Here is a 115,343-nt window from a genome sequence, read left to right on the forward strand (position 1 = left end):
CCGAAACGTTGGTGCTCCGAGGGCTGGCCGCGGGTGCCGCGGCGACGGCTGTCGCGGGCGCGGTCGTCATGCGCCGCTGGGACGCGGCGGCGGGCAAACGGGTCGCGGACCTCACGCGTGCGCGTGCGAGCGACGAGTGGCGTCACGAGGAGCGGGCCGCCGAGCTGGAGACAGATCTCGACGAGTCGCGCGAGCTGCGCACCAAGCTGGAGCAGCGGCTCCGTTCGAAGCGTGCCGAGCTGCAGGGGCTGCGCAACGAACACGCCGCGCTGCTGCGGCGGTACGCCACGGCGGAGACCGAGCGTGCCACCGCGCTGGAGGGCCGCCGGCTCCTTGAGATAGAGGCGACGGCTCCGGCCCGGGTGGCATTGCCCGCGGCCTCCATACCGCCGGGCTCCGAGGAGACGGCAGCCGCCTCTGCCCAGGACGCCGTTCCGGAGGCGACCGCGGCCACGGTCCAGGCCGCCCTCGCGGCGTCCGCGGCGGCCTCGGTCCTCTACGTGAAGGCCAACGCGGCGCTGGACCGGCTCGCGAAGACCGCGGTCGTCGAGACGGCCGACGCGACCGACGTGACCGATGAGGCCGAGGGCGCGGGTTCTGCGGGCGACTCCGCGGACGATGTGTCCGAGGACGGTGTGCTTGACGAGGACGTGACGGCCGAGGATGTGACGGTCGACTCCACGACGGATTCGGCGACGGACGACCCCTCTGCGGCCGAGTCCGAGACCGCGATCGAGACCGCGATCGAGACCGAGGGCACCGCCCCCGAGGCGGTCGATTCAGACGCCGTCTCCGATTCCGCCTCCGTCGAGGACGGTTCGGCTCAGGGCGACACCGCGACGGACGGCCCCGTCCAGGACATCCCGGCCCCGAGCCCCTCCCCGAAGGGCGGCCCGGTCAAGCGGGCCACCACGAAGGGCGGTGGCCCCAAGGGTTCGCCCTCGCCGGGAGGCCCCGGCAAGCGGGCGCCCCGGCCGAACGGTTCCCCGAACGGCTCCGCCAAGGGCGCCTCCGCGGCGGGCAGCACCGTAACGGGTGCCCCCGCCAAGGGTGACGCCGGGCAGGAGGGCGAGACGCGGGGGAAGTCCGAGGCGGTCGGCGGTCATGAGCGCACGGCCGCCGCGACCGCACCGATATCCGCGAGGCCCGCGCAGGCCACGCAAGCCGCGGAGTCCGTACGGCCGCACGCGCAGGCCACCGCGACCGACGTGACGCCCCAGCGGTCCACGGAGACCGACACGACCACGGCCCCCCGGCGGTCCACGGCGATCGACGTGACGCCCCTGCAGTCCACGGCGACCCGTACGGCGCCCGCTCCCGAGCCGTCGACGGGCACCGCCCTCGCACGGCCCACCCCGTCCGCGGTGGCCCGTGTGCGGCGGCGTCCCGAGACCGGGGCGACGACCCACTCCCCGACGAGCGCGGACGCTCTCACCCCCGCCGCGCGGCCCTCGCAGCCCTCCGGGCACTTCACCGTGCCCACGGCCGTCGCGGTCGCGCCGACCTCGCCCGCGCGACGCCCCTCCGTGGAGGGCGGGTTCGACTTCTTCGGTACGCAGAAGGGCGCGGAGGCGCTGGAGGCCGTACAGAACGAGGACCTCGCCGACGTGGTGGGCCAGGAGGCGCTCGCGCTCCACAAGGCCGAGTCCGAGTCCGAGTTCAAGCCGGTGAGCGAGGAGTCCCGCGGTGTCGGCCAGGTCATCGACCTGACCGCGCACGACGAGACGGAGCAGATCGACCTGGCGGAGCTGCGCAGCGCGGTTTCGTAGAACCCGAAGCACCCGTAGAACCGAACGTGATGAGGGCAGTGGCAACCCGCCACTGCCCTCACGCCGTTCGCGGCTCTCAGGCCATCCACCGGTCCGGCCGGGCCTCCCGCCGCCCCGTGCGCGACCGGTCCGCCTGGCCGTACAGCAGCTCCGCCGCCTCGGAGGCGTCCCGCAGCCGGGCCGTCACGGTCTTGTTGGCGCCGGTGTCCACACGGACGTCGGCCAGCCCCTTGCGGCGCTGCCACGGCCCCTGCTCCAGGCGCACGCTCTGCACCTTGGCGTGCGGTACGAGCGCGATGCTGCGGCGCAGCAGCCCGTGCCGGGCCACGAAGACGGTGTCGGTCACGGCGAGCCCGTAGCCCCGCCACCAGAACGGCACGCACCAGCCCGCCCGGCGCGGTGGACGCGCCAGTGAGGTGGGCACGGTCACCCCCGGCAGCACCCGCGCGACGACCGCGTCGGCGACCTCGCGCGGAGCGACCGGCACGAGCACGGAGTTGGACGACCCCGCCACGTCCAGTTCGACCCGGACCCATCCGCGCCGCCGCCAGAGCAGCGGTTCCACGATGCGTACGGTCTGGACGCGCCCGGGCGGCACCGTCTCGTGCGTACGGTCAAGCAGCCCGTGGTCGATGCGGAGCCCGTCCGGGGACTCGCCCACGGTCCAGTCGTACTCGCCGACGAACCGTCCCACGCTGCTCGCGCCCGCCGCGCCGAGCAGCGGAAGCGCCGTCGCGAGGACCGTCCACACGCTGTGGGTGGCGAACCACAGCAGCGGCGGTACGACGAGCGCGGCGGCCAGCGTTCCCCAGGTGGCGCCGGTCAGGACGAGCGACACGGCGAGGACGCCGGCCGGCACGTGGAGCAGCCGCTGGACCGGTGCCTCGCCCACCTCGTGCGCCGTCTCGGGTGCGAATCCGGCGGCCCGGGCGAGGAGTTCGGCCCGCAGTATCCGGGCCTCCTCCTGGCCCAGATAGGCCAGCTCGTCCTTCTTGTCGGTCCCGACGACGTCGAGTTTGAGTTTGGCGACACCGGCCACGCGGGCCAGCAGCGGCTGGGTGACGTCGACCGCCTGGAGCCGTTCGAGCCGGATGTGCGCGGTGCGCCGGAACACCAGGCCCGTACGGATGCGCAGTTCGGTGTCGGTCACCGCGAAGTGTGTGAACCACCAGCTCAGAAAGCCGTAGAGGGCGGCCCCCAGGACGGCTGCGACCAGGACGGCCAGCAGCGTCATCGTGGTGAGCCGTGTCAGCTGCCGTTGCGCCTGGTCGGGGTCGTGCACGGCCCAGCCGGCGATCACGGCGACGGGCGCCCACGCGCGCCGCAGCGGCGTCACGGGGTGCAGCCGCCGCTCGGTCGGCCCGGCCGCGTCCTTCCGCCCGCCCTCGGCCGCCTCTTCCGGTACGGCCGCCTCCTCCGCTGCGGGCGCATCCTCCGGTACGGATGCCTCTTCCGGTACGGGCCTGGCCTCGTCGCGTACGTCCTTGGAGGCGCCCGGCGTGGTCACAGCCCCGCCGATCGGGCTTCGCCGAGCTCCGTGAGCCGGTCGCGCAATCGTTCCGCCTCGGCCGGGTCCAGCCCCGGAATGCGGGCGTCGGTCGCCGCGGCGGCCGTGTGCAGCTGCACACTCGCCAGCCCGAAGTGCCGCTCGACGGGACCGGAGGTGACCTCGACCAACTGCATGCGCCCGTACGGCACGACGGTCTCCTCCTGCCACAGCACACCCCGGCTGATCAGCAGGTCGTCCGCGCGCTCGGCGTACCGCCAGGACCGCCAGTTGCGGCCCAGCATCGGCCAGCCCCACAGCAGCACCGCGAGCGGCAGCAGGGCGAAGGCCGCCCAGCCGGGCCCGGCGAGCAGGCCGAGCAGCAGACCCGTACCGACGGTCAGCAGCCCCAGCCACACCACCAGCAGCAGTCGTCGCATTCTCAGCAGCCCCGGCGGGAGTCCGATCCACACCGGCTCGCCCGTCGCCTGCCCCGCTGTCCGCCCCGCGTTTTCCGAGGTCCCCGTCTCCATGCCGCAAGCGTACGTACGCGACACTGTTCCCATGACTCCTACGACGGGTCCCACGGAGACCATGGTCGGTATCGGCGGCGCCGCCGAGAGCACGGACATGGTGCTCAACATCGGGCCCCAGCACCCGTCCACACACGGTGTGCTGCGGCTGCGGCTCGTCCTCGACGGCGAGCGGATCCAGCACGCGGAGCCGGTGATCGGCTATATGCACCGCGGCGCCGAGAAGCTCTTCGAGGCGCGCGACTACCGCCAGATCATCATGCTGGCCAACCGCCACGACTGGCTCTCCGCCTTCTCCAACGAGCTGGGCGTGGTCCTCGGTGTGGAGCGGATGCTCGGCATGGAGGTCCCCGAGCGCGCGGTGTGGACGCGCACGCTGCTCGCGGAGCTGAACCGGGTCCTGAACCATCTGATGTTCCTGGGTTCGTACCCCCTGGAGCTGGGCGGGATCACGCCGATCTTCTACGCCTTCACCGAGCGCGAGGAACTCCAGCACGTCATGGAGGAGATCTCCGGCGGGCGCATGCACTACATGTTCAACCGGGTCGGCGGCCTCAAGGAGGACATGCCCGCCGGATGGACCACGCGCGCGCGTGCGTCCGTCTCCGGAGTGCGCTCCCGCATGGACCGCTTCGACGACCTGGTCCTCGGCAACGAGATCTTCCGCGGTCGTACGAGGGATGTGGGCGTCCTCTCCCGGGAGGCAGTGCACGCCTACGGGGTGAGCGGTCCCATCGCCCGCGCCTCCGGCGTCGACTTCGACCTGCGCCGGGACGAGCCGTATCTCGCCTACGGGGAGCTCCAGGACACCCTGAAGGTCGTCACGCGTCAGGAGGGCGACTGTCTGGCCCGCTTCGAGTGCCTCCTGGAGCAGACCCATGTCGCGCTCGACCTCGCCGACGCCTGTCTTGACCGGCTCGCCGAGCTGCCCCCGGGTCCCATCAACCAGCGGCTCCCGAAGGTCCTGAAGGCCCCCGAGGGCCACACGTACGCCTGGACCGAGAACCCGCTCGGCATCAACGGCTACTACCTCGTCAGCAAGGGCGAGAAGACCCCGTACCGGCTGAAGCTCCGTTCGGCCTCGTACAACAACATCCAGGCGCTCGCGGAACTGCTCCCGGGCACGCTGGTCGCGGACATGGTGGCGATCCTGGGGTCGCTGTTCTTCGTGGTCGGGGACATCGACAAGTAGGACCGTGGATCGGGGGCGGCTCGACCCTCCAAGAAACCGCGCTCTACGTAGAGGGCTGTTCTCCGCCGGGGAGCGGGTCCGGAATTCCAACCGGCTGCAACAGCCACCCGAAGTCGCCGAGCCCGCCCCGCGCGGTCAGCTCGGCGGCCTCACCCGCGCCCGCGAGAGCCCGTACGTACGCCGTCGGGTCCGTGGAGGCGAGACCCAGGGACGGCCGCTCCCCGCTGACGCCGAGCGCGCCCAGCGCCTCCCGCTGGCTCAGCAGCCGTGCCCCGGGCAGGGCGCACGCGTCCAGCGCCACATGCGCGGTGATGTCGCAGGAGCCGTCGGGCACGGGTGCGGTCTCCCTGCCCTCCCTGAACCCGGTCAGCGTCCCGAAGGGCGGGCGTGCCCCCGCGAAGTGCGCGTAGTCCACGGCCACGGCGAGCCCCTGCCCGAGGGAGGCCACCGCGGCGGCCCAGGCGGCGTCCCTGGGAAGCCCTACCTCGGCGCGGAGGCCTTCGGTGGCGACGGGGAGGCCTCCGGCAGGGCCCTGGAGGCCCTCTGCGGGCGGGCGGAGATCCTCGGTGGGCGGCAGGACGGGCAGGACGTCCTCGGCCGGGAGCGGGCTACCCGGAGCTTCAGGGGACGGCAGCGGGTCGTCCGAAGCCTCGGGGCGCAGCAGTCGGCCCTCCGGGGGATCGGTGAGCGGCCACCATCTCGCCAGCCACTCCGCCTCCGCGCCGGTCACCGGTTCCCCGAGGGACTCCGTCCCGTCCTGCCGTACGAGAACGAGCCGGACCGTGCCCTTCGCGTCCACCTCGGCCACGTCCAGGGGGACGTTGTCGAGCCACTCGTTGGCGAACAGGAGGCCCGTGACGCCCGGCGGGGGCTCCGGGAGCCACTCGATCCGGTGATCGAGTCCGGCGGGGCGGGCGGCCCGTTCCACGGCGTACCCACGCGCGCGGGAGGCCACTTCGGCGGGGAGGGCCTCCAGGACGCCGGTCACCAGCTCGCCGCGGCCCGCGCCCATGTCGACGAAGGCGAGTTCGGCGGGGTGGGCCAGCGCCTCGTCGACGAGGCACAGGAGCCGGGCCACGGCCCTCGCGAACAGCGGTGACGCGTGCACGGAGGTGCGGAAATGGCCCGCGGGCCCCTCGGGGCGGCGATAGAAACCGGAGGGCCCGTACAGCGCCTCCTCGGTCGCCGGGCGCCACCCGCGCGGCCCGTCCGCCGTGTCACACCTCACTGCGCCCACCACTGCTCCCGACCGCTTCCACCGCGTCAGGTTAAGCGCCAAGTCGAGTGGGGCCTCCACCTTGGGGAGTACGAGCACCGGTTACGGATCGACCCTCCGGTTGACCCCTGCACACAGCACGCTTCCCTACGCTGGGTTACGTGCAGCGCCTCTATGACTTTCTCCGCAGGCACCCGATGTGGGTCGACAGCTTCTGGGCCGTCTTCCTGCTCGGGATCTCTGTCGTGGGCGGAACCGCGAACCAGGAGGCCACCGGGACCGACCTCCCGGTCGTCGTCATCCCGGTCACCCTGCTCCTCTGCCTGGTGATCGCGCTGCGCAGGCGCATGCCCGAGAAGATGCTGCTGCTGGCCGTCGGCGTCGGCGTGGCACAGCTGGCACTGGACATGGCGGTGGTCCCGGCCGACTTCGCGCTGCTGGTGATCAGCTACACCGTCGCGTCGAACGGCACGCGCTGGGCCTCCCGGCTCGCCCTGACCGCCGGTCTGTTCGCGGCGCCCCTCTCGCAGCTGCGCTGGCCGGACCAGAACACGAGCGGCGCGGGCCACGTCGCGATAGTGGTCTTCCAGATGGTCCCGTTCGCCCTCGCCTGGGTGCTCGGCGACTCGCTGCGCACCCGCCGCGCCTACTTCGCGCAGCTGGAGGAGCGGGCCGCCCGTCTGGAGAAGGAGCGCGAGGCGCAGGCCAAGGTCGCCGTCGCCGCCGAGCGCGCCAGGATCGCCCGCGAGCTGCACGACGTGGTCGCGCACAACGTCTCGGTGATGGTGGTCCAGGCCGACGGCGCCGCGTACGTCCTGGACTCCGCGCCCGACCAGGCCAAGAAGGCCCTTGAGACCATCTCCGGGACGGGCCGGCAGGCACTCGCCGAGATGCGCCGCCTCCTCGGCGTACTGCGCACCGGCGAACACCAGGAGTCCGGCGAGTACGTGCCGCAGCCCGACGTGGAGCAGCTCGACGACCTCGTGGAGCAGTGCCGCAGCTCCGGCCTCCCCGTCGACTTCAAGATCGAGGGGACCCCGCGCCCTCTGCCCAGCGGCGTGGAGCTCACGGCGTACCGCATCGTGCAGGAGGCCCTCACCAACACCCGCAAGCACGGGGGGCCGAACACGGGGGCGAGCGTGCGCCTGGTCTACTTCGACGACGGCCTCGGCCTGCTCGTCGAGGACGACGGCAAGGGCGCCCCGCACGAGTTGTACGAGGAGGGCGGCGCCGACGGCCGTGGCCACGGCCTGATCGGGATGCGCGAGCGCGTCGGTATGGTCGGCGGCACCCTGGACGCCGGACCGCGGCCCGGCGGCGGTTTTCGCATCAGCGCCCTGCTTCCGCTCAAGCCGACCCACTGACACGTGCACGCTTCAGCTCCACGAACCGACCGGAGGACCTTCCCATGCCGATCCGCGTGATGCTCGTCGACGACCAGGTGCTGCTGCGCACCGGGTTCCGGATGGTGCTCGCCGCCCAGCCGGACATGGAGGTCGTGGCGGAGGCGGGCGACGGCGTCGAGGCCCTCCAGGTGCTGCGCGCGACCGAGGTCGACGTGGTGCTCATGGACGTACGCATGCCGAAGCTGGACGGTGTGGAGACCACCCGCCGCATCTGTCAGGACGCGAACCCGCCGAAGGTGCTGATCCTCACCACCTTCGACCTCGACGAGTACGCCTTCTCGGGACTCAAGGCCGGCGCCTCCGGCTTCATGCTCAAGGACGTGCCGCCGGGCGAACTCCTCGCCGCGATCCGCTCGGTGCACAGCGGGGACGCGGTGGTCGCGCCGTCCACCACCCGGCGCCTGCTCGACCGGTTCGCGCCGATGCTGCCCAACGCGGGCAAGGAGCCCCAGCACAAGGAGCTGGAGCGGCTCACCGGGCGTGAGCGCGAGGTGATGATCCTGGTCGCGCAGGGCCTTTCGAACGGCGAGATCGCGGCCCGGCTCGTCCTCTCCGAGGCGACGGTCAAGACCCATGTGGGCCGCATCCTCACGAAGTTGGGCCTGCGCGACCGCGTCCAGGTCGTCGTCCTCGCGTACGAGACGGGGCTTGTGCGGGCCGGGGGCGGGGGACAGGGCTGAGGCGTACGGGAACTGGGCAGCGGCCGTGTGGGGCTGGGTGGACGCCTGGCCGGGCCGCGCCTGGCCGGGGCGCGCGTGACCGGGGCGCAATCGGCGGCCACTAGGGTCTGCGCATGCTTCTGTGGATCAACGGCCCCTTTGGCGGTGGCAAGACACAGACCGCGCACGAGCTCCACCGGCGGCTGCCGGGCAGCGTCGTCTGCGATCCCGAGCACGCCGGCTTCGGGCTGCGCCGCATGCTGCCGCCCGAACTGCGCGGGAACTTCCAGGACCTGGCCTCCTGGCGGCAGGGTGTGGTCGAGGTGCTCGACCTCGCCCTCACCGAGCACGACGGTGTGGTGATCGCGCCCATGACGGTCACCGACTTCGGCTACTTCGACGAGACCGTCGGGCTGCTGCGCGAAAAGGGCCACGACGTACGCCACTTCACGCTGCTCGCCGAGCGCGGGACCGTCCTGAAGCGGCTGCGCGAGCGTGGGTTCGGTCATCTCCTCCGGTACGTCGGCGGCAAGGACGCCCCGCTGCGCAGGGAGAGTTGGGCGGTCCAGCAGCTCGACCACTGCCTGGAGCGGCTGCGCGAACCGGAGTTCGCCGAGCACCTTTGGACCGACCACACGACAGTTGCCAGGACGGCCGACCGCATCGCGGTCCTGGCGGGCCTGACACTCGCGCCGAACAAGGACGGTGCCCTGCGGGGCCGGCTGCGGCGCTCCTGGACGAGCGCCAGGCACATCCGCTTCGACTGATCCGCCGCCGGAACGCGGCGCGGCTCCTCGCGCGTGGCGTACGGCGGCTCCGGGCGACCCGGCCCAACGTGTCGCTCAGCGCAGGATGCCCTCCAGGAAGTCGCTGCCCAGCCGGGCCACCATCGTGACGTCCAGCTGGTGCAGGACGTACCGTCCGCGGCGGCGGGTGGTGAGCAGGCCCGCCTTCTTCAGGACGCTCAGGTGCCGGGATATCTCGGGCGGCGTCATGCCGTGCGTCTGGGCCAGCTCGCTCGTGGTGAAGGCGCTGCGGGCCAGACTGCGGCACAGGCGCATCCGCACCGGATGGGACAGGGCCGTCATCCGCAGGGTCAGCTGCTCGACGGAGGGCGGGGCCGCCAGCTCGGGGGAGCCGACCGGGTAGTGCAGCACCGGCTGCCAGCCGTACCGGTGCAGCACCATGAGGTGGGGCCAGCCGAGGCTCGTCGGCACCAGCAGCAGGCTGCTGTCCCGGACCGTGGTGTGGCCGCTGCCCAGCTTGTCGACGGTGACGCGGCCGGCCGCCTCGTCGAGCGCCACCGCGGGTGACACCGAGGCCAGCGCCTCGGCCAGACCCCGGTGTCTGAGCAGGTCCGTCTTGCGGCGGGCGTCCGCGGCGAGCTGGTGGCGCAGCCGGGACCAGGTCTCGGCGAAGAAGGCCTCGTCGCAGTCCTCCAGGAACTGGCGCAGCCAGGCGCGGATCCTGGGCGGGTCCTCCAGCAGCCGCGCGGTGAACTCCGCCGGCCGGGGTCCGCGCGCGGCGGCCAGCTCCAGCGCGCGGCGACGGGCCCCGGCGTCGGTGAGCGCGCCCGCGCCCTGCGCGTCGTACGGCAGCGCGCAGGTGAATTCGAGGGCCGCGTCCACGAACTGGTCGTCCGTCAGTTTGTCGAGCAGGTCCAGGTCCTCGGCCAGGGTGGCGCCGGGGAGCGCGGTGCCGCCGCCCACCCCCGCATACGGCAGGAAGAGGTCCGAGAAGGTCGTCCGCCACAGGAAGTCGGCCTCGCACATCCGGTCCGCCAGATGCGGGTCGAGCCGCGCCGTCACCCCGGTCGCCCAGCCCTGCAGCCCGGGGTGGTGCCCCGGCTCGGCCAGTGCGTGCAGCGCCATGCAGAGCTCGGCCAGGGGCGAGGGCACGACGGCCACCCGCTCCCTGCGGAGCCCGGAAATGTCGATGGTCACGCTCATGACCTCATGGTGCACCCCGCCACTGACAACGCGACCGTCGATTGACGACCGCGGTCAATCGACGCGACGCCCCGGCCGGGCGCGCGCAAGCTGGGACCACAGACCGGGGCAACCGCGGGGCCCACGGAGTTCACGTCCGTACCCAGTCCCGAAGAGGCGATCCGCCATGAGCATCACCCAGCAGTACCTCCTCGACACCTACCGCGCCCGGCAGCACGGCGACCCGACCCCGCCGGCCCCCGGCACCCACGACTGGCAGGCCATGCGCGAACTGGCCGACCACCGCCGGTTCCGCGCGGCCCTGACCGGCCGTCCGGAGCGGGGCCGGATCCGGGCGGCGCTGAGCCGGCTGCTCGGGCGCTGAAGCGCACGGCTCCCGCGCTGAGGGGCGACTTCTCAGGCACCGGACGCCCGGCCCCTCAGCGCGGGAGCCATGCCACGAGATCGGTGCGGTCAGCGCGGGAGCCGTGCCACGAAGTCGGCGACCGCCTCGCGGACGTCCTCCGCGGTCCACTCCAGTCCCGGCGCGGCCACCGTGACCTCGGTGAACGCCAGATCGGGGCCACCCCGCTGCCAGACCTGCGGGAACAGGCCGGTCTTCGTCTCCTCGGCCTGCAGTGTCCCCGCGTCGGTGAGTACATCGGCGTCGTACGGCAGCCAGACCTGGAACTGGTGGGTGTGCGGCTCCTCGGGGTGGACCCGGGCCCAGGGCACCCCGGCCCCGGCGAACCCGTCCCGCAGCGCCGCGGCGACCACGCGCGCGTGGGCCACGTACTCCGGGAGCCGGGGCAGTTCCTTCTCCAGGCCGATCAGCGCGGACAGGGCGGTGGGGAACTGCTGGAGGATCTGCCCTCCGTAGCGGTGGCGCCAGGCCTTCGCCTCGTCGACGAGCGTCTTCGGGCCCGCGAGGGCGGCGCCGCCGAAGCCGTCGAGCGACTTGTAGAAGGACACGTAGACGCTGTCCGCGAGGTCCGCGATCTCGGCCAGGGAGTGGCCGAGACGGGTGGTGCACTCCCACAGGCGGGCCCCGTCGATGTGCACCACGGCGTCGCGTTCGCGCGCCGCGTCCGTGACGGCGACCAGTTCCTCCCAGGAGGGCAGGACGAAACCGGCCTCCCTGAGGGGCAGTTCGAGGAACAGCGTCCCGAACGGCTCCTCCAGGTCGTGTACCTCCTCGGCGGAGGGCATCCGCGGCTCGCGTGTCGGATGGACGGTCCGCAGGTTGCCGACCGTGCTCAGGGAGTGCCGTTCGTGGACCTCCGGGTGGGAGAGGGGATGCATCGCCACCGTTGCATTGCCCGTACGGCCCGCCCAGCAGCGCAGCGCGACCTGCTGGGCCATGGTGCCCGAGGGGAAGAAGGCGGCGGCCTCCTTGCCGAGCAGACCGGCGACCCGCTCCTCCAGGGTCTCGACGATCCCGTCGCCGTACATGTCCACCGGCAGATCCAGGTCGTACACGTCCGGTGCGGCGTTCGTCAGCCGGGCCAGCAGCTCACCGACCGTGGAGCGGAAACCGGGCCGCCACAGCACCCGCCGCGCCCCTCGCCAGGCGACCCGGCGCCGCTCGCGCCGCTGCTCGGCCGTCTCTTCCGCAGCCTGCTTCGCCGAACCGTCCACCGCCCGGTCCAGCACCTGGTCCGCGGCCTGCTCCGCTGCCTGCTCCTCCGTCTGTTCCACCGCACGCCCCGTCGTATCGCCCATGCCCGGATCATGCAGGACACCACCGCGGCCGGTCATATCAATTCCCCACAGCCTGTGGACAAAAAAACGGCCCTCGGACCAATCGCGTTAACATGACGAGAAATCGTCCGGTACCCCGAGCGGACTGGAACGGAAGGCCGCCGTCGAGTGAGTACATTCCCCCAGCCAGACCCCAAGGACCGCCCCGCACGGCTCACCGTCGGTGTGGTCGGCGCCGGTCGCGTGGGCCCCGCCCTGGCCGCGTCGCTGCAGCTCGCCGGACACCGCCCGGTGGCCGCCTCCGGAGTCTCCGACGCCTCCAGGCGACGAGCGGCACAGCTGCTGCCCGACGTGCCGCTGGTGACCCCCGAGCAGGTCCTGCAGCGGGCCGACCTGGTGCTCCTGACCGTCCCGGACGACGCACTGCCGGGACTGGCGGAGGGCCTCGCCGAGACCGGTGCGGTACGGCCCGGACAGCTGATCGTGCACACCTCCGGGCGGTACGGCACCAGGGTCCTGGACCCCATGCTGCGCGCCGGTGCGCTGCCGCTCGCGCTGCACCCCGCGATGACGTTCACCGGCACCGCCGTGGACGTGCAGCGCCTCGCCGGGTGCTCCTTCGGGGTCACCGCGCCCGAGGAACTGCGCCTGGCCGCCGAGGCCCTGGTCATCGAGATGGGCGGCGAGCCCGAATGGATCGCCGAGGCCTCCCGGCCGCTCTACCACGCGGCCCTCGCGCTCGGCGCCAACCACCTGGTGACGCTGGTCGCCGAGTCCATGGAGCTGCTGCGGGCGGCGGGCGTCGAGGCCCCGGACAGGATGCTGGGCCCGCTGCTGGGCGCCGCCCTGGACAACGCTCTGAGGTCGGGCGACGCGGCCCTCACGGGACCGGTGGCGCGCGGTGACGCGGGCACGGTCGCCGCGCACGTCGCCGAGCTGCGCAGGCACGCGCCCCAGACCGTCGCCGGCTATCTGGCGATGGCCCGCGCGACCGCCGACCGGGCCCTCGCCCACGGCCTGCTCAAGCCGGAACTCGCCGAGGACCTCCTCGGAGTACTCGCCAACGGCACGGACGGGACCGCCGGCCCGGGCGGCCCGAACGGACCTGGCGGAACGAACGGTAGCGACGGGCCCGACGGGACCGAGGGAGACGCCCGATGACGCGCGCAGGTGCCGAGAACGGAGCCACCCGATGACCACCACCGTGCTGCGCACCGCCGACGAGCTCCACGCGCGCGTACGCACCGGCCGCCGTGCCGTCGTGATGACCATGGGCGCCCTGCACGAGGGCCACGCGACGCTGGTCCGCACCGCCCGTGGGATCGCGGGCGACGGCGAGGTCGTTGTCACCGTCTTCGTGAACCCCCTCCAGTTCGGCGCGGGCGAGGACCTCGACCGCTACCCGCGCACCCTGGACGCCGACGTCAAGATCGCCGGACTGGCGGGCGCGGACGTCGTGTTCGCCCCCTCCGTGGACGAGGTCTACCCGGGCGGCGAACCCCAGGTCCGCGTCAGCGCGGGTCCCATGGGCGAGCGCCTGGAGGGCTCGACGCGTCCCGGGCACTTCGACGGCATGCTCACCGTCGTCGCCAAGCTGCTGCACCTCACCCGCCCCGACGTGGCGCTTTTCGGGCAGAAGGACGCCCAGCAGCTCGCCCTGATCCGCCGCATGGTGCGCGACCTGAACTTCGGCACGGAGATCGTCGGTGTCCCGACGGTGCGCGAGGCGGACGGCCTGGCCCTGTCCAGCCGCAACCGCTATCTGTCGGCCACCGAGCGCCGTACCGCGCTCGCCCTGTCCCAGGCCCTGTTCGCGGGCAGCGACCGGCACGCCGCCCAGGAGGCGCTGCGCGCGCGTGCCCGCGAGGTGCCCGCCACGCACGCGCGTGCCGAGGCCCTCAGCGCCATCGGCGAGTCCCGCGCCGCCGCCGACACGCACGCCGTCGCCAAGGCGGCCCCCGGCGGCCCCGCCGCGGTCCGGGCGGCCGCCCGCCTCGTCCTCGACGACGCGGCCCGCCTCAAGCCGCCGCTCGCGCTGGACTACCTGGCGCTGGTCGATCCGTCCGACTTCACCGAGATCAGGGACGACCACACCGGCGAGGCGGTCCTCGCCGTCGCCGCCCGGGTCGGGACGACCCGGCTGATCGACAACATTCCTCTGACCTTCGGAGCCGCCTCGTGACCAGCACAGGCATTCGCCCGCCCGTCGCCCACCACCACCCTCAAGCGAGAGCGCTTCGCGCTCAGTTCCCTCGATTGCACGCGCCCGCACCCGGCTGGTCCGTCACCGCCGACGTCGTGGTCGTCGGCTCCGGAGTCGCCGGACTCACCGCGGCCCTGCGCTGCGACGCCGCCGGCCTGCGCACCGTCGTCGTCACCAAGGCCCGCCTCGACGACGGCTCCACCCGCTGGGCCCAGGGCGGCATAGCCGCGGCCCTGGGCGAGGGCGACACCCCCGAGCAGCACCTCGACGACACGCTGGTGGCGGGCGCGGGCCTGTGCGACGAGGACGCGGTCCGCATCCTCGTCACCGAGGGCCCCGACGCCGTACGCCGGCTCATCGAGACCGGCGCCCACTTCGACGAGTCCGAAGGGGGCGTCCTGGAGCTGACCCGCGAGGGCGGCCACCACCGCCGCCGCATCGCCCACGCGGGCGGCGACGCCACCGGCGCCGAGATCTCCCGGGCCCTCGTCGAGGCGGTCCGCGCGCGTGGCCTGCGTACGGTCGAGAACGCGCTCGTCCTGGACCTCCTCACGGACGCCGACGGACGTACCGCGGGTGTGACCCTGCACGTCATGGGAGAGGGCCAGCACGACGGCGTGGGAGCCGTCCACGCACCCGCCGTGGTCCTCGCGACGGGCGGCATGGGCCAGGTCTTCTCCGCGACCACCAACCCCTCCGTCTCCACCGGCGACGGCGTGGCGCTCGCGCTGCGCGCCGGCGCCGAGGTCAGCGACCTCGAATTCGTGCAGTTCCACCCGACCGTGCTGTTCCTCGGCGCGGACGCCGAGGGCCAGCAGCCGCTGGTCTCCGAGGCGGTCCGCGGCGAGGGCGCCCACCTCGTCGACGCGGGCGGCGTGCGCTTCATGCTCGGCCAGCACGAACTGGCCGAGCTCGCCCCCCGCGACATCGTCGCCAAGGGCATCATGCGGCGCATGCAGGAGCAGGACGCCGAGCACATGTTCCTGGACGCCAGGCACTTCGGCGCCCACATGTGGGAGCACCGCTTCCCGACGATCCTCGCCGCCTGCCGCGCCCACGGCATCGACCCGGTCACCCAGCCCGTCCCGGTAGCCCCGGCCGCCCACTACGCCTCCGGAGGCGTCCGTACGGACTCCCGGGGCCGTACGACCGTCCCCGGGCTGTACGCGTGCGGCGAGGTCGCCTGCACCGGCGTCCACGGCGCCAACCGGCTCGCCTCCAACTCCCTCCTGGAGGGCCTGGTCTACGCCGAGCGCATCGCGGCCGACATCGTGGGCGGCCACGAGGAGAACAGCCTCCACGCGCGCGTGCCCGCGCCGGTCGCCCACCCGGAGAAGCCCGCCCATCCGCTGCTCGCCCCCGAGGCACGGTTCGCGATCCAGCGGATCATGACCGACGGCGCCGGGGTCCTGCGCTCGGCCGCCTCCCTGGAGACCGCGGCCGAGCGCATCCAGCGGCTGCACACCGACGCCCGCGACGCCCTCGACGTGAACGGCAAGACGGCCGAGCCCGGCGTCGACACCTGGGAGGCCACCAACCTCCTGTGCGTGGCCCGCGTCCTCGTCTCCGCCGCCCGGCTGCGCGAGGAGACCCGCGGCTGCCACTGGCGCGAGGACAAAGGTGAACGGGACGACACGAACTGGCGGCGCCACATCGTCGTGCGGCTGAATCCCGACCGGACACTCGCCGTACACACCACCGACACCCCAGACTTCCCCCCGACACAGCAGTCCCGTCCCCAGGAGCAGTGACAGAAGTGAGCACCCCCGACCTTCCCCTCCTCACCGGCGGTGGCTGCGGTGACGGCTGCGGCTGCGGCGCCGCAGGGGAGTACGACGTCGATCCCCTCGAGTACGCCGAGTGCGGGCTCGACCCGGCCCTCGCACAGCTCCTCGCCGACGCCGGGCTCGACCCCGTCGAGATCGAGGACATCGCCCATCTGGCCATCGAGGAGGACCTCGACCACGGCGTGGACGTGACCACGGTCGCGACCATCCCCGAAGAGGCCGTCTCCACCGCCGACTTCACCGCCCGCGAGGCCGGTGTCGTCGCGGGCCTCAGGGTCGCCGAGGCGGTCGTCTCCGTGGTCTGCACGGACGAGTTCGAGGTCGAGCGGCACGTCGACGACGGCGACCGCGTCGAGGCCGGCCAGAAGCTCCTGAGCGTCACGACCCGCACCCGCGACCTGCTGACGGCCGAGCGCAGCGCCCTGAACCTCCTGTGCCGTCTCTCCGGCATCGCGACGGCCACGCGCGCGTGGGCCGACGTTCTGGAGGGCACCGGCACGCGCGTGCGCGACACCCGCAAGACGACACCCGGACTGCGCTCCCTGGAGAAGTTCGCGGTCCGCGCGGGCGGCGGCGTCAACCACCGCATGTCCCTCTCGGACGCGGCCCTCGTCAAGGACAACCACGTGGTCGCCGCGGGCGGCGTCTCCCAGGCCTTCAAGGCCGTACGGGAGACCTTCCCGGACGTGCCGATCGAGGTCGAGGTCGACACCCTGCAGCAGCTCCGCGAGGTCGTGGACGCGGGCGCCGACCTGATCCTCCTGGACAACTTCACGCCCGGCGAGTGCGAGGAGGCCGTCGCGACCGTCGGCGGCCGCGCGCTCCTGGAGGCCTCGGGCCGCCTCACCCTGGACACCGCCCTGGCGTACGCGAAGACGGGCGTCGACTTCCTCGCGGTGGGCGCCCTCACCCACTCCTCGCCCATCCTCGACATCGGCCTCGACCTGCGCGAGGCCTCCGAGACGTCCCAGGCCTCGCACGCGTCGACGACGAGCGAGGCCGAGTAGACATGCTGCTCACGATCGACGTAGGCAACACGCACACGGTCCTCGGCCTCTTCGACGGCGAGGACATCGTCGAGCACTGGCGCATCTCCACGGACGCGCGCCGCACCGCGGACGAGCTGGCCGTACTCCTCCAGGGCCTGATGGGCATGCACCCGCTCCTCGGCGACGAGCTGGGCGACGGCATCGACGGCATCGCGATCTGCTCGACCGTCCCCTCGGTCCTGCACGAGCTGCGCGAGGTGACCCGCCGCTACTACGGCGACGTACCCGCCGTCCTCGTCGAACCGGGCATCAAGACGGGCGTCCCGATCCTGATGGACAACCCCAAGGAGGTCGGCGCCGACCGCATCATCAACGCGGTCGCGGCCGTCGAGCTCTACGGCGGACCGGCCATCGTCGTCGACTTCGGCACGGCGACGACGTTCGACGCGGTCTCCGCGCGCGGGGAGTACGCCGGCGGCGTCATCGCCCCCGGCATCGAGATCTCCGTCGAGGCACTCGGCGTCCGCGGCGCCCAGCTCCGCAAGATCGAGATCGCCCGCCCCCGCACGGTCATCGGCAAGAACACCGTCGAAGCCATGCAGTCGGGCATCATCTACGGCTTCGCCGGCCAGGTCGACGGCGTCGTCAACCGCATGGCCCGAGAACTCGCCGACGACCCCGACGACGTCACGGTCATCGCGACCGGCGGCCTCGCCCCCATGGTCCTGGGCGAGTCCTCGGTCATCGACGAACACGAACCTTGGCTGACCCTGATCGGCCTCCGCCTGGTCTACGAAAGAAACGTGTCGAGAACCTGACAGCGCCCACAGTGGCGCTCCTTCAGGGGCGCGGGGAACTGCGCGACGAGCCCCCACTCACCCGCAGCCGACAACCGAACCGGCGGAGCCACTCCCGTCATCACGGCACGGCGAAGCCACGCCACACCGACACCCGATCTACGGATTTTGTCTGATTAGCGCGTATCGTCGCGAGCATGCCCACGCCCTATGGATCCCGCGGCGGCATGGCGTTCGGTGCGGAGGAGCTGCGAGTGCTCCGACGTGCGCTCGCTCTCGCCCTCCACCCCCGCCCCGCCTCGGCCGAGGACGTCCAGGACTGCCTCCGCCTGGCGGAGGCAGTCGACGAGGCGGCCCGCGAGGGCGCCCGGCTGCGCGCCTTCCTGCTGGCCGACCTCGCCCGCTACCGCGCCGCGCTCCCCGGCACGGCCGCCGGCTACCTGACGCTCCTTGAGGAGGCCCTCGTGGTCGGCTACCGCCCGGTCCCCGACGACCTTGCCGCGCTGCGTGCCCTGCGCGGCAGCCCCGTCGCGGCCGCACTCCTCGACCGCTGCCACGACCTCGCGGAGCAGGACGTACGCATGCGTCTCGCCCTCCGTACGGTCCCGTCCTCCCGCGGTCGTGCGCGCACCCGGCTGACGGCTCTCCCGGGCGGCCTCGCCGCCGCCACGGAGGAACCCGGCAGGAAGCCCGCGGAAAAGCCCGCGGAGAAACCGGCCACTCCCCAGCCCAAGCCGCAGTCCCCGCGCCGCGACCGCCCCATCCCCACCCCCGGCGAGGTCTTCCCCCCGAGGCGCAAACCGGCCGCCCCGCCCGCGAACGCACCGCGGCAGCTCGCCGCGGTGTAGTCGCGCCGAGGGCGGTTCACGCGACCCCCACCCCGCACCCGCCCCGCGGCCCCTGGCTACTCTGGACGGCATGGACTACGTCTCCGCGCTCGTGCCCCCGGTAGTGATGGCCGTGTTCTTCACCGGTCTGATCGTGACGATCGTGAAGACCCAGGGTGGCGCCAACAAGGCCAAGGAGGACGCGGTCGTCGACGCGGCCCTCGCCCGCGCCGAGAGCACCCGCCAGGCCTCCCGCGACACCGGCGCCTGAGCTTCACCCGGGCGTCGAACGACGTCCACCCCCGTGGCGTACGACTCATCAGCTTTTCGAGTCGTACGCCCTTTTTGTTGCTGTTTGTCATCCAAAGCCACGTCCACCACGTGATTGGCGACATCTCCCCCTATTGTTCTGAGCTGTGCCTCGCCCATTGGGAGAACTCGAAGACGCGGTCATGACGCGGGTGTGGAAGTGGAACCGCCCGGTGACCGTTCGGGAAGTCCTGGAAGACCTTCAGCAGGAGCGGTCCATCGCGTACACGACGGTGATGACCGTTTTGGACAATCTCCATCAGAAGGGCTGGGTACGTCGCGAAGCCGAAGGCCGCGCCTATCGATATGAGGCGGTCTCCACCCGGGCCGCCTACGCGGCGGCACTGATGAACGAAGCCTGGACCCAGAGCGACAACCCGGCCGCCGCTCTCGTCGCCTTCTTCGGCATGATGTCCCCGGAACAGCGCGAAGCACTGCGCGATGCCGTGCGTATGGTCCAAGGACCGGAGGAAACCCCCGCACCACAGAACCCGACGGCGGAGAACCCGACGGCCGAGAACCCGGCAGTCGAGAAGTCGGCTGTGGAGAACCCGGCTGTGGAGAACCCCGTCGGCGAGAACCCCGCCGCCGCTGGGGGCGAGACCGGGCGATAACGTCCGCTCATGCCAGCAGAGCAGCCCGAAGCCGCCACTAAAGCCCTCACCGTCCGCCGGGCCAGGACCAGCGATGTCCCGGCGGTTCGCCGCCTCCTCGACGCCTACGTCCGCGGTGGCATCCTGCTCGACAAAGCGACGGTGACGCTTTACGAGGACATCCAGGAGTTCTGGGTCGCGGAACGCGACACCGGTTCAACTACGGAGGTCGTGGGCTGCGGCGCTCTGCACGTCATGTGGGAAGACCTCGCGGAAGTCCGCACTCTCGCCGTGGACGGCTCGATGAAGGGAGCCGGCGTCGGACATCAGTTGCTGGGGAAGTTGCTGGACACCGCCCGCTGGCTCGGTGTTCGCCGCGTATTCTGCCTGACCTTCGAAGTCGACTTCTTCGCGAAGCACGGCTTCGTGGAGATCGGTGAGACACCTGTGGACACCGATGTCTACGCCGAGCTGTTGCGTTCCTATGACGAGGGCGTGGCCGAGTTCCTCGGTCTCGAACGAGTGAAACCGAACACCTTGGGCAACAGCCGGATGCTTCTGCATCTGTGATCGCCACCCCGTAATACCCGTGGCATACCCCTGCCACTAGCCCGGCGGCCCTTGCCCGCGGGCCCTATGTCCGAAACGCGCACGTTTCCGGTCTTCCCGGGTCCGTCGGTCTCTGCCAGGGGTTTGTGTTTTTCCAGCAAAAGCGGTTTGCTTTCCGACGTACTGCAGTAGTGCATATAACAGGGACGTGAAACAGCGGCGGCCGCCGCGGACCCCGTCCCTGAAGATATCGATGAAAGGAAATCCGGTGGCACAGAAGGTTCAGGTCCTTCTTGTCGACGACCTCGACGGTGGCGAGGCGGACGAGACCGTGACGTTCGCGTTGGACGGCAAGACGTACGAGATCGATCTCACGACTGCCAATGCGGACAAGCTCCGTGGACTTCTCGAGCCGTACGTCAAGGGCGGTCGTCGTACCGGAGGCCGCGCCTCGGGGAGCCGTGGAAAGGCGCGCGCCGCTTCCGGTGGCAGCCAGGACACCGCTCAGATCCGTGCGTGGGCGAAGGAGAACGGCTACGAGGTCAATGACCGCGGTCGCGTTCCGGCGTCCATTCGTGAGGCTTACGAGAAGGCCAACGGCTGAGCAGAGGCCTACGACATGGCCAAAGGCTGAGCACAGGAACGGCGCAGCCGGATGCGATGGCATTCCGTCGCCATCGTGTCCACGAGTCGTACGAGATCGGGGGCGCCCCCAACGCCCCCACCGAGCGCCGACAGCGTCGGCAGCGACGGCTCCACCTCGCAGCCAGGCTCAGGGGGTCGCAGCCAGACGGCGGCCCCCTGCGAGCCGTCCGGAGCGGTATCCGCAGACGTATGCGCAGGGACAGGTACGGGGGTCCCCGCAAGTCGCGGTGTACCGAGCACCGAAGTGCCGGGCGCCGGAGCAGCGGGCGCCGAAGTGCCGAGCGTGAAGGTGCCGGGCGGCAGCGGTGCCTCGATGCGCCCGCCCTCGCCGATCGCCCTGAGATCCAGCGCGAGAGCCCCCCACTCCAGCCAGTCGAGCAGCCCCGGAAGTTCGTCCGCGCTGCCCGCCGCCACCAGAATCCGCATCCGGTCCGCCCGCACGGCCACCGGAGAGCCCGGCCCCAGATGCCGCAGCGCCGCGTATCCCGCCTCCACCGGTGCGTCCAGTACGTCGAAACGCAGCCCCGTCGGCAGAGCCACGGGAGTGCCGGGCACGGTCGGCCAGCCCAGTTCGTTCTCGTACCAATGCCGGACCGCGCGACTCGCGTGGCTCGGGTGGCCCGAGTCGCTCGGGTGACTCGTGTCGAGGGGCCGGCGGGGAGAAGGGACCGTGGGGACCATGCAAGGCCAACCGCCACAGCCGCGTTCGAGTTACGCTGGGTGGCTTCGCATGTGCGCAGAGTGTCCGAAAAGTGGGCGCTCCGCAGCGGTCCGCGGCGCAAGGATGTTCGCCCATAGCGGAGGGAACCGGTGCGTTCGGCATGGAGTGTCAGTGCGTACGGGTAAGACATCCCTAGTGGGAGGGGCGACACGCAAGGCTCGGGCATCTCACGTTCGCCATCGGCGTACAGATGGTGGGGGTATCTGCCTGGCCTGCGGGAACATCGTCTCGCACCATCAGGTTGGAGCAGATGTCGGCGTTCGGGGTCAGGAGGCCAAGGACGGTGTCGGCAGTTGGAATGAGCGGTCCCCGCTTGCGGGACTAAGCTGCGGAAGGACAGGGAGGGGAGCGTCCCCTTACTGCCTGACCGCTCTGAGGAGCGATTAACGATGTTCGAGAGGTTCACCGACCGCGCGCGGCGGGTTGTCGTCCTGGCTCAGGAAGAAGCCCGGATGCTCAACCACAACTACATCGGCACCGAGCACATCCTCCTGGGCCTGATCCACGAGGGTGAGGGTGTCGCCGCTAAGGCCCTGGAGAGCCTCGGGATTTCGCTCGAGGCGGTCCGCCAGCAGGTGGAGGAGATCATCGGGCAGGGCCAGCAGGCTCCGTCCGGGCACATCCCCTTCACCCCCCGTGCCAAGAAGGTCCTGGAGCTGTCGCTCCGCGAGGCCCTTCAGCTGGGCCACAACTACATCGGCACGGAGCACATCCTGCTCGGCCTGATCCGTGAGGGCGAGGGCGTCGCCGCCCAGGTCCTGGTCAAGCTGGGCGCAGATCTCAACCGGGTGCGGCAGCAGGTCATCCAGCTGCTCTCCGGTTACCAGGGCAAGGAGACCGCCGGCGCCAGTGGCGGTCCTGCCGAGGGCACCCCCTCGACGTCCCTGGTCCTCGACCAGTTCGGCCGGAACCTCACCCAGGCCGCTCGTGAGTCCAAGCTCGACCCGGTCATCGGGCGCGAGAAGGAGATCGAGCGGGTCATGCAGGTGCTGTCCCGGCGTACGAAGAACAACCCGGTCCTGATCGGTGAGCCCGGCGTCGGCAAGACCGCCGTCGTCGAAGGCCTCGCCCAGGCCATCGTCAAGGGCGAGGTGCCCGAGACCCTCAAGGACAAGCACCTCTACACCCTGGACCTCGGCGCCCTGGTCGCCGGCTCCCGCTACCGCGGTGACTTCGAGGAGCGCCTGAAGAAGGTCCTCAAGGAGATCCGCACCCGCGGCGACATCATCCTGTTCATCGACGAGCTGCACACGCTCGTGGGTGCGGGTGCCGCGGAAGGCGCCATCGACGCGGCTTCGATCCTGAAGCCCATGCTGGCGCGCGGCGAGCTCCAGACCATCGGTGCCACCACGCTCGACGAGTACCGCAAGCACCTGGAGAAGGACGCCGCGCTGGAGCGCCGCTTCCAGCCCATCCAGGTCGCGGAGCCGTCGCTGCCGCACACCATCGAGATCCTCAAGGGTCTGCGCGACCGCTACGAGGCGCACCACCGCGTGTCCATCACGGACGAGGCCCTGGTGCAGGCGGCGACGCTCGCCGACCGGTACATCTCGGACCGCTTCCTGCCGGACAAGGCGATCGACCTGATCGACGAGGCCGGCTCCCGGATGCGCATCCGCCGGATGACCGCGCCGCCGGACCTCCGCGAGTTCGACGAGAAGATCGCCGGCGTCCGCCGTGACAAGGAGTCCGCGATCGACTCGCAGGACTTCGAGAAGGCCGCCTCCCTGCGCGACAAGGAGAAGCAGCTCCTCGCCGCGAAGGCCAAGCGGGAGAAGGAGTGGAAGGCCGGCGACATGGACGTCGTGGCCGAGGTCGACGGCGAGCTGATCGCCGAGGTCCTCGCGACCGCCACGGGCATCCCGGTCTTCAAGCTGACCGAGGAGGAGTCCTCGCGTCTGCTGCGCATGGAGGACGAGCTCCACAAGCGGGTCATCGGCCAGGTCGACGCCGTCAAGGCGCTGTCGAAGGCGATCCGTCGTACGCGCGCCGGTCTGAAGGACCCGAAGCGTCCCGGTGGTTCGTTCATCTTCGCCGGTCCGTCCGGTGTCGGTAAGACCGAGCTGTCCAAGGCGCTCGCCGAGTTCCTCTTCGGTGACGAGGACGCGCTGATCTCCCTCGACATGTCGGAGTTCAGCGAGAAGCACACGGTCTCGCGTCTCTTCGGTTCGCCCCCCGGCTACGTGGGCTACGAAGAGGGCGGCCAGCTGACCGAGAAGGTCCGTCGCAAGCCGTTCTCCGTCGTCCTCTTCGACGAGGTCGAGAAGGCCCACCCGGACATCTTCAACTCGCTGCTGCAGATCCTGGAGGACGGTCGCCTGACCGACTCCCAGGGCCGGGTCGTGGACTTCAAGAACACGGTCATCATCATGACGACCAACCTCGGCACCCGGGACATCTCCAAGGGCTTCAACCTGGGCTTCGCGGCCTCGGGCGACAAGAAGACCAACTACGAGCGCATGAAGAACAAGGTCTCGGACGAGCTGAAGCAGCACTTCCGGCCCGAGTTCCTCAACCGCGTCGACGACGTGGTCGTCTTCCCGCAGCTCACGCAGGAGGACATCCTCAAGATCGTCGACCTGATGATCGGCAAGGTCGACGAGCGCCTCAAGGACCGGGACATGGGCATCGAGCTCTCCCAGTCCGCCAAGGAACTGCTGTCCACCAAGGGGTACGACCAGGTGCTGGGTGCGCGACCGCTGCGCCGCACGATCCAGCGCGAGATCGAGGACACCCTGTCGGAGAAGATCCTCTTCGGCGAACTGCGTCCCGGCCACATCGTGGTCGTCGACACGGAGGGCGAGGGTGAGGCCAAGATCTTCACCTTCCGCGGCGAGGAGAAGTCCGCGCTGCCGGACGTCCCGCCGATCGAGCAGGCGGCCGGCGGCGCCGGTCCCAACCTGAGCAAGGAGGCGTGACCCCCCGGGGTTCTGCTTGAGAACGACCGAAGGGGCCGGTGCCGACAAGGCACCGGCCCCTTCGTCGTGCCCGGCCGTGATCCGGTTACGACAGCTGGCCGTTGTAGTCCGGCAGCTTGTACGTCTTCTCGGCGTGCCCGCCCGACAGGTCGGTGGCGCTGTTGCCGATGTTCGCGATGATCGTGTAGCCCTTGGCCTCGATGGCCGTGCGCTGGGCCGTCTTGTACTCGGCCACGTCCCTGAACAGGTCGATGAAGTTGCGTACGTACAGGCCCGAGACCTTGTAGCCGACGTGCTTGAGGTTGTACTCCGTCACCGACTTGATGATGTCCGGGCGGGCCGTGACGAAGAACAGGGCGACGCCGCGGTCCTGGGCGTACTTGGCGACGTCCAGGACGGGCGCGTTGGCCGGCGAGGGGTAGCTGAAGCCGAAGTCGGTCTCCAGCGTGGTGTTGTCGATGTCGAAGACGATGGCCTGCTTCTCGCCGGCGGACGCGTCGGCGATGCGTTCCTTCAGGTAGGGCAGCGCGTCGGCCATGACGGCCCGGCAGTCCTTCTGCCAGGTGTCGTAGTCCACGTCCGCCGCGGCGGCGGCAGAGGCGGCGGTCGCGACGGTGGTGGCCGCGGCGGGGGCGGCGGCCGGGGTCGCGGCGGTGGCAGGGATCGCCAGGGCCGCGGTGACGGCGGTGGCGGCGGCGGTCACGCCTATCAGGCGCTGCCAGCTTCTTCCTGTCATGGGATGGGGGGTTCCTCTCGCGGGGGAGCGCTGCGGACATGGGTCGTGGTGCATGCTCATGTGCGTGTGAGGCCACAGGGAAGCGAAGGGATTACTGGCCGGTAACTGTAGGGTGCCCAGGTGGGGTTGGGCTAGAGGACGGTGTGGGTCCTCGTGACCGTGTGCATGCCGGGGAAGAGTTCCAGGACGTGTTCCGGCACTTCCGGCACCTCGGGAAGGAGGCGGAATGCGACGGACTCGAGGCCGGGAAAGAGAACCGGCACCGCCGAGAGGTCCTCGTCGCCGGTGAAATTGTTCAGCCAAAGACGCCTAATGCCGGGCAGGACGGGCCCGTTGGTCCACGGGACCGCGGCCCAGCGGAGGCGCAATTCCTCCAGCTGTGGGAGGAGTGCGACCTCTTCGTAATCCTCCTGCGTGAGCGGTTCGCGCAGGCTTGCCAGGCTCAGGGCCTTCACCGAGTGCAAATGGCGCAAGCCGCGCAGCCCGGTCAGACGAAGGGCGTTCTTGGTGAACCGCAGATACGTCAGCGGCAACCCCTGGGGGAGTACGGCATCAAGGGAATCGCCTACGAGCGGCACACCGGTGTCGAGCTCGCGCAGGGTGGCCGACGCCGAAAGCGGTGCCAGTGCGTCCGGCCTTTCCAGCCCTTCCATGAGATCCAGCGACAGCCATTTCAAAGGGACCCCGGCCAGGGATTCAAGGTTGTCTACGGATGGAATACCGCTGATGTCCAGGTGAGTGAGTTCACGCAGCGGTGAAACGAAGTCCAGGTCGCGCAGAGAGCGGTTGTCCTTCAGAACGAGCCTGCGCGTCGTGTCCGGCGCGAGGGCGCTGCTCAGTTCCGAGGCCTCGACGTCCCCGACGACCTGGAGCCGGGGACGGCCACCGAGCTCGCGCAGGGCGCGCAGGTGCGCGGCGGAGTGCGCGGTGAAGTAGAGGTCGGCCGGCGGCAGGTGGGCGATGACATCGGCCGCGTACCGCTCGGTGTCGAACCGGTCCCAGGTCCAGGTGAGCTGGCCCAGTACCGACACGGCCGGGTGGGCGCGGAAGCGGGCAAGGACCGGGATGGCCGCGTCGCCGCCGATGAGGGACGCGGTGACGACGACGGCTCTCGCCTCCGCGTCGGAGAGCCCCTCCGGCCCCGGCAGCAGTTCCAGGACCAGCGGGCCGGCCGACGCCAGATCCTTGGCCTCCTCCGGCGTGCGCGGCGGAATGAGTGTGGCCGCCTGTTCCTCCACGTCGGCCCGGACCCGCGGGTCGAGTTCCGTGGCGTGTTCGAGGCCGGCGAGGGCCAGGAGACGGATACGGGTGCCCGCGGTGCCCTCGACGCCCTCGGCGGAGTCGATCAGGTCGCGCAGGAGCTGCGCCCGTTCGCGCGGACGGGCGTGGGCGACGGCCATGCGGATCACGTCGGACCACTGGGAGTCGGCGGCGTTGCGGACGAGGAGCCCGAAGTCGCCGTCCTCCACCGCCGCCTTCGCGCCGAGGTAGTCCTGGAAGGTGCGGTGCACGAACTCGACGGTCCCCACCGCGGGTTCGCGGAGCAGACCGCTGCGGATCAGGAGATAGCGGTAGATCACGGGCGCGTCGCCCTGGCTCGCCACCGCGGGGAGCGAGGGCAGCGCGTCGGCGATGATGCGCTCGGCCCGTTCGCGGTCCATCTCCGCCTGGTTGTTGCGGATCAGCCAGTAGGCCAGCCGCTGGAGCAGCTGGATCTGCGGGAGTTCGCTGAGCTGGATGTGGTCGGGCTGCATCGACCGTTCCTGGTCGCGGCGCGCGAGGAGTGCGGAGAGGGCGGCGTCGTACAACTCCTGGCGCCCGTGCGGGAGATAGCCGCGCCGGTCGCGGTGCAGGGCGCAGATGAGGCCGCACATCAGGGGGTTGGTGGCGAGACGGCCGAGGTCCTGTTTGACGGCGACGGCCTCCAGGAGCGAGTGCTCGTACGAGGCGAGGAGTTCCGTGTCCTGGGCGTCGGCGGCGGCCGCCGTGTGCCAGCGCCGGATGAAGGCGGTGACGTCGGCGCGGCTCATGGCCGTCAGGAGCAGTTCGGTGAAGCCGTCCGGGGTGAGCCAGTCCTCGCCCACGGCGGAGGGGCGCGAGGTGACCAGCCACTGGTTGCCGGGGTACGCGTCGAGGAGGTCCCGCAGCCAGTGCCTCGTCCGCTCGCGGTCGCGCTCGGGGATCTCGTCGATGCCGTCGACGAGGAGGAGCCCGCGGCCCGCCGCCAGGACCCGGTCCGCCCAGCCGTCCGGGGCCGTGCCGTGGAACGGGACGCGCACGGCCGCCAGGAAGTCGGCGGGCGCCGGCAGTCCGTCGGCGCGGCGGATGAGCGTACGCAGCGGAAGGACGAAGGGGATACGGTCCCCGCGCTCGGCCCGCGCGGCCGTCACTGCGAGCCACTGGACGAGCGTCGTCTTGCCCGAGCCCGCCACCCCGCGCAGCAGCACCAGGTCGTGGTCCGCGAGCGCCTCCTCGGCGGGCAGCGGGGTGCCCGGCGAGGCGAGGTAGGCGTCCCCGGGGACGGCCGACTCCCCGTCCGGGGAGCGGCGCATCGCCTGCAGGGTCATGTAGGCGGCGTCGAGCTGCCAGCGGTTCGGTGTGTTGGCGAGGTCGATGCCGTAGATCGTCAGCTTGCTGTGTTTGGTGGCGACGTAAGCGAGATACCGCCGCTCGAACGCCCCGTCCCCGTCGCCGGGACGCGGGGTTCGGGCGATCAACTCGTCGACCTTGGCGATGAGTTCGGACTGGCGGCGGGTCTGCTCGACGAGCGTTCGGGCGACGAACGTCGAGCGCTGGGTGAAGAAGTGCAGGATGTGCAGACAGGCCGTGTCGAGGAGCCGCTCGTAGAAGAGGGTCGCGTCGAAGTCGAGGTCCCGGTCGGGACTCCCGGCCGCGTGGCGGAGATGGAGGGCCAGGCCCGAGTGGCCGAGCGCCACGGCCTGGGCGTCGGTCATGGTGATGTCGCCGAGGGCGCGGAGGGTGTCGGCCAGGGCGTGGACGACGGGTTGCGCCCCGTCGGTGGGGATGGGGCGTTCGTCGGCGTCCTTCAGGGCCCGCCTGACCAGCTCGGCGGCGAGCCTGGTGACGTCCTTCTCGCCGAGTGTGCGCCGCTCGCCCTTGAAGGAGACACGGGACGAGATGCGTACGGGCTTGTCGACCAGCCCCGCGCCCGGCCCTTCCGGCGTGAAGAGCTTCTTGATCAGCGGTGTGGCCACGGTGGATGCCAGTCGGACTCCGACGGTCGCTGGTTCCATGGCGCTCCCCCGAGGGCATGGTGTGTGGCTGGCGCAACGCTCCGCCGGAGGCCTCGCGTTTCGGCTGCGGGTCCGTCGTGGTCCCCCAGCCTTCGGCCGGGAGGTGCCCCCAGGTCGCGCAGCTCCCCGCGCCCCTTCGGGGCTCGGCCGGACCAGCCTAGTGGCCGGGGTCGGCCCTGTCAGTGGATCTTGAGACACCAAAAACCGGTGGCCCTGGCGTCCGGTTCGACGGGATGATCCGCGATGACCGAACTGTCTGCAGAGGGAGCCGTGATGGGCGCCGACGAACCGCAGGTCCGTACGACAGCAGGTGTGGTGCGGGGAGCCGGAGAGGCGTCGGGATCGGCGGTGTTCAAGGGGATCCCGTTCGCCGAACCGCCCGTCGGAGCACTGCGGTTCGGGGCGCCGGTGCCCGTGCGGAGCTGGGACGGCGTACGCAAGTCGGTCGCGTACGGGGCGCCGCCTCCGCAGTCCGCCGCGTTCGGCATGGACGCGCTGGTGTCCGGCGACGCGGTGGACGAGGGTGACTGGCTGACCCTCAACGTCTGGACGCCCGACCCGGACCCCGGCGCGGGGCTGCCGGTGATCGTGTGGATGCACGGCGGCGCGTACGTCATCGGGATGTCGGGCCTGCCCGAGTACGACGGCGGCCGGCTGGCACGGGAGGGCGCCGTCGTCGTGGTGACGCTCAACTACCGGGTCGGCATCGAGGGGTTCGCGCAGATCGAGGGAGCGCCCGCCAACCGGGGCCTGCTCGACCAGGTCGCCGCGCTGGAGTGGGTGCGGGACAACATCCGCGCCTTCGGCGGCGATCCCGGCCGTGTCACGGTCGTCGGCCAGTCGGCGGGCGCGGGTTCGCTTGCCGCGCTGCTCACGATGGAGCGGGCGGCGGGGCTCTTCGGCCGGGCCGTCGCGCAGAGCGTGCCCGGTACGTTCTTCTCGCCCGAGCTCGCCGCGGACATCGCGCGGGAGTTCGCCGCGGAGATGGGCGTGCGGCCGACGGTGGAGGACTTGGGCGCGGTGGCACCGCGACGGCTGCCCGCGGTGGCGGACGCGGTCGGCGCCAGGGGCGGGGCGTTCGCGGAGCGGTGGGGGCCGACGGCCCACGCGCTCATCCCGGTCGCGCCCGTCGTCGACGGCGACGTGCTGCCGGCCGCCCCCTGGGAGGCGCTGGCCTCCGGCGCGGGACGGGACGTCGAACTCGTGGTCGGCCACACCCGTGACGAGTTCCGGCTGATGATGCTGCTCCGCGGCCTGACCGGCGAGGTGACGGGGGATCAGGCCGCCGTCGCACTGAGGACGTTCGGGCCCGGAGGGTCCGGAGGTTCCGGCGGGGCCGCGGGCGGTGACGTCTACCGCGCCGCCTTCCCGGCCGCGAGCGACGAGGAGCTCTACGAACTCGTCCAGTCCGACTGGCTGTTCCGTATGCCGTCACTCCACCTGGCCGAGGCGCAGATCGCGGGCGGCGGTCGCGCACACGTCTACGAGCTGGTCTGGGAGGCGCCGGGCATGGGCGGGATGCTGGGCGCCTGCCACGGGCTCGATGTACCGCTGGTGTTCGGCAACCTCGGCGAGGGCCTGCCGGCGCTGCTGCTCGGGGAAGAACCGCCCGCAGAGGCCGAGGAGTTGTCGCGGCTGGTCCGGGCCGCCTGGACGGGGTTCGCCGCCGGGGAGGGCCCGGGGTGGTCCGCGTACGACGTCGAGCAGCGGTCGGTGCGGCTCTTCGACGCGAAGCCCTCGGTGGCTCCGTACCCGGAGGAGGTGTCGCGGGGGCTCTGGCGCGAGCATGTGTTCGGGGCACTGCCGCTGTGCGGTTAGGACCTTCCCTGACAGGGAGGCGTTTCCCGGCCAGGACGTGTTTCCCTGCCAGGCACGACGAAGGAGCCGCACACCGAAGTGTGCGGCTCCTTCGTCGTGCCTGCGCCCGGCCGGGGCTCACCGGCCGGATGCCCGGTCGTGATCAGCCGCAGTGGCCGGTCCCCTTCGTGGAGTACGTGGTGATGCCGCCCTCCCACGTGACGCACTCGCCGGGGGCCTCGATGTAGACGGGGCCCGCGTACGTCGTGAAGCGGCCGCTGTCGGTGGCCGTGCCGCCGGTCTTCGAGCTGAGGCGGGCGAACATCTTCACCGCTGCCCCGGGCTTGGTGCGGACGGTGACCACGCAGTTCTCGCCGGTCGTCTTGTTGTAGGTGAGGAAGGTGGTGCCGAGGTTCTCCATGTTGGCGGAGTCGATCACCTTGTGACCGGTGCCGCAGGCGCCGTTGTACTTCGCGACCGGGGCCTCCGAGGGGGCCGCGACGGCCGCCGACCTGGCCGCCGTGGGCGCGGACGAGGATGCCGACGCGGAGGCGGGCGCCGCGAGGGCGAGCGCTCCACCGGTGACGACTACGGCGACGGCGGCTGCGTGACGGACGAGCTTCATTTCTGTTCCCCCAGTTTGGTGTGCCAGTGCGGTGCGTTCGCGGATCCGTGTCCGGCGGTGCGTCCGGCAAGGTCAACTGCCGTTCGCCCCACACCAGGTGAGACCAGGGGACCCGGGGGTTGGTTGTGGCCTCTTTTGTCACCGTTCTGTCGCCGCGTGTCACTGAACTGTCACCGCACGCATCGCTCCCTGACAGGAACTGTCACCGCCCCGGTTCCTGCCCGCGCCGCCCGCCCTACGCCGTGATCGTCACCCCCTCCGGCACGTTCCGTACACGCGGCAGGCGCGGATTTGCGCGCAGGACCCGGAGGTTGGGGAAGAGGAACAGCCAGGACATGTCCGGGTCCGTGGGTTCGGCATTGAGCCGGGGTACGGCGTGGGGGGAGAGGAGGCGGACAACGGGCTCCGTGGGTATCAAGGTCCCTGTGGGGTGGGGCTGTTGTGGGAGTCAAAGGTGGGTCGACTCGCGCTGGATCAGGGGGTGATGAGTGTGGTCCGGGCGGGCACCTGTTGCGCCACGGTCACGCTCACCTGTGTTTCCACGTGCACGTCCTCCAGGTTGGGGAAGGCCGAGAGCCAGGCCAGCCCTTCGACCGGATGAGGTGCTTCCACCAGGAGAACGGTCAGTTGCTCGGGCACGATGAGTTCCGTGAGCTCCTCGACCCGGTAGGCACCGGCGACCTTGATGTGCGCCCAGCCGCCGATGGAGCGGAGCAGGCGGAGGTCCTTGGTGTTGCGGACGGTCACCGTGCTCTGCCGGACCATGTGCGCGAGGATCTCGCGCGCGTAGAGCTCCTGGTCGAAGTGGTGCCAGGAGTTGGCCAGGACATACTGGACCCGTGAGTCCCCGTGGTCCCGGAAGCCGGTCAGGAAGTGCAGGGCGGCGTCACTGCCCAGTTGGGCGGCCGACCACGCCACCAGGTAGGCGGTCTCGTCGTCGATTCCCTCCGGCCCCGGCAGAAGGGCCAGCACCAGATCGCCACCCGCGCGCGTCAGTTGCTCCGCCTCCGAGAGCCCGCGCGGAGGCACCAGCGATCCCACCCCCTCCTCCGCCAGCTGCCTCACCGCAGGCTCCACCTCCGCCACATATCGCAGCCCCGCCGCGGCCAGCAGCTTCCCCCGCGAGGTGTCCAGCCCCACCAGCCGCCGCAGCATCTGCTCCGCCTCCTTCGGCCGGGCGTGCGCGACGGCCAGCAGGATGACGTCCTCCCAGTCGTCCTCCTCCGCGTTGTTCACCAGCAGATCGAAGTCCAGCTCCTGCACGGCCAGCCGGGACCCCAGATAGTCCTGGAAGGTCCGGTGGAGGAAGTCCACCCGACCCTCCGCCGGCTCCCGCAGCAGCCCCGACCGCAGTAACAGCGACCGGTAGACGTCCTCGGCGGTCCCGTCGAGATTCACCGCGGGCACCGCCTGCCCGATGATGTGCAGCGCGTCCGAACGGTCCATCTCCGCGCGGCTGTTGCGGATCAGCCACCACGCCAGCTTCTGGAGCAGCTGGACCTGTGTCGCGTACGGGATGCGCAGTCCGTCGGGGTGGTCCAACTCCCGTTCCCGGTCCCGCCGTTCGAGGAGCATGGTCAGGGCGGCCTCGTACAGGGACTTCCTGTCCTGCGGGAGGAAGCCGCGCCGGTCGCGGTGGAGCGCGCAGAGCATGCCGCACATCAGCGGGTTGGTGGCCAGCCGGTTCAGCTCGGACGTGGTCCGCACGGCCTGGAGCAGTGACACCCCTTCGCGCTCGTCCGCTCCGGCGGCGCGATGCCAGCGCCGTACGAACGTGGCGACGTCGTCGCGTGCCATCGGGGAGAGCGTGAGTTCGTGGAAGTCCGCCGCTTCCAGCCATCTCTCCGGCACGGCCGACGGACGGGAGGTGACGAGCCACAGGTTTCCCGGGAAGGTCCGGGTCAGTTCGCGCAGCCAGCGCCGGGCCGCGTCCCGGCGGTCACCGGCGATCTCGTCTATCCCGTCGACCAGCAGAACACCCCGCCCGGCCCGGAGCACCCGCTCCGCCCAGCCGGCCGGCTGCTCCCCGGCGACCGGGCAGCCGACGGCCTTCAGGAAGTCCCCGGGGATGGGGAACTCCGTCCCCGGGCGCACGATCCTGCGCATCGGCAGGACGAACGGCACCCTCCCGATGAGGTGCGTCAGGCCGTGGTCGTACGTACGACTGGCCGTCGTCACCGCGAGCCACTGGACGAGGGTCGTCTTTCCGGAGCCCGCGACCCCGCGCAGCAGCACCTGGTCGTGCTGGGCGAGGACCTGCTCGGCGGGGATCTGGAGCCCGCCGTCCTGCCCGTCGCGCTCCCGGGTCGCCTCCAGGCTGAGGTACGCGGTGTCCAGCGACCACTCGCTCGTCCCGGCGTCCAGTCCGTAGATCGTCAGCGTTCCGTACCGCCCGGTGATGTGCTCCGCGTACCGCGCCTCGAACCCCGCGTCCTCGGCCGACTGGGACGGCAGGCGCCCCAGCAGGACGTCCACGGCCCGAACCAGCCGGGCCAGCTGCCGGCTCTGCGCGGTCTGCTGCCGGGCGATGTAGGTGGAGCGCTGGGTGAAGAAGTTCAGGATGTGCAGCGCGGCCGTGTGCAGCAGCTGCTCGTAGAAGAGCTCACCGTCACCGCTGAGTCCGTACGAGATGACGGCCGCGTGGGAACGGAGTGCGCGCGCGAACTCCTCGGGTCCGAGGTCCACGGCCTCGCAGTCCTCGATGGTGAGGGTCCCGAGGGAGGCGAGCGAGTGGGCGAGGGCGTGGGTGACCGCCGTGGCCTCCTCGGCCGTCACCGGCTGTTCCCCCGGTCCGGCCGTCCTCAGGGCCCTGCGGACCAGTTCCGCCGCGACCTTCTCGACGTCCTTCGGCGTGACGCTCCGCTTCTCCCGCCCGAACGCCACCAGCGCCGATATCCGTACCGGTCTGCTCACCAGCCCGGCCCCCGGCTGGTCCTTCACGAAGAGCTTCTTCACGAGCGGTGCGACCGCGCTGGACGCGATACGGGCCCCGAGCACTCCGGCGTCGACCATGCACCGAGCGTAGGCGAACCACCAGGGCCCTCGTGTAGCCCCCGCCACATTCCCCGGCCGCTGGATCATGCCCTCCGGTGACATGACGCACAGGCGATTTGTCCGGTACTAGGGCGAGTAGTGGTGGAGTCGAAACGGGCAAAAAGGACCTTTGGCCCGGGGGTGGCGACGGGGTCGGAGGCCGTGCGGCGCGGGGTCCGGGTGAAGGGTCCCGGGCCGGGGTGGACGGCCCTGAAGTGGGGGTAAACCCGACTTCAAGGAGAAAAGGCGGAGGATTTCGTCCCAGACGTTCTTCTTGTCAAGGAGTCGGAAGTTTCAGTGTCAAGTACGACTTGAGGTCGTAGATGGGGCCTTTGTGGGATGGCGGGGGCGCGGGTTACCAAGGGATGCCTCGCCCGGTGCGCCGACAGCGCGCCGGGTGAGTCGATGCCCGTCCCCCGATCCGTCCCCCGGAGGTAGCCCCATGTCGCAGCGCATCACGTCCCACCTTCCCGGCACGCCCAAGCTCCGCGTCCGGGCGGCCGCCATGGCTCTCGGCCTGGGCGCCTCGGCCGCGCTCGGAGCGGGGGTCGCGGTCGCCGCCGACACCAAGGCGAGCGCCGTCGCGCTGCCGGGCTCCGCCGCCGTCTCGGTGCAGCAGCAGGCCGCCGCGCAGGCCAAGGCCGCCGCTCAGACGAAGGCCAAGAGCAAGACGGCCGCCAAGAAGGCAGCCGCCAAGCCCGTCGCGGCCAAGAAGGCCGCCTCCTGGGTCGACCCCGTCAAGAAGTACAAGCTCTCCGCGAAGTTCGCCCAGGCCGGCAACCTCTGGTCGTCCACCCACTCCGGCCAGGACTTCGCCGTCGCCTCCGGCACGCAGGTCGTCGCCGCACACGGCGGCACCGTGGTGAAGGCCGGCGGCAACGGCGCCGGTGACGGCCCCGCGTACGGCAACGCCGTCGTGATCAAGCACGGCAACGGTACGTACTCGCAGTACGCGCACCTGTCCCGCGTGGACGTGAAGCCCGGCCAGGTCGTGAAGACCGGCCAGCGCATCGCCCTCTCCGGCAACACCGGCAACTCCAGCGGGCCGCACCTGCACTTCGAGATCCGTACCAAGGCCAGCTACGGCTCGGCGGTCGACCCGGTCGCCTTCCTGCGCACCAAGGGCGTGAGCCTCTAAGGGGCTGAAGCCCGAAGGCTCAGAGCGACTCGGACGCGCCGGCGTGCGCCCGCGTGACCAGATCGATGGCGACCTCCAGGACGGCCTTCCGCTTGTCCTCGGGGTCGCCCTCCATGTCCTTGAGGGCGAACATCCCGGCGTGCATCGTGAAGAGGGCGCTCACGCACCGGACCTGGTCCGTCAGCGCGGCGTCCGGCTCCTTGATGATGTCCAGCATCCCGAGCATGCGGTCCTTGAAGGACTCGCCGATGCTCAGCTCGCGGATCGTCGCCTGGTTCTCCTGCATGAAGCGGAAGAGGGGGGCCGCGGCGGTGAGCGCCTCGCTGTAGCGGCGCAGCAGCTCCTGCTTGGTCTCCAGGGTGTGCGGCTGCCCCTGGCCCCATTCGATCAGCTCGTCCATCGGCCTCGTCAGGTCCTGGAAGAGGCTGATGAGGATGTCTTCCTTGGTCTTGAAGTGGTAGTAGAGCGCCGCCTTCGTGACGTCCAGCCGTTCGGCGATCTCCCGCAGTGACGTCTTCTCGTAACCCTGCTCGGCGAAGAGTTCGATGGCCACGTCCTGGATGCGCTGACGGGTGTCTCCGCGCCGCCGCTGCCTGCTGCCGTCCATCGTGGCTGCTCCTCGTCCTTGTCGTCCCTACGTGTCGTAGGTGCTCGCCGTAAGGTAAAGAAAAACTTACTTGACGCCCGGCTAGTTACGGGTCTACTTTTCCCCAGTGTAGTCAACTTGCCGGTCGGCAAGTAAGTGCAAGTAAGCGGCAGTGCAGTACCCAGGGGAGTGGGGACAGTGGCGGACACCAAGGCGGCTGACGCAGCCGAGGCAGTGGCGGAAGCGGGGGCGGGGCCAGGGGCGGAACAGGGAGCGGCCGAGGTCGAGGGCAAGCAGCCCAGGAGCGTACGGGTCGTCCTGCTCGCGCTGATGATCGCGATGCTCCTCGCGATGCTCGACAACATGATCGTCGGCACTGCCATGCCGACGATCGTGGGAGAACTGGGCGGGCTCGAACACCTGTCGTGGGTCGTCACGGCCTACACGCTCGCGACCGCCGCCTCCACCCCGATCTGGGGCAAGCTCGGCGACATGTACGGGCGCAAGGGCGTCTTCATGACCTCGATCGTGCTCTTCCTGATCGGGTCGGCCCTGAGCGGCATGGCCCAGGACATGGGTCAGCTCATCGGGTTCCGGGCGATCCAGGGGCTCGGCGCCGGCGGTCTGATGGTCGGCGTGATGGCGATCATCGGGGACCTGATTCCGCCGCGGGAACGCGGCAAGTACCAGGGCATGATGGCCGGCGTGATGGCCCTCGCCATGATCGGCGGACCGCTGGTCGGCGGCACCATCACCGACCACTGGGGCTGGCGCTGGTCCTTCTACATCAACCTGCCGCTCGGTGTCGTCGCGCTGATCGCCATCAGTGCCGTACTGCATCTGCCCAGGAAGCGGGCGCAGGCGCGGATCGACTATCTCGGGGCCGGGCTGCTCACCGTGGGCATCACCGCGATCGTGCTGGTCACCACCTGGGGCGGGACCGAGTACGCCTGGGGCTCCGCCATGATCATGGAGCTGATAGGGATCGGGGTCGCGTCTCTCGTCGGGTTCCTGTTCTGGCAGACCAAGGCCGCCGCGCCGGTCGTGCCGCTGCACATCTTCCGGAGCGGCAACTTCTCGCTGATGTCCGTCATCGGCTTCATCGCCGGGTTCGTGATGTTCGGCGCGGTGCTGTTCCTGCCGCTCTACCAGCAGTCCGTGCAGGGCGCGTCCGCGACCAACTCCGGGTTGCTGCTGCTGCCGATGCTCGGCGCGATGCTCGTCACCTCGATGGTCGCCGGGCGGGTCACCACCAACACCGGGCACTACAAGGCCTTCCCGATCGTGGGCAGTGCGCTGATGGCCGTCGGGCTGTATCTGCTGTCGCTCATGGACACGGATACGTCGCGACTGACGTCCGGGGTGTACATGGCCGTGGTCGGTGCGGGGATGGGCTGCCTGATGCAGATCACCATGCTGGTGTCGCAGAACAGCGTCGAGATGAAGGACATGGGCGTCGCGTCGTCCACCACCACGCTGTTCCGTACGCTCGGGTCGTCCTTCGGGGTCGCGATCATGGGTGCGCTCTTCAACAGCCGGGTCCAGGACGTGATGGCCGAGCGGGCCGGGGCGCTGGGCTCGAAGGTCACCGAGCAGTCGGCCCAGCTGGACGCGGCGAGCCTCGCGAAGTTGCCGGTGGCGGCGCGGGAGGCGTACCAGCACGCGGTGTCCGCCGGTACGCACTCGGCGTTCCTCCTCGGAGCGGTGGTGGCGGTTGTCGCCCTGGTCGCGGCGGTGTTCGTGAAGGAGGTCCCGCTGCGGGGCGGCTCGGCGCCGACGCCGACCGAGACGGTCTGAGTCTGTTGATGGCGGGGCTTGCGTTGTGTGTTTGCTGCGGGCCCGGTGGGGGCTGGTCGCGCAGTTCCCCGCGCCCCTAAAGACGAAAGGCAGGGGCTACCGCCCCTGCCTTTCGTCTTCGGGGCGGTAGCCCTTGTTTTTAAGCGGCGCGGGGAACTGCGCGACCAGCCCCCACCGGGCCCGCAGGGAGGGCTACGGCAACATAGGGAAGCTTCCCGTGTTCGTCGGGGCGTGTTCCGGTAGCCACAGGACGGCGACCGCCCCCTCGACCGGCCCCGAGCCCACCCCGAGCCCCACATTGCGGAAGGTCAGCCGCGCGCCGAGCACCCGCGCCTGGCCCGCCGCGATGGTGAGACCGAGCCCGTGACCGTGCCCCGCCCGGTCGCTGCTGCCCGTGCGGAAGCGGCTCGGGCCCTCCGCGAGGAGATCGGCCGGGAAGCCGGGCCCGTGATCGCGGACCCGGATGACCCGCCCCTCGACGGAGATCTGGATGGGCGGCTTGCCGTGCTTGGCGGCATTGGCGATGAGGTTGCCCACCACCCGCTCCAGACGACGCGGATCCGTGGTGACCTCCGACTCGTGCACCACCCGCACCTCGATGTCCGGATGCGTCGAGGCGACCCGTCGGCTGATGAACTCGCCGAGGTTGATGTCCTGCAACTCGGCCCGCTCGGACGCCCCGTCGAGCCGCGCCACCTCCAGCACGTCCTCGACGAGCGTGCGCATCGCCTGGGCCCGGTCCCTGACCAGCTCGGACGGCCGCCCCGGCGGCAGCAGTTCGGCCGCGGTGAGCAGCCCGGTCACCGGCGTGCGCAACTCGTGCGCGATGTCCGCGGTGACCCGCCGCTCGGCCTCGTACCGCTGCTTGAGCGCGTCCGCCATGGCGTCCACCGCGTGCGCGAGGTCGTCGGTCTCGTCCCGTACGACACCGCCGATGGCGTCCCGCACCCGCACATCGCTCTGCCGCTGCGCGACCAGGTTCGCGGCGCTGGCCGCCTTGCGGAGGCGGCCCGAGAGCTGGCCGCCGACCAGCACACCGAGGGCGCAGCCGCCGAAGATGACCGCGATCGAACCGATGAGCAGGGCCTGGTCGAGGTCCGCCATGACGTTGGCGCTGCGGTCCGTGAAACGGGTGTGCAGCGACAGCGTCCGGCCGTCCCGCATCGGCATGGCCGCCCAGATGTCGGGCACCCCGTCGGCGTTGTCCTGCACGAAGGTGGCCCGCCGTCCGGCCTTGACCTTGCGCAGCAGCTCCTGGGGTATGTCCGGATCGTCCACCCTGGTGCCCAGCCGGGCCGCCCCGCTGGAGGTGTCGTAGTACCGAGCCGCGATCTGCAGCCGCTCGTCCTGCACATCGCGGGCGTTGTCCAGCATGGTGACCCAGGCGGCGTTGTGCACGACGATGCTGAGAACCAGCGCCACCAGCGCGCTGACCAGCGCGATCGCCGCACTCAGCTTCCAGCGCAGCCCGATCCGCAGCCCTCTGGGCAGCACCGGGAGCCTCATCCCTTGAGCTTGTAGCCGAAGCCGCGGACCGTCTCGATCCGGTCCTGGCCGACCTTCGTACGCAGCCGCTGCACATGGACGTCGACGACGCGGGTGTCGCCGCCCCAGCCGTAGTCCCACACCCGCTCCAGGAGCTTGTCGCGCGACAGGACCGTACCCGGCGCCGACGAGAACTCGAGGAGCAGCCGCATCTCGGTGGGCGTCAGCGCCACCGGCGTACCGCCCCTGCGCACCTCCATGCCCACGGTGTCGATCTCCAGCACGCCGTCACCGTCACCGAAGGACAGCACGCCACCGGCGGGGACGGACGAGCCGCCCTCGGACTCGCCGGCGGACCGCGGCCCGCTCGCGTGCCCGAAGCGCCGCAGCACCGCACGGATACGCGCGACCAGGACGGCCCCGTCGAAGGGCTTCGTCACATAGTCGTCGGCGCCCGCCTCCAGGCCCAGGACGACGTCGATCGAGTCGGCGCGTGCCGACAGCATGATCACGGGCACGGTCGACTCGTCCCGGATCCGACGGCACAGCGACACACCGTCGAGCCCCGGCACCATCACGTCGAGGAGCGCGATGTCGGGCCGGTCGGTGCGGAACGCCTCAAGACCCGACAGCCCGTCGGGCATCGCGGTGACCACGAAGCCGTCGCGCTCCAGCGCGAGTTGGGTGGCCTCGCGGATGACGTCGTCGTCCTCGACGAACAGGACGTGGGTCTGCTCTGCCATCCGGTGCTCTCAGTTTCTCGGTCGGTCGGGTCGGTTGCGGAGGTGGCCGGTCTAGTTCTCGGTCGGGACCGGCGTCTCGCCGCCCACCACCTTGCTGTAGTCGTTCGTCGTCCGGGCCCGCTCCGCGAAGCGGTTCGCCGTCCAGCGGTACGTGATCACCTGCTCGCCGGAGGGATACTCCAGCGAGTCGCCCTTCCCGTACACCTGCTGGGTGACGACCAGGTCACCCCGGTCGATCTCCGCGTAGACCGGAGGCTCCTCGGCCCGGAAGACATTCTTGTACGCGTCACCGTCCTCGCGATACACGTACGAGCCGACGCCCACCGCGTCGCCGCAGGTCATCACATTCACCAGGACGTCGTCCGCGGTCCCGCCGGTGAGGTTTCCGTACGACACGTCGACCGGGTACTCGTCGCCGAAGCAGGGCTTCAGGTCGCGCTTGACCGCCGCGCTGACACCCGGGTCGGCCCGCACGAGCCTGATCGCGTCCGCGCGTTCCCTGGTCGGGGACGCGGAGGGGACGCCGGCCTCCGCGGCCCCCGCGGACACCGAGTCGGCGGCGGGGCCCTCGTCCCGGGCACCGGTGCCGCCCGTGCCGCAGGCGGACACCAAAAGGCCGAGGGCGGCGAGCACGGCCACCGCCGTGATCACCGCCTTCAAAGCCCCACCGGGCCGTGGAACCGAAGTGCCTACGCCGCGCAACGCTCCCGCTCCTCACGCTCCGGCACACCCGCGCCGAACCCGTCGTGCTCGTCGGACGCCCGGCGCTCCAGCTCCTCGCGGAGCCGGGCGAGCGCCCGGTGCAGTGTGCTCTTGACCGTGCCGGCCGACATGCCGAGGGCGGCGGCGGTCTCCTCCGTGGACATCTGCTCCCAGTGTCGCAGTACGACGACACTGCGTTGCTTCGGAGCGAGCACCTTCATGATGTCCATCAGGAGCGCGCGGTCGGCGTGCTGCTCGGTGGAGTCGTCCACGCTCGCGTCCGGCAGCTGCTCGGTGGGGACCTCCTCCAGCTTGCGGGCCCGCCACCACTCCGTACGTGTGTTGATCATGACGCGGCGCAGATAGGCGTCGGCGAGACGCTTGTCGGCGATGCCGTCCCAGCGGCCGTACGTGCGGACCAGCGCGGTCTGCAGGAGGTCCTGGGCGTCGACCGGGTCGGGGACCAGGCGGCGTGCGCTGCGCAGCAGCGCGTCCTGCCGGGTGCGTACGTACTCTTCGAACTCGAGCACCTCGCCATGCGCCATTCCAACCGCCTCCGTCCCCGTTTCCGACCTGTCTGCTGCCGGTTGTCCGTTGCCTGCCGTACCGCTGGTCCGCGGTACGGCAATGAAGTTACGGAGCGGTTGTCACGGGGCTGTCCGAACGAGCCTGCGGGAAGCGCTCGGCTGTCCGTCGGTTGTGTAACGGAAGTAGGGGATGGGTAAAGCGAGGTGACGACTGGGGCGGGTATATGGCGTTTTGCCCACCGGGAGTTGTCAGGGTGAACTGTCACTGCCCTCGGTGGAGCCTGTGAGTCAGCTCAGCGGGAGCCGGTACAGACCGCCCGCGAGGGGCTCGACGAGTCCGTCGGCGACCAGCCCGTCCAGGGCCCGGGCGCGCTGCACCGGCTCGTCCCACACCCGGTCCAGGACCGACTGCGGGACCGGCGCGACCGCCTCGCGCAGCACGGCGAGCAGCCGGCCGCGCACCTGCCGGTCCGTGCCCGCGTACGTCTGTCCGCGCCGCGGCGGCCCCTCGTGCGCGGGCTTGCCGCCCAGCCGCCAGGCGCACCGGGCCGCGATCGGGCACCGTACGCAACTCTCGTTCTTGGCCGTGCAGACGAGCGCGCCGAGTTCCATGGAAGCGGCGGCCCAGAGCGAGGCTGTGCGCTCGTCGTCGGGCAACAGGGCGCGGGCGAGCTTGCGTTCGGCGGCGGTCGTGGCGTTCGGCGGGTACTGGACACCGGTGACGGCCCGCGCGAACACGCGCCGCACGTTCGTGTCGAGCACGGCGTGCCGCTGTCCGTACGCGAAGGAGGCCACGGCCGCCGCCGTGTACTCGCCGATGCCGGGCAGCGCGAGCAACTGGGCGTGCTCCGTGGGTACGTCGCCGCCGTGGCGCTCCGTTATGGCGACCGCGGCGCCGTGCAGTCGCAGCGCGCGGCGCGGGTAGCCGAGGCGGCCCCAGGCGCGGACGGCCTCGCCCGGCGCGTCCTCGGCGAGGTCGGCGGGGCGCGGCCAGCGGGCGAGCCACTGCTCGTACACCGGCAGCACCCGGCTCACCGGCGTCTGCTGCAGCATGAACTCGCTGACCATCACTCCCCACGGTCCCGCGTCGGCCCGCCGCCATGGCAGGTCGCGCGCGTTGTCCTCGAACCAGTCGATGACAGGGGCGTGCAGGTCGTCGCCGACGGCTTCTTGCGCGTCGGCCTGGGCGTGGGATGTGGGTTTCGTGGGCGCAGTCATGGCAGGTCCGATCCTCCCATGCGGTGGCGTCTCCGACGGTTTGGCTGGGGGTTGCGTCGTGTGTTGTCTGCGGGTGAGTGGGGGCTGGTCGCGCAGTTCCCCGCGCCCCCGGGTGGGTGGGGCTGGGGGTTGGGATGTGCGTGTGCCGGGATGATGATCTGTAAAAGATGATGATCTGGCGGCGGGTGGGGACAGTGAACTCCCGGATCTCTCGTACAGTTTGCGCCGTGGGATCTATGCGCAATCCGGTCGGGCCGCTTCCCTCCTCCATCTACTGGCGACGGAGGGCCGTTCTCGTGTCCGTGGTCGCGGTGTTGGCGCTGCTGGTCACGTGGGTGGTGACCTCGGGCGGCGGTGGCGGAGGCAAGAACGACGCCGACGGGTCCAACGACAAGAACCCCACCGCCTCGATCACCCCGGGCCCCTCCGGCTCCGATCCCGCGATCAGCCAAGCCCCGGGCGGACGCGACGAGTCGGGCGACGAGGGCGACGGCGGTTCCGGCGGCTCGGCGGGCTCCGGTGATTCGGACGGTTCGGCCTCCGGGGGGTCCGGGGGATCCGCCTCGGGCGGTGGCGGCGTGGACGACGGCGCGGGCGGCGGAGGCTCCGGAGACACGCTCCCGGCCGGTTCCAGCCTGCCCAACTGCACCACCGGTGCCGTGAAGTTGACGCTGCGCAGCGTCAACAACGCGTACGCGCCCGGCGAGAAGCCCACCTTCGAACTGATCGCCAGGAACTCCTCCGGCAGCGACTGCAAGCTCGATCTCGGCCCGAAGAGCGCGGTCCTGACCATCACCCAGGCGGACAGCGACGACGAGATCTGGTCCTCGGCCGACTGCCCGCCAGGCGCGGCCTCCATCCTCTTCCGCATCCCGGCCAACGACCGCGTAACCCACACCATCCAGTGGAACCGCAAGTCCAGCGCCCCCGAATGCGCCACCCCACCGGCCATCCCGGCAACCCCCGGCACCTACTTGGTAGAAGCCAAGGCCCCAGGCTTCACAAAAACCCAGACGTCATTCGTCCTGAAGAAGGACTGAGAAACCCGGCCCACAGAGGCGCGCCCGTAAGGGGCGCGGGGAACGGCGCAATCTTTCAGGGGGGCGAGGAACGGCGCGCTCAGCCCCCACGCCGCGGCAGCCACATCACAACACCAGCCCCCACCACCCAGGGGCGCGGGGAACGGCGCAATCTTCTAGGGGCGCGGGGAACTGCGCAGTCTTTCAGGGGCGCGGGGAACTGCGCGACCAGCCCCCACCAAGCCGCACCCAACCAACAACGCACCCCCCGCCAAACCGCCGGACGGCTACACGTACCGCTCAAGAATCGAAGACTCAGCCAACCGAGAAAGCCCCTCCCGCACACTGCGAGCCCGAGCCTCCCCCACCCCATCCACGGTCTGCAGATCATCCACACTCGCGGCAAGCAGCTTCTGCAACCCACCGAAGTGCTCGACAAGCCGGTCGATAATGGCCCCCGGCAGCCGCGGCACCTTCGCCAGCAACCGGAACCCGCGGGGCGAAACGGCGGAGTCGAGCGCCTCGGGCGACCCCGTGTACCCCAACGCCCGAGCCACGGTGGGCAGTTCGAGAAGCTCCGCATGTGTGAGCGCATCGAGCTCGAACAACGCCTCGTCCACCGTCCGCGACCGCTTGGCCGTCGGCTCGGGCACATAGTCCCGCACGACAAGTTCCCGCTCGGGCTCGACCCCGGCGATCAACTCGTCCAGCTGAAGCGCGAGCAGCCGCCCGTCCGTGCCCAGCTCGACCACGTACTCGGCGATCTCCGTCGCGATCCGGCGCACCATCTCCAGCCGCTGGGCCACCGCCGAGATGTCCCGGACGGTGACCAGGTCCTCGATCTCCAGGGCCGACAACGTGCCGGCGACCTCGTCGAGCCGGAGCTTGTACCGCTCCAGCGTGGCCAGGGCCTGGTTCGCGCGGGAGAGGATCGCGGCCGAGTCCTCCAGGACCCGCCGCTGCCCGTCCACGTACAGCGCGATCAGCCGCATGGACTGGGAGACGGAGACGACGGGGAAGCCGACCTGCTTGCTCACCCGGTCCGCCGTGCGGTGACGGGTGCCCGTCTCCTCCGTGGGGATGGTCGGGTCGGGCACCAGCTGCACACCGGCCCGCAGGATCTTGGTGATGTCCTTGTCGACGATGATGCCGCCGTCGAGCTTGCACAGCTCACGCAGCCGGGTCGCCGTGAACTCGACGTCCAGCACGAAACCGCCGCTGCACATCGCCTCGACGGTCTTGTCCCAGCCGAGCACGATGAGCCCGCCGGTGTTGCCGCGGAGAATGCGCTCCAGGCCGTCACGCAGCCCTGTGCCGGGTGCCACGGCGCTGAGTGAGGTGCGCATCAGGCCATCGGCACCGGAACTCCCGGCGGACTTGCCGGGAACTGCTGCCCGGTCGTTGGCTGCCACTGCACTCCTCCGGTCGCAGGTGTCTGGGGGCGCCCTGAGTTCGTACGGACGGGCGAGACCTGGGCAAAGTCTACCGGCGCTCTTCCTCGTCCCGTGGGGCCTCTCGCCGACGCGACCTCGGGAGGACCCTCAGCGCGTCCCCCATGTCGCCGACTTCCAGGACCTTCATGCCGGCAGGGATCTTGCCCGGATCGCTCGGAACGAGGGCGTGGGTGAAGCCCAGACGATGGGCTTCGGCGAGCCTGCGCTGGACGCCCGTGACCCGTCTGACCTCGCCCGCGAGCCCCACTTCGCCGATCGCGACGAGGTTCTTGGGCAGCGGGGTGTCGCTCGCGGCGCTGGCCAGCGCGAGCGCGATCGCGAGGTCCGCGGCGGGCTCGGTGAGTTTCACACCGCCGACCGTCGCGGTGTAGATGTCCCGCTTCCCGATGGCGCTGATCCGGCCGCGCTGCTCCAGAACGGCGAGCATCATCTGGACCCGGGAGGTCTCCAGACCGGAGGTCGTACGCCGGGGGGTGGGGATCTGGGTGTCCACGGTGAGCGCCTGGACCTCGGCCACCAGGGGGCGGCGGCCTTCCAGGGTGACGGTCAGACAGGTGCCGGGGACGGGCTCGGCACGCCGGGTCAGGAACAGCCCGCTCGGGTCGGTCAGGCCCGTGATGCCCTCGTCGTGCAGCTCGAAGCAGCCGACCTCGTCCGTCGTCCCGTAACGGTTCTTGACGCCTCGTACGAGCCGGAGGCGCGCGTGCCGGTCGCCCTCGAAGCTCAGGACGACGTCCACGAGGTGCTCCAGGAGCCGCGGTCCCGCGATGGCGCCGTCCTTGGTGACATGGCCCACCAGCAGGGTCGCCATGCCGCGCTCCTTGGAGGCGCGGATCAGGGCCCCGGCCACCTCGCGGACCTGGGACATGCCTCCGGGGGCGCCGTCGATCTCCGGAGAGGCCACCGTCTGTACGGAGTCGACGATGAGCAGGGACGGCTTCACCGCGTCCAAGTGGCCGAGGACCGCGGCCAGATCGGTCTCCGCCGCCAGGAACAGGTGGTCGTCGATCGCCTTGATGCGGTCGGCGCGCAGCCGGACCTGGCTCGCCGACTCCTCACCCGTGATGTAGAGCGTGCGGTGTTCGTCACTCGCCGCCTTCGCCGCCACGTCCAGCAGCAGCGTGGACTTGCCGACGCCCGGCTCGCCCGCCACGAGCACGACCGCGCCCGGTACGAGCCCGCCGCCGAGCACCCGGTCCAGCTCGGGCACGCCGGTCGAGCGGGCGGTCGCCTGCCGGCCGTCGACCTGGCCGATGGGCAGCGCGGACGTGGTGACCCGGCCGGGGGCCGTCGTACGCACCGCGGGCGCGCCGTACTCGTCGATCGTCCCCCAGGCCTGGCATTCGGGGCAGCGGCCGAGCCACTTGGCCGCCTGCCAGCCGCACTCGGTGCAGCGGTAGGACGGCCGGTCCTTCGCGGTCTTCGTACGGGCAGCCATGACACGAACCGTAACCGCCCCCACTGACAGCGCGGTGCCGGTCCGTTCCGCGCCCGATGCCGATAACCGGGCACCCTTCACAAACCGGTCACGACTCGTCAGGAACACGCCATGGAATTCCGGGTTCCTGTCCCCTTATGAGGGATCGTTTCACCCGTACGGATTAAATGTGCGCAAGCAGGAAGAAGGGGCCACCGCCCGGCCCCTACGGTCGCACGGGTGATGAGCCGCAGTCCCGAGACCTCGACCCGCACCACCAGCGCACACCGGGCGCACCGCGAGGCGCGCGACCGGGCGGCGGCGCGCACGCTGGCGCAGTGCCCGCCTCCGCGCTACGAGCCGTACCTGGACGGTCTGTTCACCTACTGCCTGTCCGTGCTGTGCGACCACGACACCGCGACCGCCGCCCTCGGAGACGTTCTCGCGCTCGCCGAGCGCCGCGGCCAGCGCGGCCCGGAGGCGTCCGACGACCGCAGGGCCTGGCTGTACGCCCTCGCCCGCTGGTCCTGCCTGCGCAAGCTCGCCGAGGCCAAGCAGAAACGTCATGGCGCCCATGCGCTGGGACGTTCCGAGGCCGCGCACGCCCCCGGCCGTCCCCAGGGCGCGTACGCCGGACTCCACCGAGCCGCGGTCGCGGCCGCAGACCGCCCCGGCGACCGGACAGCCGACCGGTCGGCCGACCGCGCGGCCGATCGCACCTCTGACCGCACCTCGGACCGGGCCCCGAACCGGACCGCCGACCCGGCGGCCGATCTCCTCGCCGCCGCGGAGGAGGACCGTCGTCGTCGGGAACTCGCCCTGCTGGCCTGGCCGGAGGCCGCCGGTACGACGCCCGAGCAGCGTGAGGCGCTCGAACTGGCCGTACGGCACCAGCTCGCCGCCCACGAGGTCGCCGCCGTCCTCGGCATGGACCCGGCCGCCGCCCGCGAGCTCCTCGCGACGGCCGCCTGTGAGGTCGAGCGCACGCGCGCGGCCCTCGCCGTCGTCGAGACCGGCACCTGTCCGGGAGTCACCCGGCTCACCGGCGACAACCACCTCGTCCTCAGCACGGCCCTGCGCCGCGAACTGGTCCGGCACGTCGACGACTGCCCGCGCTGCCGCCGTACCGCCGAGCGCGCGGTCCCCGGCTCCTGGCCCGGCACCAGCGTCACGCCCGCCGCGCTGCCCGTACTCGAAGCCCCGCGCGCGGCCCTCCACCGGGCGATGACGCATGTCCCACGCGCGCGGGGCGGCGGCCCGCGCTTCGACCGGCGCGGTTTCCCGATGGACCCCAAGGACCGAGCGGCCCGTCGTGACCGCCTCCGCGCGCGTGCCGTCACCACCACCGTCGTCGCCACCGTGGTGGCGGCCCCGGTCCTCGCCCTGTGGGCGGCCTACCGGGGCGCACCCCTCACCGGCGAGGGAGTGGACGGCCGCCCGGTCACCGCGAACGAGGCGCACGGCCCCGACGGACTCGGCGGCGAGGCACCCGGCTACGAGAACGCCGGCAACGCGAGCACCAGGCCCGACCCCCGCTTCACCCCGGGCAGGGACTCGCCCGACGTCTCCGTGGAAGTCATCGGCGTGGCCTCGGGGCAGCAGAGAACCGGCCTCTCCGTAGAGGCCGGCAACAGCGGCGACACGACGTTGATCACCCTCACGGCGACCGGGAGTTCACCGGTCCACTGGTCCGCGCACACCGGGGCGTCCTGGCTCTACCTCAGCCAGTCGTCCGGAACGCTGGAGCCGGGCGAGTCGTTGACGATCAAGGTGTACGTCGATCATCTGCGCGAGCCGATCGGGTCCTGGAGTGCGAGCGTGTCGGTGGCCCCCGCGGGCGCGGTGGTCACGATCGACGGCTACGGGACGGCGGGCCCGAGCCCGACGCATCCCGGGCCCCGCCCTGACCCGCCCACGCCGACACCGACCCATCCCGGTCCGACCGGGCCGGGGCCGGACCCGGAGCCCACACCGAGCGATCCGCCGCCGTCCAGCCCCGATCCGGAGCCGACGCCCAGCGACACGGCTCCGTCGGATCCGGAGCCGGAACCCCCGCCGGAATCCTCCGGAGGTTCTACGCCGCCACCCAGTGACAGTGGCAGTCCCAGTGACGGCGCCCCGAGTCCGTCGGAAGGTTGAACGCTTCCGCAGGCCGGTCCTCGTCCGCGAGCAGTCGTGGGCCGGTCGCGCAGTTCCCCGCGCCCCTGAAGGGGCGCTGCCCCTCGACGGGGCGGCGCCTATCGGCCGGCCGGGTCCGCGGGATGCGGAGCCAGCAACGGCAGTTGCGAGGCCAGGCGCTCCTCGCACAGCTCGACCAGGCGGTCGTAGCCGGCCTTGCCCATCAGTTCGATCAGTTCCGGCCGGTACGAGACGTAGACCGGGTCGCCCGCGCCGTGCGCCGAGGTCGCCGACGTGCACCACCAGTGCAGGTCGTGGCCGCCAGGACCCCAGCCGCGCCGGTCGTACTCGCCGATCGAGACCTGGAGCACCCGCGTGTCGTCGGGCCGGTCGATCCACTCGTACGTACGCCGGACCGGCAGCTGCCAGCAGACGTCCGGCTTGGTCTCCAGGGGCTCGCGGCCCTCCTTGACGGCCAGGATGTGCAGCGAGCAGCCCGCGCCGCCCGCGAAGCCCGGCCGGTTCTGGAAGATGCACGAGCCCTGGTACGGCCGGGTCTGCCGGTCGCCGTCCTCGTCCTTCGAGACCCAGCCGGTCTCCGTCCCCACCTCGTGGTTCTGCCACATCTCCGGCGTGAGTCTCGCCACATGACCGGCGACGCGCTTCTCGTCGTCCTCGTCCGAGAAGTGGGCGCCCAGCGTGCAGCACCCGTCGTCCGCGCGGCCCGCCTGGATTCCCTGGCAGCCGCTTCCGAAGATGCAGTTCCAGCGAGAGGTCAGCCATGTCAGATCGCAGCGGAAGATCTGCTCGTCGTCGGCCGGATCCGGGAACTCCACCCACGCACGCGCGAAGTCGAGCCCCTTCTCGTCGCCCTGCTTCGGGAGGGCCGGGGACTTCTTGGACTTGGACGCCCCCTTGGCGGACTTGGCGGACGCTGCCGACTTGTCGGCCTTTGCCTTTTTCGTCTTTGGCACAGGTCCAGGGTAAGTGGCCGGGAAGCCATCCGGGGACGGCTGGGCGTTCCGCGCGCAGTAGCGTTCCGTACATGAGACTCGGTGTCCTCGACGTGGGTTCGAACACGGTGCATCTGCTGGTGGTGGATGCACACCCCGGCGCGCGCCCGCTGCCCGCGCATTCGCACAAGGCGGAGCTGCGGCTCGCCCAACTCCTCGACGAGAGCGGCGCGATCGATTCCGTAGGAGTCGACAAACTGATCGCCGTTGTCCAGGAGGCGCTGGAAGCCGCCGAGGACAAGGGCGTCGAGGACCTGCTGCCGTTCGCGACCTCCGCGGTGCGCGAGGCCAGCAACGCCGACGACGTGCTGGCCCGGGTGCGTGCCGAGACCGGCGTCGAGCTCCAGGTCCTCACCGGGGCCGAGGAGGCGCGGCTCACGTTCCTGGCGGCCCGCCGCTGGTTCGGCTGGTCGGCGGGGAAGCTGCTCGTCCTCGACATCGGCGGCGGCTCCCTGGAGATCGCGTACGGCATCGACGAGGAGCCGGACGCGGCGGCCTCGCTGCCGCTGGGCGCGGGGCGGCTGACCGCCGGCTGGCTGCCGAACGACCCCGCGGACCCGGCGGACATCAGGGCCCTGCGCCGCCATGTGCGGGCCCAGATCGCCCGTACGGTCGGGGAATTCAGCCGCTTCGGCGCCCCCGACCACGTGGTCGCGACCTCCAAGACCTTCCGGCAGCTGGCCCGTATCGCGGGGGCCGCCCGCTCGGCCGACGGCCTGTACGTCCAGCGCGAGCTCAAGCGCCGCTCCCTGGAGGACTGGGTCCCACGCCTCGCCGCCATGACCACCGCCGAACGCGCCGAACTCCCCGGCGTCTCCGACGGCCGCGCCAACCAGCTCCTCGCCGGCGCCATCGTCGCCGCCGGCGCCATGGACCTCTTCGCCGTAGAAACCCTGGAAATCTGCCCCTGGGCCCTAAGAGAGGGCGTAATCCTCCGAACCCTGGACCAGATGACCACCTCGTAGCCCCCACCCAGCCCCCGCGCCCCACCAGGGACACGGGAACGGCAACTTCTTGGGGCGCGGGGAGCGGCGCAACCTCTTGGGGCCGCGGGGATGGCGCGGTCTTTTGTGGAGCGCGGGGAGCGGCGCGATCTTCTAGAGGTGCGGGGACAGGCGCAGCTTTTTTTGGGGGCGCGGAGACGGGCGCATCTTTAGGGGCGCAGGGAACGGCGCGGTGGTTTGGGGAGCGCGACGAGCAGCGCCACTTTCCAGGGGTGCGGGGACGGGCGCATCTTTAGGGGCGCGGGGAACGGCGCGGTGGTTTGGGGAGCGCGACGAGCAGCGCCACCTTCCAGGGGTACGGGGACGGTCGCATCTTTCAGGGGCGCGGGGAACTGCGCGAGCAACCCATACCGACCGTCACTCGACACACAACCTCAGCCCACCCCCCCCCAGGGGCGCGGGGAACTGCGCAACAAGCCACACCCAACCCGCACCCACCCACAACCGGAACCCCCAACGGTGACCAGTCCCCGCGACCAGCCCCCGCGACCCGTCGCAGCCACCGTCACCCCCCGGCCAAAGCCCCCCACCCGAACACAACCACCAGACCCACCCCGTAACCTGTCCCCGTGGCAGAACCAGTCGTGCGCATCCCGGATGCGAAGGTCGCACTGTCCACGGCCTCCGTGTACCCGGAGTCGACGGCAACGGCCTTCGAGATCGCCGCGCGCCTCGGCTACGACGGCGTAGAGGTCATGGTCTGGACCGACCCGGTCAGCCAGGACATCGAGGCCCTCCGCCGCCTCAGCGACTACCACCAGGTCCCGATCCTCGCGATCCACGCCCCCTGCCTGCTCATCACCCAGCGCGTCTGGTCCACCGACCCGTGGACCAAGCTCCAGCGCGCCCAGGCGGCAGCCGAGAAACTGGGCGCGAGCACGGTCGTCGTACACCCCCCCTTCCGCTGGCAGCGCCAGTACGCACGCGACTTCGTCACCGGCATCTGGCAGATGGCGAACGAGACGGACGTACGGTTCGCCGTCGAAAACATGTACCCCTGGCGCTACCGCGACCGCGAGATGCTCGCCTACGCCCCCGACTGGGACGTCACGAAGGAGGACTACCGCCACTTCACGATCGATCTCAGCCACACGGCGACCGCCCGCTCGGACGCGCTCCAGATGATCGACCGCATGAGCGACCGCCTCGGCCACGTCCACCTCGCCGACGGCAACGGCTCCAACAAGGACGAGCACCTCGTCCCCGGCCGCGGCACGCAGCCCTGCGCCGAGCTGCTGGAACGCCTCGCCCTGTCCGGCTTCGACGGCCACGTCGTCATCGAGGTCAACACCCGCCGCGCCATGTCCAGCGCCGAACGCGAGGCCGACCTGGCGGAGGCCCTCGCCTTCACCCGCCTCCACCTGGCCTCGGCCGTACGGGTCCCGCGCTCGTGACCAGCGCCGCCCCGCGCCGCCGCGGACGCCCCTCCCACGCGGACTCCGCGGACGCCCCCGCCGCCCGCGACCGCATCCTGGCGGCGGCCCGCGAGGAGTTCTCCGAGCGGGGCTACGAGAAGACGTCCGTACGCGGCATCGCCAAGGCCGCCGGCGTGGACTCGGCGCTCGTGCACCACTACTTCGGCACCAAGGAGCAGGTCTTCGAGGCGTCCATCGAGGTCGCCTTCGGCCCCCTCCTGAGCGCCCCGGGCTCGATCGCGGAAGGCCCCCTCGACGGCGTCGGCGAGCGGCTGACCCGCTTCTTCTTCGGAGTCTGGGAGAACCCGGCCACCCGCAAGGCACTGCTCGCGATCATCCGCTCCGCCGTGAACAACGAGGTCGCGGCCACGGTCTTCCGCCGCCTCATCTCGGCCCAGATACTGCGCCGCGTCGCCGCCCAGCTGGACACGCCGGACGCCGAACTGCGCGCCGAACTCGCGGCGGCCCAGCTCGTGGGCATCGCGATGCTGCGGTACGTGATCAAGGTCGAGCCCCTGGCCTCGGCGAACCCGGAACAGATCATCGAGAGGGTCGCCCCGGTGATCCAGGCCCACCTGACCGCGCACCGTCTTTGACCGCGCACCGTCTTTAGCCGCACGGGGCTGTGACACGCCCCCACCGGACCCGCCCCCGAAAACCGAGACGCCCATCCCGTAATCCGGACACCGCGTCGGCAACCGGAACGACCGGCGTACGCTCGACGTGAGTCATTACTCTCCGAAGGAGCGAGCGACGATGCCCGAGCTGAGGTCCCGCACAGTCACCCACGGCCGCAACATGGCGGGCGCACGCGCCCTTATGCGCGCCTCCGGTGTACCGGGCGCGGACATCGGCCGCAAGCCGATCATCGCGGTGGCCAACAGCTTCACCGAGTTCGTGCCCGGCCACACCCACCTCCAGCCGGTCGGCCGGATCGTGAGCGAGGCGATCACGGCCGCGGGCGGCATCCCGCGCGAGTTCAACACGATCGCGGTCGACGACGGCATCGCGATGGGCCACGGAGGGATGCTCTACAGCCTCCCCTCCCGCGACCTGATCGCGGACAGCGTCGAGTACATGGTGGAGGCCCACTGCGCCGACGCCCTGATCTGCATCTCGAACTGCGACAAGATCACGCCCGGCATGCTGATGGCGGCCCTGCGCCTGAACATCCCGACGGTCTTCGTCTCCGGCGGCCCCATGGAGTCCGGCCGCGCGACCCTGGTCGACGGCACGGTCCGTACGCTCGACCTGGTCGACGCGATCTCCGACGCCGTGAACGACAAGATCTCGGACGAGGACATCCTCCGTATCGAGGAGAACGCCTGTCCGACCTGCGGCTCCTGTTCCGGCATGTTCACGGCCAACTCGATGAACTGCCTGACGGAGGCCATCGGCCTCTCGCTCCCCGGCAACGGCTCGGTCCTCGCCACACACACCGCCCGCAAGGCGCTGTACGAGGACGCGGGGCGCACGGTGATGGACATCACCCGCCGCTACTACGAGCAGGACGACGAGTCGGTCCTGCCGCGCAACATCGCCACGATCGCGGCCTTCGAGAACGCCATGGCGCTCGACATCGCCATGGGCGGCTCGACCAACACGATCCTGCACCTGCTGGCCGCCGCCCAGGAGGCGGGCGTCCCGTTCGGCCTGGACGAGATCAACGCGGTCTCGCGCCGCGTGCCCTGCCTCGCCAAGGTCGCGCCGAACGTGGCCAAGGACCGCACGTACTACATGGAGGACGTGCACCGCGCGGGCGGCATCCCGGCCCTGCTGGGCGAGCTGCACCGCGGCGGCCACCTGAACGAGGACGTGCACTCGGTCCACAGCCCGTCCCTCTCCGACTGGCTGAAGACCTGGGACGTCCGCGCCGGCTCCCCGTCCCCCGAGGCCCTGGAGCTGTGGCACGCGGCACCCGGCTGTGTCCGTTCCGCCGAGGCCTTCTCCCAGTCCGAGCGCTGGGAGGCCCTCGACGAGGACGCGGAGGGCGGCTGCATCCGCTCGGCGGAGCACGCGTACTCGAAGGACGGCGGACTGGCGGTCCTGAAGGGCAACCTCGCCGTCGACGGCTGTGTCGTGAAGACGGCAGGCGTGGACGAGTCGATCTGGACCTTCGAGGGCCCGGCGGTCGTCTGCGAGTCGCAGGAGGAGGCCGTCGACAAGATCCTCAAGAAGGAGATCACGCACGGCGACGTCGTGGTCATCCGCTACGAGGGCCCCAAGGGCGGCCCCGGCATGCAGGAGATGCTCTACCCGACGTCCTTCCTGAAGGGCCGCGGCCTCGGCAAGACCTGCGCCCTGATCACCGACGGCCGCTTCTCCGGCGGCACGTCCGGCCTGTCCATCGGCCACGCCTCCCCGGAGGCGGCCTCCGGCGGCACGATCGCCCTCGTCCGGGACGGCGACCGCATCCGCATCGACATCCCGAACCGCGGCATCGAGCTCCTGGTCTCCGACGAAGAGCTGGCCACCCGCCGCGAGGCCCTGGGCGGCGTCTACGCCCCGGCCGCCCGCGAGCGGAAGGTCTCCGCCGCCCTCCGCGCGTACGCGGCGATGGCGACCAGCGCCGACAAGGGCGCAGTCCGAGACGTCTCCAAACTCGGCTAGCCCGGCACCACCCCACGACGTGGACCCGCCCGGTCCTCACCACCGGGCGGGTTCGCCGTTCACGGGCCTCAATCCCTGCGCGGCTCAGTACGTGGGGCTCAATCCCTGCGGCGCCCGATGCGTGCGGCTCAACACGGCAGTCATGGCACGGCATGTCACCGTAGGGCTTGTCACGGGGCCCCGCGGACTACCAGCCGGCGGGCTACCAGCCCGCGGGCTTACGAGCATCCACCGCAAAGACACTGCCGTCCGGCGCGCTTCCGAAGACCTTCCCGTCCATGACCACGGGCAGAGGCAGCTCGGCCACCACTCGTGCCGTGTCGCCGCCGAGGCGAGGGCGGGTCTGGCCGAGGGGTTCGCCGCTCCGGACATCCGTGGCGAGAAGGCGACCGTCGGGTGCGGTGACGTACACGCGGCTGCCGGAGACCACGGGCCTCGACGGACGGCTGACCGATGTCTCAAGGCGCCATCGCTCGGCGCCCTTCCCGGCCCGGCGTGTGTCGACGGCCACGAGTGAACCGCCGACATCGCTGAGGTACACGACTCCACCGCTCTCCGCGGCCGAGGCCCGGTCGAGCGGAGTCGGCAGGGACACCCGGTGGACGCCCCGCTCTCCGCTCTTTCCGCTGTCGATCCGGACGATCGCGTTGACCAACTGATCGACGTTCGTCGCCATGAGGTGGACGGCCCCGTCCGGAGCGGCGAACGGGGTCAGGTTTCCGGCCGCCGATCTCGTCCACAGCACGCTGCCGCGATCCGCGGACACCGCGCTGACCTGTGTGGTGGATCCGTCGGCCGAGGGCGTCGCCGCGTAGAACACGCCCGCCTCGTCCGATCCGCCGATCCACTGCGTGCCGAGGCCGCCGAACTGCGAATCCCAGCGTTCCTCGCCGGTCGCGCTGTCCAGCGCCCGCACGTTGCCGCGTTCCCCGACGAGGAGTGTGGTGTCCGGCGTGTGCACGACGGACGCGTACGCGGAAATGTCGACGTCCCATTTCTGTTTCCCCGACCGGGGATCGAGCGCCCTGAGCCGGCTGCTGCTCGTGATGTGCAGCAGTCCACCGGACAACTCGGGCAGGGCTTTCGCGTCCGCCGAACCGTCACCGTCGGCCACGTCGTTCTTCTCGCCCGTGTCCCCGGCCTTGTGCGACCAGACGATCCGGCCGTCCGCGGGGTCGAGCCGCGCCGCCGGAATCCCTGGCGCCGAGCAGTACAGGGCGCCTCCACCGGCTGTACAGACCGGAGGCGTGCCCTGCGCCCGAGCGCTGCCGAGGCTCGTACTCCACGGCCGAAACGCTTCGGGGCTCGCCGCGGGGGAACCGGCCGACGGTGTCCTGGACGAGACCCATTCCCGTACGCCCAGGGCGCCTCCGACGGCCAGCGCGAGCGCGACGCCGACCGTCGTCGTCCGTCTGAGACGGCCGCGTGCGCGCGGGGGAGCGACGGGCTCCCGCCGCGGGCTCGCGGCGATGTGAGTCTCCTCCGGAGGGCGCCGCTGGGCGGGAATGCGGGGTGCCGATGCGGGTGCCGGCTGCCGCAGGGCGTCCATCACCTCGGCCGGCACGGGCCGTTCGTCGGGATCCTTCGCGAGGCAGCGCAGGATCAACGGCACCAGGTCGTCCGGGACACCTGCCAAGTCCGGTTCGTTGTGCACCACTTGGTACGCGACGATGTACGGGCTGTTGGAGTCGAAGGGGCCGCGGCCGGTTGCCGCGTGAGCGAGCACCGCGCCCATCGCGAACACGTCGGCGGCCGGTCCGACTTCCCTTGGCCGCTGGAACTGTTCGGGCGCCATGAAAGGCGGCGAACCGATCAACTTCCCCGTCTCCGTACGCAGATCACTGTCCGTCGGACGCGATATCCCGAAGTCGATGACCTTGGGGCCGTCGGGCGCGAGGAGAACGTTGCTCGGCTTGAGATCGCGGTGCACGACCCCGGCGCGATGGATGTCGCGCAGCGCCTCGGCCAGGCCCGCACCGAGCCTGCGCACCTCGTCGGGCTCCATCGCACCATTCCGCTTCACCTGCTCGGCGAGCGTCGGGCCGGGTATGAACAGCGTGGCCATCCACGGCAGTTCGGCATCCGGATCGGCGTCCACCACGGGTGCGGTGAAGGCCCCGCTCACCCGTCGGGCGGCGCTCACCTCCTGCCGGAAACGTGCCCTGAACTCAGGGTCCGCCGCGTACTCGGAATGCACGACCTTGATCGCCAGACGCAGCCCGGAAGCCGACGTCGCGAGATGCACCACGCCCATGCCGCCCGCGCCCAGGCATGACTCGAGGCGGTACTGCCCGGCGTATTCCGGGTGTTCCGCTTCCTTGCCGGGTCCGAAACTGCGCAGTGGGGCCATGGCCCACCCCCGTGATCTGTGTCCGCGAGCGCGACGCACGGAGCCTAGTCGATGGTGCGTGCGATGTCGGACGGGCTTGCTAGCCTGCGCGGGTCGCGTGTGAAAGACGTGCACAGGACAACATCAACGGGGGAGGCCGAAATGGCTGTTGAGGACAGAACGAGCACGGTCGAAGGCGCAGCAGAGGGGACGGCGACCGAGACACTGGCCGCCGCGGAAAGCACGGAGGCGCTGGCGGTCCGGTACTCCGTCGCTCCGGGCGTCCGTCTGAAGGTTCGCAGCGGACCCGGCACGCAGTACCAGCTCATCAAGGTGCTGCCGCTCGGAGCCCGCGTGCCGATCAACTGCCAGAAGCCCGGCGAATGGGTCACCGGCACCTACGGCACGACGAACATCTGGGACAACATCGCGAACGGTCAGTACGTCTCGGACGCGTACGTGAACACGGGCAGCGACGGCTACGTGGCACCGCGCTGCGCCTGAACCGCGCGAGGCACGAGATTCGAGAGGGGACACATATGAGGTTCGGCAAGGGCAGAGGAACTCTGATCGCCGGTGCGGCGGCCGGGGCATTCCTCATGGTCATGGGCTCGCCCACGTCCGCGAACGCGGCGGCGGTACGCACGTACCCGATCGCACCGGGCTACACCGTGAACGTCCGCAGCGGCCCGGGTACCGGTTACACCATCATCCGCACCCTGCCGGTGGGTTCCCAAGTCCCGATCTTCTGCCAGCGCCCGGGAGAGACGATCAGCGGGCCCTACGGCACGACGAACATCTGGGACAACATCGACAACGGTGCGTATGTCTCGGACGCGTACGTGAACACGGGCAGCGACGGCTACGTGGCACCGCGCTGCGCCTGAACCCCCTGCGTCCCTGAGCGGCATCCGAACGCTCGCAACGAGCCCGAACGTCATCGTCACGTCCGGCCTGTGGGACCCGAATCCGGACTCTGCGCCGGATTCGGGGCAGGGACGAGCCCGGGAGTCGCCGCCGCCCGCAGGCCACCGTGCCCGCGGGCGGGGCGATAATCGAGCCGTGAGCGACGAAACCGGTACCCCCACAGGACCCCGCCCCGAACCGATCCGTTTCTTCGGAACGACCTGGGTGGACCACGACGGCGGCTACGCGGGACGCCGTGCGGCAGTGGCCGCCGGCTCGTTGGCGGCCGCCGTGGCGAGCTGCCTGATTCTCCGCTTCGCCTACGAGGGCCTGGCGATCGCGGCCGTGGGCGGCTTCGTCACCCTCCTCGTCGTCGTGATGTTCGCGATCTGCAGCGCGATCGCCTTCCGCCGCACCTGGGAGGGCTTCACCGAGCGCCCCGACCCCGACACCCAGGCATCCCTCCGCGGCCTCCTCGCCATCGGCTTCGTGGGCGCGCTCCTGGCCTACTTCTTCCGCTCCCTCACGGAGGCCCCCGGCGAGAAACTCCACCGCCAGGAGTACGAGGCGGCTCGCGCCGAACACACCCGCCGAGCCTCCCGCCGAACGGGAAACCCGTCCCGCAAGCGCCACCGCTAGGGGCTCCGCCCCAGGCCTCGTGGGGTGGGCTTTCGGGTGCGTTGTCGTGTGCGGGTGAGTGGGGGCTTGTCGCGCAGTTCCCCGCGCCCCTTTGGTATTTCAGCCTCTCCGGCGTTTGAGGAGCGGGGGTTCGGGGGCTGGCCCCCGAAAAGGGACGGGAATGGGTAGGGGCGGCGGGGGCGAAAAACACTGTCCCCCACCCCCACCCAAGGCCACCATGGCGGCATGACCGCCTCCTCCCGCGCTCACCACCACACCCGAGCCCACTCCTTCAACGCCGCCGCAGCCCAGTACGCCGCAAACCGCCCCTCCTACCCACCCACCCTCTTCGACGCGATGGAGACCGCCGCAGGCCACCCCCTGGCAGGCGCCCGAGCCATAGACGTGGGCGCAGGCACAGGCATCGCAACCACTCTCCTGCACGCCCGCGGAGCGAACGTCGTAGCGGTCGAACCCGGCGCCGGCATGGCACGCCAGTTCCGCCGCACCCTCCCCGACGTCCCCCTCGTACGCGGCGACGGCAACGCCCTCCCCTTCACCGACGCCTCCGCCGACTTCGTGACGTACGCCCAGGCCTGGCACTGGACGGAGCCGGCCCGGGCCGCCCCGGAGGCGATGCGCGTCCTGCGCCCGGGCGGGGCGCTCGCCCTCTGGTGGAACATGGACGCCCTGGACATCCCGTGGATCGCCGCCCAGGAGCAACGCGTCGAGCGGTACTTCGGCGGCGACGCCGTCGGCAAGAAGGGCGGGACCTCCGCCCGCGCCGAGACCGCGTTCGCCGGCGCGATCACCGTCCCGGACATCACGCACCACCAGGTCCGCTGGACCCGCAACGTCCCCCTCGACACGCACCTCGCCAATATAGGCAGCCACTCGATCTTCCTCGTCCTCGGCGAGGAGGGCACGGCGTCCTTCCTCGCCGAGGAGCGCGAGCACCTCCTGGAGGTGTTCCCGGACGGCATCGTCGAGGAGACCTACGACGTCGACCTCCTCGTCGCACTCCGCCCCTGACCGCACTCGCCACCACCGGGCGCCCACCCCCCCCACCAGTAGGCGTCCCCCCACCACCGAACGCCCACCACTCCCCACCCGGCGCCCCCGTACCGCACGAGCCCCCAACCCCGCGCCTCAGCCCTGCCATGCCTCGCCCTGCCCCCGCCATACCCCAGCCACGCCCTCGCCCAGGCTTGACGCCTCCACCCCCGCAGGAGCATTATTCATCACATGATGAATTACTCGCCCGGCCCACCGGCCACCCCGCAGGAGCACCCCACGGCCCCAGCGGTCCACGCCGCCGAACTCACCGTCGTCCGAGGCGTCCGCCAGGTCCTCCGCGGACTCGACTTCGAGGTCCCCCGCGGCCAGATCACCGGCCTGCTCGGCCCCTCGGGATGCGGCAAGTCCACCCTGATGAGGTCGATCGTCGGCACCCAGGCCAAGGTCACCGGCACCCTGGACGTCCTTGGCCTCCCCGCGGGCCACGCCGCACTCCGCTCCCGGATCGGTTACGTCACCCAAGCCCCCTCCGTCTACGACGACCTGACCGTCCGCCAGAACCTGGACTACTTCGCCGCGATCCTCGACCCCGGCCGCACTGCCGCAGAGCGCCGCCACGAGAACGTCACCCACGCCATCGCCGACGTGGACCTCACCTCCCACGCCGACGCCCTCGCGGGCAACCTCTCCGGCGGCCAGCGCAGCCGTGTCTCCCTCGCCGTCGCCCTTCTCGGCACCCCCGAACTCCTCGTCCTGGACGAACCCACGGTCGGCCTCGACCCCGTACTCCGCCGCGACCTGTGGCAGCTCTTCCACACCATCGCCGCCGACCGGGGCGCCACCCTCCTCGTCTCCTCCCATGTCATGGACGAGGCCGAGCGCTGCCACCGCCTCCTCCTGATGCGCGAGGGCGAGATCCTCGCCGACGACACCCCGGACGCCCTGCGCACCCAGACCGGCACCGACACCGTCGAGGCCGCCTTCCTCCACCTGGTCGACGAGGCGATCGCGGCCGGCAACCAGTCCCGCAAGGAGTCCGTCCGATGAGCACCCCGACCACGACCCTCACCACGCGTCCGGGCACGGACAAATCCCCGAGGTCGAGCGCGATCAACTTCTCCCGCACCATCGCCACCGCGGCCCGCGTCCTGCGCCAGCTCCGCCACGACCCGCGCTCGATCGCGCTGATGATCCTGATCCCCTGCGTGATGCTCCTGCTGCTCCGCTACGTCTTCGACGGCAGCCCGCGCACCTTCGACTCCATCGGCGCCTCACTGCTCGGCATCTTCCCCCTCATCACGATGTTCCTGGTGACCTCCATCGCCACCCTCCGCGAACGCACCTCCGGCACCCTGGAACGCCTCCTCGCCATGCCCCTCGGCAAGGCCGACCTGATCGTCGGCTACGCCCTCGCCTTCGGCGCACTGGCCGTCATCCAGTCCGCCCTCGCCACCGGTCTCGCCGTCTGGGCCCTCGGTCTCGACGTCACGGGCTCGACCTGGCTCCTCCTTCTGGTGGCTCTTCTCGACGCCCTGCTCGGCACGGCCCTCGGCCTCTTCGTCTCGGCCTTCGCGTCCTCGGAGTTCCAGGCCGTCCAGTTCATGCCGGCCGTGATCTTCCCCCAGCTCCTCCTCTGCGGCCTGTTCACCCCGCGCCCCGACATGCACCCCGTACTCGAAGGCATCTCCAACGTCCTCCCCATGTCCTACGCCGTCGACGGCATGAACGAAGTCCTCAAGCACACCGACGTCACCGCCAACTTCATCCGCGACGCCTTGATCGTCGCGGCCTGCGCCCTCCTCGTACTGAGCCTCGGCGCGGCAACCCTCCGCCGCCGCACCGCGTAACACCGAGCACCACTCCTGCCCGCCGGACGACCGCGTCCCGCCCACCGGACAACGCGGCCCACCCCCACGTCCCCGGTGCGAGGATGGGCCTCGGACGACGCACCCCCGGAGGGCAACCGAACATGACCCAGAAAGTCGCAGTGCTCGGCACCGGCAAGATCGGCGAGGCCCTGCTCAGCGGAATGATCCGAGCCGGCTGGGCCCCCGCCGACCTCCTGGTCACGGCCCGCCGCCCCGAACGCGCCAGGGAACTCCAGGAGCGCCACGGCGTCACCCCGGTAACCAACGCCGAGGCGGCCAAGAGCGCCGACACCCTGATCCTCACGGTCAAGCCCCAGGACATGGGCACCCTCCTCGACGAACTCGCCCCGCACGTCCCCGCCGACCGCCTGGTCATCAGCGGCGCCGCGGGCATCCCCACCTCCTTCTTCGAGGAGCGCCTCGCCCAGAACACCCCCGTCGTCCGTGTCATGACGAACACCCCCGCCCTCGTCGACGAGGCCATGTCCGTCATCTCCGCCGGCAGCCACGCCACCGCCGAGCACCTCGCCCACGCCGAGGAGATCTTCGGCGCCGTCGGCAAGACCCTCCGCGTCCCCGAATCGCAGCAGGACGCCTGCACCGCCCTCTCCGGCTCGGGTCCGGCGTACTTCTTCTACCTGGTCGAGGCCATGACCGACGCCGGCATCCTGCTCGGTCTGCCCCGCGACAAGGCCCACGACCTCATCGTGCAGTCCGCGATCGGCGCCGCCGTAATGCTCCGCGACAGCGGCGAGCACCCCGTCAAGCTCCGCGAGAACGTCACGTCCCCCGCGGGCACCACGATCAACGCCATCCGCGAACTCGAGAACCACGGCGTACGAGCAGCCCTCATCGCCGCCCTGGAAGCCGCCCGCGACCGCAGCCGCGAACTGGCCTCCGGCAACAGCTAGGAGCCCCGGGGCCGGACCCGCCTCCGGCCCCACTGCTCCTCATCACATCGCCGGCAGCAGCCCGATCGCCCGGTACGCCGCGTCCACCCTCGGCCTCGCCATCTCCCTGGCCTTCTCCGCACCCTCCCGCAACACCCCTTCCACGTACGCAGGATCCGCGCACAACTCCTTGTGCCTCTGCTGTACGGGCCTGAGGAGCTCCACCACGGCCTCGGCGGTGTCCTTCTTCAAAGATCCGTACGACTCATATACACCGGCCAGGGCCTCCGGGTTCCCACTTCCGCACGCCGCGAGGATCTCCAGCAGATTCGAGACCCCGGGCCGGGCCTCCCGGTCGTACGACACGTCACGCCCGCTGTCGGTCACGGCCCGCATGACCTTCTTCCGGATCACCTCGGGCTCGTCGAGCAGATAGACGATCCCGGGCCCCACGTCGTCGGACTTCCCCATCTTCGACGTCGGCTCCTGCAGGTTCATGACTCGCGTCGCCACCTCCGGAAGCGTGGCCCGCGGCACCACGAACGTGTGCCCGTGCCGCTGGTTGAACCGCACCGCCAGATCCCGGGTCAGCTCCACGTGCTGCGCCTGGTCGTCACCCACCGGCACCTCGTCGGTCCCGTACGCCAGGATGTCCGCCGCCATCAGCACGGGATACGTCAGCAGCGACAGCCGCACACTCCCGCCCCGCGCCCGCTCGGCCGCGGCCTTCTCCTTGTACTGGATCATCCGCCGCATCTCGCCGTCCGTGGCCACGCACTCCAGCAGGTACGACAATCGCGCGTGCTCATCGACATGGCTCTGGGCGAAGACGGTGCACAACTTCGGATCGAGCCCAGTGGCCAGCAGCAGCGTGGCCGCCTGCCTACTGAGCCTGCGCACCCGGCCGGGATCGTGGTCCACGGTCAGCGCGTGCAGGTCGACGATGCAGAACAGAGCGTCGGCCTCGTGCTGATCGACCGCACTCCAGCGCCGCATCGCCCCCAGGTAGTTCCCCAACGTCAGATGCCCGGTCGGCTTGACCCCGCTGAAGACCCGCTTCATTCCTCTACCTCCTGGTCGAGGCCGCCACCACCGCCGGCCGGCGCTCCAGGAGGGAGAAACGAGAACGGCCGCCGAGGCGGCGGCCGTTGAGTACACGCGTATGTACGGCCGCCGTCAGGCGGCCCACCACAGTTGGGTGCACGCGTGCGTAGTCATGCCCCCGAGAGTACGCCTCCAGGGCGCCTCCCGGCGTGAAGTTGACACGCCCTGGACCCCTACGTAGTGTTCTCCGAGTTGTCCGACGTGAGCGCCGACTCCGGTTGGTCCCCGGACAGCCATTCCGTAACAAGCACACAGCGATCGACGATCCGTCGTCGGGCCGTTTTCATGCGCGTTTGCGAAATGAGGAATCCGCGTTCGAAAGGGCGCGACCCCGATTAGCTCGGGGGCCAGGATTCCGCTAAAGTCTCACTCGTCGGAACGGCCCAACAGCCGCGAAGACAGCCCGCTCTGACCGGGAATCAGGCCCGAAAGGATCTGATAGAGTCGGAACCGCCGGAAAGGGAAACGCGAAAGCGAAAACCTGGAAAGCACCGAGGAAATCGGATCGGAAAACGGTCTGATAGAGTCGGAAACGCAAGACCGAAGGGAAGCGCCCGGAGGAAAGCCCGAGAGGGTGAGTACGAAGGAAGCGTCCGTTCCTTGAGAACTCAACAGCGTGCCAAAAATCAACGCCAGATATGTTGATACCCCGTCTCCGGTCGTCATGGCCGAAGATGAGGTTCCTTTGAAAAAGTCCTGCCGGGCATTGTTCCGGCAGGCGCACAGCGAGGACGCAGTGAACGACCGGTCTTATTCCGGCTGGTTGTTCCGCTCTCGTGTGTGTCGTCCCGATTACGGGAATACATTCACGGAGAGTTTGATCCTGGCTCAGGACGAACGCTGGCGGCGTGCTTAACACATGCAAGTCGAACGATGAAGCCCTTCGGGGTGGATTAGTGGCGAACGGGTGAGTAACACGTGGGCAATCTGCCCTTCACTCTGGGACAAGCCCTGGAAACGGGGTCTAATACCGGATAACACTCCTGCCCGCATGGGTGGGGGTTGAAAGCTCCGGCGGTGAAGGATGAGCCCGCGGCCTATCAGCTTGTTGGTGAGGTAGAAGCTCACCAAGGCGACGACGGGTAGCCGGCCTGAGAGGGCGACCGGCCACACTGGGACTGAGACACGGCCCAGACTCCTACGGGAGGCAGCAGTGGGGAATATTGCACAATGGGCGAAAGCCTGATGCAGCGACGCCGCGTGAGGGATGACGGCCTTCGGGTTGTAAACCTCTTTCAGCAGGGAAGAAGCGAAAGTGACGGTACCTGCAGAAGAAGCGCCGGCTAACTACGTGCCAGCAGCCGCGGTAATACGTAGGGCGCAAGCGTTGTCCGGAATTATTGGGCGTAAAGAGCTCGTAGGCGGTCTGTCGCGTCGGATGTGAAAGCCCGGGGCTTAACCCCGGGTCTGCATTCGATACGGGCAGACTAGAGTGTGGTAGGGGAGATCGGAATTCCTGGTGTAGCGGTGAAATGCGCAGATATCAGGAGGAACACCGGTGGCGAAGGCGGATCTCTGGGCCATTACTGACGCTGAGGAGCGAAAGCGTGGGGAGCGAACAGGATTAGATACCCTGGTAGTCCACGCCGTAAACGGTGGGAACTAGGTGTTGGCGACATTCCACGTCGTCGGTGCCGCAGCTAACGCATTAAGTTCCCCGCCTGGGGAGTACGGCCGCAAGGCTAAAACTCAAAGGAATTGACGGGGGCCCGCACAAGCAGCGGAGCATGTGGCTTAATTCGACGCAACGCGAAGAACCTTACCAAGGCTTGACATCGCCCGGAAAGCATCAGAGATGGTGCCCCCCTTGTGGTCGGGTGACAGGTGGTGCATGGCTGTCGTCAGCTCGTGTCGTGAGATGTTGGGTTAAGTCCCGCAACGAGCGCAACCCTTGTTCTGTGTTGCCAGCAACCTCTTCGGAGGGTTGGGGACTCACAGGAGACTGCCGGGGTCAACTCGGAGGAAGGTGGGGACGACGTCAAGTCATCATGCCCCTTATGTCTTGGGCTGCACACGTGCTACAATGGCAGGTACAATGAGCTGCGATGTCGCAAGGCGGAGCGAATCTCAAAAAGCCTGTCTCAGTTCGGATTGGGGTCTGCAACTCGACCCCATGAAGTCGGAGTTGCTAGTAATCGCAGATCAGCATTGCTGCGGTGAATACGTTCCCGGGCCTTGTACACACCGCCCGTCACGTCACGAAAGTCGGTAACACCCGAAGCCGGTGGCCCAACCCCCTTGTGGGGAGGGAGCTGTCGAAGGTGGGACTGGCGATTGGGACGAAGTCGTAACAAGGTAGCCGTACCGGAAGGTGCGGCTGGATCACCTCCTTTCTAAGGAGCACTTCTTACCGAGTCCTTCGGGACGAGGTCAGAGGCCAGTACATCGGCGAATGTCCGGTGCTGGTTGCTCAAGGGTGGAACGTTGATTATTCGGCACTCTCAGTCTTCTCTGGCTGCAAGTACTGTCCTTCGGGGCGTGGAAAGCAGACCTGGGGGTCGGGGGTGTCGGGCACGCTGTTGGGTGTCTGAGGGTACGGACCTTGTGTCTGGATCTTCAGTGCCGGCCCCGGTACAGCATCGCGTAAGCGGTGTGTGACGGGTGGTTGGTCGTTGTTTGAGAACTGCACAGTGGACGCGAGCATCTGTGGCCAAGTTTTTAAGGGCGCACGGTGGATGCCTTGGTACCAGGAACCGATGAAGGACGTGGGAGGCCACGATAGTCCCCGGGGAGCCGTCAACCAGGCTTTGATCCGGGGGTTTCCGAATGGGGAAACCCGGCAGTCGTCATGGGCTGTCACCCACATCTGAACACATAGGGTGTGTGGAGGGAACGCGGGGAAGTGAAACATCTCAGTACCCGCAGGAAGAGAAAACAACCGTGATTCCGGGAGTAGTGGCGAGCGAAACCGGATGAGGCCAAACCGTATACGTGTGAGACCCGGCAGGGGTTGCGTGTACGGGGTTGTGGGATCTCTCTTTCACAGTCTGCCGGCTGTGAGACGAGTCAGAAACCGTTGGTGTAGGCGAAGGACATGCGAAAGGTCCGGCGTAGAGGGTAAGACCCCGTAGTCGAAACATCAACGGCTCGTTTGAGAGACACCCAAGTAGCACGGGGCCCGAGAAATCCCGTGTGAATCTGGCGGGACCACCCGCTAAGCCTAAATATTCCCTGGTGACCGATAGCGGATAGTACCGTGAGGGAATGGTGAAAAGTACCGCGGGAGCGGAGTGAAATAGTACCTGAAACCGTGTGCCTACAAGCCGTGGGAGCGTCGCTCATCAAGTTTACTTGGTGGGTCGTGACTGCGTGCCTTTTGAAGAATGAGCCTGCGAGTTTGCGGTGTGTTGCGAGGTTAACCCGTGTGGGGAAGCCGTAGCGAAAGCGAGTCCGAACAGGGCGATATAGTAGCGCGCTCAAGACCCGAAGCGGAGTGATCTAGCCATGGGCAGGTTGAAGCGGCTGTAAGAGGTCGTGGAGGACCGAACCCACCAGGGTTGAAAACCTGGGGGATGACCTGTGGTTAGGGGTGAAAGGCCAATCAAACTCCGTGATAGCTGGTTCTCCCCGAAATGCATTTAGGTGCAGCGTCGTGTGTTTCTTGCCGGAGGTAGAGCACTGGATAGGCGATGGGCCCTACCGGGTTACTGACCTTAGCCAAACTCCGAATGCCGGTAAGTGAGAGCACGGCAGTGAGACTGTGGGGATAAGCTCCATGGTCGAGAGGAAACAGCCCAGAGCATCGACTAAGGCCCCTAAGCGTACGCTAAGTGGGAAAGGATGTGGAGTCGCAGAGACAACCAGGAGGTTGGCTTAGAAGCAGCCACCCTTGAAAGAGTGCGTAATAGCTCACTGGTCTAGTGATTCCGCGCCGACAATGTAGCGGGGCTCAAGCGTACCGCCGAAGTCGTGTCATTCGTACACATATCCCCAACGGGAGTACGGATGGGTAGGGGAGCGTCGTGTGCCGGGTGAAGCCGCAGCGGAAGCTAGTGGTGGACGGTTCACGAGTGAGAATGCAGGCATGAGTAGCGATACACACGTGAGAAACGTGTGCGCCGATTGACTAAGGGTTCCTGGGTCAAGCTGATCTGCCCAGGGTAAGTCGGGACCTAAGGCGAGGCCGACAGGCGTAGTCGATGGATAACCGGTTGATATTCCGGTACCCGCTGTGAAGCGTCAAACATTGAACCAGGCGATGCTAAGTCCGTGAAGCCGCCCTGGAGCCTTCGGGCAAAGGGGAGTGGTGGAGCCGACGGACCAGACCTGTAGTAGGTGAGTGATGGGGTGACGCAGGAAGGTAGTCCAGCCCGGGCGGTGGTTGTCCCGGGGTAAGGGTGTAGGCCGAGTGGTAGGTAAATCCGCTACTCATCAAGGCTGAGACCTGATGCCGAGCCGATTGTGGTGAAGTGGATGATCCTATGCTGTCGAGAAAAGCCTCTAGCGAGTTTCATGGCGGCCCGTACCCTAAACCGACTCAGGTGGTCAGGTAGAGAATACCGAGGCGTTCGGGTGAACTATGGTTAAGGAACTCGGCAAAATGCCCCCGTAACTTCGGGAGAAGGGGGGCCATCACTGGTGATCGGATTTACTCCGTGAGCTGGGGGTGGCCGCAGAGACCAGCGAGAAGCGACTGTTTACTAAAAACACAGGTCCGTGCGAAGCCGTAAGGCGATGTATACGGACTGACGCCTGCCCGGTGCTGGAACGTTAAGGGGACCGGTTAGTGCACTTTCGGGTGTGCGAAGCTGAGAACTTAAGCGCCAGTAAACGGCGGTGGTAACTATAACCATCCTAAGGTAGCGAAATTCCTTGTCGGGTAAGTTCCGACCTGCACGAATGGCGTAACGACTTCTCGACTGTCTCAACCATAGGCCCGGTGAAATTGCACTACGAGTAAAGATGCTCGTTTCGCGCAGCAGGACGGAAAGACCCCGGGACCTTTACTACAGTTTGATATTGGTGTTCGGTTCGGCTTGTGTAGGATAGCTGGGAGACTGTGAAGTCATGGCGCCAGCCATGGTGGAGTCGTCGTTGAAATACCAGTCTGGTCGTGCTGGATGTCTAACCTGGGTCCGTGATCCGGATCAGGGACAGTGTCTGATGGGTAGTTTAACTGGGGCGGTTGCCTCCTAAAGAGTAACGGAGGCGCCCAAAGGTTCCCTCAGCCTGGTTGGCAATCAGGTGTTGAGTGTAAGTGCACAAGGGAGCTTGACTGTGAGACCGACGGGTCGAGCAGGGACGAAAGTCGGGACTAGTGATCCGGCGGTGGCTTGTGGAAGCGCCGTCGCTCAACGGATAAAAGGTACCCCGGGGATAACAGGCTGATCTTCCCCAAGAGTCCATATCGACGGGATGGTTTGGCACCTCGATGTCGGCTCGTCGCATCCTGGGGCTGGAGTCGGTCCCAAGGGTTGGGCTGTTCGCCCATTAAAGCGGTACGCGAGCTGGGTTTAGAACGTCGTGAGACAGTTCGGTCCCTATCCGCTGTGCGCGTAGGAATATTGAGAAGGGCTGTCCCTAGTACGAGAGGACCGGGACGGACGAACCTCTGGTGTGCCAGTTGTCCTGCCAAGGGCATGGCTGGTTGGCTACGTTCGGGAGGGATAACCGCTGAAAGCATCTAAGCGGGAAGCCTGCTTCGAGATGAGTATTCCCACCAACTAGATTGGTTAAGGCTCCCAGTAGACGACTGGGTTGATAGGCCGGATGTGGAAGCCCTGTAAGGGGTGAAGCTGACTGGTACTAATAGGCCGAGGGCTTGTCCTCAGTTGCTCGCGTCCACTGTGTCAGTTCTGAAATAACGAACGACACGTCTCCCCTCCTGGGCCACAGGGGGGTTGAGGCACCGGTTCAGAATTTCATAGTGTTTCGGTGGTCATAGCGTGAGGGAAACGCCCGGTTACATTCCGAACCCGGAAGCTAAGCCTTACAGCGCCGATGGTACTGCAGGGGGGACCCTGTGGGAGAGTAGGACACCGCCGAACAAAATTTGAATAAGAAAAGCCCCCGCACTTCGGTGCGGGGGCTTTTTTGTGTTTAGGGTCTTTGTTATGCGCTACGACCTGGTGATCTTCGACAACGACGGCGTCCTCGTGGACAGTGAGCCGATCTCCAACACGCTGCTGGCCGCCTATCTCACCGAGCTGGGGCACCCCACCTCGTACGAGGAGTCCCTGCGCGACTACATGGGCGCCGCCATGCATCGTGTACACGACTTGGTCGAGGAGCGGACCGGGGAGCGGCTGCCCGCCGACTTCGACGATGTCTTTCATGCGCGGGTGTTCGCCGCGTTCGAGCGGGAGTTGGAGCCGGTGGCGGGGGCCGTGGAGGTCCTGGAGAAGCTGGCCGCGGACAGGGTTCCGTACTGTGTGGCGTCGTCGGGGAGTCATGAGCGGATCCGGGTCGGGCACCGGAAGACCGGTCTTGACCGGTGGTTCGACGACGGGCGGATCTTCAGTTCGCAGGACGTGGGGCGGGGGAAGCCGGCGCCGGATCTGTTCCTTCACGCCGCCGAGCGCATGGGAGTGCCGCCGGAGAAGTGCCTTGTCGTCGAGGACAGTCCGCTCGGGGTGCGGGCGGCCGTCGCGGCCGGGATGGATGTGTACGGGTTCACGGCGATGACGCCGGCCGAGCGGTTGGCGGGGGCGGACCGGCTCTTCGGGGACATGGGCGAGCTGATCGGCCTGCTGCAGAGCTGACTTGGCGCCCGCCCGGCCGCCGAGTTGATCTCAAGTTGATCTTCCAGCGCCAGAGTTGAACAAAATTCATCTTTGAACCGTCTACCCACGAGTAAGCCGGAGCCCTACGCTGAGCCGCCATGACAGATGTGCTGCGGCGTGGCCGGGCTTCATTGGCATTCAGCTTCTTCGCCCAGGGCGTTGCCTTCGCGCTGCTCGTGACACGAATACCCGCGATCCAGGACCGGTACGGGATATCCGACGCCCTGCTGCCCGCCTTCCTCGCGGCCGTGCCGATCCTCGCCGGGGTCGGCAGTGTCTGCACCGAGCACTTGGTGAAGAGGGTGCCGGCCAGTCACGTACTGCGTTGGTCGCAGCCGGTCGTGCTGCTGGCGCTGCTCGGGGTGGGGGCCGGTGACGGGCTGTGGGCGATCGGGCTGTCGCTCGCCGCCTTCGGGCTGGCCGTCGGATCGCTCGACGCCTCCATGAACATGCTCGGGGTGAGCCTTCAGCACAGGTACGGGCGCAGCATCATGCTCGGGTTCCACGCGGCGTTCAGCCTGGGCGGGATCGTCGGAGCGTCGCTCGCGTGGGTGGGGGCGCACTGGGACCTGGCGTTGTTCGTGTCGTATCTGCCGGTCGTCGTGGTGCTGTTGCCCGCGGCGTTCGTGGGGAGCCGGTGGTACGTCGACGGGAGCGGGCCCGAGGCCGAGGCGAAGGCGCAGGGCGCGGACGGGAGTGGTGGCGTCGGGTTCAAGTTGCTGCTGCCACTGTGTCTGGTGATGGCCGTCGCGTACATCGGGGATTCGACCGTCTCCAACTGGAGTGCCAAGTATCTGCAGGACGTGCTCGGCAGTTCGGAGCAGCTGGCGACCGTTCCGTACAACGTCTATATGGTCACCACGCTCATCGGGCGAGCTGTCGGGGACTTCGGGGTGCGGCGGTTCGGGGCCGTGATGGTGGTACGGGCCGGTGCGGTGGTCGCGGCGGTGGGGTTCGCGGTGGTGGCGGGGGCGCCGGGGGCCTGGGTCGGGATGCTCGGCTTCACGTTGCTGGGGTTCGGGTTGTGCGTGATCGTGCCGCAGACCTTCGCGGCCGCCGGACGGCTGTTCCCGGGAGCTGCGGATGCGGCCGTCGCCCGACTGAATATCTTCAACTATGTGGGCTTCTTGATCGGTTCGCCCTTGGTGGGAGCTCTGGGTGATGCGTGGAGTTATCGGGGGGCCATGCTCGTGCCGATGGTGTTGGTGCTGGTGACGTTGGTGTACGCCAAGTCGTTCGCTTCTGAACCTTCCCGATACGGTGACGGGCATGAGCGGCCGCGCACAGCTGATGTGGGACGAGGCAGTAACGGGCTATGACTTCGGCCCGGATCACCCGATGGATCCGGTCCGGTTGGCGCTGACCCGGCGACTGGTCGATGCCTTCGGGCTCGACCGGGAGGTCGAGGTGGTCTCGGCCAAGCCGGCCGGGGACTCGACCCTGCGGCTTGTGCACCGGGAGGACTACATCGAGGCGGTCAAGGCCGCCTCTGTGGATCCGAGGGGTGCGGACGGGGCGTACGGGCTGGGGACCATGGACGATCCCGCGTTCGCCGGGATGCACGAGGTGTCCGCGCTGATCGCCGGGCAGTCGGTGGGGGCCGCCGAGGCCGTGTGGCGGGGTGAGGCGCTGCACGCGGTGAACTTCGCGGGTGGGCTTCATCATGCGATGCCCGGCGGTGCGTCGGGGTTCTGTATCTACAACGACGCTTCCTTGGCCATTGCCCGGTTGCTGGAGCTCGGGGCCGAGCGGGTCGTGTACGTGGATGTGGACGTGCATCACGGGGACGGGGTGCAGGCCGCGTTCTGGGAGGATCCGCGGGTGCTGACCGTGTCCTTGCACGAGCATCCTCGGACCCTGTTTCCGCAGACCGGGTGGCCGGAGGAGACCGGGGCCGCGTCCGCGGAGGGGTCCGCGGTGAACGTGGCGTTGCCCGCCGGGACCGGGGACGCGGGGTGGTTGCGGGCCTTTCACTCCGTCGTGCCGGAGTTGGTCGCGGACTTTCGGCCGCAGGTGCTGGTGACTCAGCACGGGGCCGATACGCACTTCGAGGATCCGCTCGCTCATCTTGCCGTGTCGTTGGATGCGCAGCGGGCTGTGCAGGTGGCCTGCCATGAGCTGGCGCACGAGTACGCCGAGGGGCGGTGGGTCGCTCTTGGTGGGGGCGGGTATGCCGTGGTGGATGTGGTGCCTCGGTCGTGGACGCATCTGGTGGCTGTTGCTGCGGGGCGGGAGATTGCGCCGGAGACGGTGGTTCCTGAGGGGTGGCGGCAGGAGGTTTTTGCTCGTACGCGGCAACTGGCGCCTGCTCGGATGACTGATGGGCGGTGGCCTGTGTCGTGGAAGGGGTGGGAGTCGGGGTATGACCCCGCCGATCGTCTTGACCAGGCTGTGCTTGCTGCGCGGCGGGCTGTGTTTCCGTTGCGGGGGTTGTTGGCGTAGGGCTCTGCCCGGGGGAGGGGATGGGTTTTTTCTCGCCCCCGCCGCCCCTACCCATTCCCGTCCCTGACTCAGGGGCTCCGCCCCCGAACCCCCAAAGACCAAAAGACTGCGCAGTTCCCCGCGCCCCTTAGGTCTTTAGGGGCGCGGGGAACTGCGCGATCAGCCCCCACCCACCCGCACGCGAAATCGCACCCCACGGGGTCTGGGGCGGAGCCCCAGGGGACGGGAATGGGTAGGGGCGGCGGGGGCGAAGGACAGCCCCCGACGTCCGACTCGACCTAGACCCCGTTACGCCAACTGTGGGGTGTTTCAGGGGTTTTGGGGGTGGGGGGTGGGTGGATGCGTCAGCATCGGGGCGTGTTGAGTAGTGGAGCGTTGCGGGCGCATTTGCTGGCGGCGAGGCTGGCGGGGACGGTGGCCACCTCGCGGGAGGCGAGTCTCAGGAGCTATCGGTTGTTCGCCGCGCGGGATCCGCGGGTGACGATCGGGCTTGACCCCGAATGGACATGGGAACAACCGGATCTGATCGCTTTGATGGCGGACAAGTGTGGAGTGTCTCCCGATCCGCGGCACACATCTGGCCCTGATGTGATCGATCCTGAGCGAACCCTGGCGGCTCTTGACGCCTTCGCCGTCCGGCTTGCGGAAGCCGCGCGGAACCGTTCCCCGGTGCTGCTCGGCACCGGACACCCGCACCGGCTGATCGGTTTCTACGCCGCGTTGGCGGACGCTCTGTCGGCGGCGGGGTGTACCGTCCTCACCCCCGCGCATGGTCACTCTGTCGACATAACGACCCGGTTCGGTCTACGCACGTACAACCTTGACTACGTACGAGGAGTCGCGCTGGTGCGCGAACCCGGGGCGTGGGACCCCGGTCGCGAGACCGGCGCGCACACGCACTCTCCCCTCCCGGTTCGTACCGCTCTGGCCGCCGCGGCGGAGGCCGGCGGGCCGCTCCCGGAGCTCGTGGTGGGAGACCACGGCTGGGTCTGCGGAGCAGGTCAGCTGGGGTTCGAGGCCATCGGCCTGGGTGACACCGACGATCCCGCGCTGTTCGTCGGAGAGGCAGAGGGGCGGGTGTCCGTCGTCGTTCCACTTGATGACGCTGTGCGGTCTGATTACTACCGACCGCTTACTCGCTATGTACTCAATCGAGCGTGTCTGTCACAGTAGGCCGCCGATGGCCCCTCCTCTTCCCCACTCGCATCACACGCCCCTACTCTGGGGAGTGAGCACGCAACGACGAAGTGTCACCGGAAGGGGAAGCCGGTGACCGTCGAGTGCGGAAGGTTCAGGTGTGTCATGGCTGCTGGCGAGAGGCCTCTGAACGAGGTTCAGTTCCTTACCGTGGCGGAAGTCGCCTCGGTGATGCGAGTGTCGAAGATGACCGTGTACCGCTTGGTGCACAGCGGTCATCTGCCCGCGATCCGGGTCGGGAGGTCATTCCGCGTCCCGGAGCAAGCGGTTCACGAGTACCTTCGCGAGTCCTACGTGGGGGTGGAGACAGCCTGACGGCGGTCCGGGGCGGTCCCGGGACGGCTCGAATCGCGTCCCCGGGGCCTCATCCGGAACTCCTCGATTACGACCTCGGCGCTCAGGCGGGTAGGCTGGCCCCTCATAAGTCGTGTGGGCCCATGCAGCCCAGCAACGAGTAAAGAGAAGTGAGCGAGGGTAGTCGTGGGCTCTGTTATCAAGAAGCGGCGCAAGCGGATGGCGAAGAAGAAGCACCGCAAGCTGCTCAAGCGCACTCGCGTTCAGCGTCGCAACAAGAAGTAAGTCGCGACGGACAGCGGTCACCCGCCACAAGCAGGGCAGACGGTGGGCGACGACGCTGTGACAGTGCGCTCTGTGGCCCCCCACCGGCTGGTGGGGGGCCACAGTCGTACCCGCTGCTCCCCCTGCCGCGATGTCCGGCCGGACGAACGCTGTGCGTATGTCCGGGCCTACGACTGTGTGGCGAATGGCTGGGTCTGATCGTACGTACGGGGGTGCCGTCACTTCGTGCATCGGGCGGTCATCACAGCGCAACACCGACCCGCTAACGTGGCCGTCACGGGGAACACGGCAGAGTACGAACGGCACAGTACGAGCAGCATGTCGACGGCTGGAAGGAAGGCGCTGATCTTGGGGAAGGTCGTGCTCGTGACCGGAGTGGCCCGTCAGCTTGGGGGCCGGTTCGTACGACGGATTCAGCGTGACCCCGAGGTGGACCGGGTGGTCGCCGTGGACGCGGTCCCGCCGGAGCATCACCTGGGCGGCGCCGACTTCGTACGGGCCGACATAAGGCAGCCCGCCATCGCCAGGGTGCTCGCGGAGCACTCCGTGGACACGGTCGTGCACCTGGACGTGACGGCCACCCCGCTCGGCGGCGGCAGCCGGACCACGGTCAAGGAGACCAACGTCATCGGCACCATGCAGCTGCTGGGTGCCTGCCAGAAGTCGCCGACGGTCAAGCGGCTCGTCGTGAAGTCCAGTACCAACGTGTACGGGTCTGCCCCGCGCGATCCGGCCGTCTTCACCGAGACCACCCCGCCCAAGTCACTGCCCAGCGGCGGCTTCGCGAAGGACACGGTCGAGGTCGAGGGGTATGTGCGGGGGTTCGCGCGGCGGCGGCCCGACGTCGCCGTGTGTGTGCTGCGGTTCGCGAACATCCTCGGGCCGAGCGCGGACTCGCCGCTCGCCGCGTACTTCTCGCTGCCCGTGCTGCCGACCGTGCTCGGCTACGACCCGCGGCTGCAGTTCGTGCACGAGGACGACGTGATCGAGGTGCTGCGGATCGCCTCGCACGAACCCCGGCGCGGCACGCTCAACAGCGGCACGTTCAACATCGCCGGCGACGGTGTCCTGCTGCTCTCGCAGTGCGCGCGGCGGCTCGGCCGGCCCACGGTTCCCGTGCTGATGCCCGCGGTGAGCTGGGTGGGCTCGGCGCTGCGTACGCTGGGCATGACGGACTTCTCGCCCGAGCAGCTGCGGCTGCTCACCCACGGCCGGGTCGTGGCGACCCGGCAGATGCGCGAGACGCTCGGCTACGGTCCCAGGTACACGACCGCGGAGACCTTCGCGGACTTCGCACGCAGCCGAGGGCCCGGACTCCTGCCCCCCGAGGCCCTTGCGGGGGCCGTCGACCGGATCGCGGCACTGCCTGTACTCGGCGGTGGCCACCTCCCGACGCAGAGCGCCAACTGAGGAGCGCATCAACGATGGCGGACGCCAAGGTCATTCCGTTCGACGACGACCGGTCCCGCGGGAGTGCCGTACAGCGGCCGCCGCGGCGTCGGGGTGCGGGGAGCAGGCGCAAGGGCGAGCCCGTGGTGGTTCGTGAGGTCCAGCCCCTGCCCGCACGAACGATTCAGCAGGATGATGTTCCCGTGACGCGTGAGGAACCGGCTGCTGTGGAGAAGCCGCAGGAGAATGGCTGGGACCGGCGCATCGCCGGCGGTCTGGCCTTCCTGCGGCGGCGACTGACGGGTGAGTACGAGGTCGACGACTTCGGTTACGACCAGGAGCTCACCGACCAGGTCCTGATGTCCATGCTGCGGCCCCTCTACGAGAAGTACTTCCGCGTCGAGGTGAAGGGCATCGAGAACATCCCGTCGGAGGGCGGGGCGCTGATCGTCGCCAACCACTCCGGGACGCTGCCGCTGGACGGCCTGATGATGCAGGTCGCCGTCCACGACAACCACCCCGGCGGCCGTCATCTGCGGCTGCTCGCGGCCGACCTGGTCTTCATGCTGCCGGTGGTCAACGAGCTTGCCCGCAAGGCCGGTCACACCCTCGCCTGCGCGGAGGACGCCGAACGGCTCCTGGAGCGCGGCGAACTCGTGGGTGTGATGCCGGAGGGCTTCAAGGGCATCGGCAAGCCGTTCAGCGAGCGCTACAAGCTCCAGCGCTTCGGCCGGGGCGGTTTCGTCTCGACCGCGCTGCGCCAGGGCACGCCGATCATCCCGTGCTCCATCGTGGGCGCGGAGGAGATCTACCCGATGATCGGCAACTCCAAGACGCTGGCCCGTCTCCTCGGCTTCCCGTACTTCCCGATCACGCCCACCTTCCCGTGGCTGGGCCCGCTCGGCGGGGTTCCGCTCCCGACGAAGTGGACGATCCAGTTCGGCGAACCGATCCCGACCGACGGCTACCCGCCGGAGGCGGCGGAGGACCCGATGCTGATGTTCAACCTGACGGACCAGGTCAGGGAACAGATCCAGCACACGCTGTACAAGCTTCTGGTGCAGCGGCGGTCGGTGTTCTTCTGAGGGTCCCGGATACGTCCAAGACATCTGGATACGTCGGTGGGGGCGCCCCTTTCAACAAGGGCGCCCCCACCGACGTATCCGAAGAAGCTAGTCCGTGTCCTCGCTGTCGATTCCCAGTCCCGGGAGCAGGCCCGGGAGGAGGGGCGGCAGGGTCACGTCCGGCTCTGCCGGTGGGGTGTTCTTGCCGGACGGGGAGGCGCTGGTCTCGTCCTCGGGCGGGTCCAGGAGGCCGCCGGTGTTGCCGCCGAGCAGGCCGTCGTCCTGGGTCTTGGACGTGGACGGCTTGGGGTTGCCGCCGCTGGAGCCGGTGCCGTCGGACGAGCCGCCGCCGGTGGCGCTGGGGGCGGCCGGCCGGTCCGTACGGGACGAGCCGGTGGCGTCCGAACTCGCGCCGCGGTGGCGGCCGGTGCCCTCCGGGGAGGGTGGCTGCGGGAGCAGCGAGCGCAGCGGCTCGACCTCTTCGTCTATGGCGTCGAAGACCGAGCTGACCTGGCGGCTGACGTCGCCGAGCTGCACGGGCAGCCGGTCGCGCAGGGCGCCCCAGGCCTCGCGGTGCGACTGGGAGAAGGCGGAGAGGGCCTGGATGGGGCCCAGGGAGTCCGGGTCCCGCTCATAGGCCTCGTGGAGCAGGCGGTGGCCCTCGGAGGCGTCGTGCTGCATGCCGGACAGCGCACGCCGGATCTCGCCCAGGGACTCGTGGTCGAGGGGCCCCGAGCGGCCGCGCTCCATCAGGCGGCGCGCCTCGCTCAGCCGGGTGGAGGCCTGGTCGAGGTAGAGCCTGCCGCGGTCGCCCTCGCCGTCGGCCATGCCCAGCTTGAGGTCCTCCATGCCGCGCTTGAGCCCGTAGAGCGAGTCACCGGGCAGGGCGTCGGAACTGGCAGCGGCGACACCGCTGAAGGCTCCGGCGGCCACACCGACGGTGAGCCCGCCCGCGGCGAGCCCCTTCGACAGCCGGGAACGCGGTCGCAACTTCCCAAGACCGGTCGCCCGGTGCGCGCCCCGGCCCCGGTGGGAGCGCTGCTCGGGCACCGAAGGGTCCGCCGCCCGGCCTCCCGCGGCCGTGCCCTCCTGGAGCATGGCCTCCATCGCGGCCACCAGCTGGGCTCGCTGGACGACCTTGACCTCGGGGTCCAGCTCCGGTTTGGGCAGTTCGCCGAGGCCGGTCGCCAGGGACAGCATCCGGCCCTGCTCGGGCCGGTCCACGACGGCCGGAGCGAATCCTTCGGACTGCTCGGCCGCCGTGCCCCGGTCGGGCTGCTCATCCAGGGCCTGGGCGAAGGCGTTCGCCCGCCGGTGCGCCGATACGTTCGCGATCACTGGCGGCACCTCCTCTCGTCATCACGGTCGACTCCCCAGGGGGTCCTGAGGGTTGCACACCCTGACCACGACCACTCGATCGAGTGATCGAAGTCGGCCAGGGTGCGACCACAGGGAGCCTGTATCCCGCACAACGAGCGGCTCGGCACTTGGGTTACGGACGACGGATGATCGGACCGCGAAGTCAACGGACTTTCACGGACGGTGAGTTGGGCATCGCTGAGCGTATGGAGTCATACGGAGTCGTACGGAGAGGAGGCGGGGCAGGGCCCGCCGTGTACGGGGTCTCAGCGGGCGTCTTCCGGGAGGAGCCGGGCCAGTGTGCGCACCGCCCGGTACTGGAGGGTCTTGATCGCGCCCTCGTTCTTGCCCATCACACGGGCGGTCTCGGCGACCGAGAGGCCCTGGAGGAAGCGCAGGGTCACGCACTCCTGCTGCTGCGGGTTGAGGCGGCGGACGGCATCCAGCAGCGCCGCGTTCGAGAGGGACTCCAGGACGGAGTCCTCGGGGGAGCGCTCGACCTCGTTGGCGTCGAGCATCTCGCCGGTGGTCACTTCGAGCCGGAAGCGGCTCGACTTGAAGTGGTCCGCGACGAGGTTGCGGGCGATGGTGACGAGCCAGGCGCCGAAGTCACGGCCCTGCCAGGTGAACGTGCCGATGCGGCGCAGGGCGCGCAGGAACGTCTCGCTTGTGAGGTCTTCCGCGGTCGCCTTCCCGCCGACGCGGTAATAGATATAGCGGTACACAGTGTCGCTGTACTGGTCGTAGAGCCGGCCGAAGGCCTCGGCCTCACCGGCCTGTGCGCGCTCCACGAGGTCCATCATCCGGGCGCTGTCACTGTCTGCGGCCGGGCGGCGTGCGGTGGTGGCCGACGCGCTCGAACGACCTCGTCTGCCCACCGCCGCGCTGCCGTCGGCCAGTGCGTAGCACGGGCCGACGGGCGCGGCGGAGACAGCGAGGGCGGGGACGGCGTACGCGGTGGGGACGAAGCCGCGCAGGCGGTCGAGGACCGTTGCGCGCAGCGTAGCCAGGCCCGAGGCGTCAACCCCGACGTGTGGGTACACGGGACTCCCAGAGGCAGAGCTTCCATCACGTGCAGTACCGGACCGTTCACCCATCGTAGCGAAGAGCGGGGCCCGTCATGCGTCTGAGGAGAATAACGCTTCGTACAGGCAGTGCTACACCCAGTTGCTCAAATCATCGATTACGTCGCTTCTGTTACCGAACGACGCCTCATCAAGTGCCGGAGAGTGACCGGTTGTTGATCGAATGAGTCCGCGTTCCGTCTGAGTCCGGGGCGTGTTGTGGCCGGGTGCCGTTAACGGGACTGGCGGGGGCTCTGTGCGGGTAGGACAGCACGATTGCCCGCACGTCTGTGCGCGGGGCCGCTGGTCAGCGGGTGTTCGAGGGGTGTCGGCGACGCTGCGTCAGCGTCAGCATCTGTGCCTGTGCCTGTGCCTGTGTCAGCGACGGCGGCGGTGCAGGGCGATCGCGGCCGCCGTGCCGCCGGCGACCGCGCCGACGCCTGCCGCCGCGGGAATGCCGACCTTCGCCGCCTTGCGGCCCGTGCGGTAGTCGCGCAGCCGCCAGTCGAGCCTGCGGGCGTGCTTGCGGAGCTTGGCGTCCGGGTTGATCGCGTACGGGTGCCCGACCAGCGAGAGCATCGGGATGTCGTTGTGGGAGTCGCTGTACGCGGCGCAGCGGCCGAGGTCCAGGCCCTCCGCCGCGGCCAGGGCGCGTACCGCCTCCGCCTTCGCGGGGCCGTGCAGCGGTTCGCCGACGAGCTTGCCGGTGTAGACGCCGTCGACCGACTCGGCGACCGTGCCGAGCGCGCCGGTCAGGCCCAGGCGGCGGGCGATCACCGTGGCGATCTCGACGGGCGCCGCCGTGACCAGCCACACCTTCTGGCCCGCGTCCAGGTGGGCCTGGGCGAGTGCGCGGGTGCCGGGCCAGATGCGCTCGGCCATGTACTCGTCGTAGATCTCCTCGCCGATCGACATCAGCTCGGAGACGCGGTGGCCCTTCACGATCGACAGCGCCGAGTCGCGGGCGTCCTGCATGTGCTCGGGGTCCTCGACGCCGGCCAGCCGGAACCAGGCCTGCTGCCAGGCGAACCGGTAGAGATCGCGGGACTCGAAGAACTTCCGCTTGTAGAGGCCACGGCCGAAGTGGAAGATCGCGGCGCCCTGCATCACGGTGTTGTCGAGGTCGAAGAACGCGGCGGCCTTGTCGTCACCGATGACCGGGAACTCCGGTTCGGTGCCTTCGGGCGCGGCTTCGTGCGCCAGCTCCTCCAACTCCTGGGAGGACTTGCGCGCTGCCTCAGCCGAGGCCTCGCCTGCCAGCACGCTCCGCGCGGTGGCGGAGCGCCTACGGGGGGTGAGCCATCCGAGAGCGGCCATGGCGTGAGCATAGCCAGTTTGTTCGGTGGTTCCGGAGTCGGGAGGTTTGCTGGCTGTGAACTCTCCGCGACCGTGTCGTTAAAGAGCTCATCCCCTTGGGATCGCTCTTTGGGCGCTTCGCGGAGCGGTTGTGCTTCGGGTGCGGGTTCGTGGGGGCTGGTCGCGCAGTTCCCCGCGCCCCTGAAGGACGGGGCTGCGCCCCTGTCCACTGCGGGAGAATGGACGGTATGAGTCCCATCTTTCGGCGTGGTGAGCGTCGTGCGGAGAAGAGTGTGACGCCGGAGCGGCTGGTCACCTTGATCGGGAAGCCCGACTGTCATTTGTGCGAAGACGCACAGGAAGTCGTGGAGAAGGTCTGTGCTGATCTCGGTGTCCGCTGGGAGAAGAAGGACATCACCCAGGACGAGGATCTGCACCGCGAGTACTGGGAGCAGATCCCGGTGGTGCTGGTGGACGGGGCCCAGCACACGTTCTGGCGGGTGGACGAGGGGCGGCTGCGCAGGGCGCTCAAGGCGTAGCCAAGGGGGCGGAGTAATGGAACCGTGGCCTGACCGAGGCGTCCGAAGGGGCCGGAAAGTCACTTAGGATCGAGGGCGGTTCGGACTCGGGGGCGGGGATCGTAGAGGAGAGTGTGCGGTTTTGCCCCCAACATGTGAGGAACGAAGGTGCGTGTGCGCCGGTTCCGTACGGGTGCGCCGGGGGTGCGTGACCCCGGTCACGTTGGCCGGGCAAATCGGACACCATCTTTGTGCACGCGTTCACAAAGACATAGCCTGCATTCGACGGGGCGGTCTAGGTACGTGCGACCGCCTGCAGCCCCGCGCTACCCGCAGGAGCACCGTGGCAACTGGCCGAACTCACCGACCGGCGACCCGCAGCCGAGGGATTCCCGAGGCCACCGTCGCCAGGCTTCCGCTGTACCTCCGAGCCCTCACCGCTCTGTCGGAGCGCTCGGTACCCACGGTCTCCTCCGAGGAGCTCGCGGCCGCGGCGGGGGTCAACTCCGCCAAGCTGCGCAAGGACTTCTCGTACCTCGGGTCGTACGGGACGCGCGGTGTGGGCTACGACGTCGAGTACCTCGTCTACCAGATCTCGCGTGAGCTCGGCCTCACCCAGGACTGGCCGGTCGTGATCGTCGGTATCGGTAACCTCGGCGCGGCGCTGGCCAACTACGGCGGATTCGCCTCGCGCGGGTTCCGGGTCGCGGCGCTGATCGACGCCGATCCCGAGATGGCGGGCAAGCCCGTCGCCGGGATCCCCGTGCAGCACACGGACGAGCTGGAAAAGATCATCGACGACAACGGTGTGTCGATCGGTGTCATCGCGACCCCCGCCGGCGCGGCCCAGCAGGTCTGTGACCGGCTCGTCGCCGCCGGTGTCACCTCCATCCTGAACTTCGCGCCGACCGTGCTGACCGTCCCGGACGGTGTCGACGTACGCAAGGTCGATCTCTCCATCGAGCTGCAGATCCTCGCCTTCCACGAGCAGCGCAAGGCCGGCGAGGAGGCCGAGGCGCAGGCCGGGGCCGCCATGGAGGCGGAGGCCGAGGCGGCCGCCGCGGCCAAGGAGGCCGGGAAAGGGCCCGACGGGGATGTCCCCGCCGTGATGCCGGCATGAGTCTTCTTGTCGTCGGACTGAGCCACCGCAGCGCTCCGGTCAGCGTCCTGGAGCGGGCCGCGCTGTCCGCGGACGCCCAGATCAAGCTGCTCCAGGACACGGTCGCCGCCGAACCGGCAGCCGAGGCCGCGGTGCTCGCCACCTGCAACCGGATCGAGCTCTACGCCGACGTGGACAAGTTCCACGCGGGCGTCGCCGAGCTCTCCACGCTGCTCGCGCAGCACAGCGGTGTCGGTCTCGAGGAGCTCACCCCTTATCTGTACGTGCACTACGAGGACCGGGCCGTCCACCACTTCTTCTCGGTGGCCTGCGGGCTCGACTCGATGGTCGTCGGCGAGGGGCAGATCCTCGGCCAGATCAAGGACGCCCTCGCCACCGCGCAGGAACTGCACACGGCCGGGCGGCTGCTGAACGACCTCTTCCAGCAGGCGCTGCGGGTCGGCAAGCGCGCCCACTCCGAGACCGGCATCGACCGGGCCGGGCAGTCCCTGGTGACCTTCGGCCTGGAGCAGCTGTCGTCCGGCGCCCCGGTCGACGCCTGGCTCAAGGGCAAGCGGGCCCTGGTGATCGGCGCGGGCTCCATGTCCTCGCTCGCCGCGGCGACGCTCGCGCGGGCCGGGGTGGCCGAGCTGGTCGTCGCCAACCGGACGTTCGACCGGGCGGAGCGCCTCGCGGCCCTGCTCGCCGAGCAGTACGGACAACGCCCGGCGGAACAGGACGACGTGGACGTGCTGGCCCGCGCGGTACCGATGGAATCGGTACCGGACGAGCTGACACGTGCCGATGTCGTCGTGTCCTGCACCGGCGCGACCGGGCTCGTCCTGACGGCGGACCTCGTGGCCGAGGCCATCGAGGGCCGCACGGGCGCGCCCGCCGTGGAGCGCGCCGCCGACTCCGCCGCCCGACGGTCCGGACTTCCGCCCACCAGCGTCGGCAGCGAGGACGGCTGTCCGCTGGACCTGTCCGCCGTGCAGGGTTCCGCCGTGCAGGGCTCCACCGGCTTCTCCGTCATGGGGGAGGCCGCGGTGGCCGGCATGGACGCGGCCACCCTGGAACAGCACGCCGCCTGGGTGGACAACGGGACCGTCGACCGTCGCGAGGGCCGCCGCAGCACGCCCGAGATCGACACCGAGGCCGTCGCAGCCCTCGCCGCCGCCGCGGCCACCCTCGGGCGGGTGCCCGAGCGGCGTCGGCCCGAGCCCGTCGCCGAGGTGCCCCGGCCCCTCCCCGTACTCTCCCTGCTCGACCTCGCCATGCCCCGCGACATCGACGCGGCCGTGCACCGGCTGCTCGGGGTGCGGCTGGTCGACATCGAGTCCCTCGCCGAGGCGTCCGCGGACGCCCCGATGGCCGCCGACGTGGACCAGGTGCGGCGGATCGTCTCCGACGAGGTCGCCGCCTTCGACGCCGCTCAGCGGGCCGCGCACATCACGCCCACCGTCGTGGCGCTGCGCACCATGGCCGCCGATGTCGTGGCCGGCGAGATCGCCCGGCTCGACGGCCGGCTGCCCGGCCTCGACGACAAGCAGCGCGGCGAGATCACCCAGACCGTGCGACGCGTCGTGGACAAGCTCCTGCACGCGCCGACCGTACGGGTCAAGCAACTGGCCGCCGAGCCCGGCGGTGCCGGATACGCGGACGCGCTGCGGACCCTGTTCGACCTGGACCCCGAGACGGTCGCCGCCGTCTCCCGGGCCGACGACAACAGCCGGGATGACGACAGCGCCGCTCCTGGCGGTCTGGACTTCGGCCGCGAGAACTTTGACAGCAACAATTTCGAGAGCGCCGAGAACCGAGGGCGAGCATGAATGGGCAAGCACTGAGACTGGGGACCAGGCGGAGCAAACTCGCCATGGCCCAGTCCCGGCAGGTGGCGGATGCCGTGAGCCAGGTGACCGGGCGATCCGTCGAGCTTGTGGAGATCACGACCTACGGGGACACGTCCCGCGAGCAGCTCGCGCAGATCGGCGGCACGGGGGTCTTCGTGACCGCCCTGCGCGACGCGCTCCTGAGCGGTGAGGTCGACTTCGCCGTCCACTCCCTCAAGGACCTGCCGACCGCGCAGCCCGACAATCTGGTGCTGGCCGCGGTGCCGGTGCGCGAGGACCCGCGCGACGTGCTGATCGCCCGCGACGGGCGCACCTTCGCGCAACTGCCCGACGGGGCACGGATCGGAACCGGTTCGCCGCGTCGCATGGCCCAGCTGAACGCGTACGCGCGGGACCACGGCATGACGATAGAGACCGTCGCGATCCGTGGGAACGTCGATACGCGGATCGGGTACGTGCGCAAGGGCGAGCTCGATGGTGTGGTGCTCGCCGCCGCCGGACTGAAGCGGATGGGACGGGTCGGGGACGTCACCGACTTCCTGCCCGTCGACACGATTTTGCCCGCCCCCGGCCAGGGGGCCCTCGCGATCGAGTGTGCCGCGGACAACGCGGACCTCGTCGCTGCGCTCGCCGAGCTCGACGACCCGTTCACCCGGGCCGCCGTGACCGCCGAGCGGTCCCTGCTCGCCGCCCTGGAGGCCGGCTGCAGTGCACCTGTGGGTGCGCTCGCCGACCTTCTGGCCGACGGGCAGATTGTCAAGGAAATGCGCCTGCGCGGCGTCGTCGGCACGACCGACGGCTCGACGCTGGTGCAGTTGTCCACCACCGGTCCCGTGCCCGAGACACATGACCAAGCAATGGCGCTCGGCCGTGAACTCGCCGCCGAGATGCTTGCCAAGGGCGCGGCCGGTCTGATGGGGGAGCGAGCACATTGAGCCCCACCACCCTTCCCGCCGGCCTCGAACACGGGCACGTCACCTTCCTCGGTGCCGGACCCGGGGATCCGGGACTGCTGACTCTGCGCGCCGTCGAGGCGCTGGCGAACGCGGATGTCCTGGTCGCCGAACCCGAAGTGATCGACGTCGTCCGCACGCACGCCAGACGAAACGTCACCGTGCTCGACACCGATTCGGGCCCGAGCCCGGACACGCCTCAGCTAACGGTAGTTGACGGTGCGTCAACCACCACTGGCGTCCCCGCGTCGAAGGACGCGGCCAATATTGTCATGGAGGCCGCGAGGGGTGGCAGGCGGGTCGTCCGTGCCGTCTCGGGCGACCCCGGACTTGATGCGTACGCAGCCGAGGAGATGCTCGCCTGCGCCGCCGCGGGTGTGCCCTTCGAGGTCGTGCCCGGTGTCGCCGCCGCCGTCGGTGTGCCCGCCTACGCGGGTGTTCCGTTGCGGGACGCCCAGGGTGCGGACGTGCGGTTCGTGGACGCCCGTACGGCGTCCACGCGCTGCTGGACCGAGGTCGGGGCGTCCGACGGGACCGTTGTCGTCTCGGCGACTCTTGATTCCGTGGGTGCCGCGGCCGGGGAGCTTGTCGCCTCGGGGCGCAAGCCCGATACGCCCATGACCGTCACTGTCGCCGGTACCACCACGCGTCAGCGGACCTGGGCCGCGACGCTCGGGACCATCGCGCAGACGCTGAAGCAGGCCAAGGTGCTGCCCTCGCCCGATGGCGGGCGGCCGGTGATAGCCGTGGTCGGTGAGCGTTCAGCCGCCGCCCAGCGCGACCAGTTGTCGTGGTTCGAGTCCAAGCCGCTGTTCGGCTGGAAGGTGCTCGTGCCGCGTACGAAGGAGCAGGCGGCTTCGCTCTCCGACCAGCTGCGGTCGTACGGGGCCGTGCCGCACGAGGTGCCGACGATCGCCGTCGAGCCGCCGCGGACGCCCCAGCAGATGGAGCGGGCCGTGAAGGGGCTCGTGACCGGGCGGTACGAGTGGATCGCCTTCACGTCGGTGAACGCGGTCAAGGCCGTGCGGGAGAAGTTCGAGGAGTACGGGCTCGATGCTCGGGCCTTTGCCGGGATCAAGGTCGCCGCGGTGGGGGAGCAGACCGCCAAGGCGTTGGTCGCCTTCGGTGTGAAGCCGGATCTGGTGCCCAGTGGGGAGCAGTCGGCTGCCGGGTTGCTGGAGGACTGGCCGCCCTACGATCCCGTTTTTGATCCGATCGATCGGGTGTTTCTGCCTCGGGCCGATATCGCCACGGAGACGTTGGTGGCCGGGCTGATCGAGCTTGGGTGGGAGGTTGATGACGTTACGGCCTATCGGACTGTGCGCGCCTCGCCTCCGCCTGCGGAGACTCGGGAGGCGATCAAGGGGGGTGGGTTCGACGCCGTTCTCTTCACGTCGTCCTCGACTGTGCGGAACCTCGTGGGTATTGCCGGGAAGCCTCACAACGTGACCGTCATCGCCTGTATCGGGCCTGCCACGGCCAAGACGGCCGAGGAGCATGGGCTGCGGGTCGATGTCATGGCTCCTGAGCCGTCCGTGCATCGGCTGGCCGAGGCCTTGGCGGACTTCGGGCTTCGTCGGCGGGCTGCGGCTCTTGAGGCCGGGGATCCTGTTACTCGGCCCAGCGAGCGGCGGCCCGGGTCTCGGCGGCGGCGTACTACGTAGTTGATGTAGTCGATGTAGGTGTTTGGCAGCGCGTCGTGGTCCCTTGGTGGGGGTGCGGCGCGTTGTCGTGTGCGGCGCCGAGTGTGTTGCGTTGTCTTTTGAGCGCGGGCCGTGCGTCCTTGGGTGCGGGGCCGTTCTTGGTTATGCCGCTGGTGGTATCGCGTGGCCGTAGCGGAGGAGGTTTGCCGGGTCGTGGGTGGCCTTGGTTTGTTGGAGGTGCTTGTAGATCTCCGGGGTCCAGGCTCGGGCTCGGTCCGCTTCCGTGCCGGGGGTGCCGTGGATGTTGACCATGGTGTGGCCCGTGCCGTAGGGGGCCATTGCTTGTTGCAGGGCTGTCGTGGCTTCCTCTACTGCTTCTGCGGTTTTTGGGTCGGGCAGGATTGCCACTGATTCCAGGAAGTACGTTGCGTCCCGGGCGCAGACCGCGTCCTGTACGCGGGCGGGGCGGGACAGGGCGCCGCCCATGTGGCGGAGTTCGACCAGGAGGAGGGGGCAGTCCTTGGCTGTGGGGCCCACCTGGTCGAGGAAGGTCTGGATGGCTTCCGGGGTCAGGTCGTTGAGCAGGGCGCACGATTCTCTTGCGGGGAGCGGGTCCTGGGGTTCCGCGTAGATCTCGTCCACCGCCGTGTAGTCCATCGGCGCGATGGTGTCGATCACCGGTGGTGCGGCTGCGCGTATGGGGGCCAGGAGGCGGTCGCCCTCTGTTGGGTCGCCTGTCCAGGCGACTGCTATTCGGGACCAGAAGCCGCCGCGCAGGGGTTCCGGGATCTGGGGGAGGGGCGGGAGGCGTAGCAGGCTGAATGCCGTGCACATCTCCTGAGGGAGGGTCCGTGTCCAGGTCGCGTACGCGTTGAGCAGGGGCTCCGCGTCCTTGCCCGCGCAGTAGATCGCGCCGCCGAGGATGCGGGTGAGCGGGATCAGGTCGGTGACCAGGGATGTCACGACGCCGACGTTGCCCTTGCCGCCGCGCAGGGCCCGGAACAGGTCGGGCTCGTGGGTCGCGTCGGTCTCGTGCAGGACTCCGTCGGGGGTCACCACCTGGAAGGAGCGGACCAGGTCGGACGCGTAGCCGTAGGTCCGGCCCAGGACCGGCAGGCCGCCGCCCAGCGTGTAGCCGATCACGCCCACGTCGGTCGAGGAGCCGTTGAGCGCGGCCAGGCCGTGGGGTGCGGCCGCCTCCAGGACGTCCCGCCATTTCGCTCCGGCGGACACCGTCGCGGTGCGTTCGGCCGGGTCGATCCGTACGTCCGTCATGCGGCCGGTGTTGATCAGCAGGCCGTCGTCGATGGGGAAGTTCGCGCCGTGGCCCGTCGCCTGGACCGAGACGGGGGTGCCTGTCGCCGTTGCCCAGCGCAGTGCCGCGACGATGTCGTCCGTTCCCGTTGCCCCGATCACGATGTCCGGTGCGTGGCGCTGCGCGAGGTTGAAGCCCGTGACCTCCGCTGTGTACGCCTCGTCGTCGGGTCTCAGGACCGGGCCCCGGATCTCCGAGAGGGCGAAGAGGTCGGGTGTGGTGGGGGTGTGGTGCGCCGTCGTCATCGCGTCCTCCTGCGCGGAGATGCCGTCGGGGTCCTGTCCCTTGTTCCACCAGCTTGCGCCCGGGGCGTCCCGGGCGCATGTGGGGCGGTGTGGAGGGCCCTGCGGCACCGACGGCTTGTTGGCAAAGGGGGGTCCGGGGCGGGCGTAGCGTTGGTGTATGACGACGTACGGATCCTTCCCGGGCAGCCGGCCGCGGCGGCTGCGGACCACCCCTGTGATGCGGCGCATGGTCGCCGAGACCCGGCTGCATCCCGCTGACTTCATCCTCCCGGCGTTCGTGCGTGAGGGAGTGTCCGAGCCCGTGCCGATCTCGGCGATGCCGGGCGTCGTGCAGCACACCCGGGACAGTCTGAAGAAGGCTGCCGCGGAGGCCGTGGCGGCGGGGATCTCCGGGATCATGCTGTTCGGTGTTCCGGAGGAGTCCAAGAAGGACGCGGTGGGGACTCCGGGGACCGATCCGGAGGGGATTCTGCAGGTCGCCCTCAGGGATGTGCGGGCCGAGGTCGGCGACGAGCTGCTGGTGATGTCCGATCTGTGTCTTGATGAGACCACTGACCATGGGCATTGCGGGGTCTTGGACGATCAGGGTCGCGTCGACAACGACGCGACCCTTGAGCGGTATGCCGAGATGGCCCAGGTACAGGCCGACGCCGGGGCCCATGTGGTGGGCCCCAGCGGGATGATGGACGGCCAGATCGGGGTCGTACGCGATGCTCTCGACCAGATCGGGCGGGAGGACGTGGCCATCCTGGCCTACACCGTCAAGTACTCCTCCGCCTTCTTCGGGCCCTTCCGGGAGGCCGTCGGCTCCTCTTTGAAGGGCGACCGCAAGACCTATCAGCAGGATCCCGCCAACGCGCGTGAGTCCCTGCGGGAGCTGGCCCTCGATCTGGAGGAGGGGGCCGACATGGTGATGGTCAAGCCGGCCGGCCCGTACCTCGACATCCTCGCGCGGGTCGCGGACGCCGTGCACGTGCCGGTGGCGGCCTACCAGATTTCCGGTGAGTACTCGATGGTCGAGGCCGCCGCCGAGAAGGGGTGGATCGACCGGGACAAGGCGATCCTGGAGACGCTCACCGGGATCAAGCGGGCCGGCGCCCAGAACATCCTCACGTACTGGGCGACCGAGGTGGCGCAGAAGCTGCGCTGAGCCCGCCGGCTCACCAGGTGAGGGCGTCCGCCATCGTCTGCTGCCAGTACGTGACGGCGATCGAGTCGTCCACGTACATGCCCTTGGCGGGCAGCGACGGCTTCGACGCGGCTCCCGAGTCCTTCAGGTAGACCGCGAGCGACTTGGCCGTGTAGCCGTTGGAGCCGCTGCCGTCCGCCGCGGAGAGGCGCACGCCCGCGTAGCCCGACTCGCCCGGGGCCAGCGTGACCACCGCCTGTGGCTGGGACTCCTCCATGACCGGCGGGACCGACTGCGCCTCACCGAAGCGGACAGCCGGGTAGCCGATCACGTTGCAGTTCTTCGAGCCGGTGTTGGTGACGGTGAGGAGAAGGTGGTTCAGGGGGCGGGCGACCACCGTGGCCGTCATACGGGTGTTGGCGGAGGTGCAGGGCGTACGGGTGGGGCCGGGGTCCTGCGAGTCCGACGACTTCGACGAGTCCGAGGAGCCCGTCGAACCCGACGAGTTCTGCGCGCCCTTCCCGTCCTTGGGCTTGGAGTTCGAGTCCGACGAGGACCCCGCCTGTCCCGCGTCCGTGGTCGTCTCCTTGTTCTTCTGCGACCCGGACGTCGGCGTGGACGACGGCTGGGACGTGGCGCCCGCCGACGCGCCCTCGTCACGTACGCCCTCTCCGTTGTTGCAGGCCGTCAGTGTCAGCGTGGCGACGGCGAGCGCTGCGGCGGCGAGGACACGGGTGCGGGTGGTGCGAGCGGACATGGGTGATCCCCCTGATGCGGTACGGCTGTTGGTGCAGGCCGCTCGACCGAGTGACGGGAGCGGCGTGCTTGGATGGCCCAAGCTTGTGCGGCGACCCGTCCCGGCCGCCACACCTGCCGGGGTTTCCGGGACGCCGGAACGCTCGTAACGGCTCTGACCTGGGGGAACGACCTTCCCCTGGAACGCTGGTCCGGGACATGGGAGACGGAGGAACGGTGGCGGGGGACGAGTTCTCGGAGCTCTTGGGACAGTTGAAGGAGCGGTCCGGGCTCAGTTACGGGGTGCTCGGGAAGCGGCTTCACACGAGTACGTCCACGCTTCACCGGTATGTCAACGGGGATGCCGTGCCGACGGACTACGCGCCCGTGGAGCGGTTCGCCCGCGCCTGCAAGGCCTCTCCGGAGGAACTGGTGGAGCTGCATCGGCGGTGGGTTCTCGCGGATGCGCGGCGGGGGCAGAAGGCGGGGGAGGGGGCGGCCGGTGAGTCGTCCGTGTCGGAGGCTTCTGTCGACGCGGTCGCCGGTGGCGATGTCGTCGGCTCAGGAGGGCCCGAGGCCGAGCGTGGAGAGGCGGCGGACGCTCCTGTCGCGCGGCGGCGGCGTACCGTCGTGCTCGCCGGTGCCGCCGTGGCCGCCGCGATCGTGTCGGCCGCCCTCGTGGTGAATCTCGTGCCGGGCAAGAGCGACGACGGCGAGGGCGGGAAGCAGTCCGTGGGGGCCGCCGCCCAGACCGTCGACGACAGTCCCGGGGCCAGTGAGTCCGGCGCCGCGAAGCGCAGGTCGGCTTCGCCGTCCGCATCCCGCAGCGGTACTCCCACGGCGTCCTCCTCCGCCTCCCGGAGCGCCGGTGCCGGTGCCGGGGCCGCGCAGGACTCCGGGGCGAAGGAGAGTGCCTCCGCGCCGACCGTCGCCGTCAATCCGTACAAGTGGGATTCCCCGTGCAGTCAGCACTACCTCGTCGACCGGAAGCCCGAGCAGGTGCCTCCGCCGCCGAGCGAGTCGGACGCGCGCGGGTGGGTCTCCGCGCTCGGCGGGGTCGCCGGCGGGCAGCAGATGCTCGCGCTGACCGTGCAGGGCACCGGGAAGGCCACCGTCGTCCTGGAGGCGCTGCATGTGCGGGTGGTGGAGAAGAGCGCGCCGCTCGCCTGGAACGACTTCGAGATGGGCGTCGGGTGCGGTGGCGGGGTGGAGACCACGTCGTTCGGCGTGAACCTCGACGCGGGGCGGCCCGCGACCTCGCCCAAGGCCGGACAGCGCGACTTCCCGTACAAGGTGAGCGAGTCCGACCCCGAGGTCTTCTACATCTTCGCGGACGCCCGGACGCACAACGTGAGCTGGTATCTGGAGCTCGACTGGTCCAGCGGGACGAAGCAGGGCACCGTGCGCGTCGACGACAAGGGGCAGCCCTTCCGGACCAGCGGGAACGTGGGGCGGCCCGCGTACAACTACCCGCTCGGTGACTCCGAATGGGGGCGGAACGAGTACGAGCCCGACATTCCGGGCTGAGTGTCTCTCCTTTCCCGGTCGGGGCACCATCAAGTCACCCCGAGAGTTAGGTTGTTGCTCGTTTAATGACGCGACTCTCCAGGGAGAGGCTTCCATGCCCGGTGACGCTCTCAGCCAGGACCCCGCAGAGCTGAGAAGGAGGATCGACACCACCAAGGCACACCCGGCACGTGTCTACGACGTCTTCCTCGGGGGCAAGGACAACTACGAGGTCGACCGGGCCGCTGCCGCCGCCGCGCTCACGGCCAACCCGCGCGGCTACCTGGACGTCCGGCACAACCGCGACTTCCTGCGCCGGGCCGTGAACTCGCTGACGGGCGAAGAGGGCATCCGGCAGTACCTGGACATCGGTACGGGGCTGCCGACCCAGGAGAACGTCCACCAGATCGCCCAGCGCCTCGCCCCCGACTCCCGGGTCGTGTACGTGGACAACGACCCGGTCGTTCTCGCCCATGCGCGCGCCCTGCTCACCAGCGGGCCCGAGGGCCGGACCGACTACATCGACGCCGACTTCGAGAACCCGGCCCAGATCCTCGAAGCGGCCTCGAAGACCCTCGACTTCGACCAGCCGGTCGCCCTCGCGCTCGTGGCGATCCTGCACTTCGTCGAGGACGACAGGGCCTACCCGATCGTGCGCGAGCTGATCGACGCCCTGCCCTCGGGCAGCCGGCTCGTGCTCAGCCATCTCACCGAGGACCTCAACCCCGAGAACATCCGCGCGGTCCAGCGGACGTACACCGAGCGCGGTTTCACCTTCGTGCTGCGCTCGAAGGCGGAGGTCGAGCGGTTCCTCACCGAGAACGGCCTGGAGGTCGACGAGCCCGGCGTGGTCCCCGCCCACCACTGGCGGCCCGACAACGCGGCGCCCGTCCCCGAGCAGCCCGAGCCCGGCTACTTCGACGGCCTCGACGACATCGAGAAGGTCAGGTACCGCGACATCAACGACGTGACGGACGCGGACATCAACGTGTACGCGGTCACGGGCCGCAAGCCCTGAGCCCTCATGGCGGCCCGGAGTTCCGGGCCGTCCGGCTCAGTCCCACCAGAACGTCCAGGAGTGTGCGCCGAGCACCTCTTGCTCGGCGTACGCCCGCAGGGAGCCGTGGCCGCTCTGCTCGATGTTGTCCGGGCAGAACGCGTAGTGCTCGGCGGCGACCGCCTCCGCCTCGGCCGGGGTCCGGGGCGGGGCCGCGACCGAGACGACCAGCTGGTCGTAGGTCATCGCCACGATCCGTATCCCGAAGCGGTCCTCCCAGGAGCGGAGGACCGCGCACAGCGGTGCCACGTCGTCCAGGTGGTTGACCGGGCCGCACCAGCCGACGGCCGCCGGGATGTCCGCGCTGCGGCGGGCCGGCACGAGGGCGAGGTGCGCCCGCTCCAGCCAACTCCCGCCGCCGGTGAGGGAGTCGGCCACCTCGGTCGCCCGCTCGTCCGGGTCGGCGCCGGCCGGGCCCGCCGGGGCGAGGCCCGGCCAGTCGGCGTCCTCCGCCTCGGCCGCGAACTCCTCCCAGAGGTCCGCCAGTACCTCCTCCGCGTCGTGGTCGCCCGGATACGACGCGAGGTCGGGGTCCAGCTCCCACTTGTCCGGGTGGGGTTCGCTGTCCGCGTCGGCGCCGAGCAGCACCGGATGCAGGCCCGCCGTGCGGCGCGCGGACGCCAGCCGCAGCCAGTCGCCCGGCGCCGCCGGAGCGTCGGCCCGCCACAGCAGCGGTTCGTCCCAGGGGCCGTCGACCGTCGTGTCGAGCAGCGTCCCGGGCGGGAGGTCGAGACCGAGCGAGCGGCCGGTCGGGTCGGCCGCCAGCGTCGGCAGCTGGTTCGGAAGAGTCGCCATGCCCGTGACTCTAGGACCCGGCACTGACAACGCCCGCGGGGGCCGTCAGTCGGTGCCGAACCATGTCTCGGCGAGCGCGTCCAGGGTCGGCTCCGGCGGCTCGGGCAGCATGCGCATATAGCCGGGGAGGTTGCTGTAGACGTGCAGCAGCGCGTACGCCATGAGCGTGTGCGGGTCGATCGGCGGGCACCCGTAGGCGTCGTAGAACCGCTTCAGCAGCCTGCGGTCCCCGCACGAGATGAACAGCCCGACGCCCACGAAGTCGTACGCCGGATCGCCGACCATCGCCGGCTCGAAGTCGAACAGGCCCGTCAGTCGCCAGCCGTCCGGGTCCACGGTCAGATGCTGGCGCATGAACTCCGTGTGCAGCAGTACGCGCCGGGCCGGAGGGACCAGCGGCACCGAGCTCAGGAACCACGGGATCTGCTCCAGCCAGAGGTCCGACAGGCCGGCCTCGCGCTGCTGCTCCACCGCGTTCGCCCGCTGGGCGTCGACGAACAGGCCCCAGTCGGAGGGGCCGATCGAGCCCGCGAGCGGCGCCGCGTTCAGCGCGTGCAGCGCAGCGAGGGTCTCGCCGGCCTCCGTGACGATTCGGTCCTGCTCCGCCGCCGGAATCCGCGGCCACGCGTCGGCGAGGCTCTCGCCGGGCAGCCGGGACATCAGGACGAACGACCAGCCGTTCTTGTACGCCCCCGCCGAGTACACCTGCGGCGTCGGAACCGGCAGCCTGCCGTACACATGGCTCAGTACCCGCTCCTCGCGCCTGGCGTCGATCTTCTCGAAGGCGGGGAACAGCTTGACGACGTGCGCGGCACCGACGGAGTACACCGGCAGGGAACCCTCGATGAAGCGGATCAGCGGCTTCACGGCCACCCCGAGGCGCTCGCACAGGTCCATGACGGCGGGCCGCAACAGGGCCTCGTCGCGGACCATGTCGTCCAGCTCTTCGCCGGTCTCAACGAGTGGCAGCACGGGTCAACACCATCCAGACGGCCGGGGTGACGGAGAAGGGAAGTGCAGTGCTCATTGGGCTCCCAGTGCGGTCCAACAGGGCTCTGGATTCCCCGGAGTTGGGGTTTGCGCCCCGCAGCATCGCATACTCCGGGGTGCGTCCGAGCACCTCAACCTTTGGCCATCACTCGTACGGATTGCCAGGTCAGCGCGGGGGGAGGCCACTGGCATATGCGGGCCTCTGTCGCCGCACGGGTCACCTCTATCGCGGGGGGCCGTCTGTCGTGTACGCCTTCAACTTCCTTCACCCGAACGGGGGAAGCGGCCGGGCCGGTTGTCGTATGTGCCGAGACCCGGGCGCGGCCCCGTGGTGAGGGGCCGCGCCCGGGTCTCGGGTGGCTGCCGGTGGAGCTCGGACGACGATCAGAGGCGGTCGGGCGTCCTGATGCCGAGCAGGGCCATGCCCTGGTGGAGCGTGCGGGCCGTCAGGTCGACCAGGAACAGCCTGTTCTCGACGACCTCCTTCGGGTTCGCGTCGCTCAGCACCTGGCACTGGTCGTAGAACGTCGTCAGGTGCGACGCCAGCTGGTACAGGTACGAGGCCAGCTTGTGCGGCTCGTAGCCCGACGCCACGTCCAGGAGCAGCTCGCCGAACTGGTCCAGGTGCAGACCCAGCGCGCGCTCCGCCGGGGCCAGTTCGAGCTCCGGGTGGGCCAGCGGACGCGCGTCCCCGGCCTTGCGGAGGATCGACCGGATACGGGCGTACGCGTACTGGAGGTACACGCTCGTGTCGCCGTTCAGCGACACCATCTGGTCCAGGTCGAACTTGTAGTCCCGGACGGCCGACGTGGACAGGTCCGCGTACTTCACGGCGCCGATCCCGACGTACCGGCCGTTCTCGACGATCTCGTCCTCGGTCAGGCCGACCTTCTCGGCCTTCTCGCGGACCACCGCCGTGGCGCGGTCGATCGCCTCGTCGAGCAGGTCGACCAGCCGGATCGTCTCGCCCTCACGGGTCTTGAACGGCTTGCCGTCCTTGCCGAGCACCGTGCCGAAGGCCAGCTGCTCCGCCTTCGCGTCGCCGTTCAGCCAGCCCGCCCTGCGTGCCGTCTCGAAGACCATCTTGAAGTGCAGGGACTGGCGGGCGTCGACCACGTAGATCAGGTTGTTCGCCTTCAGGTCGAAGACGCGGTTCCTGATCGCGGAGAGGTCGGTGGCCGCGTAGCCGTAGCCGCCGTCCGACTTCTTCACGATCAGCGGGACCGGGTTGCCGTCCGGGCCCTTGACGTCGTCGAAGAACACGCACAGGGCGCCCTCGGACCACACCGCGACGCCGGCCTCTTCGAGAAGGCGGCACGTCTCGTCCAGCATGTCGTTGTAGCCCGACTCGCCGACGATGTCCGCGTCCCGGACCTCCATGTCGAGCTTCTCGAAGACCGAGAAGAAGTAGATCTTCGACTCGTCCACGAACTTCTGCCACGTGGCCAGCGTGTGCGGGTCGCCCGCCTGGAGGTCGACCACCCTGCGCCGGGCCCGCGTCTTGAACTCCTCGTCGGAGTCGAAGTGCGTGCGCGCGGCCTTGTAGAGGCGGTTGAGGTTCGACATCGCCTCCTCGCCCGACACCGCGCCGTCCTCGGCGGACTTGTGGTCCAGCTCGTGCGGGTGCTCGTCCAGATACTGGATGAGCATGCCGAACTGCGTGCCCCAGTCGCCGATGTGGTGCCGCCTGACGACGGTCTCGCCGACGAACTCCAGGACCTGGACGACCGCGTCGCCGATCACCGCGGAGCGGAGATGGCCTACGTGCATCTCCTTCGCCACGTTCGGCTGGGCGTAGTCGATGACCGTCGTGCCCGGGTTCTCCGTGAACGGGACGCCGAGGCGGTCCGCCGGGTCCGTGGCGCGGGCCGCGAGGTTCTGCGTGATCGCCCGGTCCGTGATCGTGATGTTCAGGAAGCCGGGGCCCGAGACCTCGATGTCCTTGATCAGGTCACCCTTGACCACCCGGTCGACGACCTGCGTCGCCAGGTCCCTGGGGTTGGCCTTCGCCTTCTTCGCCAGGGCGAGGATTCCGTTGGCCTGGAAGTCCGCCCTGTCGCTGCGTCGCAGCAGCGGGTCCGCGGGCGCGGTCTCCGGCACGGCTGCCGTGAGCGCGTCCGCCAGGCGCTGGTGGACGTGGGCGGTGAGGGACGTGACCGAGGCCATGGGGTGGGTGCCGTTCTCCTCGTGGGTACGGGTGGATCCGCCCAGTATCCCACGGGGGTAAAGCGAGTTTTCGCCCCCGCCGCCCCTACCCATTCCCGTCCCTTACTCGGGGGCGCTGCCCCCGAACCCCCGCTCCTCAAACGCCGGAGGGCTAAAGATTTCAGGGGCGGTGAAAAGCTGTTTTCGTGGATGCGGGGGGAGCTGGGAGAATGGGGCGGTCAGCCGTGCGAACCGTACCGCCGGCCAAAGACACCTCCTGAGGAAAGAAGGACGTGCCGATCGTGGCTCAGAGCACCGAGACCACCGACTGGGTCTCCCGTTACGCGGATGAGGTCATCGAGGAGTCGGAGCGTCGGGCCCCGGGCAAACCGGTCGTCGTCGCGTCCGGACTGTCCCCGTCCGGGCCCATCCACCTCGGGAATCTCAGGGAGGTCATGACCCCGCACCTCGTCGCCGACGAGATCCGCCGCCGGGGACACGAGGTCAGGCACCTCATCTCCTGGGACGACTACGACCGCTACCGCAAGGTGCCGAACGGCGTCGTGGGTGTCGATGACTCCTGGGGCGAGCACATCGGCAGGCCCCTCACCGCCGTACCCGCCCCGAAGGGCTCCCCGCACGCGAGCTGGGCCGAGCACTTCAAGGCCGCCATGGTCGAGGCACTCGGCGAGCTGGGCGTCGAGTTCGACGGCATCAGCCAGACCGAGCAGTACACCTCCGGCACGTATCGCGAGCAGATCCTGCACGCGATGAAGCACCGGGGGGACATCGACGCGATCCTTGATCAGTACCGCACCAAGAAGGCCCCGGCCAAGAAGCAGTCGCAGAAGCCCGTCGACGAGGCGGAGCTCGAAGCCGCCGAGGGCTCGGGCGCGGCGGCCGACGACGACGGCACCGGCTCCGCCGGGTACTTCCCGTACAAGCCCTACTGCGGCGACTGCGGCAAGGACCTCACCACCGTCACGGCCTACGACGACGACACCACCGAGCTGACGTACACCTGCACCGCGTGCGACTTCTCCGAGACCGTGCGGCTCAGTGAGTTCAATCGCGGCAAGCTGGTCTGGAAGGTCGACTGGCCGATGCGCTGGGCGTACGAGGGCGTCGTCTTCGAGCCCTCCGGCGTCGACCACTCCTCGCCCGGGTCCAGCTTCCAGGTCGGCGGACAGATCGTCGGGAGCATCTTCGGCGGCAAGCAGCCCATCGGTCCGATGTACGCCTTCGTGGGCATCTCCGGCATGGCGAAGATGTCCTCCTCCAAGGGAGGCGTGCCCACCCCCGGTGACGCGCTGAAGATCATGGAGCCGCAGATCCTCCGCTGGCTCTACGCCCGCCGCCGCCCCAACCAGTCCTTCAAGATCGCCTTCGACCAGGAGATCCAGCGGCTGTACGACGAGTGGGACAAGCTGGAGGGCAAGGTCGCGGACGGCTCCGCCCTGCCGGCCGACGTCGCCGCGCACTCGCGTGCTGTCGGCACCGCCGCCGGTGAGCTTCTCAAGACACCCCGCCCGATGCCCTACCGCACGCTCGCCTCCGTCGCCGACATCACCGCCGGCGCCGAGGACCAGACCCTGCGCATCCTCAGCGAACTCGACCCCGCCGACCCGCTCTCGTCCCTCGACGAGGTCCGGCCGCGGCTCGACAGGGCCGAGGCCTGGATCAACACCCAGGTCCCCGCCGACCAGCGCACGGTCGTCCGCAAGGAGGCCGACACCGAGCTCATCAAGTCCCTCGACGACCAGGGCCGCGCCTCGCTGCGGCTCCTCCTCGACGGCCTCGACTCGCACTGGTCGCTCGACGGACTCACCCACCTCGTGTACGGAGTCCCCAAGGTCCAGGCCGGCTTCTCCGCCGACGCCACGCCCAAGGAACTCCCGCCCGAGATCAAGGTCGCCCAGCGCACCTTCTTCGCCCTGCTCTACCACCTGCTGGTCGGCCGCGACACCGGCCCCCGCCTGCCCACCCTGCTCCTCGCGGTGGGCCAGGAGCGGGTGCGCAAGCTGCTCGGCGAGTAGTCCGTACGAGCCGTACGAGGTTCTACGACGATGGGGCGCCCGGAAATCTCCGGGCGCCCCATCCACGTACAGACGCATGTCCCTGCACGCACGTCCTGCACGCATGTCCCTGCGCGCATGCCCCTATGCGATGTGGTCCTCTTCCAGCTCCATCGTGTGGCGGTTGGTGAAGCGTGTGACCAGGCGCTTGGCCTCCGGCTCCGGGAGGGTCACGCGGAACTCCGCCTCGACGTTGTCGCCGAACTCGCGCGGGGTCGGGTAGCTGCCGTTTATCGACTGCTTGAAGACCTGGTAGAACGACTCCTCGTCCGGCTCCGGGGCCGGGATTCCGCCGCCCTCGCCGAGCTGGCGGGTGCGGTTCGGGCCCGACGGGATGGGGAAGGTGCCGGTGTCCTCGGGAGAGGGCTCACGCTCCTCGTACTCCTGAAGCAGCTGCCCCTGCCCGTTCTGGTACGCCTGACGCTGCTCGGCCTCGTACTGGGCCTGCTGAGCCTCGTACTGGGCCCACATCTGGTCCGGGGCGTACGAGGGGTCGTAGCCGCCCTCGTAGACGATCTCCTGCTGCGGGGGAGCGAACCACGGGCTCGACTCCGGCTCCTCCTCCAGGTACTCCGGCTGCTGGTCCTGCCGACCCTGCTGCGCCTGCTGCCCCTGCTGCTCCTGAACGGGGTAGCCGTCGGCGTCCAGCTCCTGGCGGCGCTGGTCGTCCCGGGGCGCTCCCGGACCCACCTGGTGCGGTACGGCGGCCTGCGGTGCCTCGACGCGCTCCAGCTCCGTCTGCTGCCGGGGCGCCGGAGGCAGCAGCGCAGGCTCGATGCCCGCCGCGGCCAGACCCGAGGGGGCCGTCTCCGCCAGGGGCACGCCGTAGCGCGCCAGCCGCAGCGGCATCAGGGACTCGACCGGCGCCTTGCGACGCCACGCGCGGCCGAAGCGCGAACGCAGCCGGGCCTGGTAGACGAGACGCTCCTGCTCCAGCTTGATGACCTGCTCGTAGGAGCGCAGCTCCCACAGCTTCATCCGGCGCCAGAGCAGGAACGTGGGGAGCGGGGACAGCAGCCAGCGGGTGAGGCGCACGCCCTCCATGTGCTTGTCGGCCGTGATGTCCGCGATCCGGCCGATCGCGTGCCGCGCCGCCTCCACGGAGACCACGAACAGGATCGGGATGACACCGTGCATCCCGACACCGAGCGGGTCCGGCCACGCGGCCGCGCCGTTGAACGCGATCGTCGCCGCCGTCAGCAGCCACGCCGTCTGGCGCAGCAGCGGGAACGGGATCCTGATCCAGGTCAGGAGCAGATCGAGCGCGAGCAGGACACATATTCCCGCGTCGATACCGATCGGGAAGACGTAACTGAACTTCCCGAAGCCCTTCTGGAGGGCGAGTTCGCGCACCGCGGCGTACGAACCGGCGAAGCCGATTCCGGCGATGACGACGGCTCCGAAGACGACCACCCCGATGAGAATCCGGTGCGTCTTCGTGAGCTGCATAGGCGCGGACACCCGTACTCCCCTCCCATGACGACCTGTTGCGCGCAACAGAGTGGCACATGTGTACGGGCTCCGGGCGCGCAGTGCGGCACCAGCCCGGCCCCCAAAGAGGCCGGGTCGCTGCAAATGTCCTGGTCCGGCCGCGAGTTGGGCCCCGGCCGGATTACCGGAACGGCTGTCAGTCCTTCTTCGTGGACGACTTGCTCGGGCTCTTGCTCGTACCCGAGTCCTCGCCGAGGTCCGAGCCCTGGCCCGCGCTCTTGCTCGCGCTCTTGCTCGGGCTGGGGCTCTTGCTGGGCGCCGTGCTGCCGCCGGCCGCGGAGCCGCCGCCGGCCCCGTTCGCCGTCCGGACCGCCTCCACGGCCTCCTTGGCGGCCTTCTCCGCCGCCTTCGTCAGATCGGCCACCTTCGGGGCCTTGTCGCCCGCCAGACCCGCGCCGTTGTAGTCGAGCGTCACGACGACGTTCTCGACCCGCGTCACGACCGTCTGCTGCTTGAAGGTGCCTTCCTTCTTCTTCAGGTCGTACGTCACCAGCGTCGCCTCGTTGCCCATGCCCGTCAGCGGCTGCGACTTGGTGTCCTTCGCGCCCTCGACCGAGCGCGCGTCCTCGGCGTGCTTGGCGAAGTACTCCGAGGCCAGCTTCTCGCCCGTACCGCGGGTCGCGTCCGACTCGAAACGCAGCAGGGACACGTTCAGCCAGCGGAACTGCGAACCGTCCACGCCGTTGTTGTCCAGGCTGTTCCAGGAGCAGCTGCCGCGCGTCTCCGTGTCGCCCGACTTGCCCTCCTTGCTGGACTTGGCACCCTTCGGGACCATTTCCTCCAACGTCTTCGACGAGAACACCTTGCAGGGCTCGGGAAGCTTCGCGTACGCGGCCTCCTTCACCACCGAGCCCGCCTCCGTCGCGGAGGACGACGCCGAGGCGCCGGAGTCCTTCTTCGCGTCGTCGCCGGAGCCGCCGCCGGAGTCCGAGGAGCAGCCGGAGGCGACGAGCATCATCGGGACGGCGGCCGCGCCGACAAGGATGCGGGTGAGTCGCTGACGCTGGCGCTGTGCGGGTCGGTGCATGGTTCCTTCACTCAAGACGCTGGGTGTGCGTGCGAACGGCCGCGTCCTCGGTCGGCCGCACTCGGTCGGGTCCGAGGGGCCACGGTACGCCGAACGGGACACGGGTGACTCGGGTTCCGCCCAGCCCGAAACCCCTGCCGGGGGCCCCTAGTCGTTGAACGCGTCGGCGAGCTGACCCGCCAGTTTCCGCGCTCTGTCCTGCATGTCCTTGCTGCTCGGGACGTCGGTCGTGGTCGCCGGCTGCTCGTCGTACTGGATCGTCACGACCACGTTGGACGTGCGGAACACCACAGTCACCGTGCGCTGCCGGGTGCTGCTCAGCGCGTCGTCCAGGAACGCCTCGTCGCCCAGGTCGTCGAGCGTGCGGGGCTGGAGGGCGGAGGGGGTGGAGCCGTCGGAGGGCGTGGCGGAACCGCTCTCCGCGTCCGACGCGCTGGAGCTCGGACCGGAACCGGAGTCGTCCGAGGGGGATCCGCTCTCATCGGCGGACGAGCCGGATGATTCGGGCGACTCGGACGAATCCGATGAGCTCGACGACTCCGATGCCTCTGACGACTCGGGCGACTCCGACGAGGCGACCGGCTCCGGAAGATCGGCCGAGGTCTCCCGCTTCAGATAGATCTCCGTCGCGCGGTCGTCGTCGCTGACCGCGTTGTCGTACGAGACCACGCGCTCGAAGTCCACCAGCAGATGATCCGTCGCCCCGGTCGACTGAGCCTTCCAACGGCAGCCGACCTTGCGGTCCGTGTCGTACGTCTGCGTCGCCGTGCCCTCGTACGTCTTCTCGCGCTGCTCCTCGTCCGTGACCTGCTTGATGCCGGGCAGCAGCGAGTCCAGCGTGCCGTGCGAGACGGCGGCGCACGGTTCGGGGAGCGTGCGGTACTTGCCGGGCTGCGCCGCGGTCGGTGTCGTGGCCGATTCGCCCGGCTTCGGGTCGGTCGTGCCGTTGTCGTCGCCCGATCCACCGGTGCAGCCGGCCAGCAGCACCGCGAGGAGCGCGGCGACGCCGGGTACGTACGCCTTCCGCTGCACGGTGGGGCTCCTCTCGACGGGTCGCCGCGCTGGGCGCACGACCGGGGTGTCCTGTGGTTATGCATTGGTTATTCAGTTGCCGCGCGGGGGCGGCCCCTGGAGACAATGTGTATCGCACGCACTGCCGTGGACGCCGGTCCGTTGTCCCAAACGTTGACCTTGGTGCCGGTTTTGCGATTTGCGACTTCTGCTTGTTTTACGGGGGAATGAGGACGATATGTCGTACGTGGAAGTGCCGGGCGCGAAGGTTCCGATCCGTATGTGGGCGGACCCGGCGTCGGTCGAGGACGTCGCGATGCAGCAGCTCCGCAACGTCTCGACGCTGCCTTGGATCAAGGGCCTCGCCGTCATGCCGGACGTCCATTTCGGCAAGGGCGCGACGGTCGGTTCCGTGATCGCCATGCAGGGTGCTGTGTGTCCCGCGGCGGTCGGGGTCGACATCGGCTGCGGGATGTCCGCGGTCAGGACGTCCCTGACGGCCAACGACCTGCCGGGTGACCTTTCCCGGCTGCGCTCGAAGGTCGAGCAGGCCATTCCTGTGGGGCGGGGGATGCACGACAGCCCGATCGAGCCCGGACGATTCCACGGGCTGGCCACTTCGGGCTGGGACGACTTCTGGGGGCGCTTCGACGGTGTGGCCGAAGCGGTCAAGTTCCGTCAGGGGCGGGCGACAAAGCAGATGGGGACGCTTGGATCCGGAAATCACTTTGTGGAAGTGTGCACGGATACGACCGGTTCTGTTTGGCTGATGCTGCACTCCGGTTCGCGGAACATCGGCAAGGAACTGGCCGAGCACCACATAGGAATTGCGCAGAAGCTCCCGCACAACCAGGGTCTGGTCGATCGCGACCTCGCCGTATTCATCGCGGACACCCCGCAGATGGGGGCGTACCGCAACGACTTGTTCTGGGCGCAGGAGTACGCGAAGTACAACCGCACGCTCATGATGGCGCTCCTGAAGGACGTGGTCCGCAAGGAGTTCAAGAAGGCGAAGCCGACCTTCGAGCCGGAGATCAGCGCGCACCACAACTACGTGGCCGAGGAGCGGTACGAGGGCATGGACCTGCTGGTCACCCGCAAGGGCGCGATCCGCGCGGGCTCCGGCGAGTACGGGATCATCCCGGGCTCGATGGGCACGGGTTCGTACATCGTGAAGGGCCTCGGCAACGAGAAGGCCTTCAACTCGGCCTCGCACGGGGCGGGCCGGCGCATGAGCCGTAACGCCGCCAAGCGTCGCTTCTCGACAAAGGATCTGGAGGAGCAGACGCAGGGTGTGGAGTGCCGCAAGGACTCCGGCGTCGTGGACGAGATCCCGAGCGCGTACAAGCCGATCGAGCAGGTCATCGACCAGCAGCGAGACCTCGTAGAGGTCGTGGCAAAGCTGAAGCAGGTCGTGTGCGTGAAGGGCTGAATTGTGGGCGGGGCCCGGGCTGTTTCAGCCCGGGCCCCGTCGTCAATTCCTACTTCGCGTGTGTCACCGCGTAGATCATTACGAATGCCACGAGGTGGATGCCGAAGAGGAAGTAGGCGAGGTACCACCAGACGTAGCGTTCGTCCTTCTTTTCCTGGGCCAGGCGGCGTTGTTCCTGGTTCTGGGTGGGTGGGGACGTGGTGGGCTGTTGCTGGGCCGGGGGGTCGGCGTTCGGCACTACAGCTCCCTGTGGACCTTTGTGTTGGAGGCCTGGGCGCGGGGGCGGACGACCAGGAGGTCGATGTTGACGTGGGAGGGGCGGGTGACCGTCCACGTGATGGTGTCGGCGACGTCGTCGGCGGTCAGGGGCTCCGCCACTCCGGCGTAGACCTTCGAGGCCTTGTCCGTGTCGCCGCCGAAGCGGGTCAGGGCGAACTCGTCCGTCTTGACCATGCCGGGGGCGATCTCGATGACGCGGACCGGGGTGCCGACGATCTCCAGGCGGAGGGTCTCGGCCAGGACGTGCTCGCCGTGCTTGGCGGCCACATAGCCCGCGCCGCCCTCGTACGTGCCGTGTCCGGCGGTCGAGGAGACGACGACCACCGTGCCGTCGCCGCTCGCGGTCAGGGCGGGGAGGAGGGCCTGAGTGATGTTCAGGGTGCCGATGACGTTCGTCTCGTACATCTGGCGCCATTCGGCCGGGTCGCCGGACGCGACCGGGTCCGCCCCGAGCGCGCCGCCCGCGTTGTTGACGAGGACCCCGATCGTCCTGAAGGCGGTGGCGAACTCGTCGACGGCCGCGCGGTCCGTGATGTCCAGCGCGTACGCCGTCGCCTGGCCGCCCGCCGCGTCGATCTCCTCCGCGAGCGCCTCGATACGGTCCTTGCGGCGGGCCGTGAGGACGACGCGGTAGCCCGCGGCCGCCAGCTGCCTGGCCGTCGCGGCGCCGATTCCGCTGCTCGCGCCCGTGACGACGGCGATGCGGGAGGCGGCGGAGGGCGCGGCGGATGCGGCGGCGGTCATGGGCTGCTCCTCGGGGGAGGGGGCGGGCGCGGCCGTGGTGCGGGGCCGCCGCTCGCTCGTACGGTCGATTGCTTCACCGGCCAGGATAGGCGGGCGGGGTGTACGCCCGGTCGGTGACCTGATGCACAGGGACGGGGCCGGTGGGAAAATCGAGGTGGGTGATCCCCTGCTCAGGAGGTGGATCATGGGACAGGCACGTGACGTCATGGACCGGCTCACGGAGGCACTGACCACGAACCAGGATCTCAAGGTCATCGCCGAGCTCTACGCGGCGGACGCGGTCGCCTTCACGCCCGACGAGGGAGAGATCCACGGGCGCGACAACATCGTCGAGTACTGGCGGCACATGACCGAGGCGGTCCCGGAGGCGACGTTCGAGACGGTGTACTCGTACGAGATCGGCGACACCGCCGTCGACGAGGGGTTCTTCAGCGGTAGGAACACGGGGCCGCTGGTGCTGCCCTCCGGGGAGTCGCTGCCGGCCACGCAGAAGGAGATCAGGGTCCGCGGAGTCGACTTCGCGACCGTCGACGCGGACGGCCGGATCGCCAGCTACCGGCTCTACTTCGACCAGATGGACTTCCTCGGACAGCTGGGGCTGCTGCCCGAAGAACTGCCGGCCTGAGTCCTCCGTCCCGGCCCCTCCCGACCGCCCTCTCACCTGATGGGCGGCGCCTGTCGTGCGGCCCAGGTGGCATACATCCGTTGACGTACGAGGTCGTACTGATACCGACGGGTCGACGCGGAGGACATGACACATGCGGATTCTTTGTGGGCTGGGTGCGGCTGTCGTCGTGGCTGTGGCCTCTCCCGCTGCCACGGCGGCGCCGGCGGCCGTGGCGCCCGAGGCCGATCTCGCCTATCACGGGCATCTGTCGATGACCGGCGGACGTGTGGACCTGCGGATGACCCCGCAGAACCACGGTCCGTCCGGCGTCGCGGAGGCGACCGTACGGCTGCGGTGGTCGGTGCCGCTCGCGGACGAGCAGGGGCTGCCGGCCGGGTGCGCGCGGACCGAGGTGCGGACGGTGATGTGCCGTACCGGGGCGCTGCCTGCTGACGGGTGGGGGGAGACGCTCACCATGGCCGTACGGCTGAGGGGGGCGCCCTCGGAGGTGACGCTGGGCATCGACACGGTGTGGGGCGGCGGTGCGGTGGATCGCAATCATCACAACGACCGGCAGGAGGTGCTGGTGCTGGACACCGGGGACACGTATGTCTTCTAGCGTTTTCTCTGGGCGGCGCTCGTGTGCTGGGTGGCCCTCGCACCGCGTACTGGGTGGTGACGGTCGGGGGGCGGTTGTGGGTCGGGTGCGGGTGGGTGGGGGCTGGTCGCGCAGTTCCCCGCGCCCCTGAAGGGGCTCACGGCGCCCGCGTGCTTGAAGGGGCCCGAGTCCCCGCATCCCCTCAGTGGTTGCTCTGGGCGTATGCCGTTGGGGGTACGCCCACTGTTGTTGTGAAGTCCCGGATCAGGTGGGCCTGGTCCGCGTAGCCGAGGTCTGCCGCGAGGGTGGCCCAGTCGGTGGACGGGGTGGACTCGGCGTGCTCCAGGGCCTCGTGGATGCGGTAGCGGAGGATGATCCACTTGGGACCCACGCCGACGTAGGTGGAGAAGAGGCGCTGCATCGCTCGTACCGTCATGCCCTGGGCGTGGGCGAAGTCGGCGACGCGGCGGATCGTGCGGTCGGTGCGGATCAGCTCGACCAGGGCCGTCGCCCGGTCGGCGCGGGGATCGGGGGCCGGGGCCAGGCCGAGCAGGAACGTGTCGAGCGCGGCCACTCGGTCCGTCTCGTCGGGCGGGGTGAGCACGGAGTCGAGGTTGTTTCGGGCGGCGGGGAGTACCTCCGTCAGGGGCAGGCGTCTGCCCGTCCAGTCGGACACCGGGTGCCGCGGTGCAAAGGGGTGGAAGGCGCCGGGCCGGAACTTGATGCCGCACACCCGGCCCCGCCCCTCCAGCTTCTGTGTGAAGAGCCCGAGCTGGATGCCCGCGAACTCGACGAAGGGGTCCTGGCCCTCGAACTGCTGGAAGACGATGTGGACCGCGGGGTGCGGGACCACATGGGAGACGTACGGCTCGGACAGGTCCCAGTCGATCAGCCAGTAGTGCTCCACGTGACGACGGAGGGGCTCGGCGGGCTCGGGGCGCCGGAAGTCCACACGCGCGAGGAACTCCGCGGGGTCGACGATGCCTCTGGTGTCGCGCTCGGTGTCGCGGTCGCGGTCGGCGTCACGGTTTGTGTCACGGCGTGGGGCGGCCATATCGGGATGGTAGGACGGGGCACTGACAACGGCCCGGGCGTGCGCAGGGAGCCCCGGCCCCACCGCGGCCCAGGCCCCTGCCCCGGCCCCGGGGTGTCCGAGGTACCGGAGGCTGGGAATAGCTCCGCGAGGGTCATCGTTGGCGGGTATAGTTGAATCGTAAACAACCTGCGGAGGATGAGGCAGCCATGCAGTTCGGGATCTTCAGCGTCGGTGACGTCACGCCGGACCCCACCACGGGTCGTGCGCCGTCCGAGCACGAGCGGATCAAGGCCATGGTCGCCATCGCGCAGAAGGCCGAGGAGGTCGGGCTCGACGTCTTCGCGACCGGTGAGCACCACAACCCGCCGTTCGTGCCGTCGTCGCCGACCACCATGCTCGGCTGGATCGCCGCGCGCACCGAGAACCTCATCCTCTCCACCTCCACCACCCTCATCACCACCAATGACCCGGTGAAGATCGCCGAGGACTTCGCGATGCTCCAGCATCTGGCGGACGGGCGCGTGGACCTGATGATGGGGCGCGGCAACACCGGCCCGGTCTATCCCTGGTTCGGGCAGGACATCCGGCAGGGCATCAACCTCGCCGTCGAGAACTACGCGCTGCTGTACCGGCTGTGGCGCGAGGACGTCGTCGACTGGGAGGGCAAGTTCCGTTCGCCGCTGCAGTCGTTCACGTCGACGCCCCGGCCGTTGGACGGCGTGCCGCCGTTCGTCTGGCACGGTTCGATCCGCTCGCCGGAGATCGCCGAGCAGGCCGCCTATTACGGCGACGGGTTCTTCCACAACAACATCTTCTGGCCGGCCGATCACACCAAGCGGATGGTCGAGCTGTACCGGTCGCGGTACGCGCACTACGGGCACGGCACGGCGGAGCAGGCGATCGTCGGGCTCGGCGGGCAGGTGTTCATGCGCCGGAACTCGCAGGACGCGGTTCGGGAGTTCCGGCCGTACTTCGACAACGCGCCGGTGTACGGGCACGGGCCGTCGCTGGAGGACTTCACCGAGCAGACTCCGCTGACGGTCGGCTCGCCGGAGCAGGTGATCGAGAAGACGCTGGGCTTCCGGGAGTACGCGGGTGACTACCAGCGTCAGTTGTTCCTCGTGGACCATGCCGGGCTGCCGCTGAAGTCCGTGCTGGAGCAGATCGACATGCTGGGTGAGGAGGTCGTGCCCGTGCTGCGCGAGGAGTTCGCCAAGCGGCGGCCGGCGGGGGTGCCGGAGGCGCCGACGCATGCGGCGCGGGTCGCCACCGCGGCAGCGGCCGACTCCCGCTCCGGCTCCGGTGCGGGTGCCGGTGCCGGTGTCGACAAGGAGGGGGCCTCGTCATGAAGCTGGTCGTCGTTTCGGCGGGGCTGAGTGTTCCGTCGTCCACGCGGTTGCTGGGGGACCGGCTGGCCAACGCGACCGTCGAGCGCGCCTCGGCGGACGTCCAGGTGGTGGAGCTGCGTGACCTCGCGGTCGAGATCGCGCACAACTTCACCACCGGCTTTCCGGGGCCCGCGCTGGGTGCCGCCCTGGACGCGGTGGCGTCGGCGGACGGGCTGATCGTCGTCACGCCGGTGTTCTCCGCCTCGTACAGCGGTCTGTTCAAGTCCTTCTTCGACGTGCTGGACCCGGACGCGCTGACCGGGAAGCCCGTGCTGGTCGCGGCGACCGGGGGGTCGGCTCGTCATTCGCTGGTCCTGGAGCATGCGTTGCGGCCGCTGTTCGCGTATCTGCGGGCTGTGGTCGTGCCGACCGGGGTGTACGCGGCTTCTGAGGACTGGGGGGCCGAGGGGCTCGTTGAGCGGATCGATCGGGCCGCTGGGGAGTTGGCGGGGCTGATGACCGGGCTGTCGGCGGGGCGGGCTGCGTCGGCGTCTGGGTCTGTGTCTGTGCCGACGCAGGGTGGGGCGGAACTCGTGCGTGGGGGTGGCTTCGAGGTGGTCCCCTTCGAGCAGCAGCTCGCCGCTCTGCGACCCGATTAGCGAGTAGGGCCCGCGGTGTTGCCGCCGCACCGGCCGGCCGGGGGTGCTGGGGGCGTCCTCCGGCCGGCCGGGCGGGTTTGTGGGGTACCCCGGGATTTCTTCGGGGATCTCCGGCTGTGTTCTGGCTGCGGGCCGGTGAGGGCTGGTCGCGCAGTTCCCCGCGCCCCTGAAGGGGCGCCCATGTACGGAGTGCCCCCCACGGGCCGCCCGCCGTGCGAAAGCGGGCGGCCCGGGGCACTGGCCCGGGAAGCCGAGCGGGCCGGTGCGGGGCCGGGTGGTCCTGGGGGACTGGGAACCCGTGTGGGCCGCCCGGCGTACTGGGTGTGACGCCCTCGTCCGGCGTCTGTGTGCGCGACGACCGACCCCTGGGTCGCTTCAGTCGTGCTCGGAGGGTGGGCCCCCGGGCGTCACGGGCCCGTGGGTCTTGGGCTGTTGATGGGCGGTCGGGCCGTCGGGGTGCGGCGGCGGAGGCGGTGGGTCTGGCGGCGGGCCCAGCCCGCGGCGCGGACTCGGGTTCGGGTCCAGGCGCGGCGGGTGCGGGTTGCCTTGAGTTCGGTGAACAGGGACTCGTAGCGGTCGACGATCGGGGCGGCGTCGTACCGGTGGGAGCTTTGCAGGGCCGCCTCGCCCATTGCCCGGCGCAGGGGTTCGTCCGTGATCAGGTCGAGCATCGCCTCGGCGAGGGAGCGGGCGTCGCCCACGGGCGTCAGACGGCCGTCGACGCCGTTCGTGATGATCTCGGCGGGGCCCAGTGGGCAGTCCGTGCTGATCACCGGCACCCCGCAGCGCATCGCCTCGACCAGGGTCATCCCGAACGACTCGGCGTCCGAGGCCGAGACCACCATCGCCGATTTGGCGAACTCCGCCTCGATCGGCGTACGCGGACCCATCAGGCGGGCGTGCCCGGCCAGGCCCAGGCCGTCGATCAGGTGCTGGAGGTGTTCGCGCTCGGGGCCGCCGCCGAAGATCCGCAGCTGCCAGTCGGGTTCCTTCGAGGCGACCGCGGAGAAGGCCTCGATCAGCAGGTCGAAGCGTTTGCCGCGGACCAGGCGGCCCGCCGCGGTGATCACCTTCGTTGTCCCGTCCCGGGTGAGGCCCTCCGGCGCCGGCACCATGTTCGGCACCGCGGCGACCCGTACGCCGGGCAGCGGCATCCGCCGCCGGTACACATCCGCGTCCGCCTCCGTTGTCGTCACCACCGCGTCCAGCGAGCGGTAGGCGCGGGCCAGTACACCCCGCAGCCGCTTGCTGTGCGAGTCGTGCCGCAGATGCTCCTGGCCGATCCGCAGGGCCCGGCGCGGCGCGAAGAGGGAGACGTAGACGTTGATGCCGGGACGCGTGCCGATCACCACGTCCGCGTCGCAGTGCGCCAGATAGTCGCGGGCGCGCAGGTCGGTGAGCCGGGTGTACTGCTCGTAGCGCTTGTCGGAGGCGGGGAAGTCGACGGCCGGCCGGGCGTAGGACGGGTCCGTGAGGTCCCGGCTGCCGTCCCGTTCGTCCACCAGCGGAACCACCGTGATCCGCGGGTCGACGGTGAACCTCGGCTCGTCCCGGTGCCGCCTCATCGACACGATCTCCACGTCGTGCCGCCCGGCGAGCGCCGCCGCGAGGTTGAGCGTGGTGCGGACGGTCCCCCCGATGGCGTACGCGTTGTGCAGAAGGAACACGATCCTCATGCGTTCGGTGGTCTCCCTACGTTTCATGCGGTGCGCTGCCTCCCCGTCGCGGCGCTCGCCCCCGGCATCGGGGACACAGTGGCGGGGCGAGGTAAGCCACTGGTCCCGGCAGGGTGAGAGCCGGGTAAGAGGCCCGGCCGTACCCCTCTCCAGCAGGTAGTACGTACCGCGGGGCTTGGCAGACTGGTCCCGTGCCCCAGAATCTGCTGCTCGCCGAGGACGACCGCGCGATCCGCCATGCCCTGGAGCGGGCCCTGACCCTGGAGGGATACGCGGTCACGGCGGTCGCCGACGGCGTCGAGGCGCTCGCGCAGGCCCACCGCACCCCACCCGACGTGCTCGTTCTCGATGTGATGATGCCGGGCATCGACGGCCTCCAGGTCTGTCGCGTCCTGCGTGCAGAGGGCAACCGCACCCCCATCCTCATGCTCACCGCACTCGTCGAGACCGCAGACCGCATCGCCGGTCTGGACGCCGGCGCCGACGACTACGTGGTAAAGCCGTTCGACGTCGAGGAGGTCTTCGCCCGGCTCCGGGCCCTGCTCCGGCGTACGGGCGCCCCCGTCGACGTACCCAGTGAACCGCCGCGCATGCCCGACGGCCAGATCGCCGCGGCGGGTCTGCGCATCGATCCGCAGGCGCGCCGCGTGTGGCGGGGCCCGCACGAGGTCGAGCTCACCCGGACCGAGTTCGACCTGCTGGAACTGCTCGTCCGCAACGCGGGCATCGTCCTCGACCACACCACCATCTACGACCGCATCTGGGGCTACGACTTCGGGCCCGGCTCCAAGAACCTCGCCGTGTACGTCGGCTATCTGCGGCGCAAGCTCGACGAGCCGGGCGTGCCCTCCCTGATCCACACGGTGCGCGGTGTGGGGTATGTGCTGAGGGAGGACTGAGTGCGCTCCCGCGGCGCGCGCCTGAGGCGGTTGGTGGCGCGGGCCCGGCTGTCCTCGCTGCGCACCACCTTCACGGTGTCGTTCGCGGCGGTGGCGGCGGCCGTCACCGTCCTGGTCGGGTTCCTGTCGTACGACGCCGCCGCCCGGCTCGTACGCGTCGACCAGCAGACCGTGTTCGAGGGTGTCGTGCAGGATCTGCTCGACGAGGTGCGCCACAGCGCGCTGACCCCCGCCGACTTCGCCACCGCCGACACCGACGGCGGTCCGCGCGACGAACTGATCAGGCCCAGCGGCACCGTCGTACAGGTGCTCGGGCCGGACGCGTCGGTCGTCGACCGGGGTCATCCGCCGCTGCCCGTCGGCGCCGACGACAGGCGGACCGCGGCCGCGCGGACGGCCGGCCGGCTGGTGGAACACCGTGACGTCGACGTCGGCGACGGCATGTACCGGGTGGCCACCGTCTCGCTCGGCGACGGGCGGGGCGCGGTGCAGATCGCGCAGGAGTTCAGCGACACCGAGGACCTGTTGCGCGAACTCCAGCAGCGGACCGTGCTGCTGGTGGCCGCCGTCGTGATCGCGGCCGGTCTCTTCGGCTGGTGGCTGGCCCGGCGCATCACCTCGCGGCTCGTCCGGCTCGCCGGGGCCGCGGAGGACGTGGCCCGCACCGGGCGGCTCGGCATCCAGGTGCCGGTCGCCGGGTACGACGAGGTGGCGCGGCTCGGCCGTTCCTTCGACCGCATGCTGGGGCGCCTCGCGCAGTCCGAGGAGGACCAGCGGCGCCTCGTCCAGGACGCGGGCCATGAACTCCGTACGCCCCTGACGTCGTTGCGCACCAACATCTCGATGCTCCGCAGGATCGACGAGCTCCCGCCCGCCGTCCGCGGGGAACTGGTCGCCGACCTCGCCCAGGAGTCCCGCGAACTCACCGACCTGGTCAACGAGTTGGTGGACCTCGCGGCCGGACAGTCGGACCGGGAGCCGCTCCAGTGGGTGGCCCTCGCCGACATCGCCGAGGACGTGGCGGTGGCGGCGCGGCGGCGGACGGGCCGGGCCGTCTCGGTGCGGGTGTCCGGCGAGACGGTGGTCGACGGCCGGCCCGGCGCGCTGCAGCGGGCGCTGTCCAACCTCGTGGACAACGCGGCGAAGTTCGACCGGGGCGGGAGCGAGCCGATCGACATCGTGGTGACGGGGGCGGGGACGCCGGTGGAGCCGGGCGCCGGGGCCGGGGCACGGGCCGCGGTCCGCGTCGAGGTGCTCGACCGCGGGCCCGGTATCGCCGAGGAGGACCTGGAGCGGGTCTTCGACCGCTTCTACCGCGCGCCGGACGCCCGGAGCCTGCCCGGCTCCGGGCTCGGACTGTCGATCGTCCGCGAGGTGGCGACCGCCCACGGCGGGGGCCCGTTCGCCCGGCGCCGGGAGGGCGGGGGGTCGGCGATCGGGTTCACGGTGGGCGGCGGCGACAGGAGCAGCGGGGGCTGAGGCGTCCCCGTACGGCTTCGGGCCGTCGGCCGCCCCTGCGAGAGTCCGGCCGAGAGCTGCTCCGCGAGCCCCCTACCAGCCCTCCTTCAGTTCGTCGTCCTCGCCCGCCTCCAGCAGGGTCGCCGCCGCGCCGACTATCCGGGGGTCCGGCTTGCCGACCACCTCGTGGTCCTTGCCCGTGTAGTCGAAGCGGGCCAGCACACTGCGCATGGCCTCCACGCGGGCTCGCTTCTTGTCGTTGCTCTTGACCACGGTCCACGGGGCCTGCTCGGTGTCCGTCTCGCGGAACATGGAGACCTTGGCGGCGGTGTAGTCGTCCCAGAGGTCGAGTGACGCGAGGTCCATGGGGCTGAGCTTCCACTGCCGTACGGGGTCGACCTGCCGGATCGTGAACCGGGTGCGCTGCTCGCCCTGCGACACCGAGAACCAGAACTTCACCAGGTCCACGCCGTCGTCGACGAGCATCCGCTCGAACGCGGGCGCCTGCCGCATGAAGCGCCGGTACTCGTCGCCCGTGCAGAAGCCCATCACCCGCTCCACACCGGCCCGGTTGTACCAGGACCGGTCGAAGAGCACGATCTCCCCGGCCGTCGGCAGATGCTCGACGTACCGCTGGAAGTACCACTGTCCGCGCTCGCGCTCCGTCGGCTTCTCCAGGGCCACCACCCGGGCACCACGCGGGTTGAGATGCTCGGTGAAGCGCTTGATCGTGCCGCCCTTGCCGGCCGCGTCCCGCCCCTCGAAGACGACGACGAGCCGGCGCCCGGTCTCCTTGATCCAGCTCTGCAGCTTCAGCAGCTCGATCTGCTGCAGCCGCTTGTGCCAGTCGTATTCACCGCGCTCCATGCGCTGTTCGTACGGGTAGTTCTCGCGCCAGGTGTCCACCGCGCTGCCGTCGGGGCGGATCAGCACCGGGTCGTCGTGGTCGGTGTAGTCGACGCGCATGTCACTCAGCAGTTCGGTCATCTCTACTCCCCGGGAGGATCAGTGGAACTGCGGCACGATCAGATAGATCCCGTACGCCACCACGGCCGCGCACGCGAGGAAACACAGCCCGGCCACGCCGAGCCCCACCGGGTCGGTGCCGCCGTCGCCCTCCCGCGCGGTCTCCGCGCGGGCCAGGCCCAGTACGCCGAGGGCGAAGACGACGACTACTCCGACCGTGACTCCGGTACTCACCGCGGCGACCTCGCCGAGGGCGCTCCAGTCCAGCTGCATCGTTCGTACTCTCCTTGCTCTCCCGGCTCTTCCCGGTCTCCGTGACGCGGCTCAGGCGGCGGTGCCGACCCCTGCCGGTGCCGTGCTGCGGACGCTGACCTCGTGGGTCGCGTTGACATTGGACGCGTGCACCGGGTTGCGGCGCGACATGACCACGATGAAGGTGGCGACGGCGAGCGCGAGGAGTGCGATTACCACGATGCCGAAGTTCCCGCCGTGCGTCACCACGCTCGCGGAGAGACCGCCGACCAGCGCGGCGGCGGGAAGCGTCACCAGCCACGCCACCACCATCCGCCCCGCCGTGCCCCACCGCACCTCGGCGAGACGCCTGCCCAGCCCGGCCCCGAGGATGCCGCCGGAGCACACCTGCGTGGTCGACAGCGCGAAACCGAGGTGCGCGGAGGTCAGGATCACCGTCGTGGAGGCGGCCTCCGCGGCGAAGCCCTGCGGCGACTGGATGTCGGTCAGGCCCTTGCCCATCGTCCGGATGATCCGCCAGCCGCCGAGATACGTACCGAGGCCGATCGCGAGTCCGGCCGACGCGATCACCCACAGGGGCGGCCCGGCGTCGTGGCCGAGCGCCCCGGCCGAGATCAGCGTGAGCGTGATGACGCCCATCGTCTTCTGCGCGTCGTTCGTGCCGTGCGCGAGCGAGACCAGCGACGCCGAGGCGATCTGCCCGAGCCGGAAGCCCTTCGTCACCGTCTTCTCCCGGGCCCGTGAGGTGATCCGGTACGCGAGGTACGTCGCGATGAGCGCGGCCACACCGGCGATCAACGGCGAGGCGACCGCCGGGAGCAGCACCTTCTCGACGACCTTGTCGAAGTGCACACCGTGCTCGCCTGCGCCCACCCACACGGCTCCGATGAGCCCGCCGAACAGCGCGTGCGACGAGCTCGACGGCAGCCCGAGCAGCCAGGTCGCCAGGTTCCACAGGATCGCGCCGACCAGCCCCGCGAAGATCATTCCCGGGGTCACCAGGGTGTCGTCCACGATCCCCCCGGAGATCGTCTTCGCGACCTCGGTGGACAGGAACGCACCGCCGACGTTCAGTACGCCGCTGATCAGGACCGCCGTTCTGGGCCGCAGCGCGCCGGTGGCGATGGAGGTCGCCATCGCGTTCGCCGTGTCGTGGAAGCCGTTGGTGAAGTCGAAGGCGAGGGCCGTGACGATGACGACGGCCACAAGGAACGTGATGTGGTCCATGCCGTCGATGCAAGCAAGTGGAGGCGTACGGGCGGCGAAGCGGAGGCAAAGGGTACGCATGCGTGTGGTCATGCCCCCCACAAGTCCGCTGTTCCGGGCGGTGCGGAGCCCGGAATCGCCTCCAGGACCGGGGTTTGCCCACGGCCGGAGCGGGTTTTCCCTCCCGGACAGGTGTCGCTGAGTACACCCCCCGATACGGGTTCTGCGCCCAATGTGCCTGCCCCGTCTTCTCCGTAGCGTCTTTGGCGGGGCACAGGAAGTGCCCGGACAGCGGGGCACGGACGGTGCCCGACGGAGGCTGATGACGATGTTTCGCCGAACCGATCGACGCAACCAGGACCACGGCACGGGCCCCGCCGCCGAGGCACTGCGGCTGGTGAAGGTCACCAAGACCTACGGGGGCGCGGAGAACGCGGTGACCGCCCTGGACGGAGTGACGCTCGCCCTGCCGCGCGGCACGTTCACCGCGGTGATGGGGCCCTCGGGCTCCGGCAAGTCCACGCTGCTGCAGTGCGCGGCCGGACTCGACCGGCCCGACAGCGGCATCGTCCTGGTCGACGGAGCCGAGATGACCGGCGGCACCGAGGCCGAGCTGACGAAGTTCCGGCGCAACCGGATCGGCTTCATCTTCCAGCAGTACAACCTGCTGGACACCCTCACCGTCGCGCAGAACACGATCCTGCCGCTCAAGCTCGCCCGCCGCCGCGTGAACCGGGCCCGGGTGGAGGAGATCCTCACCGCCGTCGGCCTCGGCGACCGCCTCGGCCACCGGCCCGACCAGCTCTCCGGCGGCCAGCGCCAGCGCGTCGCCATCGCCCGCGCCCTGATCACCGAG

The 115,343-nt window shown here is 69.9% G+C and carries 97 protein-coding genes and 3 rRNA genes (2 of these 100 running past the window's edge); 61 read left to right on the forward strand and 39 right to left on the reverse strand.

What is annotated here, in order from left to right; all coding sequences use genetic code 11:
• Positions 1–1,769 carry the 3' portion of a hypothetical protein gene (locus JEQ17_RS26075; RefSeq protein WP_200397463.1) on the forward strand. It extends 106 nt beyond the left edge of the window, so 1,769 of the gene's 1,875 nt are visible here — the last part of the coding sequence; its start codon lies beyond the left edge, outside the window; its stop codon occupies positions 1,767–1,769.
• 76 nt (positions 1,770–1,845) lie between these two features.
• Here JEQ17_RS26075 and JEQ17_RS26080 read toward each other — a convergent pair whose 3' ends face one another.
• Both JEQ17_RS26080 and JEQ17_RS26085 read right to left on the reverse strand, forming a co-directional pair.
• Positions 1,846–3,276: a PH domain-containing protein gene (locus tag JEQ17_RS26080; RefSeq protein WP_200397464.1), complete on the reverse strand. Its 1,431-nt coding sequence runs from the start codon at positions 3,274–3,276 to the stop codon at positions 1,846–1,848.
• Positions 3,273–3,788, reverse strand: coding sequence for a PH domain-containing protein (locus tag JEQ17_RS26085; RefSeq protein ID WP_200397465.1), 516 nt, complete (start codon positions 3,786–3,788; stop codon positions 3,273–3,275). The genes JEQ17_RS26080 and JEQ17_RS26085 overlap by 4 nt, the downstream gene beginning before the upstream one ends.
• Before the next feature lie 31 nt (positions 3,789–3,819).
• Between JEQ17_RS26085 and JEQ17_RS26090 the strand changes: the two genes are divergently transcribed.
• Complete coding sequence (locus JEQ17_RS26090; protein ID WP_200397466.1) at positions 3,820–4,980, forward strand: NADH-quinone oxidoreductase subunit D; 1,161 nt, start codon at positions 3,820–3,822, stop codon at positions 4,978–4,980.
• 43 nt (positions 4,981–5,023) lie between these two features.
• On the opposite strand, the gene JEQ17_RS26095 is transcribed toward JEQ17_RS26090, so the two are convergent.
• Positions 5,024–6,217, reverse strand: coding sequence for an SAM-dependent methyltransferase (locus tag JEQ17_RS26095; RefSeq protein ID WP_234048375.1), 1,194 nt, complete (start codon positions 6,215–6,217; stop codon positions 5,024–5,026).
• 140 nt (positions 6,218–6,357) lie between these two features.
• On the opposite strand from JEQ17_RS26095, the gene JEQ17_RS26100 reads away from it, so the two are divergent.
• From JEQ17_RS26100 to JEQ17_RS26110, 3 genes are all read left to right on the forward strand, one after another.
• Positions 6,358–7,560: a sensor histidine kinase gene (locus JEQ17_RS26100; protein WP_200397467.1), complete on the forward strand. Its 1,203-nt coding sequence runs from the start codon at positions 6,358–6,360 to the stop codon at positions 7,558–7,560.
• A gap of 44 nt (positions 7,561–7,604) precedes the next feature.
• A complete protein-coding gene (locus JEQ17_RS26105) occupies positions 7,605–8,282 on the forward strand; it encodes a response regulator transcription factor (protein WP_200397468.1) in 678 nt (225 codons plus the stop codon).
• 113 nt (positions 8,283–8,395) lie between these two features.
• Entirely contained in the window at positions 8,396–9,028 is a 633-nt protein-coding gene (locus JEQ17_RS26110; RefSeq protein WP_200397469.1) for an AAA family ATPase, read from the forward strand.
• A 75-nt stretch (positions 9,029–9,103) separates the two neighbouring features.
• On the opposite strand, the gene JEQ17_RS26115 is transcribed toward JEQ17_RS26110, so the two are convergent.
• Complete coding sequence (locus JEQ17_RS26115; RefSeq protein WP_200397470.1) at positions 9,104–10,210, reverse strand: DUF5937 family protein; 1,107 nt, start codon at positions 10,208–10,210, stop codon at positions 9,104–9,106.
• 166 nt (positions 10,211–10,376) lie between these two features.
• On the opposite strand from JEQ17_RS26115, the gene JEQ17_RS26120 reads away from it, so the two are divergent.
• A complete protein-coding gene (locus tag JEQ17_RS26120) occupies positions 10,377–10,574 on the forward strand; it encodes a hypothetical protein (RefSeq protein ID WP_200397471.1) in 198 nt (65 codons plus the stop codon).
• An 89-nt stretch (positions 10,575–10,663) separates the two neighbouring features.
• Here JEQ17_RS26120 and JEQ17_RS26125 read toward each other — a convergent pair whose 3' ends face one another.
• Positions 10,664–11,911 (reverse strand): threonine aldolase family protein, encoded by a 1,248-nt coding sequence (locus tag JEQ17_RS26125; RefSeq protein ID WP_200397472.1) that lies wholly within the window; start codon positions 11,909–11,911, stop codon positions 10,664–10,666.
• Positions 11,912–12,058: 147 nt separating this feature from the next.
• Here JEQ17_RS26125 and JEQ17_RS26130 point away from each other — a divergent pair, with 147 nt between their 5' ends.
• From JEQ17_RS26130 to JEQ17_RS26175, 10 genes are all read left to right on the forward strand, one after another.
• The gene (locus JEQ17_RS26130) at positions 12,059–13,051 is read left to right on the forward strand and encodes a Rossmann-like and DUF2520 domain-containing protein (RefSeq protein ID WP_200397473.1); all 993 of its coding nucleotides are present in this window, start codon (positions 12,059–12,061) and stop codon (positions 13,049–13,051) included.
• Between the two features lie 31 nt (positions 13,052–13,082).
• Positions 13,083–14,072, forward strand: a complete 990-nt coding sequence (gene panC / locus JEQ17_RS26135; RefSeq protein WP_200397474.1) for a pantoate--beta-alanine ligase — start codon at positions 13,083–13,085, stop codon at positions 14,070–14,072.
• An 11-nt stretch (positions 14,073–14,083) separates the two neighbouring features.
• Entirely contained in the window at positions 14,084–15,844 is a 1,761-nt protein-coding gene (locus tag JEQ17_RS26140; protein WP_200401727.1) for an L-aspartate oxidase, read from the forward strand.
• Positions 15,845–15,849: 5 nt separating this feature from the next.
• Complete coding sequence (gene nadC, locus JEQ17_RS26145; protein ID WP_200397475.1) at positions 15,850–16,887, forward strand: carboxylating nicotinate-nucleotide diphosphorylase; 1,038 nt, start codon at positions 15,850–15,852, stop codon at positions 16,885–16,887.
• A gap of 2 nt (positions 16,888–16,889) precedes the next feature.
• Positions 16,890–17,687 carry a type III pantothenate kinase gene (locus JEQ17_RS26150; protein ID WP_200397476.1) on the forward strand — a complete coding sequence of 266 codons (798 nt, stop codon included), beginning with the start codon at positions 16,890–16,892 and terminating at the stop codon, positions 17,685–17,687.
• A gap of 206 nt (positions 17,688–17,893) precedes the next feature.
• Positions 17,894–18,514 (forward strand): hypothetical protein, encoded by a 621-nt coding sequence (locus JEQ17_RS26155; RefSeq protein WP_200401728.1) that lies wholly within the window; start codon positions 17,894–17,896, stop codon positions 18,512–18,514.
• A gap of 70 nt (positions 18,515–18,584) precedes the next feature.
• Entirely contained in the window at positions 18,585–18,764 is a 180-nt protein-coding gene (locus tag JEQ17_RS26160; RefSeq protein WP_189843148.1) for a hypothetical protein, read from the forward strand.
• A gap of 181 nt (positions 18,765–18,945) precedes the next feature.
• Complete coding sequence (locus JEQ17_RS26165) at positions 18,946–19,416, forward strand: BlaI/MecI/CopY family transcriptional regulator (RefSeq protein WP_234048376.1); 471 nt, start codon at positions 18,946–18,948, stop codon at positions 19,414–19,416.
• Positions 19,417–19,425: 9 nt separating this feature from the next.
• Positions 19,426–19,965: an amino-acid N-acetyltransferase gene (locus tag JEQ17_RS26170; RefSeq protein ID WP_200397478.1), complete on the forward strand. Its 540-nt coding sequence runs from the start codon at positions 19,426–19,428 to the stop codon at positions 19,963–19,965.
• A gap of 247 nt (positions 19,966–20,212) precedes the next feature.
• On the forward strand, positions 20,213–20,548 hold the full coding sequence (locus JEQ17_RS26175) for a histone-like nucleoid-structuring protein Lsr2 (RefSeq protein WP_055618215.1): 336 nt from the start codon (positions 20,213–20,215) through the stop codon (positions 20,546–20,548).
• A gap of 8 nt (positions 20,549–20,556) precedes the next feature.
• Here JEQ17_RS26175 and JEQ17_RS26180 read toward each other — a convergent pair whose 3' ends face one another.
• Entirely contained in the window at positions 20,557–21,270 is a 714-nt protein-coding gene (locus JEQ17_RS26180; protein ID WP_200397479.1) for an SCO3374 family protein, read from the reverse strand.
• Positions 21,271–21,699: 429 nt separating this feature from the next.
• On the opposite strand from JEQ17_RS26180, the gene JEQ17_RS26185 reads away from it, so the two are divergent.
• Positions 21,700–24,228 carry an ATP-dependent Clp protease ATP-binding subunit gene (locus tag JEQ17_RS26185; protein WP_200397480.1) on the forward strand — a complete coding sequence of 843 codons (2,529 nt, stop codon included), beginning with the start codon at positions 21,700–21,702 and terminating at the stop codon, positions 24,226–24,228.
• 85 nt (positions 24,229–24,313) lie between these two features.
• Here JEQ17_RS26185 and JEQ17_RS26190 read toward each other — a convergent pair whose 3' ends face one another.
• The gene (locus JEQ17_RS26190) at positions 24,314–24,964 is read right to left on the reverse strand and encodes an HAD family acid phosphatase (RefSeq protein ID WP_200397481.1); all 651 of its coding nucleotides are present in this window, start codon (positions 24,962–24,964) and stop codon (positions 24,314–24,316) included.
• A 131-nt stretch (positions 24,965–25,095) separates the two neighbouring features.
• Positions 25,096–28,218 (reverse strand): NACHT domain-containing protein, encoded by a 3,123-nt coding sequence (locus JEQ17_RS26195; protein ID WP_200397482.1) that lies wholly within the window; start codon positions 28,216–28,218, stop codon positions 25,096–25,098.
• A 243-nt stretch (positions 28,219–28,461) separates the two neighbouring features.
• On the opposite strand from JEQ17_RS26195, the gene JEQ17_RS26200 reads away from it, so the two are divergent.
• Positions 28,462–30,036, forward strand: coding sequence for a carboxylesterase/lipase family protein (locus JEQ17_RS26200; RefSeq protein ID WP_234048377.1), 1,575 nt, complete (start codon positions 28,462–28,464; stop codon positions 30,034–30,036).
• Positions 30,037–30,178: 142 nt separating this feature from the next.
• Here JEQ17_RS26200 and JEQ17_RS26205 read toward each other — a convergent pair whose 3' ends face one another.
• On the reverse strand, positions 30,179–30,640 hold the full coding sequence (locus JEQ17_RS26205) for a spore-associated protein A (RefSeq protein WP_200397483.1): 462 nt from the start codon (positions 30,638–30,640) through the stop codon (positions 30,179–30,181).
• Between the two features lie 474 nt (positions 30,641–31,114).
• On the reverse strand, positions 31,115–33,652 hold the full coding sequence (locus JEQ17_RS26210) for an NACHT domain-containing protein (RefSeq protein WP_200397484.1): 2,538 nt from the start codon (positions 33,650–33,652) through the stop codon (positions 31,115–31,117).
• A gap of 463 nt (positions 33,653–34,115) precedes the next feature.
• Here JEQ17_RS26210 and JEQ17_RS26215 point away from each other — a divergent pair, with 463 nt between their 5' ends.
• Positions 34,116–34,811, forward strand: coding sequence for a M23 family metallopeptidase (locus JEQ17_RS26215; RefSeq protein WP_200397485.1), 696 nt, complete (start codon positions 34,116–34,118; stop codon positions 34,809–34,811).
• A 19-nt stretch (positions 34,812–34,830) separates the two neighbouring features.
• On the opposite strand, the gene JEQ17_RS26220 is transcribed toward JEQ17_RS26215, so the two are convergent.
• Positions 34,831–35,418 (reverse strand): TetR/AcrR family transcriptional regulator, encoded by a 588-nt coding sequence (locus tag JEQ17_RS26220; RefSeq protein WP_200397486.1) that lies wholly within the window; start codon positions 35,416–35,418, stop codon positions 34,831–34,833.
• Between the two features lie 213 nt (positions 35,419–35,631).
• Here JEQ17_RS26220 and JEQ17_RS26225 point away from each other — a divergent pair, with 213 nt between their 5' ends.
• Positions 35,632–37,194 (forward strand): MDR family MFS transporter, encoded by a 1,563-nt coding sequence (locus JEQ17_RS26225; RefSeq protein WP_200401730.1) that lies wholly within the window; start codon positions 35,632–35,634, stop codon positions 37,192–37,194.
• A gap of 192 nt (positions 37,195–37,386) precedes the next feature.
• Here the strand turns inward: JEQ17_RS26225 and cseC are convergent, their stop codons facing one another.
• The 5 genes from cseC to JEQ17_RS26250 all read right to left on the reverse strand — a co-directional run bounded on the left by cseC (position 37,387) and on the right by JEQ17_RS26250 (position 41,869).
• Complete coding sequence (gene cseC / locus JEQ17_RS26230; RefSeq protein ID WP_200397487.1) at positions 37,387–38,700, reverse strand: two-component system sensor histidine kinase CseC; 1,314 nt, start codon at positions 38,698–38,700, stop codon at positions 37,387–37,389.
• Positions 38,697–39,422, reverse strand: coding sequence for a two-component system response regulator CseB (gene cseB / locus JEQ17_RS26235; protein ID WP_200397488.1), 726 nt, complete (start codon positions 39,420–39,422; stop codon positions 38,697–38,699). Before cseB ends, cseC begins: the two co-directional genes overlap by 4 nt.
• A 51-nt stretch (positions 39,423–39,473) precedes the next feature.
• The gene (locus JEQ17_RS26240; protein ID WP_234048378.1) at positions 39,474–40,082 is read right to left on the reverse strand and encodes a hypothetical protein; all 609 of its coding nucleotides are present in this window, start codon (positions 40,080–40,082) and stop codon (positions 39,474–39,476) included.
• 29 nt (positions 40,083–40,111) lie between these two features.
• On the reverse strand, positions 40,112–40,669 hold the full coding sequence (locus tag JEQ17_RS26245) for a SigE family RNA polymerase sigma factor (protein ID WP_055618595.1): 558 nt from the start codon (positions 40,667–40,669) through the stop codon (positions 40,112–40,114).
• A 270-nt stretch (positions 40,670–40,939) separates the two neighbouring features.
• A complete protein-coding gene (locus tag JEQ17_RS26250; protein WP_234048379.1) occupies positions 40,940–41,869 on the reverse strand; it encodes an HhH-GPD family protein in 930 nt (309 codons plus the stop codon).
• A gap of 227 nt (positions 41,870–42,096) precedes the next feature.
• On the opposite strand from JEQ17_RS26250, the gene JEQ17_RS26255 reads away from it, so the two are divergent.
• Positions 42,097–42,909: a hypothetical protein gene (locus JEQ17_RS26255; protein WP_200397490.1), complete on the forward strand. Its 813-nt coding sequence runs from the start codon at positions 42,097–42,099 to the stop codon at positions 42,907–42,909.
• Positions 42,910–43,175: 266 nt separating this feature from the next.
• Here the strand turns inward: JEQ17_RS26255 and disA are convergent, their stop codons facing one another.
• Both disA and radA read right to left on the reverse strand, forming a co-directional pair.
• Complete coding sequence (gene disA / locus JEQ17_RS26260; RefSeq protein ID WP_200397491.1) at positions 43,176–44,300, reverse strand: DNA integrity scanning diadenylate cyclase DisA; 1,125 nt, start codon at positions 44,298–44,300, stop codon at positions 43,176–43,178.
• A 70-nt stretch (positions 44,301–44,370) separates the two neighbouring features.
• Positions 44,371–45,780, reverse strand: a complete 1,410-nt coding sequence (radA, locus tag JEQ17_RS26265) for a DNA repair protein RadA (RefSeq protein WP_200397492.1) — start codon at positions 45,778–45,780, stop codon at positions 44,371–44,373.
• 222 nt (positions 45,781–46,002) lie between these two features.
• Here radA and JEQ17_RS26270 point away from each other — a divergent pair, with 222 nt between their 5' ends.
• Complete coding sequence (locus tag JEQ17_RS26270; RefSeq protein ID WP_200397493.1) at positions 46,003–47,898, forward strand: BACON domain-containing protein; 1,896 nt, start codon at positions 46,003–46,005, stop codon at positions 47,896–47,898.
• Between the two features lie 98 nt (positions 47,899–47,996).
• On the opposite strand, the gene JEQ17_RS26275 is transcribed toward JEQ17_RS26270, so the two are convergent.
• The gene (locus tag JEQ17_RS26275) at positions 47,997–48,851 is read right to left on the reverse strand and encodes a hypothetical protein (protein ID WP_200397494.1); all 855 of its coding nucleotides are present in this window, start codon (positions 48,849–48,851) and stop codon (positions 47,997–47,999) included.
• Positions 48,852–48,922: 71 nt separating this feature from the next.
• Between JEQ17_RS26275 and JEQ17_RS26280 the strand changes: the two genes are divergently transcribed.
• The 4 genes from JEQ17_RS26280 (at position 48,923) to ilvD (ending at position 53,919) form a co-directional block, all read left to right on the forward strand.
• Complete coding sequence (locus JEQ17_RS26280; RefSeq protein ID WP_200397495.1) at positions 48,923–49,855, forward strand: Ppx/GppA phosphatase family protein; 933 nt, start codon at positions 48,923–48,925, stop codon at positions 49,853–49,855.
• A 608-nt stretch (positions 49,856–50,463) separates the two neighbouring features.
• Positions 50,464–51,288: a sugar phosphate isomerase/epimerase family protein gene (locus JEQ17_RS26285; RefSeq protein WP_200397496.1), complete on the forward strand. Its 825-nt coding sequence runs from the start codon at positions 50,464–50,466 to the stop codon at positions 51,286–51,288.
• Positions 51,285–51,905, forward strand: coding sequence for a TetR/AcrR family transcriptional regulator (locus JEQ17_RS26290; RefSeq protein ID WP_200397497.1), 621 nt, complete (start codon positions 51,285–51,287; stop codon positions 51,903–51,905). The genes JEQ17_RS26285 and JEQ17_RS26290 overlap by 4 nt, the downstream gene beginning before the upstream one ends.
• 160 nt (positions 51,906–52,065) lie before the next feature.
• Positions 52,066–53,919 (forward strand): dihydroxy-acid dehydratase, encoded by a 1,854-nt coding sequence (ilvD, locus tag JEQ17_RS26295; protein ID WP_200397498.1) that lies wholly within the window; start codon positions 52,066–52,068, stop codon positions 53,917–53,919.
• Between the two features lie 202 nt (positions 53,920–54,121).
• Here ilvD and JEQ17_RS26300 read toward each other — a convergent pair whose 3' ends face one another.
• The gene (locus JEQ17_RS26300; RefSeq protein ID WP_200397499.1) at positions 54,122–56,269 is read right to left on the reverse strand and encodes a protein kinase domain-containing protein; all 2,148 of its coding nucleotides are present in this window, start codon (positions 56,267–56,269) and stop codon (positions 54,122–54,124) included.
• Between the two features lie 141 nt (positions 56,270–56,410).
• On the opposite strand from JEQ17_RS26300, the gene JEQ17_RS26305 reads away from it, so the two are divergent.
• From JEQ17_RS26305 to proC, 7 genes are all read left to right on the forward strand, one after another.
• Positions 56,411–56,752 (forward strand): hypothetical protein, encoded by a 342-nt coding sequence (locus tag JEQ17_RS26305; RefSeq protein WP_200397500.1) that lies wholly within the window; start codon positions 56,411–56,413, stop codon positions 56,750–56,752.
• Between the two features lie 95 nt (positions 56,753–56,847).
• Complete coding sequence (locus JEQ17_RS26310; RefSeq protein ID WP_234048779.1) at positions 56,848–57,135, forward strand: SH3 domain-containing protein; 288 nt, start codon at positions 56,848–56,850, stop codon at positions 57,133–57,135.
• 175 nt (positions 57,136–57,310) lie between these two features.
• Positions 57,311–57,793 carry an EamA/RhaT family transporter gene (locus JEQ17_RS26315; protein ID WP_200397502.1) on the forward strand — a complete coding sequence of 161 codons (483 nt, stop codon included), beginning with the start codon at positions 57,311–57,313 and terminating at the stop codon, positions 57,791–57,793.
• Positions 57,794–58,018: 225 nt separating this feature from the next.
• Complete coding sequence (locus JEQ17_RS26320; RefSeq protein ID WP_200397503.1) at positions 58,019–58,804, forward strand: class I SAM-dependent methyltransferase; 786 nt, start codon at positions 58,019–58,021, stop codon at positions 58,802–58,804.
• 213 nt (positions 58,805–59,017) lie between these two features.
• Positions 59,018–59,836, forward strand: a complete 819-nt coding sequence (locus JEQ17_RS26325) for an ABC transporter ATP-binding protein (protein WP_200397504.1) — start codon at positions 59,018–59,020, stop codon at positions 59,834–59,836.
• Positions 59,833–60,636 carry an ABC transporter permease gene (locus JEQ17_RS26330; RefSeq protein ID WP_200397505.1) on the forward strand — a complete coding sequence of 268 codons (804 nt, stop codon included), beginning with the start codon at positions 59,833–59,835 and terminating at the stop codon, positions 60,634–60,636. Before JEQ17_RS26325 ends, JEQ17_RS26330 begins: the two co-directional genes overlap by 4 nt.
• Positions 60,637–60,758: 122 nt before the next feature.
• The gene (gene proC, locus JEQ17_RS26335; protein WP_200397506.1) at positions 60,759–61,568 is read left to right on the forward strand and encodes a pyrroline-5-carboxylate reductase; all 810 of its coding nucleotides are present in this window, start codon (positions 60,759–60,761) and stop codon (positions 61,566–61,568) included.
• Between the two features lie 42 nt (positions 61,569–61,610).
• Here the strand turns inward: proC and trpS are convergent, their stop codons facing one another.
• A complete protein-coding gene (gene trpS / locus JEQ17_RS26340) occupies positions 61,611–62,609 on the reverse strand; it encodes a tryptophan--tRNA ligase (RefSeq protein ID WP_200397507.1) in 999 nt (332 codons plus the stop codon).
• A gap of 847 nt (positions 62,610–63,456) precedes the next feature.
• Between trpS and JEQ17_RS26345 the strand changes: the two genes are divergently transcribed.
• The 11 genes from JEQ17_RS26345 (at position 63,457) to JEQ17_RS26395 (ending at position 76,065) form a co-directional block, all read left to right on the forward strand.
• A 16S ribosomal RNA gene (locus JEQ17_RS26345) occupies positions 63,457–64,984 on the forward strand.
• A 315-nt stretch (positions 64,985–65,299) separates the two neighbouring features.
• A 23S ribosomal RNA gene (locus tag JEQ17_RS26350) occupies positions 65,300–68,420 on the forward strand.
• A gap of 101 nt (positions 68,421–68,521) precedes the next feature.
• Positions 68,522–68,638 (forward strand): 5S ribosomal RNA (gene rrf, locus JEQ17_RS26355).
• The 16S, 23S and 5S rRNA genes sit together here, the layout of an rRNA operon.
• Before the next feature lie 66 nt (positions 68,639–68,704).
• Positions 68,705–69,352: an HAD family hydrolase gene (locus tag JEQ17_RS26360; RefSeq protein WP_200397508.1), complete on the forward strand. Its 648-nt coding sequence runs from the start codon at positions 68,705–68,707 to the stop codon at positions 69,350–69,352.
• A gap of 119 nt (positions 69,353–69,471) precedes the next feature.
• The gene (locus JEQ17_RS26365; protein ID WP_200397509.1) at positions 69,472–70,692 is read left to right on the forward strand and encodes an MFS transporter; all 1,221 of its coding nucleotides are present in this window, start codon (positions 69,472–69,474) and stop codon (positions 70,690–70,692) included.
• On the forward strand, positions 70,643–71,815 hold the full coding sequence (locus tag JEQ17_RS26370) for an acetoin utilization protein AcuC (protein ID WP_200397510.1): 1,173 nt from the start codon (positions 70,643–70,645) through the stop codon (positions 71,813–71,815). The genes JEQ17_RS26365 and JEQ17_RS26370 overlap by 50 nt, the downstream gene beginning before the upstream one ends.
• 357 nt (positions 71,816–72,172) lie before the next feature.
• The gene (locus JEQ17_RS26375) at positions 72,173–72,988 is read left to right on the forward strand and encodes a phosphatase (protein ID WP_200401732.1); all 816 of its coding nucleotides are present in this window, start codon (positions 72,173–72,175) and stop codon (positions 72,986–72,988) included.
• Positions 72,989–73,117: 129 nt separating this feature from the next.
• On the forward strand, positions 73,118–73,327 hold the full coding sequence (locus JEQ17_RS26380) for a helix-turn-helix domain-containing protein (RefSeq protein ID WP_093781815.1): 210 nt from the start codon (positions 73,118–73,120) through the stop codon (positions 73,325–73,327).
• Positions 73,328–73,492: 165 nt separating this feature from the next.
• Positions 73,493–73,591, forward strand: a complete 99-nt coding sequence (locus JEQ17_RS26385; RefSeq protein ID WP_003948845.1) for a 30S ribosomal protein bS22 — start codon at positions 73,493–73,495, stop codon at positions 73,589–73,591.
• Positions 73,592–73,939: 348 nt separating this feature from the next.
• A complete protein-coding gene (locus tag JEQ17_RS26390) occupies positions 73,940–75,001 on the forward strand; it encodes an NAD-dependent epimerase/dehydratase family protein (RefSeq protein ID WP_143644173.1) in 1,062 nt (353 codons plus the stop codon).
• Positions 75,002–75,015: 14 nt separating this feature from the next.
• Positions 75,016–76,065: a lysophospholipid acyltransferase family protein gene (locus JEQ17_RS26395; RefSeq protein WP_200397511.1), complete on the forward strand. Its 1,050-nt coding sequence runs from the start codon at positions 75,016–75,018 to the stop codon at positions 76,063–76,065.
• An 87-nt stretch (positions 76,066–76,152) separates the two neighbouring features.
• Here JEQ17_RS26395 and JEQ17_RS26400 read toward each other — a convergent pair whose 3' ends face one another.
• The 3 genes from JEQ17_RS26400 to JEQ17_RS26410 all read right to left on the reverse strand — a co-directional run bounded on the left by JEQ17_RS26400 (position 76,153) and on the right by JEQ17_RS26410 (position 79,784).
• Positions 76,153–77,382, reverse strand: coding sequence for a DUF5667 domain-containing protein (locus JEQ17_RS26400; protein ID WP_200397512.1), 1,230 nt, complete (start codon positions 77,380–77,382; stop codon positions 76,153–76,155).
• Positions 77,383–77,669: 287 nt separating this feature from the next.
• Complete coding sequence (locus JEQ17_RS26405) at positions 77,670–78,446, reverse strand: ECF subfamily RNA polymerase sigma factor, BldN family (protein ID WP_200397513.1); 777 nt, start codon at positions 78,444–78,446, stop codon at positions 77,670–77,672.
• Positions 78,447–78,845: 399 nt separating this feature from the next.
• Positions 78,846–79,784, reverse strand: a complete 939-nt coding sequence (locus tag JEQ17_RS26410; RefSeq protein ID WP_200397514.1) for an HAD family hydrolase — start codon at positions 79,782–79,784, stop codon at positions 78,846–78,848.
• A gap of 218 nt (positions 79,785–80,002) precedes the next feature.
• On the opposite strand from JEQ17_RS26410, the gene JEQ17_RS26415 reads away from it, so the two are divergent.
• From JEQ17_RS26415 to JEQ17_RS26435, 5 genes are all read left to right on the forward strand, one after another.
• Complete coding sequence (locus JEQ17_RS26415; protein ID WP_200397515.1) at positions 80,003–80,302, forward strand: glutaredoxin family protein; 300 nt, start codon at positions 80,003–80,005, stop codon at positions 80,300–80,302.
• A 322-nt stretch (positions 80,303–80,624) separates the two neighbouring features.
• Positions 80,625–81,401, forward strand: a complete 777-nt coding sequence (locus JEQ17_RS26420) for a redox-sensing transcriptional repressor Rex (RefSeq protein ID WP_189844922.1) — start codon at positions 80,625–80,627, stop codon at positions 81,399–81,401.
• Complete coding sequence (locus tag JEQ17_RS26425) at positions 81,398–83,209, forward strand: glutamyl-tRNA reductase (protein ID WP_200397516.1); 1,812 nt, start codon at positions 81,398–81,400, stop codon at positions 83,207–83,209. The genes JEQ17_RS26420 and JEQ17_RS26425 overlap by 4 nt, the downstream gene beginning before the upstream one ends.
• The gene (gene hemC, locus JEQ17_RS26430) at positions 83,206–84,165 is read left to right on the forward strand and encodes a hydroxymethylbilane synthase (protein WP_200397517.1); all 960 of its coding nucleotides are present in this window, start codon (positions 83,206–83,208) and stop codon (positions 84,163–84,165) included. Before JEQ17_RS26425 ends, hemC begins: the two co-directional genes overlap by 4 nt.
• Complete coding sequence (locus JEQ17_RS26435) at positions 84,162–85,847, forward strand: bifunctional uroporphyrinogen-III C-methyltransferase/uroporphyrinogen-III synthase (RefSeq protein ID WP_200397518.1); 1,686 nt, start codon at positions 84,162–84,164, stop codon at positions 85,845–85,847. Before hemC ends, JEQ17_RS26435 begins: the two co-directional genes overlap by 4 nt.
• A gap of 141 nt (positions 85,848–85,988) precedes the next feature.
• On the opposite strand, the gene JEQ17_RS26440 is transcribed toward JEQ17_RS26435, so the two are convergent.
• Positions 85,989–87,386, reverse strand: a complete 1,398-nt coding sequence (locus JEQ17_RS26440; RefSeq protein WP_200397519.1) for an FAD-binding oxidoreductase — start codon at positions 87,384–87,386, stop codon at positions 85,989–85,991.
• A 157-nt stretch (positions 87,387–87,543) separates the two neighbouring features.
• Between JEQ17_RS26440 and hemB the strand changes: the two genes are divergently transcribed.
• Entirely contained in the window at positions 87,544–88,536 is a 993-nt protein-coding gene (gene hemB, locus JEQ17_RS26445) for a porphobilinogen synthase (protein ID WP_200397520.1), read from the forward strand.
• A 10-nt stretch (positions 88,537–88,546) separates the two neighbouring features.
• Here the strand turns inward: hemB and JEQ17_RS26450 are convergent, their stop codons facing one another.
• A complete protein-coding gene (locus JEQ17_RS26450; protein WP_200397521.1) occupies positions 88,547–89,272 on the reverse strand; it encodes a DUF4232 domain-containing protein in 726 nt (241 codons plus the stop codon).
• A 197-nt stretch (positions 89,273–89,469) separates the two neighbouring features.
• Between JEQ17_RS26450 and JEQ17_RS26455 the strand changes: the two genes are divergently transcribed.
• Both JEQ17_RS26455 and JEQ17_RS26460 read left to right on the forward strand, forming a co-directional pair.
• The gene (locus JEQ17_RS26455; RefSeq protein WP_200397522.1) at positions 89,470–90,777 is read left to right on the forward strand and encodes a helix-turn-helix domain-containing protein; all 1,308 of its coding nucleotides are present in this window, start codon (positions 89,470–89,472) and stop codon (positions 90,775–90,777) included.
• A 94-nt stretch (positions 90,778–90,871) separates the two neighbouring features.
• A complete protein-coding gene (locus JEQ17_RS26460; protein WP_200397523.1) occupies positions 90,872–91,774 on the forward strand; it encodes an SAM-dependent methyltransferase in 903 nt (300 codons plus the stop codon).
• A gap of 36 nt (positions 91,775–91,810) precedes the next feature.
• Here JEQ17_RS26460 and JEQ17_RS26465 read toward each other — a convergent pair whose 3' ends face one another.
• The 3 genes from JEQ17_RS26465 to argS all read right to left on the reverse strand — a co-directional run bounded on the left by JEQ17_RS26465 (position 91,811) and on the right by argS (position 95,764).
• On the reverse strand, positions 91,811–92,608 hold the full coding sequence (locus JEQ17_RS26465; RefSeq protein ID WP_200397524.1) for a DUF4253 domain-containing protein: 798 nt from the start codon (positions 92,606–92,608) through the stop codon (positions 91,811–91,813).
• Positions 92,609–92,653: 45 nt separating this feature from the next.
• Positions 92,654–93,580, reverse strand: a complete 927-nt coding sequence (locus tag JEQ17_RS26470; protein WP_200397525.1) for a phosphotransferase family protein — start codon at positions 93,578–93,580, stop codon at positions 92,654–92,656.
• Between the two features lie 402 nt (positions 93,581–93,982).
• Positions 93,983–95,764, reverse strand: coding sequence for an arginine--tRNA ligase (gene argS / locus JEQ17_RS26475; RefSeq protein WP_200397526.1), 1,782 nt, complete (start codon positions 95,762–95,764; stop codon positions 93,983–93,985).
• Between the two features lie 272 nt (positions 95,765–96,036).
• Between argS and lysS the strand changes: the two genes are divergently transcribed.
• A complete protein-coding gene (lysS, locus tag JEQ17_RS26480; protein ID WP_200397527.1) occupies positions 96,037–97,779 on the forward strand; it encodes a lysine--tRNA ligase in 1,743 nt (580 codons plus the stop codon).
• A 123-nt stretch (positions 97,780–97,902) separates the two neighbouring features.
• Here the strand turns inward: lysS and JEQ17_RS26485 are convergent, their stop codons facing one another.
• The 3 genes from JEQ17_RS26485 to JEQ17_RS26495 all read right to left on the reverse strand — a co-directional run bounded on the left by JEQ17_RS26485 (position 97,903) and on the right by JEQ17_RS26495 (position 101,368).
• Positions 97,903–99,267, reverse strand: a complete 1,365-nt coding sequence (locus JEQ17_RS26485; RefSeq protein ID WP_200397528.1) for a DUF2637 domain-containing protein — start codon at positions 99,265–99,267, stop codon at positions 97,903–97,905.
• 178 nt (positions 99,268–99,445) lie between these two features.
• Positions 99,446–100,336, reverse strand: a complete 891-nt coding sequence (locus JEQ17_RS26490) for a DUF3558 family protein (RefSeq protein WP_200397529.1) — start codon at positions 100,334–100,336, stop codon at positions 99,446–99,448.
• 147 nt (positions 100,337–100,483) lie between these two features.
• Positions 100,484–101,368 (reverse strand): DUF3558 domain-containing protein, encoded by an 885-nt coding sequence (locus JEQ17_RS26495; protein WP_200397530.1) that lies wholly within the window; start codon positions 101,366–101,368, stop codon positions 100,484–100,486.
• 217 nt (positions 101,369–101,585) lie between these two features.
• Between JEQ17_RS26495 and JEQ17_RS26500 the strand changes: the two genes are divergently transcribed.
• Complete coding sequence (locus JEQ17_RS26500) at positions 101,586–102,779, forward strand: RtcB family protein (RefSeq protein ID WP_200397531.1); 1,194 nt, start codon at positions 101,586–101,588, stop codon at positions 102,777–102,779.
• 49 nt (positions 102,780–102,828) lie between these two features.
• Here the strand turns inward: JEQ17_RS26500 and JEQ17_RS26505 are convergent, their stop codons facing one another.
• Both JEQ17_RS26505 and JEQ17_RS26510 read right to left on the reverse strand, forming a co-directional pair.
• Positions 102,829–103,017 (reverse strand): hypothetical protein, encoded by a 189-nt coding sequence (locus JEQ17_RS26505; protein ID WP_200402118.1) that lies wholly within the window; start codon positions 103,015–103,017, stop codon positions 102,829–102,831.
• Entirely contained in the window at positions 103,017–103,802 is a 786-nt protein-coding gene (locus JEQ17_RS26510; RefSeq protein ID WP_200397532.1) for an SDR family NAD(P)-dependent oxidoreductase, read from the reverse strand. The genes JEQ17_RS26505 and JEQ17_RS26510 overlap by 1 nt, the downstream gene beginning before the upstream one ends.
• A 184-nt stretch (positions 103,803–103,986) precedes the next feature.
• Between JEQ17_RS26510 and JEQ17_RS26515 the strand changes: the two genes are divergently transcribed.
• Together JEQ17_RS26515 and JEQ17_RS26520 are read left to right on the forward strand one after the other, a co-directional pair.
• Positions 103,987–104,427 carry an ester cyclase gene (locus JEQ17_RS26515; RefSeq protein ID WP_200397533.1) on the forward strand — a complete coding sequence of 147 codons (441 nt, stop codon included), beginning with the start codon at positions 103,987–103,989 and terminating at the stop codon, positions 104,425–104,427.
• A 133-nt stretch (positions 104,428–104,560) separates the two neighbouring features.
• Positions 104,561–105,028, forward strand: coding sequence for a hypothetical protein (locus JEQ17_RS26520; RefSeq protein ID WP_200397534.1), 468 nt, complete (start codon positions 104,561–104,563; stop codon positions 105,026–105,028).
• 181 nt (positions 105,029–105,209) lie between these two features.
• Here JEQ17_RS26520 and JEQ17_RS26525 read toward each other — a convergent pair whose 3' ends face one another.
• Positions 105,210–106,061 carry a helix-turn-helix domain-containing protein gene (locus JEQ17_RS26525; protein WP_200397535.1) on the reverse strand — a complete coding sequence of 284 codons (852 nt, stop codon included), beginning with the start codon at positions 106,059–106,061 and terminating at the stop codon, positions 105,210–105,212.
• A 188-nt stretch (positions 106,062–106,249) separates the two neighbouring features.
• Between JEQ17_RS26525 and JEQ17_RS26530 the strand changes: the two genes are divergently transcribed.
• Together JEQ17_RS26530 and JEQ17_RS26535 are read left to right on the forward strand one after the other, a co-directional pair.
• Positions 106,250–107,392 (forward strand): LLM class flavin-dependent oxidoreductase, encoded by a 1,143-nt coding sequence (locus JEQ17_RS26530; RefSeq protein ID WP_200397536.1) that lies wholly within the window; start codon positions 106,250–106,252, stop codon positions 107,390–107,392.
• Positions 107,389–108,030 (forward strand): FMN reductase, encoded by a 642-nt coding sequence (locus JEQ17_RS26535; RefSeq protein ID WP_200397537.1) that lies wholly within the window; start codon positions 107,389–107,391, stop codon positions 108,028–108,030. The genes JEQ17_RS26530 and JEQ17_RS26535 overlap by 4 nt, the downstream gene beginning before the upstream one ends.
• A 407-nt stretch (positions 108,031–108,437) precedes the next feature.
• On the opposite strand, the gene JEQ17_RS26540 is transcribed toward JEQ17_RS26535, so the two are convergent.
• The gene (locus JEQ17_RS26540; protein ID WP_200401733.1) at positions 108,438–109,706 is read right to left on the reverse strand and encodes a glycosyltransferase family 4 protein; all 1,269 of its coding nucleotides are present in this window, start codon (positions 109,704–109,706) and stop codon (positions 108,438–108,440) included.
• 191 nt (positions 109,707–109,897) lie between these two features.
• On the opposite strand from JEQ17_RS26540, the gene JEQ17_RS26545 reads away from it, so the two are divergent.
• Together JEQ17_RS26545 and JEQ17_RS26550 are read left to right on the forward strand one after the other, a co-directional pair.
• The gene (locus JEQ17_RS26545) at positions 109,898–110,605 is read left to right on the forward strand and encodes a response regulator transcription factor (RefSeq protein WP_200397538.1); all 708 of its coding nucleotides are present in this window, start codon (positions 109,898–109,900) and stop codon (positions 110,603–110,605) included.
• On the forward strand, positions 110,606–112,084 hold the full coding sequence (locus JEQ17_RS26550) for a HAMP domain-containing sensor histidine kinase (protein WP_200397539.1): 1,479 nt from the start codon (positions 110,606–110,608) through the stop codon (positions 112,082–112,084).
• A gap of 72 nt (positions 112,085–112,156) precedes the next feature.
• Here the strand turns inward: JEQ17_RS26550 and ppk2 are convergent, their stop codons facing one another.
• The 3 genes from ppk2 to JEQ17_RS26565 are packed head-to-tail and all read right to left on the reverse strand — an operon-like array spanning position 112,157 to position 114,508.
• A complete protein-coding gene (gene ppk2, locus JEQ17_RS26555) occupies positions 112,157–113,050 on the reverse strand; it encodes a polyphosphate kinase 2 (protein WP_200397540.1) in 894 nt (297 codons plus the stop codon).
• An 18-nt stretch (positions 113,051–113,068) separates the two neighbouring features.
• Positions 113,069–113,302, reverse strand: coding sequence for a hypothetical protein (locus JEQ17_RS26560; RefSeq protein WP_200397541.1), 234 nt, complete (start codon positions 113,300–113,302; stop codon positions 113,069–113,071).
• Positions 113,303–113,353: 51 nt separating this feature from the next.
• Positions 113,354–114,508: an inorganic phosphate transporter gene (locus tag JEQ17_RS26565; RefSeq protein WP_200397542.1), complete on the reverse strand. Its 1,155-nt coding sequence runs from the start codon at positions 114,506–114,508 to the stop codon at positions 113,354–113,356.
• Between the two features lie 301 nt (positions 114,509–114,809).
• On the opposite strand from JEQ17_RS26565, the gene JEQ17_RS26570 reads away from it, so the two are divergent.
• Positions 114,810–115,343 carry the 5' portion of an ABC transporter ATP-binding protein gene (locus JEQ17_RS26570; RefSeq protein WP_383397249.1) on the forward strand. It continues 264 nt past the right edge of the window, so 534 of the gene's 798 nt are visible here — the first part of the coding sequence; the start codon lies at positions 114,810–114,812; its stop codon lies beyond the right edge, outside the window.

Source organism: Streptomyces liliifuscus (genome assembly GCF_016598615.1).
GTDB lineage: Bacteria > Actinomycetota > Actinomycetes > Streptomycetales > Streptomycetaceae > Streptomyces > Streptomyces liliifuscus.

Coding starts and splice junctions, on each gene's coding strand:
- JEQ17_RS26155 (WP_200401728.1), top strand. CDS start 17,894: ATGGCGTTCGGTGCGGAGGAGCTGCGAGTGCTCCGACGTGCGCTCGCT.
- JEQ17_RS26125 (WP_200397472.1), bottom strand. CDS start 11,911: ATGGGCGATACGACGGGGCGTGCGGTGGAACAGACGGAGGAGCAGGCA.
- JEQ17_RS26110 (WP_200397469.1), top strand. CDS start 8,396: ATGCTTCTGTGGATCAACGGCCCCTTTGGCGGTGGCAAGACACAGACC.
- JEQ17_RS26215 (WP_200397485.1), top strand. CDS start 34,116: ATGTCGCAGCGCATCACGTCCCACCTTCCCGGCACGCCCAAGCTCCGC.
- JEQ17_RS26245 (WP_055618595.1), bottom strand. CDS start 40,669: ATGGCGCATGGCGAGGTGCTCGAGTTCGAAGAGTACGTACGCACCCGG.
- JEQ17_RS26450 (WP_200397521.1), bottom strand. CDS start 89,272: ATGTCCGCTCGCACCACCCGCACCCGTGTCCTCGCCGCCGCAGCGCTC.
- JEQ17_RS26115 (WP_200397470.1), bottom strand. CDS start 10,210: ATGAGCGTGACCATCGACATTTCCGGGCTCCGCAGGGAGCGGGTGGCC.
- JEQ17_RS26500 (WP_200397531.1), top strand. CDS start 101,586: ATGTCGTACGTGGAAGTGCCGGGCGCGAAGGTTCCGATCCGTATGTGG.
- JEQ17_RS26190 (WP_200397481.1), bottom strand. CDS start 24,964: ATGACAGGAAGAAGCTGGCAGCGCCTGATAGGCGTGACCGCCGCCGCC.
- JEQ17_RS26120 (WP_200397471.1), top strand. CDS start 10,377: ATGAGCATCACCCAGCAGTACCTCCTCGACACCTACCGCGCCCGGCAG.
- JEQ17_RS26330 (WP_200397505.1), top strand. CDS start 59,833: ATGAGCACCCCGACCACGACCCTCACCACGCGTCCGGGCACGGACAAA.
- JEQ17_RS26360 (WP_200397508.1), top strand. CDS start 68,705: ATGCGCTACGACCTGGTGATCTTCGACAACGACGGCGTCCTCGTGGAC.
- JEQ17_RS26280 (WP_200397495.1), top strand. CDS start 48,923: ATGAGACTCGGTGTCCTCGACGTGGGTTCGAACACGGTGCATCTGCTG.
- JEQ17_RS26200 (WP_234048377.1), top strand. CDS start 28,462: ATGACCGAACTGTCTGCAGAGGGAGCCGTGATGGGCGCCGACGAACCG.
- JEQ17_RS26250 (WP_234048379.1), bottom strand. CDS start 41,869: ATGACTGCGCCCACGAAACCCACATCCCACGCCCAGGCCGACGCGCAA.
- JEQ17_RS26515 (WP_200397533.1), top strand. CDS start 103,987: ATGGGACAGGCACGTGACGTCATGGACCGGCTCACGGAGGCACTGACC.
- JEQ17_RS26210 (WP_200397484.1), bottom strand. CDS start 33,652: ATGGTCGACGCCGGAGTGCTCGGGGCCCGTATCGCGTCCAGCGCGGTC.
- JEQ17_RS26465 (WP_200397524.1), bottom strand. CDS start 92,608: ATGGCGACTCTTCCGAACCAGCTGCCGACGCTGGCGGCCGACCCGACC.
- JEQ17_RS26370 (WP_200397510.1), top strand. CDS start 70,643: ATGAGCGGCCGCGCACAGCTGATGTGGGACGAGGCAGTAACGGGCTAT.
- ilvD (WP_200397498.1), top strand. CDS start 52,066: ATGCCCGAGCTGAGGTCCCGCACAGTCACCCACGGCCGCAACATGGCG.
- JEQ17_RS26185 (WP_200397480.1), top strand. CDS start 21,700: ATGTTCGAGAGGTTCACCGACCGCGCGCGGCGGGTTGTCGTCCTGGCT.
- JEQ17_RS26540 (WP_200401733.1), bottom strand. CDS start 109,706: ATGAGGATCGTGTTCCTTCTGCACAACGCGTACGCCATCGGGGGGACC.
- JEQ17_RS26455 (WP_200397522.1), top strand. CDS start 89,470: ATGGGAGACGGAGGAACGGTGGCGGGGGACGAGTTCTCGGAGCTCTTG.
- JEQ17_RS26525 (WP_200397535.1), bottom strand. CDS start 106,061: ATGGCCGCCCCACGCCGTGACACAAACCGTGACGCCGACCGCGACCGC.
- JEQ17_RS26205 (WP_200397483.1), bottom strand. CDS start 30,640: ATGAAGCTCGTCCGTCACGCAGCCGCCGTCGCCGTAGTCGTCACCGGT.
- JEQ17_RS26415 (WP_200397515.1), top strand. CDS start 80,003: ATGGACGGTATGAGTCCCATCTTTCGGCGTGGTGAGCGTCGTGCGGAG.
- JEQ17_RS26395 (WP_200397511.1), top strand. CDS start 75,016: ATGGCGGACGCCAAGGTCATTCCGTTCGACGACGACCGGTCCCGCGGG.
- JEQ17_RS26565 (WP_200397542.1), bottom strand. CDS start 114,508: ATGGACCACATCACGTTCCTTGTGGCCGTCGTCATCGTCACGGCCCTC.
- JEQ17_RS26410 (WP_200397514.1), bottom strand. CDS start 79,784: ATGGCCGCTCTCGGATGGCTCACCCCCCGTAGGCGCTCCGCCACCGCG.
- JEQ17_RS26380 (WP_093781815.1), top strand. CDS start 73,118: ATGGCTGCTGGCGAGAGGCCTCTGAACGAGGTTCAGTTCCTTACCGTG.
- JEQ17_RS26105 (WP_200397468.1), top strand. CDS start 7,605: ATGCCGATCCGCGTGATGCTCGTCGACGACCAGGTGCTGCTGCGCACC.
- JEQ17_RS26460 (WP_200397523.1), top strand. CDS start 90,872: ATGCCCGGTGACGCTCTCAGCCAGGACCCCGCAGAGCTGAGAAGGAGG.
- JEQ17_RS26305 (WP_200397500.1), top strand. CDS start 56,411: ATGGCTGTTGAGGACAGAACGAGCACGGTCGAAGGCGCAGCAGAGGGG.
- panC (WP_200397474.1), top strand. CDS start 13,083: ATGACCACCACCGTGCTGCGCACCGCCGACGAGCTCCACGCGCGCGTA.
- JEQ17_RS26530 (WP_200397536.1), top strand. CDS start 106,250: ATGCAGTTCGGGATCTTCAGCGTCGGTGACGTCACGCCGGACCCCACC.
- JEQ17_RS26490 (WP_200397529.1), bottom strand. CDS start 100,336: ATGCACCGACCCGCACAGCGCCAGCGTCAGCGACTCACCCGCATCCTT.
- JEQ17_RS26150 (WP_200397476.1), top strand. CDS start 16,890: ATGCTGCTCACGATCGACGTAGGCAACACGCACACGGTCCTCGGCCTC.
- JEQ17_RS26160 (WP_189843148.1), top strand. CDS start 18,585: ATGGACTACGTCTCCGCGCTCGTGCCCCCGGTAGTGATGGCCGTGTTC.
- ppk2 (WP_200397540.1), bottom strand. CDS start 113,050: ATGACCGAACTGCTGAGTGACATGCGCGTCGACTACACCGACCACGAC.
- proC (WP_200397506.1), top strand. CDS start 60,759: ATGACCCAGAAAGTCGCAGTGCTCGGCACCGGCAAGATCGGCGAGGCC.
- trpS (WP_200397507.1), bottom strand. CDS start 62,609: ATGAAGCGGGTCTTCAGCGGGGTCAAGCCGACCGGGCATCTGACGTTG.
- JEQ17_RS26090 (WP_200397466.1), top strand. CDS start 3,820: ATGACTCCTACGACGGGTCCCACGGAGACCATGGTCGGTATCGGCGGC.
- JEQ17_RS26520 (WP_200397534.1), top strand. CDS start 104,561: ATGCGGATTCTTTGTGGGCTGGGTGCGGCTGTCGTCGTGGCTGTGGCC.
- JEQ17_RS26560 (WP_200397541.1), bottom strand. CDS start 113,302: ATGCAGCTGGACTGGAGCGCCCTCGGCGAGGTCGCCGCGGTGAGTACC.
- JEQ17_RS26310 (WP_234048779.1), top strand. CDS start 56,848: ATGGTCATGGGCTCGCCCACGTCCGCGAACGCGGCGGCGGTACGCACG.
- JEQ17_RS26535 (WP_200397537.1), top strand. CDS start 107,389: ATGAAGCTGGTCGTCGTTTCGGCGGGGCTGAGTGTTCCGTCGTCCACG.
- radA (WP_200397492.1), bottom strand. CDS start 45,780: ATGGCTGCCCGTACGAAGACCGCGAAGGACCGGCCGTCCTACCGCTGC.
- hemC (WP_200397517.1), top strand. CDS start 83,206: ATGAATGGGCAAGCACTGAGACTGGGGACCAGGCGGAGCAAACTCGCC.
- JEQ17_RS26180 (WP_200397479.1), bottom strand. CDS start 21,270: ATGGTCCCCACGGTCCCTTCTCCCCGCCGGCCCCTCGACACGAGTCAC.
- JEQ17_RS26300 (WP_200397499.1), bottom strand. CDS start 56,269: ATGGCCCCACTGCGCAGTTTCGGACCCGGCAAGGAAGCGGAACACCCG.
- JEQ17_RS26325 (WP_200397504.1), top strand. CDS start 59,018: ATGATGAATTACTCGCCCGGCCCACCGGCCACCCCGCAGGAGCACCCC.
- JEQ17_RS26510 (WP_200397532.1), bottom strand. CDS start 103,802: ATGACCGCCGCCGCATCCGCCGCGCCCTCCGCCGCCTCCCGCATCGCC.
- JEQ17_RS26485 (WP_200397528.1), bottom strand. CDS start 99,267: ATGCAGCTCACGAAGACGCACCGGATTCTCATCGGGGTGGTCGTCTTC.
- JEQ17_RS26170 (WP_200397478.1), top strand. CDS start 19,426: ATGCCAGCAGAGCAGCCCGAAGCCGCCACTAAAGCCCTCACCGTCCGC.
- JEQ17_RS26195 (WP_200397482.1), bottom strand. CDS start 28,218: ATGGAACCAGCGACCGTCGGAGTCCGACTGGCATCCACCGTGGCCACA.
- JEQ17_RS26165 (WP_234048376.1), top strand. CDS start 18,946: ATGACGCGGGTGTGGAAGTGGAACCGCCCGGTGACCGTTCGGGAAGTC.
- hemB (WP_200397520.1), top strand. CDS start 87,544: ATGACGACGTACGGATCCTTCCCGGGCAGCCGGCCGCGGCGGCTGCGG.
- cseB (WP_200397488.1), bottom strand. CDS start 39,422: ATGGCAGAGCAGACCCACGTCCTGTTCGTCGAGGACGACGACGTCATC.
- cseC (WP_200397487.1), bottom strand. CDS start 38,700: ATGAGGCTCCCGGTGCTGCCCAGAGGGCTGCGGATCGGGCTGCGCTGG.
- JEQ17_RS26085 (WP_200397465.1), bottom strand. CDS start 3,788: ATGGAGACGGGGACCTCGGAAAACGCGGGGCGGACAGCGGGGCAGGCG.
- argS (WP_200397526.1), bottom strand. CDS start 95,764: ATGGCCTCGGTCACGTCCCTCACCGCCCACGTCCACCAGCGCCTGGCG.
- JEQ17_RS26440 (WP_200397519.1), bottom strand. CDS start 87,386: ATGACGACGGCGCACCACACCCCCACCACACCCGACCTCTTCGCCCTC.
- JEQ17_RS26425 (WP_200397516.1), top strand. CDS start 81,398: ATGAGTCTTCTTGTCGTCGGACTGAGCCACCGCAGCGCTCCGGTCAGC.
- JEQ17_RS26320 (WP_200397503.1), top strand. CDS start 58,019: ATGACCGCCTCCTCCCGCGCTCACCACCACACCCGAGCCCACTCCTTC.
- JEQ17_RS26270 (WP_200397493.1), top strand. CDS start 46,003: ATGAGCCGCAGTCCCGAGACCTCGACCCGCACCACCAGCGCACACCGG.
- JEQ17_RS26365 (WP_200397509.1), top strand. CDS start 69,472: ATGACAGATGTGCTGCGGCGTGGCCGGGCTTCATTGGCATTCAGCTTC.
- JEQ17_RS26220 (WP_200397486.1), bottom strand. CDS start 35,418: ATGGACGGCAGCAGGCAGCGGCGGCGCGGAGACACCCGTCAGCGCATC.